The following is a 108615-nucleotide window of genomic DNA, read 5'->3' as shown; positions in this document are numbered from 1 at the left end:
ACCGTATGATCGCCGTCGCGGCCGCCGAGTAGACGGCGAGGACGTTTCGACCAATCATCTTGGCGTCGATCAGGTCAGGAAGTTCCGACCCGAAATCTCGGCGCATGACACGCGTATTGAGCCGGGTCGTGAGGATCTTGTGGATCGACTGCTGGACGTGCTGCCAGTTTGTCAGCCGATTGCCATTTCCGACGTTCACGCCGGCTGAATCGGACATCAGTCGCACTCCCACTTGGAGGCGCCAGAAATGATCGATGCGCCGCACGCCGTCGCGTCACCGTGTCGGGCGATCTCGGCGTCTTCGCATTTCCATTTCGACGAGCCGCCGACGATCGGGTTTGTTCCGTGGATTGGGCAGGCGTAGAGGTCGCCTCTGCGAGCAATCAGCGCGCCTTCACATTTCCATTTAGACGCAGCGCTGATGATCGAGCCGCCATGCGTCCCGCTGTCACCCAGCCGTGCAATGCGTGGCATCAGGCAAGGTGGCCGCTATCGGCAGTGAAGGTGGCTGTACCGGCCTTGATGGTGACGCCATCACCGGAGACCGCAAGGACGGTCTCACCGATCTTGATGTGTAGCGGCGTGTTGTCATTCTCACGCTTATTATCGTCGCTGTACGTCGAGAAATCGATCTGAGCGTCTGTCAGGTCGCCACTTTCAGAAATGATATCTACCTGCTCACCCTTGGTCAGCATGATATCTATCTTGACGCCACCGGCGCCGAGCTGACGCGTCTTAAGCCAACCCGTTAGGAACGGCCTGCCTTTCTGGTCGGAAAGCTGGGCGCGATACTTGCCGGCGTTTTCACCAGTGCCCACCTCGGCCACTGTGCCTTTGCGCTTTCGATTGCGCGCGCGTCTTTCGATCTCGGCAATCCGAAAGTAAAGGTCGGAAACCTGATCTGGCAAATTCGATGGAATCATGCCGGGCCTCCTGCGATCTGTGCTGGCTGTGCGTTCACGGCAACGATAGGCAAGCCGCTCTCGGCACCCGTCACCGGCGTGATCAGCAACGAGTCAGCCTCGCTGTGGGCGATACCGAAACGGCGCATCGCCGCTTCCCACTCCAGTGGCGTGCCAACCAGCTGCTCCTGCATAAGCGCGATGCGTCCGGATAGTCCTGGCAGCCCCGCAGCTTTTGCGAAAAACATCGCCATTGGTCCTCGAGCGCTCAGCGGCTCTCCCTTTGGGGGATCTGATACCAACTCGACCGTGACTTTGACCTGATGGGCAGCCAGACGGATGCCGTCCTTGGCGCCGCTGCTCGTGCGGGACCGCTCGATGCGCGAAATCGTTTTGATGAACTTGCGGAAGATCTCCGCCCATTCGTTCTCGGGATCTGACAAGGCGTCGCCGATCTGGCGCGCAATCAGGTCCAAGTGGAATTCAAAAGCGGCATCCGTATCTGGGACGCCAGGATAGAGCAGGCTGTCGCCCGTCTCCGTATCGGTCTCCGCATGCGCAGCTGTGACGCCGGCTTCAAAGAGAAATTCTGTTCGGCCATTGCCGACCCATGCTCGTAGCTGATTGTCATCTGCGCGAGCTTCATCTGTGTAGACCGAGATGAACGGCTTCGGTTTCGTGCTGCGAAGATTGCCATCACCGTCTAAGTCGAGCGCACCTATCTCGCTGTCGAGAACGTTGTCGCCGACTGATGTCCGGCCCTTGAGCGCCTGAACGGCTGCGATGCGAGCGGCAATACGAACTAGCGACATGCCGCCCTCCTCATTTTTGCGTAAGCGTCAGCACGATCAGATTCGAGTGCCGGGTCGTCACATCGGCGACTTCCCACCAAGGCTGACCGGCGCGCTCAGTGGCGCGAACCTTGTCTTTCTGGAAGATGTCCGGACCGGCATAGGTCGACCGGTCTATAACCAATACCCCTTGGCCCGCAGACACCATCGTGGTGAAGCCCGGTCCAAGCGACGCAGGGATAGTGCCAGCCGTATAGAGGATGCCCCGGATATCGATGTCGGGGCGGCCGGTGTCGGCCACTCCGCTATTCTTGAAGGCCAGACGCACCTCTTCGCCGAAGGTGGACGCCATCTTGCGATCCACCCCCGCCTCCAAGGCGCGCCAGTTGACCATTACGAGGCCGACAGTCGGACGATGCCGGTGGCGCTCGGGTTAGCCGCAACAGCAAGCGTCTTGCCGATAAGCGTGTTGCCCGAAGCGGTCGTGGTGACAGCCTTATTGGTGTCATCCCAGTAAGCGAGCGCACCGAACGTCCACGCCTGAGCGGACGTCTTGCCGAGCTCGTACACGCCGTTGAGTTTGATCTCGACGGTTTCTCCTGCCTTTGCCGACGTTGCGGCGACACCGAAAATAGTGCCGACAAGAACGCCGCCGCCAGACACAACGTCGTAGGGAGCGGTTACCGTGACAGTGTTGCCCGGCTGGATATAATTCTTCATCAGTTTCTCCGAGAGGATGTCGGGCGGCGCGAAGCCGCCCTTTGAAGATTAGGCGCCGGCGTTCTTGGCGAGGCCGCGGTGGTCCATGGCCTTGGCGCCAACATCGAGGCGAGCCTTGACTTCGAGACCATCGACGTCGAAGCCCTGACGGGTTTCGATATAGACGCCGCGATTGCCTTCGAGGTAAGCGAGCTCAACCGTGTCCACCTGTGCGGGCGAAGCAGCGAGATACCAGGCAGTCGTCGAACCGGCGATTGCTGTGGAAACAGCAGCGGGGTTGCTGATACCGTTGTCGAGGCGTGCCTCAGCAATGATCTGCAGCTTGCGCATCGATTCCGTGGCAACCTTGGAGGCGTCATCCGCGAAGAACGTGGACTTCAGCACCTGCTCGGCAGTCGTTTCGAGTTCGACCGGAACCACGAGGAACTGCGGACGGATGTTGAGAACCGTCTTGCCGTCGAGGCCGACCTGCTTCGCCATCTGCGCGCGACCCTTGCCCAGCGAGGCAACGCCGAAAGCGGCGGCGGTCAGCACGTTCTTGTGTGGTGCGGAGAAGAGCGTTTGGCCGTCACCCATTGTCGGGTTGCTCAGGATCTGAGCCCAGACGAGATCGCTTTCCAGCTGAGCAGCGGCGCCGCCCATCAGCTGCGGGATGCGGCTGAATGCGTTCATGTCATCGTTGATGATGACCTGACGGGTGATGGCGATCACCTTACCGAAGGTCGCAATCTTGTAGGATTCTTTGCCTTCAGCGACCGTGCCGCGCTTGAATTCGCCAGACTCGCTGACCTTGTCGAAGGCCGGGCCTTCACCAAGCTGGGCGCGGTTGATGGCCTTGAAGTCGGCGACGGTCGTCTCGCGGATCAGCGGACGGAAAGTCTGACCGGCAGCCTCATAACCAGCGCGCAGGGTCGTATTGACCACATTGCCGAGGATAATCGGGAAGTCGGACGTCGAACCGTAGCCCGAACGCTGAGCAAGAGCTGCACCAGCGATTTCATCGCGAGACATGCCGCGCGTCTTGACGCCTCGGGTTTCGAGTGACTCACGAGCCATATCCATCAGCGAGAAACCACGATATTCGCGGCCGCCGTCGCCCAGAGGCTTGGATGGGTCGGCGCGGTGTGCGAGCGCTTCGCGCATAGCAGAGGCGCGCTTCTCGTGGTGCTCTTCGCCGACGCTGGCCGGGCTGCGATTGTCGGTGGCTGGTGCTTCGCGCTTCATCATCTTTTCCAGAAGTGCAGATCGGAAATTCTCGACGCTCGAGCGCTTGTCGATATGCTCGTCGCCAAGCTCGGCCTCACCAGCTTCTTTCGCGAGCGTGCGGATTTCGGACGCTCGCTTGTGTTCGGTGTCGAGGGCCTTGCGGATGGCGGCATCGACGTCGACCGGCTGGGTCTGGTCCTGACGAGGTGCAGCGCGGGTAGCATCTTCAGCGGCATCAGCGGCTGCAATCTGCTTCCGCACTTCCGCAATCTCTGCCAGGATGCCTTCATGATCCTTTTCGATCGTGCGGGCAGCGTCGGCTGCGGTGTCGTCCTTGATTTCGGCAAGCTTGTCAGCGGCGCGCTTTTCCAGCAGGGCCAGCTTCTCACGAAGTGTCATATGGTATTCCTTAAAAAGTGGGCCGTGCTTTAAGCCACGGACTGACGGTGACGCATCGCCATGCGAATTCGGCGAGCTTCGTTTCGGCCGGTGGCCTGTTCGCCTACAAATTCGCAGGGGATGAGCTTCTGCTCGTCTTTGCGGATCTGAGAGCCGGCGTCCGCTGGAACTGGAACAGCGCTGATTTCAAGCGGCTCCCAGTCAACGACGCGCCATTCTTCGTCGGTGCCGTCGCCGTCCGTGTCGGTTTTGACGACCTTGTGGATGGCGTAGCCGACGCTGATGTTCCGGATGATGCCGTCCTTGATCTTGTCCACGATCGCCGTGTCTTCGGAAGCACGCGAAAGCTTGACGCGGGCATAGCCCTTGCCGCCTTCGATCTTGGCCGAGCCGGGAACAACGGATCCGATAACCGATCGGAGAGACCAGTCGTCGTGGGTATCAAGGAAGGGCGCGCCTGCATTCAGTCGGTCTAGCCGGATCGCCTGCGGCGTAACCTCCAGAACTTCCGAATAGTAGCGCTCCGATCGCCAAGACCACCGGCGCACAGCGGCGCCAGTCGTCCAGATGACCTCGATGGTGTTGTCCGCTTCGTCGAACGACGCAGAACGCACCTCGGCGTTCCTGCCGAACTTCGGCAGGTTCACATGTTTGTCTGTCATGAGGTGTCCTCATTGGAGGCGTCAGCCTTGTCGGCCTCTGCGTCCTGCTGTGTCTGGCCGGCCTGTGACATTCGCCGCGGGTCGGAATCAAAGATCAGCTTGTTGTCGTCCAGCAAGGCGTTCCACTCGACATAGCCAGCGATGACCTCCTCCGGCGTGAAACCAGTCTCGGCGATAGCTACCAATGGATTGAGCAGACCAGAACGAACGGCGGCAACACGTGCTGCGACATCCTTGGCTTCGTCGGCACTCGGGAAGCGTGGCGGAGACCATTCGACGGCGACCTTGCGCGTCCGGATCTTGCCAGCAAAGAATGCTGCCTCACAGAACCAGTCCCAGAGAGGCTGGCAGATCATTGGAATGATCACCTGCCATTGCAGGTCATCGATGATCTTCTTGTAGGTCTCGAGGCCGATCTTGCTCGACGAATAGTTGACCTTATCCAACCGACCGGAAAGGAAAGCGTGCGGCACATGAAAGCCAACGGCGATCGTGTGAAGCATAGAGGTCTTGTACGAGTCGTAGTTCGCTGTGTTCGCCGGCTGGGTGAACTTGATGTCCTTGCCACCACGAGCATGGTAAAGCATGCCCGGCGCGAATTTCTCAACGATCTCTCCGTCGGCGTTATAAACGCCCGGAACGTCGTCATCGCCCATCGGCAGGCCAACACCGCCCTCATCATCACCACCGGTGACAACGCCAACCATGCAGGCCTCAAGGCGCTTGCGGACCAACTCTGACTGCTCGTAGCCGGCCATGTCGTAAAGCGACGTGACGGCCGCATGCCCCCACGGAACACCCTGCGACTGCCCTGCCCGAAGCTTCTTGAAGCCGAAGACGATATCCTCGGCAGGTACCGATACCGACGACAACGAGGTCGTTGATGTCAGCGCCGAGCTGCCGGGGTGGTTAGGAAACAGCCAATAGGCCGTCGTCTTGCCGATCCCATTGTACTCGATACCGTAAGAAGCTCGCCGGCCATTGGCCAAATCGCCGTGCCTTGTAGCGTCGAGGTGATCGACTTCGAGGACCTGGAGTTGAAGCGGGACGGCCAAGCCGTCCTCGGCTAGACGCCGGCGGCGGCGAACCATGCCTGTGCCGGATTCCAGCATCTCGCGGGTAGCAAGCGAAACGATGCCATGGAAGTCGAGATGACCGTCGGCATCGCATTGCTTCATCCAGTCCGCAAAGAGCTTGTTGACCTTCTTGTCTTTCGACCGCGGCACAATACCAGCGCCGACGGCGTGGGTGACGAGGACGGCCATAGCATTGGCCGCATATGGATTGTTTCGGACGAGATCGCGCATACGGTCTCGCAGAAGCGAGCCGGCGGCGCTGATCTCAGCATCTGCGCTCGTGTTGTGCGAGCGCCAGCTATTGCGAAGGCGGTCACGGTTAGCACCGTCGTAGCCTCGCGACATGACATCGAACGCCCTACGGGCAGCGACACGACGCGCAGCCGCGCGCGGCGCCACTACCGCAATGGCGCGGTCAAGCAGATTTGCTGATCCCATGATTTCAGAATGCCGCCAGCGTGATGCGCGACTTCCGAGACTGCTGGGCCTCAAGCCACTCGAGCGTGTCCCGCAATTCCTTCATCGATGGATACTCCACCTCGCGGTGGGTGCCGCCGTCACGAAATACAACGCGGCGAGCACCCTGCGAGATAGCCTCTCTAAGGGCGGCAATCTGTGCAGAATTGTCAGCCATGATTGCCTCCTAAAGCCATGATGATGCGGCCTTCTTCGGCTTCTTTGCCGTAGGAGGTGCAGGGTTGTCGTTTGCGGGTGGTGGTGGCGGTGGATCTTCGGACTTGGCCTGAGGCACCGGCGCGGCGATGATTGCCGGCCTTTCGGGGGGCTCATCAGAGCCGCCGCATTGAACCTCCAGTTTGTACCACTGGGCATTCGACCAGCGATCCGCACCGAGCAACCAGACCATCGAGCGCGCATAGACGCGGCAGTCGAGCGCTTCGTTTCGCTCGCGGGTCTTGACCCACCTCAGTTTGCCGAAGCCTGTGATCTTGTTTTTCTCAGTGACCAACTGCTCAGCGACGAGCTGTTCGACCCATTCGCCCGTCGCGCCCTGAGGAATATGGACGTAGCCGTCTGGGAAGCAGACGCCGACGGCCAGATCCTCATCAGTGGGTTTGTCGAGCCGCAGGTAGCGGTAAAGCTCCTGCTTGAAGAACGGGCCGGAGACCATGTAGAGGGCCAGACCGCGTTTGATCTTCTTGCCACTAACCTTGACGTCCATCCATTTAGGGCCGTCGACCGGCGAAACAGCATTGAGCTTTTCGCGGTCGCCCTTGATGGCAACAACCTGGCCACGGCCCTGAAGCCGGCACCATTCGTAGACAACCGAAGTCGTCAGTCCGTCACCGGTGTCGATCGCCGCGCGCATGATTGGCAGGTGGGCACCGCCGGCATGTGGCCATGTCCGCTTGAGTGCGGTCGCCAGATCCTTCCAGACCTGATGGCCGATATCGGCGGTCACACCCTCAAAGACGAGAACATCAACGAGCCACGATTCTAAACCGCGACCCCAGCCCCAGATATGCATTTCGACACGATCGCGCTGGACGTCGATGCCGGCCGTGAGGAACACAGCACCTTTCGGTATGATACCGAGGTGATGGTGGTCACGCCGGTCATAGAGCTTGCGCCATTCCGGTGCGTCACCGGTGATCTGGAAAGGCTTGCCGAGCTGAGTGTTGAAGAACGTCTTGAGCAGTTCGCTGCTCTTGGACGCCGTAGCCTTCAGCCACTTGCGCGCGACATCGTCCAGCCCGCCCCAAGGCGAATATAGCTTTGATGCCCAGAAGCCAGCATGCCCGTCAAAGGCCGATCGCTTATTGCAGTGAGTGCAGAGCGAGTGGCCGTCGTCATCCCACTTGGATGGAGACTGCTCATCGCCGCAGCACATGAATGTTGCGGTCTGGCGCCAGACGATCGAGTTGGGCGTGCGCAGCATTCGCTGGCGTGCCGTCTCGTCCCAAGGCTCATCACATTCGACGCAATGATATCGCGCCGTGGCCGGCAGATGCTGGCCGTCGACCGACTTATCCCAGCGCACTCGCTCGAATTCCAAGACCTGCAGCGCCTCGCAGTGAGGGCAAGGCAGGAAAGGCTTCCGCTGATCGGACGCCTCATATTCGGATTCGATTTTTGAGTTGCCGGCGATGGTCGGAGAGCAAGCTCTAATGAACTTGCGATTCCAAAATGATGCAGCGCGTTCCTCAGCAAGTGAAAGCGGATCGCCTTCCTTGCCAGCGCTGGCCGGGTACTTGTCGATTTCGTCAGCGAGCACGACGCGGATCGGGCGCGAGGCCAGATCTACCGGGCTGTTGGCACCGACGATGGTCAGGTGGCCGCCGTCGAAGTCCTTGTGCAGGATCGTCGTGCCACTGTCCTTCGAGCGAGCCTCGCGGACGCGTTCCCGAATAACCGGCGTATCACGACGAAGCTTATCGAAGCGGTCCTTAGACCAGCTTTCGCCGAGCTTTGTAGTCGGCTGAATCAGAATGATCGGCGCCGGATCCTGATGGATGTAGAAGGCGGCGACGTTGTTAATGAGCTCCGTCTTCATGAGCTGCGTGCAGCACATGATGGTGACAGTGTGGATGCGAGGATCCGTGGCCGCCAGCATCGGGCCGCGCGCTACCTCGACATTCGAAGTGCGCCAGCGGCCCGGTGAGGACGAAGCCTCTGGGCTCAGAAAGCGATAGGTGTCGGCCCATTCAACGAGATTGAGCTTGGGCGGAGGCGTGAGGCCTTTAAGCCTCGATTGCCTCAGGCGCGCCTGTAGCTTCGCTCGGCCTGCCGAGATCAGCGGCTGATAGCTCATTCAGTGCCCCCGAAATCTCGTCAAAGACGCGATCACGAACGACGGACGGGTCCGGTTCGTTTGTCAGCGTCAGTGCCAGCGTTCCGGGTATTGCCAAGAGCCGCGCTCGCACGCTGCTCAACACAGTATCGACCTCGACCCCTACGGCCTCGATCTCGACAAGCTCCCCGCTCTCGACAGCAAGTTTCAATTCGGCCAGCTTGGCCTCAGCTACGATCTTGCGGCGGCGCCCCTCATCCTCGGAAACGACATCGGTGTCGTCTTCCTTGCTGGCCGCAAACTTGGATATCAGCCGGGCTTCCATCCATTCGATCACCTCGACCGTGTTGTAGGTCGATGCTCTGCCTTTGCCTGCCTTCGACAGTACCGGCATGCCTTCTCGCTCCCACGCACGAAGCGTGACCTGCGATTTGCCGATGATGTCGGAAAGTTCGGCCTGGCTGACTTCCTTACCTTTGGACATCGCCGGCAACACTTTCATGGTTGCGGCTCAACCTCCCCCTACGGGGGAGACGGGCCGACTAGACAAGTAGGAAAGCGGTTCTGGAAATTTTCGGACCTAGTTCAAGCCCGGGCCTTCCCGCCCGCATAGGCCCGGCAGAGGGTCAGAGGGACCCAATGGAGGGGGTGCCCACCGGTGGCCTCACCATGATACCACGAGCGCGATACATCTGTCAACATAAAAGTGCATGAAAACAGTATTTTGTGCGATTATTTTCATCCAATGCATTAACTGACGATCCCTTTGGTCATTGCCCTGACTTCGTGCTCGACGCGGGGTTGAAGGCGCTGCGCACCCTTCCTCCACGCCTCGGCAGCAAGGCCTTGGACCATCTCCTGCGGGACGAAGACGCCTGACTTCACTTTGCGGAAGTTGGTCTTCATGCGCTCGCGCTTGGCATTGAATGGATTGTTCTTCGAGATGTTGTACTTGTATCCATCGCCCTGACGGATGAAGACCTGCTTATTCCAATTGGGCTTGCCAACTCGCTTGGGCCACCATCCAGCCTTCATGAAGGTAGACGCGAACACACGCCTCGCATTACGAGGCGCGGCGCTGACGCCCTTCTTGGTCTCTCGTGCCTTGAAGTACTTGAGCGCGATATCGCCGCCCTGCCCGTTGACCACATACGTCAGCGTGTCTGGCTTAGCACGCTCGCCGGATATCCGATAAGCCTTCTTGCCTGTACGGTTTGGAAGACCCGTCTGGGCGGACAGCGCGCTGCCTGCTTCGTTTCGGACAATATCGCCGGTGTGGTTGATAGCGCGGGAATAAGCGCGTCGTGCGCGTCCCTGTGTGCCGAGAACGATCGTCGCTTCTTCAAGCTGGGCCATGCCACTGCCGACGACTGTCATGACGATCATTGGTTTTCTCGGTGATTGGCGCAGCGCCGCCGGAATCGAACCGACCTAGACGGTTTTGGAGACCGTTGCCTGAACCACTCGGCCAGACGCGCATGGGAGTTGGTTGCAGAGGCGGGATTTGAACCCGCGACCTTCAGGGTATGAACCTGACAAGCTACCTGGCTGCTCTACTCTGCGGAAAAAACCGAAAGCGGCCGGCTCAAGCCGAAGCGAGCCAGCCGCAGGGATCACCACACGACGGAGGAGAGGTCGACGTGGGGATTAAGGAGGCCAACCGAATGCCGCGTCCAAGCCGCAAGCATCTATCGGTGAATGGCCGTATGGGTGCATCCAGCCACTACTCGTCAGCAGCGCCCTCACGTTAATTCGTGACGTTAGGCATATGCCCGCAATGGTGACGGCATGTATCCGGCACAATCAAAGACACAGAGGACTAGGATGCTCATGGGTGCCGCCATGGTCCGCCATGCGGCTCGACATGGCAGGCTGATTTCGATGACAGCGCATGGAACTCACGGGGCCATGAGGCATTGTGATCCGTCACAAGTTCACATTCAAAAAGGACACCGAAATGAACAGCATCGTTTGGCTCGTAGGCGCCGTCGTCATCATTCTCGCCGTACTCAGCTTCTTCGGTTTCCGCTGATCGGCTAATAGTTACCCAAAGCTCAGAGGCTGCAACGAATGCAGCATGGCGATGGGTCCGTCGCATAGCGCACGGAGTGGTTTGGGGCTCGCAACTCTGTTGCGCTACCCCTTCACCTTACTCTCTCCGAGATTGCAGAAAGTCAGACGCTATGTTGAACTTTTTGCGGATCGAGCCAATTCGAGCGCCTGCTCGAAGTTATCGTTGGCTGCCACTAGAAGCCGGCGACCTGCCTCGATCGCGTACTGTCCGCTGTACCCTCGCGCCTGACCCAGCTGTTTCAGGCTTCCCGCCTTGGCGGCATCTGTCAACGTTTTGAAGTGGTGTTCGGCCATGCCGTCCTTGGCCTCAAGCCATTCGCGCCGATCTTCTCTCTGCGAAACGATGTCCTGCCACATGACCGAGCCGCCGCCGGCACATGTGGTCTTTTGCATTCCAAGAAAGCTGTCTGCTACTCGCTGAGATCCACACGGCAGACCGTCGGGGTATCGGGTGAACGTCACCTTTGCCATATCGGTGTTTGCATAGGCGGCCGCCAGTTCAGCCTTTGCCTCGTCATGGGTCAGCTTGACGCGTGGTCCCTTGTGGCGTCGCCCAGTGACGTAACGAGGCTTCTTGGTGTCGAGCATGGCAGCGAAGTAGTTGTTGCTGTCTGTGATCTCCTGCGGGTTGATTTCGCCGCCAAGCGCAGTGTCCACCTTGTCGCGACATCCCAACATCGCGCCAGTCGTCATCCTGGCTGAATATTCCTCAAGCTTGCCGTCAATCGTGAACCGGAAGGCTTTTTCTGTCTGTGTGCCATCGCTGAACTTTAGGCGGCCGATCTTGGTGATCTGCCCAGACTGGTTGCGCTCCAACTCGCCGGTGGCGACGTTCTTCATGATTTCCTGGACAGACGGCGTCACCAACCGCTTGCGATCGTGCTTGAGCTCCTCGACGTCCTCTGGATTGTTGTCATTCGCCGCGGTGGTAGTCCATGTCGTCTGGAGTGGGTCTGGTTCATGATCGGGCGCAGTAGCGAAGATGCGAAAGCCGCCAAGCTGCTCGGCAAGTGATCCATGTCGGGCCATGTGGTGTCCTCCTGTGGTGGTTAACTGTGCGCAAACGCCATCAGTTAACTTGTCGTTAAATGCCTGCGGGCATTTGTGGCTTCGTAGCCGCTATCTGTTTGGAGTTTGCCGTGCGTGTGCCTGGATCGATTGTTCTCTTCGCCGTACCGATCATCGCCATCCTGATGTTCGGAGCATCTCTCGCAATGAGCCGATTAGACGGCGTTGATCAGGTGATGACCGGCTCAATCCACCACACCCCATGACGGAACCTCTTGGATTGTGATCAGTTGTTATAGACTGACCTGTTCAGGAGGATGTTATGGTTGCTTCGTTTCTTATGAGCGGCTTTGTGGTCGTTATCCTTGCCGGCTTGGGCATCTGGTTCGCCAAAGGCTGGAACGACGACGAACATTCAATCTGCCGAGACCGTGAAGCCAAACGTGAGCAATGGCGCAACCGGCAGGCTGAGCGCGCCGAGTGGCGCGATGCATCAGGCAACAGCTAGCCAGCCTTGTACTAGCTCGACCGCCTGGCTGGCCGCATCCGCTGGTGTGGTCGCGGAGACGACGGTCACATCATGACCAAGCCGGGCCAGCGCCGCATGCCGATCCCTCTGGGCGGTAGACAGCCGGCCTTTACCAACCTTGTTCTCAATCATCCGGATCTGGCCGCCCGCTAGATAAATACGGAGGTCAGCTTCGCCTGGCGTCATGCCGGCTGCGATTGCTTCCTGCTGGGCGCGCGGACCGCGCTTGGCAGCGTTCTGGTCACCAGCCAGCAGGAACCGCTTGCCGTAGGCCGGCATGGCGCGGAAAGCTCGAACCTGAGCAGCCTGCAACTCCCATTCCTTCGGCGGCGCTGGTTTGGTTGTAATCTTGCCGGTTGCAGAGGTGCGGATGATCGTGCGAGCACCGTTGATGCGAACTGTCTGCTGTGTCGCCTTTGCCATGATGCCTCCTGTCTTGATGGAGGATTTATCCGGAGAGCGAGGCAGCCATTCAAGGCGCAGGTTGTATTTTCAAACGTGCGCCCTGCCCGCCCAGTTCTTCTAAAAATACCCTACGGGGCACCGTGCGCGCAGCACACCGCCCTGCACGGTTGCACGTGTAGGGGTATATATAAATATATACCCTACTAAACGTGCACTAACCGGGCAGCGTTGTGCAGGTGTTTCCGCCCACTCGTGCACGGATAATGCACGGTTATGAAAACGTGCTACTGGGCGGTATCAGGGGTTGTGTTGGGGGGATATGGCTGTGATTCAGCATATGGCGAGCTGGTTCGCGGGGAGCGCGAGATTCAACCCGTACCATGCCGAGATTTAACATTTTATATAGCGGCTTGAATCGGGCGTGTTAAAGAGGGCCATGAAAGAACAAAACAAGACCGCGCTCGTTCTCGACGACGAAATGCTGATCGCACTCGACGTAGAAGCTATGCTTTTAGACTTAGGTTTCGCTCGCGTCGCGGTCGTTCCGAGCGTTAGTGAGGCCTTGGATTATCTGAGTAGGGATAAGCCGGACGCTGCTGTCATTGACTTCCACGTGCGCGGCAGAAACTGTGAGCCAGTTGCGGGTGCGCTTCGAAGCTTAGGCGTACCAACTGTCATTCACTCAGGAACGAGTTTCGATCCCGACTATCATGGCACGTTCTTCGCCGACTTCCCATGGTTGGGAAAGCCGTCGTCACGCGAACATCTGGCCAGTGCGCTTGCCGCAGCAATCGATCAGTCGAAATTGACCACTGACTGAAACGGTACGGCTTCGATTATCTCGCCGTTTTCGGAGACAATTTCGAATGTCTCGTTGGCGAGAGGTTGTCCGTGCCAAAGCCCGTCGGACACCATCTCCCGAGCGGCTCGCACTGCTTCTGATCTCGCCTCCGCAGATGATTCAAAATCCGCTTCGAAGACTTCTCCCAACGATCCGTCTGAATTCCGTACCTGAAAGTGGAATTTTGTCATTTCGCACCAGTGACATTCGAGCCGTCTAACGAAATCATGTGGCAAAAGGGCCGCGACGTTTCCGCGCTTGGCCCTCGATGTCGCCTCTATCCGCTCCAGTACATCCGTGGTAGCGGACAAAAGCGACACATAAGAATCTTACTTCTTCATCTTGTCGTAATCGAACTTCGGCGCCGCGGTCAGGGCCTCCTTGTTCGTGTCAACATAGGCTTTCCAGGTGCCGTTGTCGTCAGCGATAGCCATGGACGCCGGATCGATAACGACGTAGCTGCTGCCGAGACCGAGGAAACCGCCAACGCTCGCGATCACGCCGATGACCGACTTGCCATTGCCGATCACAACGTCGGAAATTTCACCGACTTCCTCATTTTCCTTGTTGTAAATGTTCATGCCGACCAGCTTGGAGGTCACGAGATCCGTGTCCTTGATCTCAACATACTTGAGCGGCATGGTTGCTGCCTTACCCATAGTGAGGCCGGGACCAACCATAGTTGCGTCGGCACCAGATGCGGCCGGCTGCTCAGCAGCGGGGGCTGCCGGTGCAGCAGGCTGCTGCGCATAGGCAGCCGTGCCCATCATCGCTACGGTCATGGCGGCGGCAATCATGTTCTTCATGAGTATTTCCTCGTATGCATCTGTTATCACGACGTTTCGTGTCGGCCAGATAACGAGGTCGAGCGATATTGGTTCCCCACAAAATGGCAAAGAAAAATCCCGCCGAAGCGGGGTTCATCTTTACCAAGTCTGTCGGCCATACCAGTCGTCAACGTCTTTCTTGGTCCGGTCTTTTTCATAACCGTAACGCCTTTGGATCTTGCCCTCGAGCTGGTCACGCTGGCCGGCGATGACATCGAGGTCGTCGTCGAAAAGCGCCGCGTTGAGACCGAGGTAAAATGCCAGGTCATGCGTATGGAGCAGTTCTACACGCCATAAAAAAGGCCGGCACGATCGCTCGCCCGGCCTCGTATAGAAATGGTTTCGCTTCTGGCTTAGTAGCTTGCTGCGCGGTCGACGCGCCTGCCAGCACTCTGAGTAGCGTCAACGGTATTTGCAGTGTCCTGCCCCATGCCGCGAATTGTGTTGCCGCACGACGCCAAGGCTGCTGCGACGAAAGTCATCGCGAGCAAAGTGGTCAAAGTTTTCTTCATGGAAATGTCCTCTCTCCGGATGTTCACTATCACCACATAGTGCTCGTTTCCGCGACGGCCATCCCTCTAAGCCGCCCGCACAAACACTGCCGTCTCCCGCCTGATCGGGTCACGCTCCTCCTTCTCGACTAAAGCGCCTTCCTTGATGAGCGCGCGCACAAGACCGCTGACACGCTTCTTCGAGGGCTCGTCCTCCAGGTCCAACCCAAGCGAGAACGCCACGGCTACCCCTACCCAGTTCTTCGCCTTAGGCGACTTCTTGTAGTCGGCGTTGGCGACGGCCGTGACGATCGCCGCCCGCTGCTCGTCGCTGATGCCGCCAGCGACCTCTTCTGCACTGGGCCACCTCCATTCCGTCACCACCGGCGCAAAGTCCTGCGGCTTGGTCATCCCTCGCCCGTTACCCAAAGGCACGCTCGCCAGGTGCCGCCACTCGGCACGATGCGACAGCGGCGTCAGGTTGGACTTGCCATAGGTCGTGTAGAAATAGCCGAACCGCTCAGCAGAAGGCACGCCAGCCTCTGCAGCCTGCTCTTCCGACATCCGATTGAGCACGCGCACCGAGCGAGCCGCGCCGATCAGCGATACAGCGCCTCGTGCGTCTTCGACCGTAGCCTCACGGTCCGCCACCTTTCGCAGGTGATGGACGATGTCGATGCTGCAGTTCGTGTAATCGGCAATCTGCGCCCAGAGTTTAGCGACCTTGTCGATGGCGCCGTTGTCGTTTTCGTTGACGCCGTGGGTCGAGACGAACGGGTCCACGATCATGACATCGATGCCATACCGCTCAATCTGCTCAACCACCGCTTCTACGATCGGCTGCTGGATGCGAACGCCGGCCTTCTTGTCTTCGATGGCGACGACAAGCTCCTGCTCACGGCCGCTGTCGAGAAACAGATGCCCCTCAAGGTCTTCCGGCTTGAGATTGTAATGGATGCAAGCCGCCATGATGCGCCGCTCCAACTCGTCGCGCGGATCTTCGGCGTTGAATATCCACGTCCGCAGGCGCTGTGGCGGCTTAACGCCAAGCAATGCCCTGCCCGAGACCATGGCCAATGATTCTGCGATGCTGGCTGACGTCTTGCCAAGGCCGCCCGGGCTGACAGTGACCGAGACGTACTTCCGGATGAAGTGCGTGCCATAGGCAAACTCGCGCCGGGGCAGCGTGGATGGGTCGATCCACTTGAAGGCGGTGGCGACAATGCTGCCAACAGGCTGCTGAGGCTGGTTGTCGTTGCTGGCAGTTGGCACGGTGTTTTCTTGCTCAAGGGGTTTGGCTTCGGGCTCCTTGTCGGCTGCTGCTGCTGGCTCGCTCACTGCGTCCGCATCAACGGCAGCCTCCTTGGCACGCGCCTTCTCCAGCCCTCGCTGGATCATGCGGGTCATGTCGACCAGCCGAGTGTTGTCCTGCTGGGGCTCTGGAATATGACGCGGCTGCAAGATGCCCGCCTTGAGACCGTTTTCGATCGTTTTGACGCACCGTGTCCAGTCCCTCCCCCAGCCGCGAGCGACGTCCTGCAGCTGCGCCCTTGCTGACGCTTCGGACAGGACGCCCGCGCCGACGAACGTGCCAAGCGCGAAAGCGGTGTCGTTGAGCATGTTGTTACGGTTGCCCATTGGCGCGCTTGCAAGGTCAGCAAGCTCTTGGTCGACCGCCGCATCAACATAAGCGTTATTCGTTGAGGACGATGCCGAATAATGGCTGTGCGTCGGGGCGGACTTTGGCAACAGCAGATCCAGCAGCCAGCCAGGCGCGTCCGCAATCTCCCGCGTGTCTCCGACCCAGCTGTACTGCCTACCATTGGACATTGTGCTGCCAGCTGCGAGGACGTAGCCGCCCTCAGACCGGATGTCGACGCCAGCACCGAGAGCGCCGCGGTTGCGAGTGCCCGCGACGTAGTTGAAATAGATGTGCAGCCCGCCGTTGGGGCTGGTCACGCGCGCGGTGTCTGGCAGCGGGCCGTGCTCCGCTTCCATGTCGTCTAGCCAGTCGAATCCATTGGCGCCGCCTGGTTTGTTGTCGATGTCGAGAACGAAGAAACCTGTTCTCGTACCAGTCGGCAGGCCGACCGCAGCATCCGGCCAGTCTTCCCACCATCTCGCGATGTTACGCGCAAACTGCGTTGCTCCCTTGAAGCCGTTCGTCGTGAAAGGCGTTTTTTCCCCAAGCGTGATGATTTCGCCGGTGGTGCTATCGTGCGTCTCAACAGACGATGACCGGCACGGAAAAACCGGCCAGCCGAAGTCGTTGGTGTAGTGCTGCGCTAGTTCAAGCGGCTGCAGCGATGTGCTATGTTCAGGCATAACCCCTCCGGAGGTACCGGCATGCATAAGAACCGCTATGACATGCGCAAAGAGAATGATGGTTCGTGGACGGTCTTCGACATCTTCACTGGCCTACCGGCGAAGGTGAAAGGCGTTCTCCAAGACGGTCTGGACATGGAGCAGGCCGACGATCTGGTCGACCTGCTCAACTATCTGGATATCAAGCGGCGCGAAGAGACACATCGCTGACATTGTCATTCGCCGCAGCCAAGTGTTCGCAGTTGGCCGCTACCAGCGCACGCGCCACCGGCGGCGAGACCGAGTTGCCGACGCAGCTGACCTGAACCGACTTCGGGAACGCGTTGCCGTCGGCATCCTCGTCGATGCGATAGTCCGACGGGAATCCCTGCGCGTTGTAGAGCTCGCGGGGCGTCAGCATGCGCATGCCGATATCGACGATGACGAACGTGTCGGCACCGATCGACAACGTGACGAACTCGCGATCGTCCCAGAAGCCGTGCTCGCGCATGAAGTTTGCCACTTCGCGGGCGCGATCCTCCTGCTCCGCTGTGAAGGGCGGAACCTGCAGGGCGGCTTCGACGTGGCCGTGACGGTCCTTCGTGGTGATGGTCCGCGCTGGCTGGTTCTCCTCACCTCCGTCGCCGGTGCCATAGTAGGCCTGCAGGTACGGCGCCACGAGAGCCGACTTGTTGACGCCTGCCGTGATTGTCGCCGACGGCTCCTCAATGCCATGTCCAATCGAAGCGCCGAACTGACGCGAAACGAACGCCGAGACAACGCCCTGCTGGGCACCGGTGGCTGTGACGGTTGACATGGGTTCTCCGGCGTCACGGCCCGGGTTCACGCCGCCGATGCGACGGTTGTCGTTGTTGTGCTGCGCGATGAACGCCATAGATACGCAGCCGTCCGCTTTCGCTGTGATAGTCGCGGTCGGCTCGTCACAGCCGCGAGGGCGTGACTGTCCGGCCCTGCCACCGCAACCAACAAGCGTCGGGATGATGACCGCGTTCTGATCCTTCAGGCTGGCGCAGATGGTGTGGTGCGGATCCTCTACGGACCGATTGGCGCCGCCCTGCTGTGCATAGCTGAGAACGGGAGCGATGACTGCAGAGTGACCACCGCCAGCCAGAACGGTTGGATGCGGATCGTTCGCCGCGCTGTCCCGCCGGGCGCTACCCTTGAGGCTCATAAGGTTGGGCGCGATGAGCGCATGCCGGTTGGCCGTCGAGATTACACGGACAGGCTCGTCCGCAGGCGCTGCGCGATCATTGCCGCCCTTACCCTCACCATAAAAAGCCGACAGGTGTGGCGCGGTCGTGCCAGCTACGTCGTGGCGTTGCTTCCAGCCGTCGGATGCGCGTCGCTCTTCGCCAGTGTTGCAGCCGACCGACACCAAAAACGGCCGCTCCGCATCCAGCACGTACCGCTTCATCCCGCGTGCAACACGCGACATGGTGGCGTCAGCCAGCGGACGTACGGCGCGAAGACTATGGCGAGCAATCACCTGCTCCGACGTATCAAAGATCGACGGGCAAGGCAGGCTCCAGTCGATGCACTCGGCGGCCGTCCGCCATGCCAGCTTGCGGCCGGCGATGACATCTGCATCCGTTGGCTTGCCATGGGTAGGCTCCGGCCACACGATTGGCTTGCCGTCGAAGCGGACGATGACGAAGAGCCGCTTTCGGATCGTCGGCGCGCCGTAGTCGCAGGCGCGGAGCTCGCGGAACTCAATCTTTCCACCGAGTTTGCGTAGCTTCTTGCACCAGTCCTTGAACGTCTCGCCCTTGCGTGCCGGGTCAGGCATGAGGCCGCGCTCGGTCTGCATCAGTGGGCCGTAATCCTTGAACTCCTCGACGTTTTCCATGATGACGACGTCGACCTTGCCGCCGCTCTTCTGGATGCGTTCGATCCAGCCGGGAATGATCCAGCACAGGTCGCGGATATTGCGCTCCACCGGCTTGCCGCCCTTTGCCTTCGAGAAGTGCTTGCAGTCAGGCGAGAACCAAGCGAGGCCAACGTGTCTGCGGCGCAGGTAGTCGAGCGGATCCACCTTGTAGACGTTCTCCGACAGGTGGAGCGTATCGGGGTGGTTGGCAGCGTGAAGCGCCAGTGCCGCCGGATTGTGGTTCACGGCAATGTCCGGCGATCGACCGAGCGCGAGCTCGATACCGGTTGATGCTCCGCCGCCGCCGGCGAAGCTGTCGATGATGAGCGGGGGTGCGGGATCCGGCGCGAAATGTAGCGTCATGGTAGTCTCCTCTGGATGTGGTGTGTTGTGGTGCCGAGACGTTGGTGGCGTCGTCGGTTAGAATGGTGGTTGGCCGGCGCGGATAACTTCCCTCAACTTGTCAGCGCAGCCCTTCCAGATCGCGCCGCAGAAAATGAGCACCTGCTCCTCGCTCCATTCAGCAAGGTCACTGCCGAACTCATCGACCAGCGGCCCAGCGGCTTCCATGCCGCCAAGGCGTGCCTCAAGCTCGTAAGGATCGAACCTGCGAACACGCTTGATCTGTTCGAGGATAAGCACGCACTCCTGACAAAGGAATCGTGGCTCCTTCGCATCGCCGATGCCGACGCCCGTGGCAGCGCGGCCGCAGCAGTTGCAGACAGCAGGCGCGCCGCCGACCATGGTGGGATGAAAGGTCATGCTGCCGCCGCCTTCCTGATCCATGCCAGCACACGCAGCGCCGGGTAACTCTTGATGCGCCGGCCGTCTTCCTTCACCTGCAGCAGGTACCCACGTGGGAAACCCTGCGGCGGCTTGAAACCTGGCGGCGTGACGAGGTTCACGCAAGCCCTGTTCTCAGGCAGGCCAAACTCAACAGCACCCGCAAGGCTGTCTTTGCAAGCGGCCTCCATCTCGGCCGGGCTCATGCTGCCACCCCGAACAGATCACCTTCCCGATTGTCATTGGCGACGCGTATCACTGGGGCTTGCTCCGATTTGTCCGCTGCGCCGATTGCCCACGCGATACGAGATGACGCAATCGGCATGTATTCTTCCTCGCGCTCGCATCCCACGAACCGAAAACCTTCAAGGACAGCCGCTTTACCCGTCGATCCGGAGCCCATGAAAGGGTCGAGAACTACACCATTGGGCGGCGTGATGAGGCGGCAGAGCCACTGCATAAGGGTGATCGGTTTGACGGTCGGATGTGTATTTGCTCGAGGCTCCGGCTTATATTCGGCATCACGTCGGGTGATGTGTTGGCCCGAGGTGTTTGAAACCATGCCGCCTGTTTTCTTCGGCAGGTGCTCAAGGCCGGCGTCCCGATCGGCCCGACTTGCCTTTGCGCAGTAGAAGAACCGCGCGGCTGAGGTGTCGGCCTCCACGCGAGCCAACGCCTGCCGAGCGGCAGGCATATCGCCAAAGATACCTTTGCTCTTGCGGTCTTTCGACTGACCGTTCAGGTCTCCCTGCTGACCCTTCGCATCTGGGAAAGCAGAGCGTACCTCGTCGCTGCCGTCGTGCAGGATGTTTGCTGGCCATCGGCCGGCAGGATCACCGCCTCTAGTACCAGGCTTCAATGAGAAGCTAGTGCCACCCACGTCATTGTATCTGCGGTCTGCACTTGCCTCGCCTTCACGGTAGTACGACCACAACTTTCCGGCACCGGCGCTCAACGCTTCTTCCGTCGCAACGCGGCACTTATCAACATTGATCGCACCGACGCCCCACTCCTCAAGGTTTGCCGCCACGGTACCGGCCAGAGGCTTTCGCGCGAGGCAGATTGGTTCCCATGCTGGCTTGAGCGCAGTGCCCCAACCCTCCCAATCACCGGTCTGATTATGTGATTTTGGGAAACCCGATCCATAAACCCAGCCAAGCTGGTCACGTATCTCGAAGCCCGCATCTTCGATTGCTACGGCCATCCGATGATAGGTACGTGTGCCCCCAAAGGCTGCCACATGGCCGCCCGGTTTAAGAACGCGCAACACTTCCACCCAGAACTCATCGCTAAACGCGACTTCACCTGTGTCCCACTGCTTGCCCATGAACCCAGCCGCGCCGCGACCATAAACGTCCTTGGCCGGCGCCGCGCCCGGTTTTCCGAAGCGTTTCTGGATCGACACCAACGCATACGGCGGGTCTGTGACCACACTGTCGATCGAGTTGTCGCCCAAACTGCGCAAGGCGTCGCGGCAGTCGGCCTGATGCAGCACGACTCTTCCGTCGTGCATCGTCGTGCTCGTCATATTCTCTCCTCTGTGGTGAAACCAGCGCGTTGGTTGAGCGTTGGGTGGTGTCGTATTGCTGGGTCGGGAGGCCACGATGCAAAAGCCAACGAGAACCGCCGAAGAATTGCAGCGCATGATCGTCGACCGCTATGCAGCCGACTGGGATTGCCCGGAGCTAACCGTTTGTGCGCTGCGTAGCGGCGGATGGGGCATTGCGATCGGCCATCATCAGAACAGCATCTCACTACTTCGACAGGTCGAAGAGGTGGCGCGTCCGCTCAAGGACGAGTTCGACCTCGCGCCACCACCCACGCACTAACGAGCTACCTTGTCTTCGACGATCGAGAACCCCTCGATCGAGCGCACACCCTTGCGAACCTGTTCCTCGGCCAGCGAAAGCGCCATCGCCATGAACTCGCCCGGCGCGTGTTCAAACGCCCAGTCGAGCGCCTTCGTCTCGTCTGAGATGTTCACGTTCCACACAGTACGAAGGCCGGTCCCAGTGGTTGCCGCCTTGTCCGCACGCTTGGCGCCGCGCTCCATCTTTTTCGCGTCGGCCAACAGTTCTTCGGCATATTCACGGGCGCCGAGATTGCCGGACGAAGATCGTATCGCCTCTTCAGCGGCCTTTGTGGCAGCGGCCGCCTCGGCGGCCTTCGCAGCAGCCTCTGCCGCCTTGTCGTCGGCAACCCTCTTGCGCCACGGCGTGAGGAGGGATTGGCAAGCATCCTTGCCGAGCACGACCTTGCCCTTACCTGTCTTGGTGTTGCCGATCAGCGGATGGAATTTCGCCTGGATCGCCGCTACCTTTTCGTCCAGAGGCTTCTTCTCTGCAACGCGGAGAGCCTCAGCACGCGTGCCGCATTCGTGGATGCGGTCGTGCAACTCGGTAATGGCCTCCGCCATATCTTCCGATCCGATCGGCTCGCCGTCACAAAAGTTTTTCGCCTCATCGTAGAGATCGTCGAGTTCCCGCTTGAGGGCCTCGAATGGATCTTGGTTGTGGCCGGCACCAGCGATTTCAGCGGGATTGAACTCACTAATCATGCTGCCCTCGCGAACTGACCGAAATTCTCATTTGCTGCCTTGATGTAGGCGGCATGAGCTTCTGCCGGATCCTCATAGAATCCGAGATGCTTCTGTTTTCCATCGATCTGGATCGTGGCTCGCCATTTTTGACGCTGCTTGCCCCATGTGACGCCCTTGTATCCGGAGGCGCTATCACGACGAACGGACATGTTATGCGCGTTTTTAACAACGTCTGCCGCTCGCAAATTGCTTCGGCGGTTGTTGGTGCGAACCGTGTCTTTGTGGTCGATCTGCTCAGGCAGTTCTGCCATCTCGATGTTGTTCTCCATCGCAAAGATTACGCGATGAGCGAGGTAGACAACGCCACGCAAGTTGAACACGATGTAGCCGCTTTCCGCGACGCAGGTGATCTGCTTTCCACCAAAACGCCCAATCCACCGATTGCGTGTTCTTGATAAGTCGAAGTGATGTTTGGGACGATCTTCTCGCCAGTGGAGCGCGCCTGTCTCTGGATTGTATCTCAAGCATTCTTTCAGGTACTGAAGGCTATGGGCATCCTTCATCATCGTCTCCTCTTGTGGCGTGGTGTCGCGCTTGGTCGGCGCATGGTTATTGCATCATGCTTATTTTTACAAATTTGTCAACTTATTGCGCATTTCAAAGTCGATACTCGTGTTATCTGGTTTCGGTCGCGACGTAGCGAGCAATCCGTCAAATACTTGATCTAGCTACGCATCTCCTCGTGGTATAAGCATCTTCTAAACGCGGAGTGTAAAAGTGATTTTTAATAACCTTGAGATTGAGAATTGGCGGCAATACGCCTCCATCAACATTGATTTCCATCCTCGCCTCACCGTAATCGCCGGCGCAAATGGTTCGGGTAAAAGCACCATCCTGAAGACCTTGGGCATGATGTTTGGCTTCAATCAATTGCTGGTGGCGACGCCGCACATCGACGACGATGGTACCGTGCGATACGTCGCGAACGATCGCGACAAAAGGCAAGGCCAGCGCGCTATGGACGAGCAAAACCGCATTGGGATGGTGACGTTCTCAGACGGCACAAAATCAGGATTACACGCTCTGGGCACTGACTCTGGGGCATATAACTTGCATCATACTCGAGGGTCGCAAGTTCTGGACGGCCTGTACATCGCGTCTCACAGGTTTATCCCAACATACCAAGCCGTGGATGTCATAAGGAGCAATCCTATGTCTGCAGAGCAGGCGTACACGCTCTACGATGAGGAGATAAAGCACAAGATCGCGAATAGTTACACGGCCTCCTCGCCGGCCTTTCGGATGAAAGAGGCGCTGATATCAATGGCGACATTTGGGGTAGGAAACCCCAACATTCCTCGTAACGTTCAGATCGAGGCCGACTACGAAGCGTTCAAGGATGTTCTGGGCAAGCTTCTTCCTCAGAGCCTAGGTTTCAGGACACTTAGCATTAGAGTTCCTGATGTAGTCATTGTTACTGACACAGGTGACTTCCCTATAGACGGTGCATCGGGCGGACTTCACTCCATATTGGACTTGGCCTGGCAGGTTTTCTTATATTCACGGAAAAGAACGAATTTTGTTTGCTTAATCGACGAGCCAGAAAATCACCTACACCCTTCTATGCAACGCACACTTATGGGAAATCTGCTGCAAGCGTTTCCAAGTGGGCAATTCATCGTCGCCACCCACAGTCCTTTTGTCGTTTCGTCTGTTCGCGATTCGTCGATATACGCCTTGAGATATAAGAGCGCGAACAACATTTTACCCTCAGGCGGATCGGTTTATTCCGTAGCGTTGACCAAAGATTCGAAGTCTGGTTCTGCAGGCGACGTCTTGCGCGAGGTACTTGGAGTGCCGGTAACGATGCCGATCTGGGCAGAAGAGGAGCTCTATAAGGTATCAAAGGCGTTCGATATCAACAACTTGACTGAGGGCAATATTGAGCAAATGCGCTCGCAACTGACACAGCTTGGGCTGGATGATTACTTCGCAGAAACGCTCGCGAGAATGGCTGCAAACAGATGATAAAGCTCTCTAAGTTAACCGAGCCAACTGTGCTTGTAACGAATGGCGCTGCCTGGCTGGCAGATCTCCTTGCTGCAGGTAAGAACGCAAACGATGGTCTCAAGAGCAAATATCGACACGTCGACATAAAGCGCGTCCTAACCCTTGAGACAAATGGCAAGTGCGCCTATTGCGAAGCTAAACTCAAACATGTGCATCATGGTGATGTCGAGCATATCTATCCGAAGTCACTAGATCCTAAGAAGACTTTCAAATGGGACAACCTGACGCTGGCGTGCGAATTATGTAATCAAAACAAATCGAACGATGATCCTACCGCCGCCCAAATAATTGATCCCTACATCACCGACCCCGATGACCACATTGTCTTTGCTGGGCCTGTCGCGGGGCATTGCGGCTCCATTCCAGGCTTGTCCACGATCGAAATTATCGGTCTTAACAGACCGGATTTAATAGAGATGAGGACAGAGCACGCTGAAAAAATACTACTCATTTTCCAACAACTAGCCGACAAGACGATACCCATGGCTACGCGCAAAGCGATTTACCGGAATCTGAAAAAGCGTGAGCTTTCTCCCGTGGGAGCTTTTTCAGCCATGAGCACATCGATCATGCGAGGCCTGGAGCACAAGCTTGAGAAAGGGATAAAAACGAAGAGTTAGTCGCTGGTAACCTCTCAAAACGGAATCCCGTCCTCCAATTCGTCCGTCCAAGCCGGCCGATTATCGTTAGCCGGCGGCTCATCGTTGTCGTTTGCCGCTGCATAATCTCCGACGACATGCCCGACCACATCCCAGTATTTTCCGCGCGGCTGGACGGTGATCTCCACTGTTTCCTTCAGCTCGCTCTGCCTTTCTAGCCACTCCATCACTTCGCGTGGGAAAGGCCGGTTGCCACCGTGCGCCAGCCAGAAACGATCCGCCTTCGTCTTTGCAAAACCGGAATGCTGGGGGCATAGCCACTCATTGATGGCCGTCATGCCAGACATGAAGGTAACCTTCACTGACGGTGGCTTATCGCCCTTCCCTTCATGGAATCGGAACGTGCGACTGGTGACGTTGCGCGATTCCGGCTCAGCCATCGTCATGATCGGAACGTCGGCAGCTGTGCCGGCGATCTTTGGGCTATCGTCGATGTCGAACTCATAATCGCAGCATGAGCAGACCCGCGCCGATGCATGCAGCTTCTCACCGCACCCATAGTTGTCGTTCTTGTCCTGACGATCGACCGGGCAAATCTTCATCGGCGCTTCGCCATCACCGCTGCCCGGCTCCTTCGGCTGCACCATGTCCACTGGTCCGTGCTTGTCTACGAGACCGGCGAAGTCGAGCACCAAGCAGGATGGCTTCGGACCAGCGGCAATTGCAGCGCGGCGCTCGTCCGGCGTTTCCAGCGACATACCCGGCGCATAGAGCACGCGCGTCCCTCGCCCCATCATCTGCAGGTAAAGGGATGCGGACAGCGTCGGCCGCAAAGCCGCGATGAGATCGACGCCCTTGTGATTGAAGCCGGTCGTCAAAACCGAATTGTTCGTCAACGCGCGGATCCGGAAGGCCTTGAAGTCTTCGATGATGCGCCGGCGCTCTTCCTTGGGCGTGTCGCCGGTGATCATTTCGCAACTGATTCCGCGTGACCGGATCTCGTCGCGAACGTGCTCAGCATGCTCGACGCCAGAGCAGAAGCAAAGCCAGGAACGTTTGTCCGCGCCCTTCGCTACGATCTCGTCAACGGCCGCCTGCGTGACGTCCGGCTTATCCACGGCCGCCTGCATGGCCGACTGCTTATAGTCCGCGCCCAGACGGCCCACGCCCTTCATGCTCAGTTCCGTGGCGGTGTGCTTCGACGACAGCGGGGCGAGATAGCCGTCGCGTACCCCGTCGGCGATACCATAGGTGTAGACCACGCGGTCGAACATCCGGTCCTCGCCCTCATCGAGGCGACCGCTATCTAGGCGAAACGGCGTCGCGGTAAGCCCGACTATCTTGAGATCCGGATTCACCTCGCGCACGACGCGGAAGAATTGGCCGTATTGAGTGTCGCTGTTTTTCGGAATCAGATGGCACTCATCGACAAGAACGACGTCGATAGGTCGGTCATAAACCTTCTCACCATTGACGACGCGCGCGCCACAGATCAGGTCGGCCTTGTTCCAGACGGTCTGAATGCCGGCGAAGATGATCTGGCTGCGAGCATCACGGCGATTGAGGCCGGCCGAGAAGATACCTGCCGGCGCCTGATTCCAGACGCTGAGCAGTTCGAGGAAGTTCTGTTCGATCAATTCCGCTACGTGCGTCACGACCATGATGCGCATGTCCGGCCAGCCTTCGACAAGCTGGCGGATAACCGTGGCCATGACCATGGATTTGCCGGTGCCGGTCGCGAGATCGATCAACGGATTGCCCGCCTCCTCGCCCCAATAATCGAACAGTGCTGCAACAGCATCTTCCTGATAGTATCGAAGACCCATCAGGCGACACTCCGCTGCATCGCTGCGCAGAACGCCGTTCTTGCGGCCTCTTCACGCTGGCGGACGCGCTCCTTGCTCACGCCGAGCTCGTCGCCGATGACCTTGAGCTCAAAACCCATCGCGCGACGGAGAAGCAAGTCACCGTCCTTGATGGTGCCGAGAACCCGGAGCGCATCCGCAAAGTCAGCATCCGCTTCCTGCGTCGCAGCCGTCCGCATCTGGGAGATCGTGCGAGCGAATTCGTCCGGGTCGTTATCGTTGGCAGGAGTAAGTGACGTCGTCGGCGCGAACCGGCACTGGCTGCGGGCTGCCGCCCTCATGCCACTGTGGGTGTTGAGCAGCTTGTACTGCGCCCAGGTTTTGAACGTCTCCACGCGGCAGTTATCGGCGCAGCGGAGCATCCGCAGGACGGTCTCATGCAGGAGGACTTCGCCGTCCTCACGTGTGCCGGCCATATAGTTTGCCTGCTTCCGGAGCGAAGGCAGGTAGGATTCGAGCGCGGCGTCGAAGCCGGCCGGCCTTTTTGGTGTAGGGCGGTTATCGTTCGCCGGGGTCATGGTGGTCTCCTCTGTGGTGGTGTCAGGCTGCGGCGTTGGTGGCGCCGTCAGTCCAAAGATCGCCGTTGGTAAGGCGATAGGTGATGGTCTCGGCCTCTTCGTCGACGTCGATCTGCTCTCCCGGCACTAAGGCTGGAATGGTGAGGTGCGTAGGGCATCCCTCTTTTTGTTCATCGAACGAGATCGGCTTTGCCCACCGAGCGCATGACCAGTGGCCATCGCCGCCCATCTCAGGCGTCGAGTGGATACATGATCGGCAGGTCACGCGTGGCCACGCCGACTGCTTGCAGACTGGCTTGTGCTTGCAAAACAAGCATTCGAACCACTCTGGGTCTTCGCTGATGCGTGACGGCGGCTCAGGCGCGTTGATGATCCGCTCAAGGCGTGCCAGCAGCCGCATGCAAAACTCTGGATCGTAGACTAGGCGCTCGGCATAGAGCGTATCGTCATCCTTGCAGCTGACGAGATACAGGCATCGTGACAGGCCGAAAGCGTGCATACCCAGCTGACACTGGCCGTAGTGGAGCGGTTTCGCTTTCTCGCAGCCTTCCTTTACGATTAGCTTCATGCCCTTCGTGTTGCTCGACTTGAACTCCAGCAAGTGCTCGGTCTTCGGCGCTTCGACTATCCCCATGGCCTTGCCGTCGCACTTGCCACGGACATGGCTTCCAACCAGACGAATCCGATCCTGCTGGCCATAGACGTCCACGCCGATCGCTTCGAGGTCGGCCACGAGCCTGTCTTCCTCGATGTTACCAGTGGCGAAAAGGCGCAGCTGGCGGCCGTGGTGCTTTTCCAGCGGCGATGCCCAGCGAAACGCATACCAAAGCTGTCGATCGCAAGGTGCGTTTGCCTCGCCAACCGAAATGCCGAGGCTGTCCCACGAGCTCGCGGCAGCCTCATAGGCGGCGTATATGGCGCGAACTGTGCTGGATTCAGATTTGGGTAGTGGGGCCAAACGGCATCTCCTCCGTGAAAAGGCACCGCGCTGGCACCTTCGGATCCTGCCGAAATGCCAAGCACCAAGGCTGGCCATGTCGAATCACGAGTTCGTCCGGCTGAAACTGGGGCGACCAGAACATCGCTTCGGCGATCGGACATGAGCCATCGACGTGACTGCCAAACTCATCTTCCCAATCCCCAGCGCCATCGCGATTCGCGCAGTGACGACACCAGTTATTCTCGAAATTATGGCCTTCAGTTGCGTTGGCGGGCCGCCACAGCCCGCCTTCCTGCTCGATGGTTGCCATCAGACGCGCATGGGCATCAAGACGCCGTCCCAGCCATCAAGCCCACCGGTGATGATCGCAGGTGAGCCGCCGTCGGCAGCGTTGATTGTGACTGGTCCGGCGGGCAGCACATTGAACAGGTCACGAACGTACTGGCTGTTGAAGCCGATGACGAAAGGCTCGCCGCTATATTCAGCTGCTACCTCGTCCTCTGCGGCGCCTGCGTCAGAGCGTGCGGCAAGAGCGATCGAACCTGGCGCAACGCTAAGCTTTACAGCTCGGCCACGCTCGCTGCTGACAGTGACGACGCGGTCAGATGCCCGCATCATTTCATCACGATCCACCACGATGGTCTTGTCGTTGTTCTGAGGGATGACGCGGCGATAGTCGGGGAACGTGCCGTCGATCAGTTTCGAGACCATCAAGAATCCTGCCGATTCGATGCGGATCTTCGTGTCTGAGACCGATACCTTAGCCGAACCCTTCGGCAGCAAGCCGACTGTTTTTCGAGGAACAATGATCCCGGCGAAAGCGGGCAGTTCGGGGCCGCGGTTGCGCGCGAGGCGATGCCCGTCAGTTGCCACGGCTACTGAGCGCGCGCCCTCCTCACTGTGGAAGAACGCACCGTTCAGGTAATAGCGGGTCTCCTCTGTCGAGATCGCGAACGACACAGGTGCGAACAGCGCAGCGAGGTCGATCTCGAATTCGGCAGAGTACGTGCCGACCGCGAGATCCGGATAGTCCGATGCCGGCAAAGTTTCGAGCGTAAAGCGCGATCGTCCCGACTTGACGGTCAGACGACCATCCTTCAGATCGAGCGAAATGTCATCAGCGCCGGCCTTACGGACGATATCGCCGAGCAACTTGGCGCTGACCGTGACACGGCCAGGTTCGGCGATGGTAGCCTCAGCGCTGGCCGTCGCTTGGATGTCGAGATCCGTGCCGGTAAGGCGAAGGCGGTCGCCCTCGGCTTCTAGCAGGATATTGGACAAGATTGGGATGGTTGTTCTGGATTCGATGACCTTGCCAACGGCGCCAACGACGCGCGCGAGCTCGGTGCGGCTGGTTTTCAGCTGCATGGTGGTCTCCTCTGGATGTGGTGATTGCCGCACGGTGGTGAGCCGCGCGGCGGGTCATCTGTGTCGGTAGCGGGCCGTTGGTCGCGACCCGCTATTCGGTGGTTACTTGTTGCCCCAAGGACGACGGGCGGCCGGCTTGGCGTCGGCCTGCGGCGGCTGACGATTGTCGTTGGATGCGGCAGGCGCGCGACGATTGTCGTTTGCCGCGACGGGACCGGCGTCCACCTTCGGCTCCGGCAAGTTGCCTTCATCCGGATAGAAGTATTTCTTCAACTCGTTGCGCGCGGCGTACTTCGGCGAGCCGTCGGCGTTCTTTTCCTTGCTGTCCTTACCCATGCCGATACGGGCGAAGAACGAGATGAAGTGCAACTCGTCGGAATCCTCCGGCGCGTCCTGCATGCCGAGCGAGCGAAGGAGGCAGGCAAACTGACGCTGTCCGATTTCCTGCACCTGCGAATTCGGATGCTGCAGGTTGTAGTTCGAGAAAATCTTGCGGCCTTTGAGCTCCTCCGGCGCGAGGACGTCAATCGTCACGCTGAGGTTGATGCTGTGGTCGCGGGTGTTCTCGTTCTTCTCCTTGATCTCGGAGGCGCTGATTTCCAGCTGATAGTCGCCGTTTGGAAGGTTCGAGAAATCGCGCTGCTGCGTGTTCTCTTCGGTGGCTTCAACTCTTACGCCAATCTTGGCCATGCGTGGTCTCCTTGTGTGGTGTCTGGTAGGCGGTGGTTAGGCGGCGATCAGGTCACTGATCTTCGAGCGAACGGCGGCCGACTTGGTGACGTCGTCGAGAGCTGCCTTCTGTTCGTCCTGCTTCTGCTTGATGAGGGTGGCCGCTGCGTCGGCATCCTGCTGGCGCTTAGCCGAGAAGGCATCGAGGCGCGTGATCGTTTTGTTGAAGGTGTTCAGGATGCCGTCGAGCGAATCCGACTTGAAAATTGCCATCGCAATATCTCCTCTGTGTGGTTAGGCGTAGTAGCGGTATGGACCGCTGCCGTGTTGGCTGACGACGCGTTCGCGCCAGACGTTCTCAAGCCAGGCCCAACGCTTGCCGCGAGATGTGCGGACAAGTACCGGGAACCAGGCGAACCAGTTGCCACCGCTGAACATCAGGCGGCCTTCCCGAGCGGCTCAGGCATGTATTTGGCCAGCTCCTCCCAGCCCTTGCCCTTCTTGAAAGTGATGGCTGCCGGCGTGCCGTACCGCGACTTGGCGAGAAAGCCGGGACGCTCCTCGAGGTGGATCTGACGCTCGCCACTGCCTTCGGCGTGCGAGACCTTCTTGTTGAAGCCGACCTCCTTCTCTTTCAGCGTATGGCGGTAGTTGATGAAGCCGACGAACTGGGCGCATTCCTGCACGAGCGCCGAAGCGCGCTTGTGGAGTTTGATGCCGTAGCGCGAGAACGGATCGCTGGTCGGGCTGTCGAACCGCGTGATCTCAGTGTGAGCAATGAGCACGACGGCGATGCCTGCGTCTCGCAGCGCCTGCAGACCGGCGAGAAGCTCGCGCCACTCGGTGTCCGCCTCGACATAACCCTTACCGAAACCCGCATCCTCGATGCTGTTGAGGCCAAGGCGCGCGCAAGTCGCTTTCCAGACCAGGCTCTCGGCGCCATCAACGCTGTCGAGGATGAAGGTCTTTCGGTCGTGCTCCTCGGTGAGAAGCCAGCCAATGACATCGAGGATGTCTTCAAGGCTCTCAGCGGTGCCCGGCGACGGCATATCGATGTCGTCCGGCGGCTCCTCGCCCATGGTGGGGAGGTAGTACGGATCGGGAAACTCGGCCGCCAATGCGGTCTTGCCGACGCCGTGGACGCCATAGATGACGCCGATCGGAGGCTTATTGTTTCTGGTGCTGTTCAAGCTACCAAGGGAAATAGCCATGGTTTCTCCTCTGTGGTGGGAATGGTTGCGGCTGGTGGTGGCCAGCCGCAGTGGTGGTTACTTGATGCCGACGAACGGCAGAGCGGAGCCCGGTACCATCGTGGATGGCAGGTCGCCCTTCCACTTTTCGACTGCCGTCAGGTCGACAAGGCCGGGATTGTCACGGAGGGCCGCGCCGCGAGACTTGATGGCGGATGCTTCAGCTTCACCTCGGATCCGGATGGCTTCAGCCTCAGCTGATGCAGCAGCTCGAACAGCGTCGGCCTTTGCGTTGGCCTGCGTCACCGTGATTTCGCCCTGCACTTTCTCGCGCTCGGCGTTCTGGCGGAGCTTCTGCACCTCGACCTCGGCAAGCATGCGCTGCTCGATGCTGGCCTCGTAGGCATCGGAGAAATCGATGTTTTCGATCTGGACACCTTCGATGACAATCGGGCCGCCGACGGACTTGGCGATGGCGTCACGCACCATTGTGTTCAGTTTCTCGCGCTCCTGAATGGCAGACACAGCGGTGAATTGGCCAAATACTGTCTTCAGGGTTTCGAAGATGCGCGGCTGGATAAGGCGGGCAGCGATACCGTCAGCAGAGCCGTAGTTCGAGTAAACGTCCTTCACGGCGTCCGGCAGGATTCGGTAGTTCACCGACACCCGCATCTCGGCCGACTGCTGGTCACGGCTGTAGGCGCCGAGCTTGTCGAATTGGATGATCTCCGTTCGCACAGTGATCTTCTCGACACCGTCCATGATCGGCATCTTGAATCCGAGGCCAGGTGTGGCCGTTCCTACGACTGCGCCGTTGCGGGTTAGGACACCGCGTTCGCCCTCGTCGATCGTGTACCAGCTGCCGAACACAACGCTCGACGCGGCGATGAATACGAAAAAGCCAAGGATGCCTGCAAAAATGCGACCCATTATTTCTGTCTCCTCTTTGTGGTGGTGGTAGATTTCGGGGCGAAGTAGGTGGCCACGCCCAAGGCCAGGAAGAAGGCGATGACGCCTCCTCCGATGATTGCGAGTGCCGCCATTTCAGCCTCCGAAAAGCCAGATCGACAGCACGAAGATGCCGACAATCATGATGGTGGGCATCCAGCTAAACGGCGATCCCATCAGACCAGCACCGCACCGAGCAGGACGCCGATGATCAGGGCGCCGAAGACGAGGTAGTAGCCTACGAGACGCGAAGGTCGGTCAGGGATGTCGATGCCGGCCCCGAGCGGCGCGCTGATCGGCACGTAATCGAGCGGCGTGCCGGTGACGGGCGGACCGCCCCAAGGTGACTTGGTCATGCTGCCACCCGGAGATGAGCGAAAGTGCGCTCGCGCAGCGCGCGCTTGCGTTCGCCTCGCGTGGTGCCATCAGCGCGACGAGCCGGTTCCTTGGACGGGACGCGCCAGCCTTTGCCACCGGCAAGGACGGACATCAGGTGCTTGCGGCGGTCGAAGTGCGCGCGGTCGGTCGATGGCAGACCGAGCTTGGTGTCGTTGACGTATTCGCGCGCGGCGAGCTTGCTGAAAACGTTGCTCATGCGGCCACCTGCTTTTTCGGCGAGCGGTGGTAGCTGACCGGTGCGTTCGACACGAAAGTGCCGTTCACCTTCACAGCCGTCGAGCGGGCGTCGGCCTGCTGGGCAGCCGTACGGTACGGCTTGCGGTTGGTCATATCCAGCTTGCCGGTTCGGGTCAGGCTGGTCGCGTAGGGATTGGTCGTCGAGCGATGTCTGGACATAGGTCTCCTCTCGCCGTGCGGTGGTTAGCCGCACGGCCGTGCTGTGGTGATGGTGGTGGAGTGGTTAGGCGGCCGTTGCGAGCCAGTGCTCGACGGCATCCTTGGCGCCCTTGAGCGTCAGGTCGTTGGCGGCCCGCAGTTCCTTGATGGCGCCGATCTTGTTGCCATTGGCAGCCAGGCGCTGCCATTCGTGCTTGTAGACCGGCGCGGCCTGCTGGGCACTCGAGGTCAGGACGAAGACGCCGAACTCCTTGCCCTTGTAGACACCGGCAAGACGGGCCGCTTCCTTGCCAGCCTTGGCTTCGTCGGCATGGACGTGCGGGGTGGACGACGGCTTAGGCTGGCCGTTTTCGATGAGGGCGACGATGGCGGGGGTGGTGGCAGGCTTCGTTGTAACTAACCAGAATTCCTCATCCGGCAGTTTGTAGCTGACCGGCGCCATCCCATTGCCGGGATCCAGCCAAAGCCTGTCCGACGTGATTTGTGTCACGAGATATCCCTTCGGGCTGTAACTCTGCCAGTCCGTTTTATTCACGCGATCGCCGACTTCGAACTTCGGCTTCGTGATCTGAACCGTGACGGACTTGCCAATCAGACTGGCGATGCCGCCGTTGTCATTGCTGGCCGGCTCGTCGACCCATTCGGCAACGAGGTCAGCCTCATCCGAGCGGCCAGCTACTGTCGAGAAGGTGCCATCTGCGCGCCACGCCTTGCCGCAGGAGGCGACGAACGGATGCTCAACCGACCACAGCCAATCTGGTCCGTAGCCCCATTGCGCCTTCACAATCGGCCCGACCTTCCGGCCATCGCGCGTCTTGTAGAACTTGCCGGCTTCGATGGTGAGGGCGGCGGGAGCCGGATCGGCAGGTCGCAGTGTCGATTCGGGCATGAAGAAGAAGCTGCGGCCTTCCTTGTTGCTAAGGCCGATATTGCTGCCGGTGTTTTTTTCCGAAACACTGGTCACAACAAGTGCACCATTGATGATATCGCCTTCGGAACGTCGGAAATGATGGTTCCAATGCCGCTCGATATTGACGCGTGTGGTCATATTGGTGGTCACCCGATCACCGACCTTTGGCACCCACGGCTCATACTTGTCGGCGATGCCGCGCTGGCCGTTCGTGAAGAGCAGCTCTGCGCCGCAGGTCGAAATCTCGACTGCAGAAACCTGACCGACAAAACCGGCCTCATGGATCCCAGCAGCAGTGTGCAGCGAACTGCCCTTGGTTCTGCGGACGTACTGACCTTTTTCAAACTTCCCCATGTTACGCAGCTCCTTCTGTGGTGGTGTTGGCATCCAGCGCACGCGGCTTGGTGAAGTCCACGTGGATGACGTTGGTGTCGTCGTTCTCGACAGCCGGCGGCTCCTTGGGAGCGACGTGGCGCAGTGTGACGGCGAAGAATGGACGGATTTCGAGGGAGCCGGCGAGCTGTACGCTCACGATGCGACCGAAATCAGCATCACCGACGACGATACCAAAAAGGTCGGTATCAAGCTGGCATTCGACCCAGTCACCGGCGTCAAAAGTCTCGCAATCGCACTGGCTCATGCTGCCACCTGCGTCGGCGCCGGACCGTCAAGGGTCGGGATACGAACCAGAGTGACCGGCATCTTGCCGCTCAGTGTCGAGCATCCGCCGTTGTGTGCAGTCATTTTACGAACTCGGCCTGGCACGTTGTCGTTGGCAGCAACAGGCGGAGGGAATTTGTAGACATCAAGGCCGAACTCGCGGCGAAGACGCTGGTAGACGGTCATCTCGTTAAGACCGAAGGATCTGGCGATATCGACACAGCTTTCGCCTCTCAGGCGACGGTCGTGCATTTTCGCCAGCTGATCGCTGGTGATTTTTGTCATGTCTCTCCTCTTGTGATGAAGAAGCACCGAAGCTTGGTCGGCTTGCGGATACTTGAAATTTACGTTTGCACCCTATAATTATTTTACAAATTTGTCAAGGTGAACCGAATGCCTGAGAAGAAATCCCGCTTCGCGCAGATGCTTATCGATAAGCAAAGAGAGCGCAATCTGACCGACCGAGAAACGGCCGGCGAACTGGGCGAGCAGCAGCAGACTTTCAGCACGTGGAAGCGCTACAGCCTGCCTCGCCTTCCCCGCCCAAAGCTGGCTTCCTTCCTCAACATCTCCGAGGAAAAACTTGCCGAGTTCGTGGAGGAGGCACGCCATGCCGCGGTTGACGGGAAGATCGCTCCCCTCACCGCCTTTGCGAAAGCAAGCACCTACGGTCGTGTTTCCGACCGAAAGGACGGCAAGTTCAAATTTGATTCGACGCGCAAGGCGGTTCCCGATGGCCGCTACGCAGTGATCGTTGACACTAAGCTGATGGAGCCGGTCTTCAAGGTCGGCTGCAAGGTGTGGCTTGACCCTACCGTCTGGCCGAAGCCTGGCAACGACGTGATTGCTCACAGCCGTGGTGGACTGGCATGGATTGGCCGCCTCGAAGAGCTTGGCGAAACGGCGCGCCTTAGCCGCTATGCCGGCGATCCAGTCACTGTCAGCGATCTTACCGCGGTGCATGTCATCGTGCTCGCCGAGCGCGTGTGATCCGATTGTTGACAAATTTGCCAAAATATGTTCCAAGCCTTTTGTCGATGTGGTGTCGATATGGAACGACCTTGAGTAAAGCCACGCCCACGAAGCAGGTCTCCTCCTCGGTCTAGTACGAACTTCAGACGCAAGTCGCTAAGCGAGTGGTGTCGGCCTTAGGGTCGACTTGCTGTCTGTAAGCATTCTTTCTTGTCAGCGTTTCGCCCATGCAACTTCCAGAACTCATCCATCGTGCTATTCTCCTCATGGGATCTGAGGGGCATCGATGACTGACTGGCATTACAGCGACAATGGCGGGCGTTTCGGCCCGGTCTCTCGCGACGAATTAATCTCGAAATTCAAAAGCGGCGCCATCAACAGCGACACGCTGGTGTGGACCGGATCTCTCGGCAGCACCTGGCGCAGGTTCGCCGAGGTCGATGACTTGCGAGATGATGGCTCGCCACCGCCTCTGCCGATATCAGAGATCAACAGTTTCTGGATTTGGACACTCGCTACGGTACCGGCAATCGGCTGGGCGATCGAGGCGGTACTTACGCAATCATATGGCGGAGTGACAACTCCGGCTATCTTCCTCGCATACGCAGCGGCAAACGGAGTGTTGGCGGCGCTTGACGAGAAAGCCGTGCGGGCAAGTGGACGGCGCAAAGAAGCGACACCATTCTTCGGAGCTCTACTTCTCGCTCCGCTGTATATCTTCATTCGAAATCGCCGGCTCCGCATGAAGCAATACACAATGCTGGCGTGGGTGGCTTCGGTCGTTTTCTCGATATTTGCATCCGCAGGCTTCACGAGGCCATATCTGGGGCTTGCGACACCTACGTGCGACTCGTCGTTGAGTGTCGCGCAGGTCAAGGCAATCTTCCCAGACATTCCGCTGAATCTTCTGAAGGTTGGCGTCAAAGACGTCACTAACATTTCGACAGTTTCCCAATCAGGCAAGCTGACGACATGCTCAGCTTCCGTTCTAACGAATGCAAACGCCACCGTCGGCATCACCTACACGATCGAAGAGCGTGAGAGCGACTACTACTATCTGGTGAGCTTGGAGTGACGGACTGCAGGGTTGCATTGCCAAACTGGTGCCCTCAAAAAAAGGAAAAGCCCGCGTCATGCGGGCTTGCTTTTAAGGTGGCTTGGCCTGCGGGTCGGCTCTTCTCCGACCCCCCTGTTTTTCAACTATTCTTCTGCCGCTATTTTCCTGTATCAAATGAACCTCCTAAATTTGTTTGGCCGCGTCTTAGGGTCTTATCCCGCTTGGGTCGGGATGCCCGGTTGGCTTCTTCTTGGTGGCCCACGCTCCCGCGTTAAGCCACTTCTGTCAGTACCGTGGAGCTTCGCTCTTCTTCTTGTGCAGGATTGTGTGTTTTCCGCCATGTTGTTTCGTCTCCGTCAGGCCCCCGCCATCTGGTGACAGCGCAATCAATATCCAATTTGGATTTGGAGTCAATTGCTTGATTTGCTTTTTTATATCCAAAATGGTAAGACGTTGAAAAACGGAGATAAAAAAACGTGTCCCAGCTGTCTGACCTGCTCGTCGCCCGAGCTAAAGAATTAAATATTAGCCAGGTGGAGATCGCAGACAGGCTGGAAATGACTCCTCAAGCCATCTCCGAGATCTTCCGCGGAAACACATCGTCGCCGCGCAAATGGCGTGAACTGGCTGCCCTCCTAGGCATTGCTGAAGACGAGATGCGACAGCTGATGAAGGAAGCGAGTGGGGAGAGCGCTGCCGGAAAATTCTTCGCAGTGCCTAGCAGGGTTCCAACCAACGGTACGTCCACAGGCGCGGGCGCTCCTGACGCTCGAATTATGGGGCACATTCCCACGAATCGCTTGGAAATGATGCTTCCCGTATTGGGCGAGGCCGTCGGCGGAGAAGGCGGCGAGTATAGCTTCAATGGCCACGTTCTCGATTATGTCGCCTGCCCACCCTCACTGCAAAACGTGCCGAACGCCTACGCAGTCTACATTGACGGCGAGTCGATGTGGCCTCGCTACAAGGCTGGCGAAACCGTGTACGTTCATCCCACCAAGCCATCTCGTCGAGGCGACGACGTCATCGTGCAGATAAGGCCAGCCTCAGAGGATCTTCCTCCGCTCGGTTATGTGAAGGAGTTCGTGGGCTGGGCGGGTTCCGACTTGGTCCTGCGTCAATATAATCCAGAAGGCGAAATACGATTCGCTCGCGAGGACGTCGTAAGCGTCCATCCAATCGTTCTATCAGGAAAATACTAAATTGATCCAATTTGGATATTGACTCCACGTTTGGATTAAAGCATTCTCCTCTCACCGCACCACCAATGCGGTGTACACCACCAGAGGAGACGGCTCTCATGCCACTTTCAAGCAGAAGACCTTGCCTCGTCGAACTGTATGACGAGGCAGGTGACTACTACCCTTCCCGCAATGCTGCATCTTCTGCCGAGCCTATGGCCCGGCCTGACCACAGGGCTAAGCGCCATGGTCGCCCGTCCGGCAAGCGCCGTGACAAGGCCCGCGCAAACCAGCGGAACTCCGTCTGATGTGGAAGAAACTCACCGAGGCACTTCCGCCGGTTGGGCTGGTTGTCGACACGAAAATCGACGACGCAGCTGGCGCTCGCAACGAGCAGAAGCTCAAGCGCAATGGAAATTTGTGGTTCGTCCCCGACGGCTCGACGTACGTCTACTACGAGCCCACCCACTGGAGGACCGCAGCATGAAGCGCGGTCACATCCACATCACCCCAATCCAGAAAATCCAGCTTGAAACTCACCGCGACATTTCGCAAGCGATCACGTTCGCCCTCGTCGTGGTCGCTCTCGCGTTTGCGATCGGCTTCCAGCTGGCCGAATGGGACCTCGCGATGGAACTCGCGAAAATCTAACCACCACCGACCAACCACCACCAGAAGGAGACCATCATGAGACAGCATGAAGCGAAGAAGCTTGCCCAGCAGTTCCACAACGACTTCACTCCGACCACGCAGGAAGACACCCTGCAGGTCATCGCCAACCTTTCCCCTGACACCAACACGCCGGCCGTGCTTGCACAGGTCGCCAAATGGCATGAGGCGCCACGCCGTCGTGGTAGCCGCCACCGGGTGATTGCCTGCGCGCTGCGCGTTGCCAGCGGCACAGTCGCACCGCGTGCGGCAAACGACAACGGCCATCAGCAGCGCCGGCGGGCAGCCTGATGCGCGCGGATATCAAGGGGGCGGCTTCGGCCGCTCCTGCTTCAGCTGATAGTGATCTGGCTGCCGCCTCTATTTCCAAAGTCGAGGCGACAGCCCAGACGTTTGCCACCCCTATCTCGAAATTCGGGGAACATGCGTCCGACCTCCCGATTGCAAAGCCAGGAGGAGACCCGAGCTTAGCCGTTGGCAATTGCGTGGGCTTTCAAGATCGCGACGAATTTGCTGGATTGTGCCAAAAAGCTGACTGGATGACACCCGCACCCCAGACACCTATGGCCGCATCAAAGGCTGATCGCGGGGGCAGCGACCAGCCTCTAGACTCGATGAGCAGGTACGAGCCCGCTCTACAAGGCTCTCAGGGAGTTATGGTTCCACCCGAGCATCAGGTGGATGGAAGGCCAGCAATAGGGGTGCGCCGACCTTCCGAGGACGCAGATGCCAAAAGCGCTTGCGACGGCGCGTCTTTAACGGATCGCCCTTCCGATCACTACATATCAGCAGATGTTAATAAGCTCGGCAGCACTCAGAGCGGGAAATCGCTGCCGCAGGAAGCATCAATGGACAGTTATTCCTTTGGTCGCGATTTCGTTGAGCGTTCGCGCCAGAGCGAAAGCGACGTCTTTCCGCAGCAAGACCATCGGCACACCCTCGATAAGGAAGGCCAATCCGGTGGCGTTTTCGATAACGCTCCATCCGCTCGCGGTTTCCTCAACAGCGCTGTAACGCACCCAGTCGGCATTAGTAGTCATGAAGCGGCTCGAAATGGCGAATTGAAAGGAGGGCCCGCACCGGTCAGCCCAGGCGCAGGCCTTCGGCGGAACACAGTACATGGCTCACGAGAAATAGAGTCTCTCGATGTTGCTTCAATACCCGCGCCCGAAAACCATGTGGACTTGATTGGTTGCGCGGATGGCGACATTCCATGCGACCGATGCTCAGGGACCGGCAACCTGATCAAGGATTGGGACCGCTACATTTCAGCCAAAACGACGGAAGAGATCGAGGATTGCGAAAGTAACTGCCCCGATTGCAGCGGCTACGGGCGCTTCAAGGCGGGCCCATCCCCGCAAACGAGCGTCGCTCACTGCCTACTACGAGCTGAGCAGATCGGCGGGATCGAACTTGTAGCCAACGCTCAGGTGTTCGCTCGCGCATTCGGCGTGTGCAAAAAACTCCTGAGAAGGCTGACGCCTTCCAGCAGACCAGAGATTTCTGACATGCATGTGCACAGCACCTTTGTCACTTTCGGGAATAGTATTCTTGCAAAACCAGCATTCTTTCTCACTCATTCGCTCGTTGCCCATCATCTTTCCATAGCCGTAGCAAGATACCGCAATCGGCAGTCTAAGCCAGCTTCACAGAAGTTTCGAGACTGGCATTATAGCAATTCGGAAGCCCCATCCCCGCAGACGAGGGAGCTGGGGCCGTGACCGCCGCCAACGACAACTCCCCTCGCCTCGTGGGCCGCCGCGAAGCCGCTGCCTATCTGGGGATCGGCGAGTCTACGTTCTCTCTTTGGGTGGCCACCCACAAAATGCCGCCGGCTGTGCCCGGCACGCGCAAATGGGACAGAAGAGCGATCGACGCGAAGCTGGACGAGATAAGCGGCCTTGTGGCTGCGAACGACAACGTCGAAGATGAGTTCGACAAATGGGAGCGCGAACGTGACGCGAGAAAAGCTCAAGGGACTGGCGACGGTAAAAAAGCGCCTCGCAAGCGGTAAGATCATCACCTACTGCTATGCTTGGCGTGGCGGCCCACTCCTCAAGGACAAGGCTGGTCGGCCTCTGCAGCCGGGTGATCCGCTTCTCATGCGTGCTTTCGTTGAAGCGACGAAAGATCGCTTCGTGGAGCCCGGCGAAAACATGAACAAGCTGATCACCGAGTACAAGGCGTCAGCCGACTTCACCAAGACAGCGCCAAAGACGCAGAAGGAATACAATCGCTACCTGGACCAGATCCGCGACGAGTTTGGCGACATGACGTTGCCAATGCTGCAGGACAAGCGCGCTCGCGGCAAGTTCAAGGAATGGCGAGACACGATGGCCGACCGGCCACGCACCGCAGATCTGGCCTGGTCGGTGCTCGCACGCGTCCTCTCGTGCGCAAAGGACCGCGGCCGTATCACGATCAACCTCGCGGAACGCGGCGGCAGGCTATATAGCGCCGATCGGACAGAGAACATCTGGACTGACGACAGGCTTGAGGCGCTTTTTGCCATAGCGTCCGCTGAGATCAAAGCAGCGGTAGTGATGGCTCTATGGACCGGCCAGCGCAAGGGAGACCTCCTGACGGCTCCGTGGAGCGATTACGACGGCTCCTCGATTAAGGTGAAGCAAAGCAAGACTGGCGCACGTGTGAAAATACCGATCGGCGGACCGCTGAAGACGCTGCTGGATGGTATGCCTCACATCTCGCCGGTTATCCTCACCAGCATGAAACACAAGCGTCCTTGGACGAAGGACGGGTTCAACACCAGCTGGTCGAAAGCAAAAAACAAGGCTGGCTGTGCGGACCTCACATTCCACGACCTGCGAGGGACCGCGGTTACAAGGCTGGCGATTGCCGGGTGCTCGACAGCACAGATCGCGTCTATCACCGGTCACAGCCTCAAGGACGTAGAATCGATTCTCGATACTCACTACCTCGGCGGCAAGACGACGTTGGCGGAGCAAGCCATCGCTAAACTCGAATCCTTTGAAGCTGCAAAGACCCAGAAATAAAAGAAGCCCGCATCATGCGGGCTTTCTCTTGTTTTGGTTGTATCGCTAGAACGTTCGTAGAACGATTTTTGCAAACCACCATCAATTTCTGCAAACCGACCAAGGGGATGGACCCGCTAAGTGGTTGAAATTGTGGTGAGAGCGCAGGGGTTCGAACCCTGGACCTACTGATTAAAAGTCAGTTGCTCTACCGGCTGAGCTACGCTCTCCCAAGGGCGCGTCAATCCGCGCCCCGAAAGTGGGCGGAACATATGCAGGCGAACCCCGGTGGTCAACCCGGGTTTTCTGCAAAAATTTCATCTTTCCCGCACTTTAATGAACGGACTTGCCGTTTTCTTCTTCTTCGAACAGCACGGCGGCATCCGCATTGGCGGAAAGTCGCACAATTCCACCCTCAACTTCGGCCACGAGGCCCAATGAGACGAAGTGATGATGGCCTTCATGGCTGCCCTCACCGCTATCTTTCTTGGTCAGCTTGATTCGATTGCCTTCCACGCGATCGACCGTGCCCACGTGAGCACCGTCCGCGCCGATGATTTCTGCATGCTCACGAATGTCTCTGGCGTTGATCATGACGATCTCCTTTGCATTTGCGCGATGACAACGCAGCAGCCGGCGGAAGGATGCATCATGTGGCGTATCCACGTCCGATCCCGCAAAACTTACCTAGAATTCACTAGGTTTCGCCCCTGCCCCATGTCATGCAAAAGCTGAAAGTGCACGCAGCATGTCACGCGAATGGGTTCAATCGCGAGCAGAAGCCGACAGGGAGGATCGTGGTGAACATTTCCAACAAGCCGGATCCGGCCGGAAGAACCGCAGGCGCGCCAGACCTCGCCGCCATTCTCGCGCAATCCGGCAGCGGGAAAAAGCGTTCGCGCCGGCTCGTCTGGCCGCTGGCACTGGTGATTCTTCTTGGCGGCGGTTATGCTGGCTACAGCTATTATGCGGGCACTGGTCCGCGCTTTGATTACAGCACAGAAACGCTCAAAAACGGCAACCTCTCCGTGATGGTGACAGCCACCGGTTCGGTGCAGCCGACCGATCAGGTCGATGTTTCGAGCGAATTGTCGGGCACCGTGCGCAAGGTCAACGTCACCTATAACAGCGCGGTGAAAGCCGGCGACGTGCTGCTCGAACTCGACACCAACAAGCAGGAAGCCGACGTGCAGAGCGCACGCGCCCAGCTCGCCTCCGCAAAAGCCAATGTGCTGAAGGCTGATGCCGAGCTCGCGTCTGCAAAAGTATCGCTCGATCGCCTGACCGGTCTCGTTAACAACCGCATCTCCAGCCAACAGGATCTCGACGCGGCGCGTTATGCATACGAATCGGCCGAGGCCACCAGGTCGGTCAACGAAGCCACGGTGCTGTCGGCACAGGCCAATCTGCGGCTTGCCGAAATCAACCTGTCCAAGCTGAAAATCCTCTCACCGATCGACGGGACCGTGCTTACCCGCGATGTCGATCCCGGTGCCACCGTCGCCTCCTCGCTCAATGCCCCCGTCCTGTTCACCATTGCCGGCGATCTCAAGCGCATGGAGTTGCAGGTCTCGGTGGATGAGGCCGATGTCGGCCAGGTCCGCGAGGGGCTGGACGCCACGTTTTCTGTCGATGCCTATCCCAACCGAAAGTTTCCGGCACGGATCGAGGCGGTGCGTTTCGCCTCCGAAACAGTCAACAATGTCGTGACGTACAAGGCTATTCTGACCGTCGACAATGCCGATATGCTTCTGCGTCCGGGCATGACGGCGACGGCCGATATTACCGTCGAAGCGTTGCAAGACACTTTGCTCGTGCCCAATGCCGCGCTGCGTTATTCGCCGCCGATGCAGCAGGGCGCGCGTGGCGGCAATCCGCTGACGCGCCTGTTCAGCCCGCCACGCCGCCCTCGCGGCAATCCCGGGCAAGGTGGCGAGGCAGCGCAACGTGACGGTACCCGCACCGTGTGGGTTCTGCGCGACGGTGCCCCTCAGCGTGCCCGCGTGACGACCGGGGCAACCGATGGCCGATTTACCGAGGTGAAATCCGGCGAACTCAAGCAAGGCGATCTCGTCATCACCGACGCAACCGCCCGCAACGGCTGAGCCGCCATGACAGATGCCCCGCTCATAGAATTCCGAAAGGTCTCGAAATTTTACGGTCGCGGGGAAGCGACAATCCGCGCGCTCGACCATATCGACCTGTCCATCCGCACCGGTGAGTTCGTGGCCATTATGGGCCCTTCCGGTTCGGGCAAATCGACAGCGATGAACATTCTCGGCTGTCTCGATACGCCCTCAGCCGGCGACTATCTGTTTCAGGGCATTTCCACGTCCGGCTTCGGGCGCGAACAATTGACGCTGCTGCGCCGCCACATGCTCGGCTTCGTTTTCCAGGGTTTTAACCTTCTTGCCCGCACGTCTGCGGTAGAAAATGTCGAACTGCCGCTGGTCTATCGCGGCATGGATGCAAAACACCGGCGCCAGCTTGCCATGCAGGCGCTCGAACAGGTGGGCCTGAAAGGCCGCGAAGGCCACACGACGCAGGAACTGTCAGGCGGCCAGCAGCAGCGCGTGGCCATCGCTCGCGCCATAGTCACCAGCCCGGCAGTGCTGCTGGCGGATGAACCGACCGGCAATCTCGACACCCGCACCAGCGGGGAGATCATGGACCTGATCACCGGCCTCAACCGCGATCAGGGAATCACCGTCATCATGGTCACCCACGAGGAGGATATCGCCGCCTACGCCAAGCGCCTGCTGCGCTTCACTGATGGTCATCTCGTCGCCGACGAGCAACAGGCAAGCGAGGCGAACCATGTTCTTTGAAACGGCAAAGCTCGCCTGGCGTGCCATCAGCCGCAACCTCTTGCGCTCTTTCCTCACCGTACTCGGTGTCGTCATCGGCGTTGCTGCCGTCATCGCCATGGTCACGATCGGCAACGGCACCACTGCGCAGGTGAAACAGGAGCTGTCACGGCTCGGCACCAACACATTGTTCGTACGGCCGGGTCAGTGGGGACCGGGACGCGCCAGTTCGGAGGCGAAACGATTTACCGATGCCGACGTGGAGGCGATGCGTTCACAGATCAGCGGCTTGCGCGCCGTCGCCCCGGTCAATCGCGGCACAGCCACCGTGATCGCCGGCGGCCAGAACCATTCCTCCAGCGTCATCGGCACCACCAATGATTATCTGGTGGCACAGGACTGGGATATGGCGCTTGGCCGCAATTTCGAGCCGACAGAGGACCGTGGCAGCCAGGCAGCCTGCATAATCGGTGAAACACTCCGCAAGGAACTGTTCGGCGCCGCCAATCCCGTCGGTCAGACGATCCGCGTCAGCAACATCGCCTGTCCGGTGGTCGGCGTCCTCAGCGCCAAGGGCCAGTCCGGTATGGGCGACGATCAGGATGACACCGTGATCATGCCGCTGAAACTGCACCAAAGACGAATCGGCGGCACCACGACCATCAGTTCCATCACGCTGTCCGCACAGGAGGGCATATCCACCGCCAAGGTGCAGACGGATGTCCAGAACCTGCTGCGCGAACGTCGCCGCATCGCCATTGGCCGCGACGACGATTTTTCCGTCAACGACATGACCCAGATCGCCTCGGCCATGACGGGAACGACCGTGCTTCTCACCGGCCTCCTCGGCGCGGTCGCCGCCGTCAGCCTTCTGGTCGGCGGCATCGGCATCATGAACATCATGCTTGTTTCGGTGACGGAACGAACGCGGGAGATCGGCATCCGGCTGGCGATCGGCGCCGTCGAGCGGCAGGTGCTGACCCAGTTTCTGGTGGAGGCGGTAATGCTGTCCGTGTTCGGCGGTGCGACCGGCATTCTCACCGGCGTGGCGCTCGCCTACGGTGTCGTGACCTACCTCAACGTGCCCTTCGTGCCGAGCCCGACGATCATCGCGCTTGCCTTCGCATTTTCTGCCGCCATCGGCATGGTTTTCGGCTATTTTCCGGCCCGCCGTGCGGCGCAACTCAACCCCATCGAGGCGCTGCGCCACGAATAGAAAAGGGCCGCGATGGCCCTTTAAATATCTCGTGCGGATTGGAGACAGGCCTCAGACGGCAGACGCCTGGCCTTCACGGCTTTTGGCCAAGGCTGCCAGATCGGCCGGCTTCAACTCCACCGATTCGCCGCAGCCGCAGGCCGACGTCTGGTTCGGGTTGACGAATATGAAGCCCGAGCGCATCTGCGTCTGCTCGAAATCCATCTGCGTGCCGAGGAGATAAAGAACCGCAGACGGTTCGATCCAGACCTTTGCACCGCCGAATTCGACCAGATCGTCCTTGGCATTCGCCTCGGTGACGAGATCGATGGTATATTCCATCCCTGCGCAACCGCCCTTCTTGATCCCCACGCGAATGCCTTGGGCATCCGGTCCGGAATTGCCAACGATCGCGTTCACACGCGCCGCTGCGGCTTCGGTCATCGTCATCACTGCAAAGCCCATCGGCTCATTCTCCTTGCACATCCGGGTTCAAGGCCCGACGGTTATGCCGTCATATCTAATGTTTGCGCTTTTGCAAAACAAGCGGAGGTTATTCCGGATCGGTGGGTGGCCAGCGCTGCGCTCCATGTAAAATACGGAGAACCAACGGATCGCTGTCCAATATGTATACGGCGAAATACGGTGTACCAATGATCAGAAGCTCGCGGGTATTCTCCGGTTTTCCTATGCGTCCGAGATTCGGGAAATCGCGCAGGCGATCAACCCGGTCTTCAATCAGTTGTTCAATTTTTTCCGCCGCAACGTGGTTTGCAGCAGCGATAAATGTGATGATCTCGTCAAAATCTGCTTCCGCAGCAGTAGACCATCGAATGTGCCTCATCCCGCAGCTCTGGCTCGGATGATGGCAAGCCGTTGGTCGCGCCTCTTCTTATGCTCATCATCGTCAACAATGCCGACCGTGCCATCGGCAAGACCGGCCAAAGTCTTCTGAACTTCCGCACGGAACCAACGGTCATGCTCTTCTGCAGAACATTCAGTTCCGGGCGGTGCCCAAAGCATATTTTGTGTTTGGCTTTCATGCCAAACAGCCAGTGCATCGTTTATAATTTCATCGGCAGACGTATAGAGGCCGGCATCGACAGCCTCTTTCACTGCGGCCATCAAGTCTGCGGAGATATCGACTGTAACTCGCTGGCTATCGTCCATTGCAAGGCCTCCTGCCGCAATTTTAGTCGATGAGTCGACTGCTGACAATCAGCCGATCAATACCATCCGACAGCCACCTGCGCCTCTTCCGACATGCGCTCCGGTGTCCACGGCGGATCAAACGTCATTTCCACCTCGACGCCCGACACGCCTTCAACCGCGCCGACAGCATTTTCAACCCAGCCCGGCATTTCGCCGGCAACCGGGCAACCCGGTGCCGTCAGCGTCATGGCGATCTTCACCATGCGGTCGTCCTCGATATCGATCTTGTAGATCAACCCGAGCTCAAAAATGTCGGCCGGGATTTCCGGATCATAGACGGTTTTCAGTGCCGCGATGATGTCGTCGGAAAGTCGTTCCAGTTCATCCGCGGGAATGGCGGAATCGATGATGCCTTCGCGGGCATCCCACTTCGGTATATCCTGGTCCATGGCCTCAAAAATCCTCAGGCAAAGAAATTGCGCGCGTAGTCGAGCGCATCGGCGAGCGCGTCCACCTCGGCACGGGTATTGTACATGCCAAAAGATGCACGGCATGTGGAGGTTACGCCAAAGCGTTTCAACAGCGGCATAGCACAATGTGTGCCGGCCCGCACCGCAACACCACGGCGGTCGATCACCATCGAAACGTCATGGGCATGAATGCCGGCCAATTCGAACGAAAAAATGGCGCCCTTGCCCGGTGCATTGCCGATGATCTTCAACGAGTTGATTGCCTGTAGTCGCTCGGTCGCATAAGCGGTCAGATCCGCCTCGTGGCGGGAAATCGCCTCGCGGCCGATCTTCTCCATGTAATCCAGCGCGTAACCAAGTCCGATCGCCTGCACGATCGGCGGCGTGCCGGCCTCGAAACGATGAGGCGGCTCGTTATAGGTGACAAAATCCTGATCGACATCGACGATCATTTCGCCACCGCCCATGAACGGACGCATCTCCTTCAGTCGCTCGGTCTTGCCGTAAAGCACACCGATTCCCGACGGGCCGTAAAGCTTGTGACCGGTCATCACGAACCAGTCGCAATCCAGATCACGCACATCGATCGGCATATGCACGGCACTCTGCGAGCCATCCACCAGAACAGGAATGCCGCGTTCATGCGCAATCCGGCAGATTTCCTTGATCGGCACCACCGTGCCAAGCGCATTCGACATGTGCGTAATGGCGACGAGCCTGGTCTTTTCCGTCAGAGACTTTTCGAACGCCTCGATATGGAAAGCGCCTTCGTCATCGACAGGTACCCACACCAGCTTTGCACCCTGGCGTTCGCGGATGAAATGCCATGGCACGATATTGGAGTGATGCTCCATGATCGAGAGGACGATCTCGTCACCCTCGCCAATCTTCGGCATGCCGTAACCGTAAGCGACTGTGTTGATCGCCTCGGTCGAATTTTTGGTGAAAACGATCTCGTCGATCGAACCGGCATTGAGAAACTTGCGCACCTTTTCGCGCGCTGCCTCATAGGCGTCAGTGGCCGCGTTCGAGAGATAATGCAGGCCGCGATGCACGTTCGCATATTCGTTCAAATAGGAATGGGAGATCGCGTCGATCACCGATTGCGGTTTTTGCGCAGATGCGCCGTTGTCGAGATAGACGAGCGGCTTGCCGTGCACCATGGTCGACAGGATCGGGAAATCCCGCCTGATGGCGTCAACGTCGTAAGCGGCCGGGGTAATCTGATCCATCGATAAGCCTTTCTGATTTCGCTCACGGGCGAAATTCCGGCAGAATCTCTATGCTTGTCGGAGAGCGTCACCGCTATACCGGCGCCATCGCCGGGCCGAACCCGGCAAGGAGCATGACGAGGGAGAGACAGGCTCCCCCTCGCCCAAAATATCAGGCGTGCTTGACCAGCCAGGCAGAAATGATGCCTTCCAGCGCTTCCACCAGCTGCTCGTCTTCCAGTTCTTCGACGATCTCGGCGACGAAGGCATTGACCAGCATCGCACGCGCCTTGTTTTCCGGAATACCGCGCGCCATCAGGTAATAGAGATGGTTGTCGTCGATATCGGCAACGGTCGCACCATGACCGCAGACCACGTCATCGGCAAAGATTTCCAGCTCCGGCTTGGCCGAAAAGTCGGCATCGTCGGACAGAAGCAACGTGTTGCACGACATTTTCGCGTCGGTCTTCTGGGCATCGAGCGCGACCTTGATCATGCCCTGGAATACACCGCGGGCACGGTCGAACACGACGTTGCGGAAAACTTCCGTCGAGCTGGTGTTCGGCACGTTATGCGCCAGAACCAGCGTCACGTCCGTATGCGTATCGCCGCCCAGCAGGTTGACGCCGCGCAGTGTCAATTCGGCGTTCTCGCCGGCCACGTCGATGCGCAGTTCCTGGCGAACCAGCTTGCCGCCGGCATTGATGACAAACAGCTTCAGCTTGGCGTCAGCGCCCACACGGATGCGAATCTGGCCGAGATGCGTATCGTCGGCGCCCTGCTGCTGCACGATCACCCAGGTCACGTCGGCGCCGTCGCCGATCGAGATGTCGCTGACGCTTGAAACGAAGGCCGCACCGTCGCCGGTCGCCGCATGGCGCTCGATCACGGTTGCCTTGCTGTTTGCACCAAAGCTGACCGGGAAGCGCGTGTGCACCTGACCGCCGCCGTGGATCGCCTGGATTTCGAGCGGGGTTTCCAGCTCTGCATCCGCCGGCACTTCAAGCACGTAACCGTCGCGCACAAAACTGCCGTTGATGCGGCCGATGGCATCATCACCGTCGATGACGGAGAGACCCGGCGCTGCAGTGCCTTCGCGCAGCATGTCGGCAAAGGCGCCGACCACGACGCCCTCGACGGAAGCCTTGGTATCGATCTTGCCCTGCAGGACCGCCAGTACCGGCGAACCGGCTACGAAAGGCGTCTGGGCGTCGATCACGGCCGTGCTGGTTTCTGTCGGAACCGCACGCAGCAGTGTCTTCAGGTCGGTGTAATGCCATGCCTCGATACGGCGTGTCGGCAACCCGTTCGTCTTCAGGTCGTCGAGCAGGCGGTCACGCGCGCTGGCAACGGCGCCATTGCCCGGCAGATCGCCGAAGGACGCGTTATAGGCGTCGATCAGCGCGCTTTCGGCCGCGCTGAGGCGGGGTTGTGTCTGGATGTTCATGGTCTCTTGCCTCCCGCCAATCAGGCTGCTGCGCCGATGATGTCGGCATAACCGTTGGCTTCGAGTTCCAGCGCCAGTTCCTTGTCGCCAGAACGGATGATCTGGCCCTTGTAGAGAACATGGACGCTATCCGGCACGATGTAGTCGAGCAGACGCTGGTAGTGGGTGATGACGATGGTCGCGCGATCCGGCGACTTCAGCGCGTTGACGCCATCGGCAACGATCTTCAGCGCATCGATGTCGAGGCCGGAATCGGTCTCGTCGAGCACGCAAAGCTGCGGTTGCAGCAGCGCCATCTGCAGGATTTCGGCGCGCTTCTTCTCACCGCCGGAGAAGCCGACATTGAGCGGACGTTTCAGCATGTCCATGTTGATCTTCAGCTCGGCAGCGGATTCCTTGACGCGGCGGATGAATTCCGGCGTCGTCAGTTCTTCTTCGCCACGCGCCTTGCGCTGCTCGTTCATGGCCACTTTCAGGAACTGCATGGTGGCAACGCCCGGAATTTCGACCGGGTACTGGAAGGCAAGAAAGATGCCCTTGGACGCGCGTTCTGCCGGGTCAAGTTCCAGAATGCTCTCGCCGTTATAAAGGATCTCGCCCTCTGTGACTTCATAGTCAGAACGGCCCGACAGGATGTAGGACAGCGTCGACTTGCCGGAACCGTTCGGGCCCATGATGGCGGCGACTTCGCCGGCCTTCACGGTGAGGTTCAGGCCACGGATGATTTCGGTGCCGTCTTCGGCGATACGGGCGTGCAGGTTCTTGATCTCAAGCATGGTCAATCTCTTGTCTGTTTGAAGCGGGCCAAAGCCGCAATTTATTCGCTGAGTTCCAGCCGTTTTTCGATTCTATCGAGGCGAACTTTGATGGTTGCGAGTTCCCCATCGTGAAGGACCTGAGAACCGAGCAATCCAGCCATGTGCTGGCGCATCACCAGCATTTCCGCTCTCATGCCGCTCAACTCTTCCTTCATGGATGCCATGTCCGCGCGCATGACGCGGAGATGTTCCAGAATGAGGTTCTCGACCTTCTCGTTCATTACCCCACACTACCCTCAAGCGAGATGCCGATCAGTTTCTGCGCTTCCACGGCAAATTCCATCGGCAGTTCCTGAATGACTTCCCGCACGAAACCGTTGACGATCAGCGCGATCGCCTCTTCGGTCGGGATGCCGCGCTGCAGGCAATAGAACAGCTGGTCTTCCGAGATCTTCGAGGTGGTCGCCTCGTGCTCGAACTGCGCCGAAGAGTTCTTTGCCTCGATGTAGGGCACGGTATGCGCGCCACAACGATCGCCGATCAGAAGACTGTCGCACTGCGTGAAGTTGCGGGCATTGCTCGCCTTGCGGTGCGCCGAAACCTGGCCGCGATAGGTGTTTTGGGAAACGCCGGCGGCGATACCCTTGGAAACGATGCGGCTCGACGTATTCTTGCCGAGATGGATCATCTTGGTGCCGCTGTCGATCTGCTGGTGACCGTTGGAAACCGCGATCGAGTAGAACTCGCCGCGCGAATCGTCACCACGCAGGATGCAGGACGGATACTTCCAGGTGATCGCCGAACCGGTTTCCACCTGCGTCCAGGAAATCTTGGAACGGTCGCCACGGCAATCGCCACGCTTGGTGACAAAATTGTAGATGCCGCCCTTGCCGTCCTTGTCGCCCGGGAACCAGTTCTGCACGGTCGAGTATTTGATCTCGGCATCGTCCAGAGCCACCAGTTCGACGACAGCCGCATGCAGCTGGTTTTCGTCTCGCTGCGGCGCCGTGCAGCCTTCCAGATAGGAAACGTAGGCGCCTTCTTCACAGATGATCAGCGTGCGTTCGAACTGGCCGGTGTTCTTCTCGTTGATACGGAAGTAGGTCGACAGTTCCATCGGGCAGCGCACGCCCTTGGGCACGAACACGAACGAACCGTCGGTGAAGACAGCCGCATTCAGCGTCGCATAATAATTGTCGGTGGTCGGCACGACCGAGCCGAGATATTTCTTGATCAGGTCGGGATGTTCGCGGATGGCTTCCGAGATCGACATGAAGATCACGCCGGCCTTCTGAAGCTCCTTCTTGAAGGTGGTGACGACCGAAACCGAGTCGAACACCGCATCGACGGCAACCTTGGACTTCTGAACGCCGGCCAGGATTTCCTGCTCACGCAGCGGAATGCCCAGCTTTTCATAGGTGCGCAACAGTTCCGGATCGACTTCATCCAGCGAAACCGGACCCGTAACGTTCTTCGGAGCGGCGTAGTAGTAGTAATCGTTGAAGTCGATCTTCGGGTAATCGACGCGCGCCCAGCTCGGCTCTTCCATGGTCAGCCAGCGCTGATAGGCGTCGAGACGCCATTCCAGCATCCATTCCGGCTCCTGCTTCTTGGCGGAGATGAAGCGGATGATATCCTCGGACAGGCCCTTGGGCGCCTTGTCGACTTCGATGATCGTTTCGAAACCGTATTTGTACTGGTCGATATCGATCCCACGAACCTGATCGATTGTTTCCTGAACGGCAGGCATCTCATTCTCCAAATCTGGCCGGAATCAAGGGTCCGGCAGCTTGTCATCGTCTTGGCGGAATTCCGCACTCATGTAAGCGCCAAAAGGGGAATTTCCCACCTTTTGGCAAGGTCAAAATTTGCGTTTCCGCAAATCATTCTAAACTAGCTCATGCCGCCTGCCCCGAAAGGCGTCTGCGACCGGCAACCTTGGCAAAGGCAGCGATAGCGCGTTCGACATCAGCATCCGTCGTCGTCGGACCAAGCGAAATACGCAGGCCACCGAGCTTTGGATCATGCCCCATCGCCGTCAGCACATGACTTTCGCCGACCCGCCCGGACGAGCAGGCAGATCCGGCCGAAAGCGCAATGCCTTCGAGATCGAAGCCGATCTGTCCCGTCTCTGACTTCAGTTCCGGCAGCGTGAAGAAGCTGGTATTGGCGACGCGTTCCACATCTGCGCCATGAATGATGACGTCGGGCGCAGCAGCCCGCATGCCGGCTTCCAGTTTTTCACGCAAGCCGGTCATCCGGCTGCGTCGATCATCCAGTTCGACTGCGGCGGCATCTGCTGCTGCACCAAAACCAACGATGGCAAAAAAGTTTTCGGTTCCGGAACGATGCCCCTTTTCCTGGCCACCGCCACGGATCAGCGGTTTCGGCATCAGCACTTCGCCACGCGTGATCAGCGCGCCGACACCCTTCGGGCCGCCGATCTTGTGCGAGGAGATGATCAGGAAATCGGCATCCAGCGAGTTGATATCAAGCGGCAGACGCCCGGCCGCCTGCACGGCATCGACGACCATCAGGCCGCCATGCGCATGCGCAAGCTTTGCCGCATCCGCCACAGGCTGGACGATACCGGTCTCATTGTTCACCAGCATGACAGCCACCATCGGCAGACCGTTTGCGCGGTCATGGGCGGCAAGCATCGCCTCGAGCGCCGCCAGATCAACCACACCTGCGGCAGTCACCGGGATTTCATGGACATTTTCGGCGCCGAAACGACCGCCTTCGCGGATGGCCGGATGTTCGATCGCCGTAACATAAAGCGCACCGATGTTGAGCGGCGCACGCCCCATGCGAAAGTCCGGGGTCAGGACGTGGTTGGCGGCCTCGGTCGCGCCGCTGGTAAAGATCACATGCGCCGGTTCGGCACCGGCAAGCGCTGCAACAGACCGCCGCGCCTTTTCCAGCGCAGCACGCGCAGCCCGGCCTTCGCCGTGCACGGAAGACGCATTTCCGGGCAAAGACAATGCCTCAAGCATGGCCATGCGGGCCGGCTCACACAGCGGCGCGGTCGCGTTCCAGTCGAGATATGTGCGTTGAAGCGCCATGGTCGGCCATTGTCCGATGCAGTTCAGTTTCTAGATAGGCAGTGTACGGCGCATTTTCCTTGAAATTTTCGCCGGGCTTGCCGTATGAGACACCCAACCGGGGCAAACCTTGATGGATACCCCAATTTCGAATGGTTCTAAACTGTTTTTAGGAAAGCTGAGAGACTTCGTCAAGTCTAGGCTCTGCTGAAACGGTTCGAAACCTGAGACACCGACCGGAGTACCGATGCCCGAAGTCATTTTCAACGGCCCTGCAGGCCGCCTGGAAGGCCGCTACCAGCCTTCCAAGGAAAAGAGCGCACCGATCGCCATCATCCTGCACCCGCACCCGCAGTTCGGCGGCACGATGAACAACCAGATCGTCTACCAGCTCTTCTACATGTTCCAGAAGCGCGGGTTCACGACACTCCGGTTCAATTTCCGTTCGATCGGTCGTAGTCAGGGCGAATTCGACCACGGCGCCGGCGAATTGTCGGATGCTGCTTCGGCGCTCGACTGGGTGCAGAGCCTGCATCCCGATTCGAAGAGCTGTTGGGTTGCCGGTTATTCCTTCGGTGCCTGGATCGGCATGCAGCTTCTGATGCGCCGTCCGGAAATCGAAGGTTTCATGTCGATCGCGCCGCAGCCGAACACCTATGACTTCTCCTTCCTGGCACCCTGCCCGTCTTCCGGCCTGATCATCAATGGCGATTCGGACAAGGTCGCGCCTGAAAAGGACGTCAACGGCCTCGTCGAAAAGCTGAAGACCCAGAAGGGCATCCTCATCACCCACAAGGTCGTGGAAGGTGCAAACCACTTCTTCAACGGCCAGGTGGATACGTTGATGGGCGAATGCGAGGATTATCTCGACCGTCGCCTCAATGGCGAACTGGTGCCGGAACCGGCAGCAAAGCGCATCCGCTAAACGGATAGGTCACATTGACAATTAAGCGGCCGCCTTTCGGGCGGCCGTTTGCGTTTCAGGCGGCCTCAAACGCGGTCGGCAATCAAGCCGCAAGCCCAGGTGCCTGATGAACACAATCGCGGCCGCCGCGCTTGGCATCGTACAAGGCTGCATCGGCCTGACGCAGGGCAAAGTCCAGATCGCTCCTTGGCGACAAGGCGGCGACGCCAAAACTGGCCGTCACGACAAAGCCACCGGGAAGACCGGGAACCATCATCTTGCGGGCGCCAACCCTCAACGTTTCGGCCACGGCGACAGCGATTGCCGGCGATGTATCAGGCAGAAAAACTGCAAACTCCTCACCGCCGATGCGCCCGACAATAGAACCGGCCCCGGCCTGCGCCCCGATCATCGTTCCAAATGCGCGGATGACCATATCGCCGGCGTGGTGCCCATAGGTGTCGTTGATCGATTTGAAGTGATCGAGGTCGCAAAGAATGACAGCATGCTGACGTTCGCCAGCCTGTTCCATCGCTCGTTTCGTGGCCTTTTCAAAGCCCCTGCGATTGGCAAGGCCGGATAGGCTGTCGCGTTCTGCACGCCCTCTCTCGACCGCCATGATGTCGAGCGTCAGCACGGCCAGAAGCATCAGGCCGACAGATACGATCAACACCGCCGTAATGCTTTGCGACAGGACCGCATAATGGGTGGATATGTAGACGCTCGGCGTCGCTCCTGGCCCCATTATGGCTGCCAGCACCGCCTTGAGGAAGAAATGCAGACCGCTCAGCGCGAGCACGATGGCAAGCGCCCTGTCCATCGCCGTTTTGCGCTGCGACAGGACGACGTTGATGGCCGCTGAAAACGTCACCAGTGCATAAGGCCCCTGATACGCAAAACCGTAACCCCACCAGGACCGCGGAACGTCGCGGATTAGAAGATAGGCAGCCATGCCGGCAAGGAATGTCACAATGGCGACCCATATGGGAAAACGCCTGCCGTAAAGCACCGAAACGCCCCAGTGCAACAGAACCAGTCCGGCCAGCACGGTGCCGTAAACGGCAAGGGACCAAGGCCTTGGATTGTCGGCATAGGCAACAGCCAGCTCCGAGAGCATGGTGAGCGAAGCGATGAAAAGGCCGGCTGAGAACAGCAGAGCGGCAGAGCGCCAGCGGCTGTAAATGGATACGACTGAGAATACGGCGCTAAAACATAGGCCGATGATAAAATTCACCACCAGAAATATCGCGGCAGCAGACATCAGGGATCAATCGAATGGAATGGGCGGATGTAAAGCGGATCGTGGGCCGCAGATTAGGGTCCCAGTGAAAACAAAATGTTAAAGGCCATCACGTTTTCCTCGCCAACGGAAAGCATCCGCTGGGTGAACCCTACCTGATCTTAAGAACACCGCTGCGGCGCCATCTCCAGCCGCCATCAGGTTAATGCAGTCTTATTTGACCACATGCAGACCGTTGCGGCCATCGAACGGCTCAGCCGGGGCTTCTGCGGCCTGCCGCACACAATCGCGCCCGGAACGTTTCGCATCATAAAGCGCGGCATCTGCCTTGCGCATCGCCTCTTCCAGGCTCTCCTGCAAGGAAATGCCGGCCACACCAAAGCTGGCGGTGACGATAAAATCCGCAGGCATGCCGGCTATGACCATGGTTTTGACGCCGGTGCGCAAGGTTTCGGCGACAACGACCGCAACAGTCGGCGGCGTATTGGGCAGGAACACGGCGAATTCCTCACCGCCGATGCGCCCGACAATGGCACCTGCGCCGGCATGGCTTCGTAACATGCCGCCAAATGAACGGATCACCATGTCGCCACCGTGATGACCATGGGTGTCGTTGATCGATTTGAAGTGATCGAGGTCGCAGAGAATCAATGCATGGCGGCGATTGCCGTTACCCAGCATGGCCAGCCGCACGCCCTTTTCAAAGCCGCGCCGATTGGACAGTCCGGACAGGCTGTCGCGCTCGGCGTGATCACGCTCCTCTGCCATGATTTCCAGCGCCAGAACCGCGAGCAGCATCAGACCCACGGCTACGATCGCCACTGCAGTCAGGCTTTGCGAAATCACCGCATAGTTGGTCGAGACATAATCCCTGGCAGTATTGCCGGCTCCGATGGTCACGGCGAGCCAGGCTTTCACGAAAAAATGCAGACCGGTGAAGAGCAGCAGGAAGGCCAGTGCCCGATCGATTGCAAGCCGCCGGTTGGACATGAAGACGCTCGCCGATGCCGCCAGCATCACCAGCGCGTAGGGTCCCTGATAGGCAAGCCCGTGCAACAGGCTGCCGGGCGGGACGTCGATAATGACCAGATAGGCCGTCATCCCCGCCAGAAACGTGATGACCGCGACCGGTATCGGGACCGGCCTTCCATATAGGGCAGCAATCCCCATCTGCAGGAAAACCAAGCCGGCCAGAACCGTGCCGTACACGCCGATCGCCCATGGCACCGGTATGGTGCTGTAGGCGACGCCGAGTTCGCAGATGGCTGTCAGCGAGGCGACGGCAAATCCTGCGGAGAAAAACTGCGCAGCAAGGCGCGAGCGGCTATATACCGAGACGACGGCAAAAACGGCACTGAAACAAATGGCGATGAGAAAATTCACCGCCAGAAAGAACACGGCAGCAGACATAAAACGATCAATCAAAAAAGCGGCGCCCGGCAGGAGGCGTTTACGCGCATCCCAGAATTGCATGAACGTCTAAATATGAAAACGTATTATAGACGCGTCCTGCACAGAATTCCGCCGCTGACCGGTTTCTCGACACCCGTCGTGCCCGGAAACGTCAATGGCAGGCCACGCAGCGAGCGTACCGCCAGATAGGCCCAGGCCTCAGCTTCCATCGCGCCGCCGTCGAAACCCGCCGCTTCCGCTGCAACAACGTTTGCCCCCTGTACTGCCGCCAGATCGGAGAACTCCCGCATGATCACGCCATTCAGGCGCCCGCCACCGCAGACCACATAGGTTTTTGGTGGTTCCGGCAGATGGCTCGCCGATTTGAGGATGGCGGCAGCCGTGACATGCGCCAGCGTGCGTGCGCCATCGACCAGCGACGCGTCTCCCGGTTTTGGTGGCATAAAGTCACCACGGTCCAGCGAACGGCGAATATTGCCGGAAAAGAACGGGCTTTCCAGATATTGGCCTGCTAGCGCCTGCACGACCTTGCCGGACGCGGCGATGCGGCCGCCCTTGTCGTAGGCCCCGCCGCCATGCGCCTCCACCCATTGGTCGATCAGCATATTGCCGGGACCACTGTCGAAGGCGGACAGCGTGCCGTCGCGCCCGACGAATGTCAGGTTGGAAATGCCGCCGATATTCACGAACACCACCGGCGGCTCGCAAGCATCCGGCAGGTTGGCGGAAAGCGCTGCATGATAGACCGGGATCAGCGGCGCGCCCTGTCCGCCAAACACCATGTCATTTGCGCGCATGTCGAAAACCACGTCGATGCCGATCTCGTCCGCCAGCAATTGGCCATCGCCGATCTGCACCGTCAGCGCATCGTCAGGCCGATGCAGCACCGTCTGACCATGAAAACCGACAAGATCGATATCCGTCGCCTCCAAGTCGTTTCGCCCCAGAAACGATTTGACCGCCGCCGCATGGCAAAGCGTCAGCATCCGCTCGCTTACACCGAGATCTTCCGGTCTCTGCGTCCGCTCGGTGATCGCCTTCGCCACCTCCAGCGCGCGTTTCCAGCGTTCGCGCAAGGCGGGATCGTAGGGCACATAATAACTCGGCCCGCGCTCCACCCGGTTTTCGCCATCGGTGCGCAGCAGTGCCACATCGATCCCGTCCATCGACGTGCCGCTCATCAGCCCGATTGCGGTTTTCATCTCAGTCATTGATGCCATCCAGAATCACTTTTGAAGTGATTATGCGGAAAAACGATGCTAGATGCCGCCTCGCAGACAAAAAACACATCCACAGAGAAAAAAGATGTCCAGGTTCAAGTCCGATTTCCTCCGCACGCTCGACGAGCGCGGCTTCATTCACCAGATCTCCGACGAGGCGGGTCTCGACGAACTGTTCGCCAAGGAAATCGTGACGGCCTATATCGGCTTCGATCCGACGGCGCCTTCCCTTCATGCCGGCGGTCTCATCCAGATCATGATGCTGCATTGGATGCAGCAGACCGGCCATCGCCCGATCTCGCTGATGGGCGGCGGCACCGGCATGGTCGGCGATCCATCCTTCAAGGACGATGCCCGCCAGCTGATGACGGTCGACACGATCGAAAGCAACATCGCCTCCATCAAGCGCGTGTTCTCCAACTACCTCAGCTACGGCGAAGGGAAGAAGGACGCGCTGATGATCAACAACGGCGACTGGCTGCGCGAGATCAATTACCTCGAATTCCTGCGCGATGTCGGCCGTCACTTCTCGGTCAACCGCATGCTGTCCTTCGACAGCGTCAAGACGCGCCTTGATCGCGAGCAGTCGCTGTCCTTCCTTGAATTCAACTACATGATCCTGCAGGCCTACGATTTCGTCGAGCTGAACAAGCGCTACGACTGCCGCCTGCAGATGGGTGGTTCGGACCAGTGGGGCAATATCATCAACGGTATCGACCTTGGCCACCGCATGGGTACGCCGCAGCTTTACGCGCTCACCTCGCCGCTCCTGACCACCTCGTCCGGCGCCAAGATGGGCAAGTCGCTGAACGGTGCTGTCTGGCTCAATCCGGACATGCTGTCGGCCTACGATTTCTGGCAGTACTGGCGCAACACCGAGGATGCCGACGTTTCGCGCTTCCTGAAACTCTACACCACGTTGCCGATGGATGAGATCGCTCGCCTCTCGGCACTTGGCGGCTCCGAGATCAACGAGGTCAAGAAGATCCTCGCGACCGAAGTCACTGCCATGCTGCACGGCCGCGACAATGCCGAACAGGCTGCCGAAACCGCCCGCAAGACGTTCGAGGAAGGCGCGCTTGCCGACAACCTGCCGTCGATCGATGTGGCGACCGGCGAACTCGAAGCCGGCATCGGCCTGCTCGCGCTGATCGTCAAGGCCGGTCTGGCTGCCTCGAACGGCGAAGCCCGCCGTCACGTTCAGGGCGGTGCCGTGCGCATCAACGATGTGGCGATTTCGGATGAGCGCAAGGTCATCGGCACCGGCGAAGTTACCGGTGACGGCGTGATCAAGCTGTCGCTCGGCAAGAAGAAGCACATTCTCGTGCGCCCGGCCTGATATCTTTAAGCCGTCTGTTCACAGTCTAAGGGCCGCATCGCGCGGCCCTTTTTATTGCTGGGCAGGCGCCGGTCCCGGCACGATCATCTCGATGGCGCCGGCCTTCATGATATCCGATGCGAGCCTCTCGGCGAGATCCGCACTAAGATCGGACAGGAAAATGTAGCGATTGGTGATGGGGGCGGTCACCTTCGGCGAAAGAACAGCCCGGCCATTCAACTCCAGATGCACGGTGCGACCGATATTCTCCCTCGTCAGGCGTTCGAGGATCTGGCCAGCAGCAGGTGAAAAACGAACCACTACGCCATGTGAGCCGTTCTGCGAATCGCCTTTCACCTCGGCGCTGAACACTTCAAGTCTTTCCGCGTGAAGGGGCAATACGGAGGTGACGAATAGGACCGATGCAAGCAATATGGCTTTCATGTCTAACTCTTTTTCTGACGCTTACTGGAACTCGAAAATCTGCCTGAATACGCCCGGCGCGATGATCGACAGCGGGTTGACCGTCAGGTCAGGCTTGGCAAATTTACCGGTGAGCTTGAAGGTGATGCCGAGCAGGCCGCGGTCGCGGCCATTGCCGAGAATGGCACCGAACAACGGCAGTTCGCCAAACAGGCGGTTCAAGCCGTAGGCCGGCATGAACGTCCCCGTCATATCCATGTTGCCGCGCGCATCCTTGACGACGCCCTGGAAGGTCGCACCGATATTCTCGCCCCGCACCAGACCGTTATCGAGCACCATCGTGCCGTTGCGATAGGCCATCCGAGCAAAGCCGCGCTGGAATTTCGACGAACTGATATCGACATTGCCTTTGACGGCAGAGTTCAGGCTGCGTCCGCCCTCGCCCGATGGCGTACTGACCATCGATTGCAACCGCTGCTCGTTGACGACATTGAAATTGCGGACATCGACCGAACCGTTCCAGTCACTGCCGGTTTCGGTTTCGAATTGCAGGTTCAGCAGCCCGCCGCGCATGTGCGAATAAAGATCGGCAAAACGTGCCAGCGAACCGGCATCGCCGCTCGTCAGCGAGATGATGTCACGGCCGTTACCGCTGCGGGTTTCGCCAACCACCGCCTGGCCGTTATTGGTCACGCCTGACAGATCGAGCCGCTTGACGTCACCTTCGCGGATCGTCAATTGCAGCGAGGCGTTACGGATCGCCTCGTCATTGAAGCCGATCAGCCTCGACAATTTCAGCCGCACCGTTGCACCACCTTCGGACGGCTTGTCCGACTTGCCGCCATCGGTGGAATTGCGCATGCGGCTGATCACCGGCCGCAGATCGGCAGTCTCTCCGCTCACGCTGATATCGTAGACACCCTTGCTCTGTTTGAGCGATACCGCAAAATTGTCGGAGGGCGAGAGGTTCATGCTGGAAAAACTGGCCGCGGAAAGCTGACTGCCGGACAGGCTGAGATCGCCTCTGGCGCCAAAACCATCGCCATCGAGCACGAATTTTTCGATATCCGTACGGCTGTCCGTCTTGGAGACCTCGAATGTCGCCTTGGCGGCAATGCCGCTGCCCTTGGTCCAGCCCACATAGGGGATGGACAGCGCTGCCCGGCCAAGATCGAGTTTCACGCCCTGACGCTTGTCGTCGATCCGCGAAAGCTCCACCGACACGGTGCCGTCGATGATGTCCGAAAGGCCCGGTACGAGCTTTTCCCGCTGGTCGTTGCTCAACGACGCTGTGATCACCCGCTCGCGCTTGACCGGAGAGTTCTTGTCGACCGGCTCCACCAGCGAAATTTCCGCCGGAACCGCATCGATCGCGCCTTTCGCCTCCAGACGCGCCGCCTGCGGATCGATATCGAGCTTGCCATCGACACTGGTGATTTTGTGGCCTTCCATCGGCCGGGCGAGATCGACATCGGTCAATGCCACCTGCGCCTTGAAGACAGGCTTGGGCGGGCCTTGATCCGAAATCAGCCCGAATCGCGCCTGGACATCGGCCGATGCCTTGCCGGAAAAATCGTCGACGGCGAGACCGGTGCCTCTCAGCCCATTCACAGGCTTGGCGCTTGCCAGTTCCGCAATGGCGTCGGCCTTGCCGGCAACCTTTATGTCGAGGTCTGCCATCAGCGGCTTGGTATAGGTCTGCGGAATGGTGAACGTGCCGCCGTCGACATTGACCACCCGCCCGGATGCAAACGTCGCATTGGCCTTGGCGATCTTGACGGAAAGTTTTTCGCCGGTGAGGTCGAAATGTCCGCCAAGCTCCTTCAGTGGCGGAATCTCTCCGGGCAGATTCAGCCGGTTTCCGGCAATATCGAAACTGATGCGCAACTCGTCGCCGTTGAGATTGAGCGGCATGCCGGGGCCTTTCATGCGCCCGGCAGGAATGAAGACAGCAATCGAGCCGTTGGTGATATCGCCGCCAAACATGTTGGCCATCACCCAGTCGCGCGGCTTGCGCGCCATCCAGAATGGCCACAGCTGCTTGACCGCCGCCACCTTCATCTCCGGCAATTGCGCGCCAAAGCTGATTTCCGGCGACACCTGCCCATGCAGGCTCAGCTGCAGCGAGCCGGCCATCTGCCCCATCGGACTGGAAACCAGCAACTGATCGATTTCCAGCCGTCTTTCGCCGGAGAGATAACGCCCGCCGGCCTTGAGGTCGAACACAACCTTTTCCTCGCCGGAATTTTCCGACTGCGCCCGCGCGCCGCGGACCAGCAGATCGAGCCCCACGCCCGGACGTTTGTCATCGGCGTTCAGCCGGTCAAGATCGACGACCGCACCGCTGATCGGCAGCACGGTTGGCCCCAGCCGCGCTTCCGACGGCAAGATCTCGATCGACTGCTTGGCAAAATTGTAAGCGATATTGATCTCGGCGCCCGACAGCGCCTGCCCGACACCATCGAAATAGAACATGCCCGGACGGCCCAGCAGCGAGGCCTTGATGGCCTGTGTCGTCGTTTCCGTCTGGCGGCTTGCGGAAATGTCGAGATCGAGCGAACCTTCCAGTCCCTCGCGTGGACTGCCGTCCGGTGCATGCTGCAGCAGGAAGGGTGTCACTTCTACGCCGCTGACCCGCCCCTGCAGGCCGGTCGTCACATTGTTGACGGCTGTCGCCTTGATATCCAGCTGCGCTACGCGCCCGTCAAGTTCGAGCGCGCCTTCCACACGCACCAGCCCGTCCGGCGTGCGGGTCAATTGCAGTGTTTCCACCTTCAGGACAGAAATCTTGCCATCGCGCGCCGGCGGAAAACGCACCTCGAAACCTGAAATGGTCATCGAACCGGTGCCGGTGCGCTCGATCAACCCACGCGCTTCGTCCAGACGTTGAAAAACCTGTTCCAAGGCGGGCGGCAGGTCATCGACGCGGAGATTGGCGGGATCGAGCGGGTCCCCTGCCGGCAGGACGGCCGTATCGAGACTGATATTTTCCGCCTCCATGTGCCGCACCGTCAGCGTACCCGACAAAAGCGCCAGCGGATCGACCGCCATGCGCATGGCGCCGAGCCTGGTCAGGTGTTTGCCGGTCGCAACCTCGACCAGATCCACATCGCGGGCCTCCAGCGCAATACGCCATGTGTTGTCGATGCGGATGGCGGTGGAACCGACCGTCGCTTGATAACGTGGGCCGATCGCGCCGTTCAGCGCCGATTGTGCCTGCCGTTCCAGCGCGCCATCGATCGTACCCGTCTCGATCGCCGCCAGCACCAGTCCAAAAGCAACGGTAAGGAACAGCAGAAAAGACACGCAGAAACGCGTCAGCCGGCGTGCCCGGCGACGTTGTGGCGGCGGGCAATGCACGATGATCGGATCATCCACCTGGGCCGAGGGCAATTCGTGCAAGGAAACGATGTCCTTGCGGCTGAACCGCACCTTTTCTCCGCGTATCTCCGCCATAATGCTCCGGAACGAATCGAAAATGCGCCCATACCCCTGCTGGACGCAGCCGCCGCCAATATATATCGAATGCGGCAACAATCACCCCTTGGTGGGGCGAAAGAAAGGAAATTCATGTCTGAACTCGCAATTGGTCAGCCTGCACCCGCTTTTGCCCTGCCACGTGACGGCGGCGGCACCGTTTCCCTGGCAGATTTGAAGGGAAAAACCGTCGTTCTGTATTTCTATCCGAAGGACGATACGAGCGGCTGCACGCCCGAAGCCATTGATTTTACGAGCTTGGCCGCCGAATTTGAAAAAACCGGCACTGTCGTCATCGGCGTTTCGCCGGATACGGTCGCCAAGCACGAAAAGTTTATCGCAAAACATTCGCTCTCACTCATCCTCGCCGCCGATACGGACCAAGTCGCGGCGAACGCTTACGGCGCCTGGAAGGAAAAGAGCATGTATGGCCGCTCCTATATGGGCATCGAGCGCTCGACATTCCTGATCGGGGCCGACGGCATTCTCCGCCAGATCTGGCCCAAGGTGAAGGTCAAGGGTCACGCAGAGGAAGTTCTGGCAGCGGCGCGGGCGCTTTCCGCTACGTAAGGCGGATCAAGGCAGGGAGAACCTTCAATGGCGAACGGCAAGCAGACCGAAGCGGCTCCGCTCAATCCCGGCTCCCTGCGGGGCGGCGCCACCGAGGCAATTCTCTCTGCCGATCTCGATCGCAAGACGCTGTTGGCGCAGGAAACCGCCACGCGCTGGTTCGAACGCCGCCTCTCTCTGCGTTCTCCCCTCGACCCGCCTTTGCCGCTGCGGCCCGGCCGCCCTGAAAAGCCTGAACTGGTGCCGCCGCGCGCGGTCGAAAAACGTTCGCTGCACACCGTCAACGGCCGGATCGCACTCCTGCATTCCATCGCCCATATCGAACTCAATGCGGTCGATCTCGCACTCGATATCGTCGCCCGTTTTGCCAGCGAGCCGGTACCGCATTCGTTTTTCGATGGCTGGATGCAGGTGGCATTTGAGGAAGCGAAACATTTTCGCATGGTCCGCGCCCGCCTCAACGAGCTGGGAGCCGATTACGGCGACATGCCTGCCCATGACGGCCTCTGGCAGGCAGCCCACTCCACACGCAATGACCTGACGGCCCGTCTTGCAGTCGTGCCGCTCATACTGGAAGCGCGCGGCCTCGATGTGACGCCATCCTTGCAGGCCAAGATGCGCCAGACCGGCGATCACGAGACCGCCGCCGTGCTCGACGTGATCTACAACGACGAGAAAGGCCATGTGGCAATCGGCGCGAAATGGTTCCGCTTCCTGTGTGCCCGCGAGCGCAAGGACCCGGCCGCGACGTTCAAGGACCTGGTCTGCGCCAATTTTCGTGGCGCGCTGAAGCCGCCCTTTAACGACGTCGCCCGCGCCGAAGCCGGGCTGACGCCATCCTTCTACCGTTCCCTCACCTCCACAAGCCAATCCTAATAGGCAATATCGGACAGTCAGTTGGCTTCACCTACAAATAGTTCCGGGTAATTCCGCTGCGCACCCCGTAAAGCATTCATTAACCCTAACATTGTGTAATCCCGGCATGCCGAGCGACCAGCAAACGAGTCGCAATCCGGGAGACGAATCTTGGCCGACGCAGGCGAAAACAGAGTGTTTGGAAAACGTGCCACGCAGCACGTTCTTGTCCTCGCCTCCGGCGACAAGGTCCGCCACATGGTCATCCGCCCCTGGATGACCGGTCTGGTCGCAGGCACGATCGGCCTTTTCGCCCTTGGTTATCTTGGCGCCACAGCCTATCTCGTCATGCGGGACGATCTGATCGGCGCGACCATGGCCCGCCAAGCCCGCATCCAGCACGACTATGAAGACCGCATTTCCTCCCTGCGCGCCCAGCTCGATCGTGTGACCTCGCGCCAGTTACTCGACCAGCAACTGGTGGAACAGAAGGTGGAAAAACTGCTGCGCCAGCAGACGGCGCTGTTTTCGCGCAACGGCAAGCTCGGTTCGCTGCTGGAACGTGCCGAAGAGGCAGGCGTCTCCGCAGCACCGGCATCTCAGGGAAAAGAGACGGCCGCTGACGCAATCGATCGCCAGGCAGGCCTGACCACCTCCTCCATCGCGCCACCGACCTCAGCGCTTGCCTATGCCGGCAACGGCGAAAACATGGCCGACCGCGCCGACCGCATCTTTTCCAAAGTGACATTGTCGCTGAAAGGCATCGAAAGCGAGCAGTTGAAGACCATCGAAGGCCTGACGGCCGGCGCGTCGAAGACGGCAGATACGATGACGCAAATCATGCGCCGCACCGGCGTCGATGTTTCCGACAGGCGCGGCGAGGCCCAGACACTGGAGACCCCCGGCCTGCGCACCGGCGACATGAAAGGCGGCGAGGTAAAGGGCGGCATTGGCGGCCCGTTTGTCGAGCCGATGAAATTCGACCGCTTCAACGCCTCGCTTGATGAACTCGATTCGGCACTCAGCCGGCTGGAAACCGTCCGCGAGACGGCACTTGCCCTGCCCTATGGCAATCCGGCGCCCGGCCAGGGCATCACCAGCCGATTCGGCAATCGTCCCGATCCCTTCCTTGGTCGTCTGGCCTTCCACGGCGGCATTGATTTTCAGGCCGAAACCGGCTTGCCCGTCAAGGCAACAGGTGCCGGCAAGGTCATCACTGCCGGACCGGCCGCCGGTTACGGCAATCTCGTCGAAATCGACCATGGCCAGGGCATCACCACACGTTTCGGCCACCTGTCGCGCATTCTGGTCCATGAAGGCCAGACGATTGCCACCGGGCAGACCATCGGCCGCGCCGGTGCTACAGGGCGCGCCACCGGCCCGCATGTACACTACGAGGTTCGCCGCAATGGCGAGGCGGTCAATCCCATCCATTTCCTCAATGCCGGCCTGAAACTCACCACCTACATGAACTGAGCTTGAAACTGACGATTGCCAGTTATGCGGCCGTTGCGGGAAGGCTTTGCTCGCACATGTGCGTGACAAGTCACCGTTTTGTTCACTAACATCGCCGCCTTATGGTCGCATTTCTTGACTTGACGTCTTTTTGATTTTATGTGGCCCCATCGTCGGGCAGGACTAAGACCCGACTCACACGTGTTCGCACCGAACCGGAACGGGAAACAACCTCCCTTTGACGACATTTGCTGATCTTGGCCTGAGCCAGAAAGTCCTTTCCGCTGTAACCGACGCGGGCTACACCACGCCCACGCCTATCCAGGCGGGTGCCATTCCGCCGGCGCTGCAGCGTCGCGATATCCTCGGCATCGCCCAGACGGGTACCGGTAAGACGGCATCCTTCGTATTGCCGATGCTGACCCTGCTCGAAAAGGGCCGGGCACGCGCCCGCATGCCGCGCACACTGATTCTTGAGCCGACCCGCGAACTCGCGGCACAGGTCGCCGAGAATTTCGAAAAATACGGCAAGAACCACAAGCTCAACGTCGCCCTGCTGATCGGTGGCGTGTCATTCGACGAGCAGGACCGCAAGCTTGAGCGCGGCGCCGACGTGCTGATCTGCACACCCGGCCGCCTGCTCGACCATTGCGAGCGTGGTAAGCTGCTGATGACCGGCGTTGAGGTTTTCGTCATCGACGAAGCCGACCGCATGCTCGACATGGGTTTCATCCCGGATATCGAACGCATCGCCAAGATGATCCCGTTCACGCGCCAGACGCTGTTCTTCTCGGCCACCATGCCGCCGGAAATCCAGAAGCTGGCCGACCGCTTCCTGCAAAATCCGGAACGCGTCGAAGTTGCCAAGCCGTCTTCGACGACGAAGACGATCACGCAGCGCATCGTCGCATCGCACAACAAGGATTACGAGAAGCGCTCCGTACTGCGCGATCTCATCAAGGCGCAGGACGAACTGAAGAACGCCATCATCTTCTGCAACCGCAAGAAGGATGTCGCCGATCTGTTCCGTTCGCTGGAACGCCACGGTTTTTCCGTCGGCGCACTGCATGGCGACATGGACCAGCGTTCGCGCACGGCCATGCTGCAGGGCTTTAAGGATAACCAGATCACGCTGCTCGTCGCGTCCGACGTTGCTGCACGCGGCCTGGACATTCCTGACGTCAGCCACGTCTTCAATTTCGACGTGCCGATCCATGCGGAAGACTATGTCCACCGTATCGGCCGTACTGGTCGCGCCGGCCGCTCCGGCAAGGCTTTCACGCTGGTCACCAAGTCCGATTCGAAGTATCTCGATGCGATCGAGAAGCTGATCAACGAAAAGATCGAATGGCTTTCCGGCGATCTGTCGGAGCTCGGAGCCCCGATGGAGAGTTTCGAGAGCGGCGACAAGGGTCGCAGGGGCCGCGACAAGGGCCGTGGTGACAAGGATCGCGGCAGAGACCGTGGCCGCGATCGCGACAGCAGCAGCCGTCGCGGATCGTCCAGTCATTCGGATGACACCAAGCCGGTCGATACTGTCGTAGTCAGCCAGCCAAAAGAACCCGCCCCCGTCGCGGAAACCACAAGGACAGAAGTCGTGAACGCCGAGCCCAAGCAAGATACCCGCAGGCAGCAGAACGGGTCTCGCAATGCGCGCCCGTATCCGGCAAACGACGACGGTCGCGACCAGCGCCGCCAGCGCCATCACCGTGACCACGATGACGGCCCGACACCGGTCGGTTTCGGCGACGACATCCCGGCCTTCATGCTGATCGCCGGCAAGGCCTGATCCGTCTGTCATGACGGCACTCCCCGGCATCAATTTCCCCGGCGTCGGCTGCGGTCTGATCATTCAGCGCGCCGACGGCAGGGTTTTGCTTTACCGGCGCGTCAAGGCGCCGGAAGCCGGGCACTGGAATATCGTCGGCGGCAAGGTCGATCAGATGGAGCATTCCTCTGAAGCCGCCCGCCGCGAGGCCGAGGAAGAAACCGGCCTTTCCATCGGCGCCGTCGATTTTCTCTGCACACTTGAGGAAATCATCGCCGCCGATCGCCAGCACTGGATCTCGATGATCTATGTCGCCCGCGACTTTTCCGGCGAAGCCCAGCTGACCGAACCGGAAAAGCTCTCCGAAATGGGCTGGTTCGACCTGTCCGATCTGCCGCAGCCGCTTTCGGTGTTTTCGCACAAGGCATTTGCAGCCTTGGCAAACGCCAGCCCGGCATAAGATCACGGTATTATGCCGCAACCGTTGCACTGCGGGATTGATTGGCGATTGACCCTTCTTTACCCAAAAGTTAAACAGTCGCCGCAACTGGATGCCCTACAGCGCTAGCGGAGCTTGAATGCACGAGACGAGAAAGGCTGCACGGTCCTTTCGCGCGGATGGTTTAGCCATTCTGACGCGCTGGCCGGCGCTTGTCGCCTTTCTGCTGATCGCGGCCTTTTCCGGATCGGGTTTCCAGACAGCCAATTCCATGCTGCAGCAATGCCGCCAGCTGTTCGATAGCGAAGGCGGCGACAACACGTTGCAGCTCGCCAATCGCGAACAGCCGCGTGTGGCGGTGGCGACGGCTATTTCGGAAAAACATCAATCCCCGTGGCAGGGCACGGTCGACGGCATCCTTCCGTCCTCCAGCCCACTCGCCCACCCGTTTGATGCCTGGCGCGGCAAGATCGCCGCCCGCCAGCAGCAGCTTTCACAGTTTACGGTCCTCGCCCTTGCGCGCGGCCCGCCTCGCCTTTCGTGACGCCCTTATCGCTCGCGAAATGAAAACAGCGCTTCCTGACGGCACCCTTGGTGCCTTGCGCGCAACAGGACCATATCCATGAGAAATTCCCGCTGGCTGGTGGCGACCTATATCGTCATCATTTTAATCGGCACGCTGGTGGCGTTGCCCAACATTCTTTCGCCATCCATGCTGGCGCGCATGCCGTCATGGCTGCCGCATACGCAGGTTTCCCTCGGCCTCGACCTTCGCGGTGGCTCCCACCTCGTGCTGGAAGTCGATCGCGCCGACCTGATTAATGAGCGTCTGCAAAGCCTGACCCAGGATAGCCGCCGCGTTCTGCGCGACCAGCGCATCGAAACGACCACGATCCGCCGCACCGGCGACAGCATCACGGTAACGCTGCGCGATCCCGCCCAGCGTGACCAGGCTGTCACCCAGCTGCGCACGCTGTCCAACCCGGTCAGCCTCGCCACCGCCATCGGCCAGAGCGATCTCAACGTCGCCACCCCGCGCGACAACACGATCACGCTCAACTACACAGATGCCGGCATCAACCAGTACATCACCAATGCCGTCGAGCAGAGCCTGGAAATCATCCGCCAGCGTGTCGACCAGGTCGGCGTTGCCGAACCGACGATCCAGCGCGTCGGTTCTGACCGCGTTCTCGTCCAGCTTCCGGGCGAACAGGATCCGTCGCGTCTGCGCCAGTTGCTCGGCTCCACCGCCAAGATGAGCTTCCACCTTCTCGGCAACCAGGGCGAACCCGGCGTCACCATGATCCCGGACGAACAGGGCCAGCAGTACCCGGTTCTCGATCGCGTCGAACTGTCGGGTGACCATCTGACAGATGCCCGCGCCGCCTTCGAGCAGCAGAGCCAGCGTCCGATCGTTTCCTTCCGCTTCGACAGTTCGGGTGCCGCCCGCTTCGCGCAGATCACCCAGCAGAATGTCGGCAAGCCTTTTGCCATCGTCCTCGACAACAAGGTGCTGAGCGCTCCGGTCATCCAGACGCCGATCACCGGCGGCCAGGGCCAGATCTCCGGCAGCTTCTCAGTTCAGGAAGCCAACACGCTCAGCGCCCTGCTGCGCGCAGGCTCCCTGCCGGCCAAGCTGACCGTCATCGAAGAACGCACCGTCGGCGCCGACCTCGGTTCTGACGCCATCGAAATGGGTATCTTCACCGGCCTGATCGGTTTCGGTGCCGTCGTCGCCTTCATCTTCTTCCTCTACGGAAGCTGGGGCCTGCTCGCCAATTTTGCCCTGATGATCAACGTCATCCTCACCTTCGCAGGCCTGACACTAATCGGCTCCACGCTGACACTGCCCGGCATTGCCGGTATCGTGCTCGGCATCGGTCTGGCGGTTGACGCCAACGTTCTCATCAACGAGCGCATCAAGGAAGAAACCCGCAAGGGCAAGACTGTCTTTGCCGCCATCGACGCCGGTTTTGCCCGCGCCTATTCGACCATCGTCGACAGTAACGTCACGGCGCTGATCGCCACCGTTCTGCTCTTCTGGTTCGGCTCCGGCCCGGTTCGCGGGTTTGCCGTCACCATGGGCCTCGGTATCGTCATCTCGATGTTCACCGCGGTTTCCGTCGTGCGCGTTCTGATGATCGCCATCACTGCCCGCAAGAAGCTGAAGAAGATCGACATCAAGCCGCTTCTGCCGATCAACCTCGTTCCGGATGGCACCAATATCGCCTTCATGAAGGGTCGTTTTGTCGGTATCGGCCTGTCGATCATCCTGTCGATCGCCTCGGTCGTGCTGTTCTTCAAGCCTGGTCTCAACTACGGCGTCGATTTCCAGGGCGGCATCCAGATGGAAGTCGTAACCCAGAACGAAGCCGATCTCGCGGCCTTCCGCTCGGGCCTCAACGGTCTCGGATTCGGTGAAGTGGCGCTGCAGGAATTCGGCAGCAACAACCACATCCTCGTGCGCGTCGAGCGTCAGGAAGGTGGCGAACAGGCCCAGACCAATGCCGTCGAAGCCCTGAAGGCCGAAGTCGTGAAGATCGATGCCACCGCCAAGGTGGAGCGTACCGAAGTCGTTGGACCAAAAGTGTCGGGCGAGCTTGCGATTGCCGGCTTCCTGTCGCTGGCGCTCGCCGCCATCGCCATGACGATCTACATCTGGGCACGGTTCGAATGGCCGTTCGCGGTCGGCGCCATGATCACGCTGATCCTCGACGTCACCAAGACGGTCGGTTTCTTCGCGATCACCGGCCTCGACTTCAACCTGACGGCCATCGCTGCCGTGCTGACGCTGGTCGGTTATTCGGTCAACGACAAGGTCGTGGTTTATGACCGCATGCGTGAAAACATGCGCCTCTACAAGAAGATGCCGTTGCGTGACCTGATCGACCGCTCGATCAACGAAACGCTGGCACGCAGCCTCTACACCTCGGCAACGGCCTTCCTGTCGCTGCTGCCGATGGCCATCTGGGGCGGCAGCGCCGTCTCCAGCTTCGCCATCCCGATGGTGTTCGGCATTGCCGTTGCAGCCCTGTCTTCGGTCTTTATCGCCGCTCCGATCCTTCTTTTCCTTGGCGACTGGCGCAAGCGCCACGGCAAGGCGATGATCGCCGACGACGCCGAAGAAACCGAAACCGGCAAGGCCGCCATCGCTGCCAAGCCGTAAGGCCGACGAAAAGAACATTTGAACTGAAGGGTCGTCCGCAAGGGCGGCCCTTTTCTTTTGAAAGAATGCAGAGAGGGCATTTCTCAAGCGATTTCCAATAGACCTCACCATTGAGCAAAATATTCTCATTTGCCTGATTTTTTGGCTCTTTCCTCTCCTGCAAATGCCACGGCTTTCCTAGATAACACGGCATCGAACACAACCCGGCCGCCATGAACAATTCGAAGTGGGCCGGATGATGAATGAGGAAATGCAAATGAACTGGCTGAAAACCATTGCCGCTGCCGCCGTACTACAGGCTGTCGCCATCACTCCGTCGCTCGCCGGTGAAAACCTCGACCAGATCAAGGCCGCAGGCGTTATCAAGATCGGCACAGAAGGCACCTACGCGCCCTTCACCTTCCACGATTCCGCCAACAAGCTGGTCGGCTTCGATGTCGAGATCGGCGAAGCCGTCGCCAAGAAGCTTGGCGTCAAGGCCGAGTTCGTCGAAGGCAAGTGGGACGGCCTGATCGCCGGCCTCGATGCCAAGCGTTACGACACGGTCATCAATCAGGTCGGCATCACCGAAGCCCGCAAGCAGAAATACGCCTTTTCCGATCCCTATATCGCATCGAAGGCCGTGCTGATCGTTCGCGACAACAACACCGAGATCAAGACGTTCGAAGACCTGAAGGGCAAGAAGTCGGCCCAGTCGCTGACCAGCAATTTTGGCAAGCTCGCCGAAGCTGCCGGCGCAGAGCTGGTCGGCACCGATGGTTTCGACCAGTCGATCCAGCTTGTCCTGACCCGCCGCGCCGATGCCACTGTCAACGACAGCCTGTCCTTCCTCGACTTCAAGAAGAAGCAGCCTGACGCGCCGGTGAAGATCGTTGCCGAAAAGGCCGACGCCGATCATTCCGGTATCATCGTGCGCAAGGGTGACGACGATCTGGTTGCCGCCATCAACAAGGCGCTCACCGACATCAAGGCTGATGGCACCTACAAGACCATCTCCGACAAATATTTCGGCGCCGACGTTTCCAAGTAAGAACTCTGTTCTGCTGAGCGAAATTACGTCATTATCGTTTTTTAAACACGCCCGGCGATTTTCGTCGGGCGTCGTATTTTTTGAGGTTTTGCTGTGCCGCACTGGCTTCAACTGATGATGGATTCGCTGCCCACCCTGCTCTGGGCCGGCGTCAAATTCACCATCCCGCTGACACTCCTGTCCTTCACTTTTGGCCTTGCGCTCGGCCTGCTGACAGCCGTCGCCCGCCTGTTCGGGCCGATGCCGGTCGCTGCGATCGCCCGTTTCTATGTGTGGATCATCCGTGGCACGCCACTGCTGGTGCAGTTGTTCGTGATCTTCTATGGCCTGCCCAGCATCGGTATTCTTCTCGATGCCTTCCCGGCAGCCCTGATCGGCTTCACGCTCAATGTCGGCGCCTATACGTCGGAAATCATTCGCGCTGCGATCTCTTCCGTGCCCAAGGGCCAGTGGGAAGCCGCCTATTCGACCGGCATGAACTGGTCACAGGCCATGCGCCGCACCATCCTGCCGCAGGCCGGCCGTGTCTCGGTGCCGCCGCTGTCGAACACTTTTATTTCGCTGGTGAAGGACACATCACTCGCCGCTGCCATCACCGTGCCGGAACTGTTTCAGTCGGCACAGCGCATCGTCGCCACCACCTATGAGCCGCTGATCCTTTATATCGAGGCCGCCATTATCTACCTCGCCCTGAGTTCCGTCCTCTCCCACCTGCAATCGCGACTGGAAGTCCGTTTCGCCCGGTATGGCGGCATGCTGGAGGCCAACCGATGATCGAGCTTTCCCATATCGAAAAGAAGTTCGGCGACGCCGTCATCCTCAAGGATATTTCGCTGTCCTTCCCGGAAGGCAGCGTCACGGCGCTTGTCGGCCCTTCTGGCGGCGGCAAGAGCACCCTACTCCGCTGCATCAACCTTCTGGAACAGCCCACAGCCGGCACCGTGCGCATCGGCGACGACACCGCCACATTTGCGCCCGGCAAAAAGGCCGCATGGTCATCGATCCAGAAACTGCGCAGCCAGACCGGCATGGTGTTTCAAAATTTTCAGCTCTTCCCGCATCGCACGGCGATCGAGAATGTCATGGAAGGCCTGCTCGTCGTGCAGAAATGGTCGCGCGAAAAGGCCAAGGCCCGCGCCATGGAACTGCTGACCAAGGTCGGCATGGCCCACAAGGCCGATGCCTGGCCGGCCAACCTCTCCGGCGGCCAGCAGCAGCGCGTCGCGATTGCCCGAGCCCTTGCACCATCGCCAAAGGTTCTGCTCTGCGACGAACCTACGTCTGCGCTCGACCCGGAACTGTCTGCGGAAGTCGTCGACGTGCTGGGCACGCTGGCGAAGGAAGGCACGACCATGGTCATGGCAACGCATGACCTGCGGCTTGCCTCACAGGTCGCCAATCTCGTGGTGTTTCTGGAAGCTGGCCTGGTGGTCGAAACCGGCAATGCCGAACAGGTTTTTCGCGCACCCACCCATGAGCGCACGAAGCGGTTCGTTTCGTCGATCAACGCAGCACAGACACTCTGAACTGTTCGGCCCGGTTATCCGGGCCGAAACACCTTACGACGGCTCCACCTGCAGCAGCGTCTCCGACATCGTCGCCCCGAAAACACTCTCGAAAGCCTCGCGCAGACGGATATCCACGTCCGTCATCATCACCGGCAGGCCGAGATCGACGAGGCTCGTCACGCCATAACCGCTGATGCCGCAGGGCACGATCCCCTCGAAATGGGAAAGATCCGGCTCCACGTTCAGAGCCAGCCCATGGAAACTCACCCAGCGACGCAGCCGGATGCCAAAAGCGGCAATCTTGTCTTCCGCCATGCTGCCATCGAACAGAAGCGGCTTTTCAGGGCGCTTCACCCACACACCGACTCGATCCTCGCGCCGCTCTCCGCGCACATTCATCGAATCGAGCGTGCGGATGATCACCTCTTCCAGTGCCGCCACATAGGCACGCACATCCGGTCGGCGACGTTTCAGGTCTAGCATCACATAGGCAACACGCTGTCCCGGCCCATGATAGGTGTATTCACCACCGCGCCCTGTGGAAAACACCGGGAAGCGATTGGGCTCGATCAGGTCGGCCGCATTGGCGCTGGTACCGGCCGTATAAAGCGGCGGATGCTCCAGCAGCCAGACGAGTTCGTCGGCTTTTCCCTCCGCAATCGCCGCCACCTCGCGCTCCATTTCGGCTACGGCATCCTCGTAGCCGATGGGACAGTCCGAGATTCGCCAGCGGATCGGTGGAAAACCGGCCTGTGGAAACATCGAAACATCAAGATCGGTGCGCGTCGACATATTTTTTATCCATATTTTTCGAGGCCTTGGCAGCCAGAAGCCCTGCAAATGCGGGACTTTTGCCCTACCATCTCTATATAGGAATTCACAGACCGATTTTATCTTCAAAAATCTGTCACGGTCCTCTTGTGCCCGCAAAATCCTTTTGCTAAATGCTCCCTCGCCGGACAAGTTCGGCTCTACCACGATGCGGTCGTGGCGGAATTGGTAGACGCGCAGCGTTGAGGTCGCTGTGGGGCAACCCGTGGAAGTTCGAGTCTTCTCGACCGCACCAAAATTAAGAAACCCCCGCAAGCCATTTGGTTTGACGGGGTTTTTTAATGTTCTATTCTGCGTCGGGACAGGTTTCACGATATTGCCGTGATGCTGTCAGTGAATGCTGATAGCAATGTCCCAAAGCTGCAACCTTGCCGGCAGCATTTTGGAAGACGGCAGGAACGATTATCGCCCGGGAGTGTCATGCCAGCCATTTGCGCCGTGCCTGCCCAGAATGGTTTTTCAAGTGAGGCGCCCCGCGCCTACGAAGCCCATGAACTCGTTGCCCTGCCGCATTTTCGCGACGGACAACACCTGACGGCCATCGAACTGCTGGAAGCACATCGCCTGCTGCCCAAGCGTGTTCGTTATGTCGCCGATATCCAGCGTTTCATGCTCAGCCATGCCGCGATGGCGCTGCATCTCGAGCACACGCTCGATCCTTCCAAGCCGGGGGTGACGGCAACAAATCTCCTGCGTTTTTTCGAAAACACGCCGGCGGCCAGCAAGAATACCGTTCTCGCCTTCCTCGTCGAGATGCGGCACTATAATTTCGTCGAACCCGTCGATGAGGGTGATCGCCGCAGCCGCGCATTTCGTGCCACGGTCGATACAGAACAGCTGATCCGATTCTATTTCGATACGCATGCGCGTGGGCTCGACTGCATGGACGGCGGCAACAGGGCAGCCTTGCTGGCGGCCCACCCGCGCCTGCTGCACCTTGCACAGCCTCGCTTCGCCCGCCTGCTCCTGCATAACCAGAACTGGCGCAACCCGCCGGGAACCATCGCAGGCTTCACCAAGTCCGATTCCGGCAGCAGCGTCATCCACGATCTTGTCGCCCGCGTTCCCCGTGGCGAACTTGGTTCGGATCCGATCTGGATTGGCAGCATCTCTGCCACGGAAGTCGCCAAACGTTATCTCGTTTCGACGACCCATGCGGTTCGACTGTTTTCGCGTGCCAAGGCGCAGGGGCTGATCGGCTGGCAGGGCAGCACCAATCGCGGCGAATGCTGGATCTCGCCGATCCTGGTGCAGGATTATTACCACTGGCAGGCGCAGAAATTCGCAGCCGTTTCCGATGCCATACAGTTCGCCTGCGAGAAAGCGGGGATAGGCCCGACCTGATCCCGCGCGCCATGGCTTGCACGCCACCAAAACCTGTGCTCCACAGGTTTGCAAGCCATAGCGAAAGCCCTCCGATGACTGCCCTCACCGCTGAAAATCCGCTCAAGGGCATGGCCCTGATGGCAGGCTGCATGCTCGTGCTGCCGATCATGGATGCGATCGCCAAATACATGGCGACTTTCGAAACCATGTCGCCGGGCCAGGTCACCTTCTACCGCTTTTTCTTCCAGTTCGTGGCATTACTGCCCCTGCTGCTGATCGCCACCCGTGGCGTGATTGTCGCCAAACGTCCGTGGATGAACCTTTTGCGCGGCGCCATTCATGGCGCGGCCAGCCTGATGTTCTTCACGGCCGTCAAATACATGCCGCTTGCCGACGTGTTTGCCATCTATTTCGTCGAACCCTTCATGCTGACGCTGATGTCGGCGATCTTTCTCGGCGAGCGTGTCGGCTGGCGACGCTGGACCGCGATCGCAGTCGGTTTCGCCGGCGCCATGATCGTCATCCAGCCGAGCTATGCGATCTTTGGCTGGACGGCGCTTTTGCCGGTCGTCTGCGCCTTTCTCTACACGCTCTACCTCTTCATGAACCGCGCACTTGGCGATGGCGACAGCCCGCTCGTCATGCAGACCATGGCGGGGCTCGGCGGCACGCTGTTTTGCTCAGCAACGCTTGGGATTGGCAGCGGTCTCGCCATGCCGAATTTCGAGATCAGCCTGCCCGGCTCCACGCTCGGTCTTGTCCTTCTGGTGCTCCTCGGCGGCATTTCCGGCTATATTCATCTGGTCGTCGTTCAGGCATTCCGGATCGCCTCGCTTTCGCTTCTCGCGCCCTTTCAATATTTCGAGATCATCTCGGCAACCGTGCTCGGATATGCGCTTTTTGGGGATTTCCCGACTGCATCGAAATGGCTCGGCATAGCCATCATCGTTGCTTCCGGCCTGTTCATCATCTGGCGCGAACGCGTCAGAGTGGCACAGTCGGCAAATGCCTGAAACATAACGATTGTCATTCGTTAACCGCGCTCGTTGGCGAGGCCTCAACGTCTGTCGTTTAAGCTCCATTTCAGTTTCATGATGAAACGGAGACAAAGATGAGCGATGGTCGCTTTTCTTTCCCGGCATGTGTTATCGCCGGGAAGCGTCGACTCGACGTCGACGACCTTTTGATGCTGCGCAAGCACGCGTTTTCCGACGGTATCAGAACCGAGGACGACGCTTGCCTTCTTCTGGCAATCCACCGCGCCTGCGCCTCTTCCTGCCCGCAATGGGATTGTTACGTCATCGAGAACATCGCGGCCTATGCCGTCCACCATCGCCATCCGCGCGGCTGGCTGGATAAGGGCAATGCCGACTAGCTGACATCAACCCTTTCCGTCGAGGGGGTCGTCCACGCCCCGCTCGAGCTGGAGATCATTCTGCACGCGCTGGATATGGCGGCATCCGCACCGGATCGGCTCTATGCCTTTGCACTGGAGCAGATGCGCCTTGGCCTCATTCCCAACAGCCGCGCAGCCTATGCGCTGAGCCGCCCCAGCCGCAGTCCGGGCATCGATCTCGCCGACCTGCACTACCTGTGGCGTGTGCTGCGCAGCGCATGCGAAGGTGGCCGGCTAATGCTGTCAGCAATCGAACGCGACCTGCTGCAGGCGATTGATGCGATGGCCGAGCCTCGGCATCATCATTCCGGCTGGAATACGCTGATCGGTTCGCTGCAATTGCGCCCTGACGTCACGCGAGCAACCGGTCGGACAGCGTGGCTGCAAGCCTCGGATGAGGCATTTTTGGAGAAATCGCACCGGGCAGCATGACGCCACGCTTATTTTTGCATTCCATCAAATGCAATCTTTCGCTTCAACCGGAGCGGAATAACCCTGTGCCATAGTGTGCCAGACCAAAATTGAACCCGCATCGAGCGGCTGGAGTAGCCTGCCTTGACGACGACAGTCTCCATCATCCTGCTTGTATCGATCAATCTCGGTATCCTGTGGCTGATGATGGCTGCTCCGCTCGGCCAGCGTACCATTACCATGCGCCGCATATTGCCCCACGATCCCTCCAGGCTTCGCGACGCCATCAGGCCGCAAGGCAATCTCACCGACTGGAGCCCGGACATCACCGCCGTCAGATACGGCTCGTCAGCCGGCCTTGAGGGGGGCTTGGTGGAGATGAGCATGCGTTACCCGGATCGTCAGGGCCGCCCGGTTCGCCGGCTCTACGACATTATGGAAAACATCGATGATCGCGCCAGCTACACCAGCACGGCTCGCATCATTTCCGACAGCACCCTCACCAACGCCTTCTGGAGCCGGTACCGCGACGAACGTCGCTTGGAACCGACCGATGACGGCACCATCGTCACGTTCAGCCAGAGCGATCATTATCGCGGTCTCGCCTTCTATCTTTTTCGGTTTTTCGCCATGCGCCGGGAACTGGCTGCCTTGGAAGGCTGGCTCGAGACAGGACGCCGGCGTGATGGTCTCGGTTTTAGCCACCCGCTGGTGCAGATCATGCTCGCCGGCATCTCCACCCTCATGCTCTGGCCCTTCTTCGGCCTGAACCAGACAGGTCTGGCGATATCGATTCTTCTTACCCTCGTCATCATCCTGCATGAACTGGGCCATATCATCGGCTACAGGGCATTTGGACATGAGCGGGTGATGCTGATCTTCGTACCCATGCTGGGCGGCATAGCCATCGGCGGCCGGCCCTATCGCAGCCGTTTTGAAATTGCCACCTGTGCGTTGATGGGCGCCGGCATTTCGGCTTTTGTCGTGCCCATCCTGGTGCTCGTCCACAATCTGTCGGACTTTGGAAGCGGCATACTCCCTGCCAGACTGCATATGCCGTCGGCCGCATTTCTGCTGATTCTCGGAGGATTCAACCTGCTCAACCTGCTGCCGATGTCGCGCTTCGATGGCGGCCAGATCGTGCGGCAGGTTTTTCCCGGACTCGGTATGCAGGTTCTGGCCAGTTTCGGCCTGACATTGATCGTTCTGATGGTGGGTTATGAGATCGGCGTTCCGCCGGTAGCGCTCGTCGCAGGCCTCGCCATCGTCACGCTCATCAGCATGATCGGCTTTCGCACCAACGTCATGCGCGATGAACTGGACCCCATGCAACCTCCGGAACGACTAATGGCCGGCTTTGGTCTTTATGCCGCTGTCGCCATTCATTCATACGCTGTCATTACCGCCTGCCAGATTCTCTTCCATCAATGATCAGGCATTGACATACCGCAACTCTCCGCCCCCAACTGGATCACATGAAAACAGATAACCCTCTCCTTCCGCTCGGCTATTCCGATATGCCAGCCGGCACCATTGCCACTGTCGTGACTTGCCTGGAGATGCGAGAGCGTCCCCAGCTGCCACTGGTGGAGGCTGATAATGCATTGACGCTGCGGCACTGGCACCAGCCCGACCTTGGCGAATATCGCGAGCTTTTCCGCAATATCGGCGCACAATGGTTGTGGTCGGGGCGTCTGGTGATGAGCGACGAAAAGCTCTCATCCATCCTCAACGACCCGCGCGTCGCGGTTTATATCCTGAAGGATGCCGGTCGTCGCATCGGCCTGCTGGAACTTGATTTCCGCAGCGACCACGAATGCGAGCTTGCCTATTTCGGTCTGGTCGAAGATTCGGTCGGCAAGGGCGCCGGCCGCTTTCTGATGAGCCACGCCATCGAAAAGGCATGGGCGCGGCCGATCGACCGGTTCTGGGTCCATACCTGCCATCTTGATTCGCCGGCGGCTTTGCCCTTCTACAAGCGCATGGGCTTCACGCCTTACAAGATCATGGTCGAAGTTCTCGACGATCCGCGCCGCAGCGGCATCGTTCCAAGCACCGCAGCGCCACAGGTGCCGCTCATCGATCTGTGACGCAATCACCGAATTGCGACCTGTCATGCCTCTATCCGGCTTGAGCTGGAGCGCATTCCCATGCGAAAGTGCAAACAGATTCTGACAGATAGCTTAGGAGAGACAGGATGGATGTCCGCGCAGCCGTCGCCGTACAGGCAGGCAAACCGCTGGAAGTGATGACCGTGCAGCTCGAAGGCCCGAAGGCCGGCGAAGTGCTGATCGAGGTCAAGGCCACCGGCATCTGCCATACCGACGATTTCACCCTCTCGGGCGCCGATCCGGAAGGCCTTTTCCCGGCCATCCTGGGTCATGAAGGTGCCGGCATCGTCGTTGATGTCGGTCCGGGCGTCACCTCGCTGAAGAAGGGTGACCACGTCATTCCGCTCTACACGCCGGAATGCCGCGAGTGCTATTCCTGCACATCGCGCAAGACCAATCTGTGTACCTCGATCCGCTCGACTCAGGGCCAGGGCGTCATGCCCGACGGCACCTCGCGCTTCTCGATCGGCAAGGACAAGATTCACCACTATATGGGCTGCTCGACCTTCGCGAATTACACGGTTCTGCCCGAGATCGCGCTCGCCAAGATCAATCCGGACGCGCCTTTCGACAAGGTCTGCTATATAGGCTGCGGCGTGACGACCGGCATCGGCGCGGTCATCAATACGGCCAAGGTCGAGATCGGCTCGACGGCGATCGTGTTCGGCCTCGGCGGTATCGGCCTCAACGTGCTGCAGGGCCTGCGCCTTGCCGGTGCCGACATGATCATCGGCGTCGATATCAACAATGACCGCAAGGCATGGGGCGAAAAATTCGGCATGACGCATTTCGTCAATCCGAAGGAAGTCGGCGACGATATCGTGCCTTATCTCGTCAACATGACGAAACGCAACGGTGACCTGATCGGCGGCGCGGACTACACGTTCGACTGCACCGGAAATACCAAGGTCATGCGTCAGGCGTTGGAAAGCTCGCATCGCGGCTGGGGCAAGTCTGTCATCATCGGCGTTGCCGGCGCGGGTCAGGAAATCTCCACACGTCCGTTCCAGCTGGTGACGGGCCGCAACTGGATGGGCACGGCATTCGGCGGCGCGCGTGGCCGCACCGATGTGCCAAAAATCGTCGATTGGTACATGGAAGGCAAGATCCAGATCGATCCGATGATCACCCACACCATGCCGCTCGAAGACATCAACAAGGGTTTTGAGCTGATGCATTCGGGCGAAAGCATCCGCGGCGTGGTGGTCTATTGACCACCCTGCCCACCTACACGACCGACGTGCGGAGACTTGAAGAGTTCTCCGCCGTCGATCTCTACGCGATGTTGAAAATGCGCGTGGACGTTTTTGTCGTCGAGCAGGAATGCGCCTATCCCGAACTCGACGGCAATGATCCGGACTGCCTTCACCTGCGGCTGTTCGAAGGTAAAGATCTGCTGGCTTGCGCCCGTGTCTGGCGCCCGTCGCCGGATGTCCTGCCCCGCATCGGCCGCGTCGCGGTCTCGCCGAACCACCGCGGAAAACGTCTTGGCGACGCCCTGATGCGCGAGGCCATCATCGAATGTGAAAAGATCTATCCGGGCGAGGCTATCGAGATATCGGCGCAAACGCATCTGCAGAAATTCTACGGCTCGTTCGGTTTCGAGCGGACGTCGGAAGAGTATGTGGAGGACGGCATTCCGCATGTGAATATGGTGCGGCAGCCTACGCCCGCGTAACCACGCTGAAAAGATTCTCGCGACCTAGCTCAAAGGTCGCGAAAGTCACCGCGAAGCCATACGTCGCTCCAGTTCGGCAACACGCTCCTCCAGTTCCTCCAACGCTGTTTTGTTCTGCAAGCCGGATTGTATGGCATTCAAAACTTCATTGTGGTGCCGGTTACCTTCAATCCGCAATTCCTTGATGATGTTAGCGTTTTCATGACCGACGCTCTCAACTTCATCCAGGCGACGCAAAACAGCATCCAGCCGGGTCTCCAAGGCCGAAAGGCCTTGCCTCGTTTCGGCCTGAAATTTCATCACCATCTCCGTCAGCGTATTGTATTGACGGTTGATCTTGAAGAATTCAGCATCAAAACGCGCGGTCGTATCGATGCTGCGACCGACCTGCACATTCAGTGTCTTCATGCCGTCGATGATGGCCGACATGTACCCAATCAAGTGCTTCGGAAACTCGGCTTCTTCGGACATGCTTTGGCCCCGAGGTTGTTAGGTACAGTATAGGCACAGCCCTGAGAGGAAACAAAGCATGATTACACGTACATTCAACCCTGAAGATTGATAGATTTTCGACATGCCGCTAGAAAACAGCATGACCAATTCAAAGACTGAGCCCATGCCGCAAATCTACGTCGATGCCGATGCCTGCCCGGTCAAGCCGGAAATACTGAAAGTGGCCGAGCGCTACAATCTCGAAGTCACCTTCGTCGCCAATTCGGGCCTGCGCCCCTCGCGCGATCCGATGGTGAAGAACGTTATCGTCTCCGCCAGTTTTGATGCCGCCGACGACTGGATCGCCGAACATGCCGGCGTAAACGACATCGTCATCACCGCCGACGTGCCGCTTGCGGTGCGCTGCGTTGCCAATGGCTCGCTCGTCACGGGCCCCACCGGTCGCGTGTTCGACGAGGCGAATATCGGCATGGCCAGCGCCATGCGTGATCTCGGCCAGCACCTGCGTGAAACCGGCGAGAGCAAGGGTTACAACGCAGCTTTCTCGCCACGCGACCGCTCAAAATTTCTGGAAACACTGGACAGGTTCTGCCGTCGCGCCAAATCAGCGGCCTGAGACAGAACGTCGGGAGGGGCAGGATGTCGAAGGTTTTGGGCAAACCACCGTGGTGGAAATGGCGACGCCATCGCCATGGGCCTTTCTTTGCCGCCGCCATCGTCGCGACGGTCGCCCTGCCCGCGCTGATCTGGCTTGTTCCCCACCTTGCGGCAGCACTCGCGGCCATCACCTTCTTCGTCGTCTATCTGGGCCTGATGGCTTTGCGCATTCCGCATCTCGATGCCGACCGTTTCGAGGCAAGCGGCCAGAACACTGACGAACCGGCGCCGATCATTCTCGCCGTCACGCTTTCGGCGGCCGTGATCGCCCTCGTCACCCTGTTCGAGGCGCTGAACGACAAACAGCTGTCCGGTATCGCGGATGTGGCAATCGGTTTTGCCGCCGTTATTCTCGGCTGGTTTTCGATCCACACCATGTTCGCAATGCACTACGCCCATCTATACTGGCGGCCGGGCGACGTGGGTGACGACAAGCCGGTCGGCGGGCTGGATTTCCCCGGCACGGAACGCCCCTCGGCTTATGACTTTCTCTACTTTTCCTACATCATCGGCATGACCGCACAGACGTCGGATGTCGAAATCACCGCCACCGACATGCGCAAAATCAACCTGTTGCACTCGGTCTTGTCTTTCTTTTTCAACACCGTGCTGGTAGCCGCTGCAGTCAACGCCGTCGTTTCGCTGGCAAGCTGAACCAACAGACAAGGAACCCGCCGATGAAGGTCCTCTCCCAGAACACCGCCTTTGGCGGCATGCAGGGCGTCTTCGCCCATGATTCGGAAGCGCTGAAGTGCGAAATGACCTTTGCGGTCTTCGTGCCGCCACAGGCGATCAGCGAACCGCGTCCGGTTCTCTGGTATCTGTCGGGTCTCACCTGCACCCATGCCAATGTCATGGAAAAGGGTGAATACCGGCGGCTCGCAGCCGAACTCGGCCTGATCATCGTCTGCCCGGACACCAGCCCGCGCGGCAGCGATGTGGCGGACGAAGTCACCAACTGGCAGATGGGCAAGGGCGCAGGTTTCTATCTCGACGCCACCGAAAAGCCTTGGGCCGAGCACTACCAGATGTACACCTACATCACCGAGGAGCTGCCCAATTTCGCCAGCCAGCATTTTCGCATGGACATGACCCGCCAGGGCATTTTTGGCCACTCGATGGGCGGCCACGGCGCCATGACGATCGCGCTGAAGAACCCGGACCGTTTCAAGAGCTGCTCAGCCTTCGCGCCGATCGTCGAACCCTCGACGGCAGACTGGTCAGCACCTGCGCTCGAAAAATATCTTGGAGCAGATCAGGCGGCATGGCGCCAATACGACGCCTGCGCGCTGGTGAAGGATGGCGCCCGTTTCCCGGAATTCCTGATCGACCAGGGTACCGCCGACAGTTTCCTCGAAACCGGCCTGCGTCCAAAACTGTTCGAAGAGGCGATCAAGGGCACCGATATCGGCCTGACCCTGCGCATGCACGAGCGCTACGACCATTCCTACTATTTCATCTCGACCTTCATTGACGATCACCTGCGCTGGCACGCCGAACGTCTCGGCTGATCGCAGTCACACCCATCGAAATGAAACCGCCCGCGCTGGAAAACTGGCGCGGGCGTTTTAGTTCAGCGCTTGTCCACAGCCCAGGCGCCGGGGCCAGCGCAGACCAGATAAAGGAAGATGAAGCAGAACAGGATCGCCGGTTCACCACCGTTCAGCGCCGGCCAGAACCCTTTCGACGCATGCGCCATGAAGTAGGCCACCGCCATCTGGCCGGCGAGAATGAAGGCCACCGGCCGGGTGAACAGGCCGATCACCAGCAGAGCACCGCCCACCACTTCCAGAAGCGCCGCAACCAGCATCAGCGGCGGCAAGGCACCCTCGCCCATGGCGGCCGGAAAACCGAATAATTTCATCGTACCATGTTCGATGAAAAGCAGCGCCGCGATGATGCGCAGAACGGCCAAAGCCTGCGGACGGTAACGGCCCAAACTGTCGAAAAACTGCATCTGATCCCACTCCCTAAACAGAATCGCGCCTCTCAGGCGTCATGCCGAGTTGGCAAAGATCAAACTCAACCGAAACTGTCAGGAAATCAATCGCCCTGGCGACACCGTCGCGCGTTCGTGAAATCAGCGCCCGGCCAGAGCCGATGCGATCGTTGTCGGCCGGCCACCGTCGAGCTTGAACTCGGCGGCAACCCGATCGGCGATCTTCGCCGCCAGTGCCTCTTCGCCGCTATTGTCCTTGCCGAAAACCGTCGTCGCTACCGTGAACGTGGCGCTGGCGATGCGCTCACCCGTCGTCACCGAAGTCGCATCCACCGTCACCTTCGCTTCATGGCGACGGCCGAACAGGATTGGAAGACCGCCGGCGCGGGTAATGCGTACGGTCAGAATGGCGCGCGGCAAGGACATGCGGCGCACGGTGGCGCGAATAGCGGCATCGACGCGACGATCCGTGCCGGCAATCAGGGCTGCGGAAATCTCGGGTCTGGCGGCAACGAATGCGCCCCGCACATCGTAGAGCGGACCATTGCCATGCGCATTCTCCGCCGTCTTCATGCTGAAAGACATCAGCGGAAGTGCAGCGCAGGCGATGACAAAAAGGCGGCAGGCGGAGCGGAACATGGATACAGAGCCCGGATGACGACGTGTCCGGAATGATCCGCTATCAGGGTTAGAATTCGGTTAAATACGGAGCGCCGGATTTAGAGCGGTTCATTGTTAAATGGAAGCGGTTCTGCCGGAGCAGGTTTTCGTCGGGGCAGTGGCGATTGGCGAAGTGCATACCCTAAGGTACGTGCGAGCCGATCGCCGCTGATCCCGGCGGAAAGATGCCCGGCCCTTCGGGTTGGCTGAAACGGGCCGTCTGATCGCATGGCCGGCTTGGCCGTATGCTGTGGCTACGACGCGCGCCAGCCATGCGACCATCCGACTCCGTTTGAGCCAACAGAACCGATTCCATTTAGCAATGAACCGCTCTAAGACTTCAGCGCTTCAAAACTCTGCGCCGCAGCCTTCATCTCCTCGTAGCGCTTGGCACGGCGCACTTCCGCTTCCTCGTCCGTGCCCCAATGCTCGATCGTCCAGTCCTCGTCGAGATGGGCAAGCGCCCAGGTCTCGTCCACGGAGAGGCGCCCTTCGGCAAAGGCCAGCGCCAGAATGGCCGAACCGGTCAGCGACGTGATCGTGTGCAGCGCCGCCAGCGCCACCGGGCTCTGGTGATTGCGAAGCCGTGCGCCAAAAGCCGAAATCGCGTCGCGCGGCTGCTCCTGCGGCATGATGCCTTCGATCAGGATGAAACGGGCGCCAAGATCATCGGCTGCCCAGTCCAGAACCGGATCCCACTGCGCCCGCTGGCGCTCGACCAGACCTTCCGGCTGATCAGCGCGGTAGCACAATGCGTCGCTTGCCGAAAAGCGCAGCATGTCCTCGACCACCGCCTGCGGGTCGGTGGCAATGCCGTCGATCGCGGTGTTGACCAGACGGGTGATCGGCATCGTCGCCGGGTTGACCACGTCTGTTTGCGCATCCCATTCGTCACGCAACAGCGCGGCCAGCGCCTCTGTCGGCGCCATGAGCTGGTTCTTGGCCGGCGTTTTCACCGCCTTGCCGTCCAGATGCACCGCATGCCCGTCGTCCGAGGCAACAACCGTCACCTCCTTGTAAAAACGTTTTGGCAGCGGCTTGTGCATCTGGATCTGCGCCCGACGCGTCGGATCCTCGTGGCTGAGGTCGATATGGGTCTCGGAAAGAATGTCGCGCATAAAATAACCTCAGCCGATCAGCGGCAGCAATTCGCGTGGATGGTGGACGATATGGTCTGCGCCGGCGGCAATCAGCTCGGGCACGACGCAATACCCCCAGTCGACGCCGATCGCGGTGGCGCCGGCAGCTTTTGCCATCTGCATATCGTAAATGGCATCGCCGATCACCAGCGTATCGGCAGGGGCCACGCCCATCACGTCACAGCATTCGGTCACCATGGCCGGATGCGGCTTCGACGGGCAATCGTCGGCGGTGCGGCCAACGACGAAATATTTGTCGAACCCGTGGGTCGACATCACGAGATCCAGCCCGCGACGGGATTTGCCGGTCACAGCACCGATCAGCAGGTCGTCACGCGGGCCGATCGTGTCGATCAGTTCGCGAATGCCGTCAAACAACGGCTCCTTGAAGTCGAGATCGGCGCGCACGACGGAAAACAGCGATTTGTAATGCGCCATCATCGCCACGGCTTCATCGTCGGCATGCGGCTTGCCCTGCATGCGGGCAATGGCGATGTCGAGCGTCAGGCCGATGATCGCCTTGGTCTCTTCAAAAGCGGGCTCCGGCTTGCCGAACGCCACAAATGTGCGGCGCATGGTTTCGTGGATCAGGCCGGCGCTATCGACCAGCGTGCCGTCGCAATCGAAAAGAACCAGTTTCATTCGTCGTCTTCCCGCGCACCGTTTTCCATGTCGAAGCCGAGCAGGTTCCAGCTCTGCACCATATGAGGCGGCAGAGGCGCGGTTATCCGCAGGCGGCCACCATTGGGGTGCGGAATGTCGATATGGCGCGCATGCAAGTGCAGCTTCTTTTGGATGCCGCCCGGGAATGGCCAGTTGATATCGTCATCCTGGTATTTTGGGTCACCGATGATCGGGTGGCCGATATGTAGCGCATGTACGCGCAGCTGGTGGGTACGGCCGGTATAAGGCTCCATCTCCAGCCATGACATCGCCTGCGCCGCCGTTTCCAGCACACGGTAGTAGGAAATGGCGTGATCGGCGTCCTCCTCGCCATGCTTGGCGATACGCATGCGATCGCCATCCGGCGTCTGTTCCTTGACCAGCCATGTGGAAAGCTTGTCGGAGCGCTTGCGCGGCACCCCCTTCACCAGCGCCCAATAGGTCTTCTTTGTGTCGCGTTCGCGAAAAGCGGCCGTCAGCTTCTGCGCGGCGCCACGGGTGCGGGCAATCACCAGAACACCGGAGGTGTCGCGGTCGAGACGGTGCACCAGACGCGGCTTTTCGCCCCGGTTATTGGTCCAGGCGTCCAGCATCTGGTCGATATGACGCGTCACGCCCGAACCGCCCTGCACGGCAAGACCGGCCGGCTTGTTCAGCACGATCACCTTGTCGTCCTCATGCAGCACCATGCGCTGCAACAACTCGTAGTCGCTGCTGTGTTTCAGATCCTTGCCGGCGATCGGGCCCTTCTTGGCATCCGTATCCATCGGCGGAACGCGCACCACCTGCCCCGGCTGTACACGCGTATCGGTCTTCACGCGGCCGCCATCGACGCGCACCTGGCCGGAGCGCAGCAGCTTTTGCAGCGGCCCGAAGCCGAGGCCCGGATAACGTGTCTTGAACCAGCGGTCGAGGCGCATGCCCGCTTCGTCCGCCTCGACGGAGATATGCTCGATGCCTGCCATCGGAACTCTTTCTTGTAATTTTTTGCAGCCGAACGCGGCCTTTGAGCCAGCCTTTAGAGCATCAGGCGCCCCTAACGGAAGTGCAAATCGACTTCAGGCCCGTTCAAAACGCCATGCGGCCGATGAACAGACCCAGAAATGTCGCACCAATCGACAGGATCACACTCGCCGCCACATATACCAATGCCATCGGCATGGCGCCGCGTTCCACCAGTCCGACGAAATCCAGCGAGAAGGAGGAGAAGGTGGTAAAACCACCGCAGAGCCCGGTCATCAGCAGAAGCCGCATTTCCGCCGAGCCGCCGAAACGGCGCAGGATCATTTCCAGAAAAAGACCGATGGCAAACGATCCGGCAACATTGATCGCCAGCGTGCCCCACGGAAAGGCCGGACCGAACAGACGTACGGCCCATAATCCGACAAGGTATCGGAACACCGAACCGACGGCACCACCAACGGCCACGAGAAGCATGGAATTCACGTCAAAATCCTGATAAAACACTAGAAAAGCGGGGATTCGCTAAAATGCGATATCACCGCTTAATGGGGAACCAAGAGGTCGAGCATACGTTTTCACCCACAGGGAGTTCAAGCGTCATGTCCACCGTCGTGCCAGTCAATGCCAATTTTGCCGCTTATGCGCTGGAAAATGTGCGCGTGATCCATCACGTCGGCTCCAAGGAACAGGTCAGGCGCACTCAGAAGGATGCCGACCGTAACCTGCGCCGCGCCCAGAATGTGGGTGAAATCGAGGAACCGGGCCTGATCCCTGCCGCCAATATTTCCGTGGACGTGATGATCTCGGATCGCCCGCCGCAGCAACAGCAAACAACCTACGAACATGTCGCTGCCGCCTACCGCGAACTGGACGAGTAGAACGTTTTTTGCCTACCTTTCATCCCCGCCACACGGGCGAGGATGAAGAAAGAGACGAAACTCGGCCCGCCTCAAAACACCGGCCGGTGACAATTGCGCACGATCTCGCGCCGCCCTTCCCTGTAGTCGATGCGCAGATACTCGCACTCATAGCCGTAAGCCTCGCGATAGCTCGTGCGCACCACATGTCGCTGCTTGTGCGGGCGAACGGTTTTCGTGCGCGGCGGCTCCTGCCAGCGCATCATATCGGCGGCCTGCGCTTTTACCGGCAACAAGGCCGGCAAGACGATGGCGGCAGTCAGGATGGCCGGAACGGTCAGGAAACGTGGCATGGAATTCCCCTTCTGAAATCAGTTGAGCAGCAATTTGGCCTCAATGCCTGCGACCGCCGAAATGTTCCACTCCGTGGAAATGTTATCGCACCGCGACAAATAATTCGCTCGTTGCGACCTTTGCCACTTGCCAAGCCTATGGCTTCATCGATAATGCCGATCGACCCGTAGGGAGAAACCGCTTCAGTGCGGAGCCGAAGGAGCAACCGCCCCGGAAACTCTCAGGCAAAAGGACCACGGGAAGACTGCAGGAACTCTGGAGAGAAGCAACCGTTTAACCGGGGGCTCGCCGAAGGGATAACAATCTCAGGCGAAAAGGACAGAGGGGGCTCGAAACCGGCGCGGAACCGCGCCCTGATCTGAGCCGGCGTGCGACCTGTTTTCAGGCGCACCCAAAAACCTGGAGGCGTCTTTTTTGGACGATCAAGCAGTTCTGAACATCACCCCGCTGCATGCATTGCATGTCTCGCTCGGCGCAAAAATGGTGCCGTTTGCCGGTTACGACATGCCCGTCCAGTATCCGCTGGGCGTCATGAAGGAACACCTTCACACCCGCGCTGCCGCCGGCCTGTTCGACGTCTCCCACATGGGCCAGGTCATCGTGAAGGCCAAGTCCGGCGTTTACACCGATGCAGCACTTGCGCTCGAAAAGCTGGTTCCGGTCGATATTCTCGGTTTAAAGGAAGGTCGCCAGCGTTACGGCTTCTTCACCGATGAAAACGGCGGCATTCTCGATGACCTGATGATCACCAATCGCGGCGATCATCTGCTGGTCGTCGTCAACGCCGCCTGCAAGGATCAGGACGTCGCCCATATGAAGGCGAACCTGACCAGTTGCGACGTGACGCTCCTCGATGACCGTGCTTTGATCGCCCTGCAGGGCCCGCGGGCCGAAGCGGTTCTGGCCGAACTCTGGGCCGGCGTGTCGGCCATGAAGTTCATGGATGTGGTGGAAGTGCCGCTGCACGACGTGCCCTGCATCATCTCCCGCTCCGGTTATTCCGGTGAGGACGGTTTTGAGATTTCCGTGCCGGAAGCGCATGCCGTCGAGGTGGCCAACGCCCTGCTCGAACACCCGGATTGCGAAGCCATCGGCCTCGGCGCGCGTGACAGTCTTCGCCTCGAAGCCGGCTTGTGTCTCTACGGAAACGACATCGACACCACCACCTCGCCGATCGAAGCCTCGCTCGAATGGGCGTTGCAAAAGGCCCGCAAGGCCGGCGGCGACCGTGAAGGCGGCTTTCCGGGCGCAGAGCGCATCTTGTGCGAACTGGCCAACGGCGCCAGCCGCCGCCGCGTCGGCCTGAAGCCGGAAGGCAAGGCTCCGGTGCGTTCGCATGCCAAGCTTTATGCGGATGCCGAAGGCCAGACCGAACTCGGCGAAGTCACCTCGGGCACCTTTGGCCCGACCGTCGAAGGCCCGGTCGCCATGGGCTACCTTCCGGTGTCGCATATCGCTGCCGGCACCACGGTTTATGCCGAGGTTCGCGGCAAATATCTGGCGATGACAGTGGCCACGCTGCCGTTCATCACGCCGACATACAAGCGGTAACATGACGGTCGTGCCTGACCATACCCCCTCTGGCCTGCCGGCCATCTCCCCCACGAGGGGGGAGAGAACCAGCGGCCAGCGGCGAGCACGACAATTCACCTCGCAATTCCCGCGACGCCTTGATTGGGCGCAGAGGGGCGCCACGATTTTTCTCCCCCCTTGTGGGGGAGATGGCCGGCAGGCCAGAGGGGGACTTTCCCCCCACTCCAATACAACAACAATCACCCATTCCCTTCCAGAGAGGTCCTCCCAATGCTGAAATTTACCGCCGAACACGAATGGCTGAAACTCGAAGGCGATGTCGCCACCGTCGGCATCACCCAGCACGCCGCCGACCAGCTCGGCGATCTCGTATTCGTTGAACTGCCGGAAGTGGGCGCCGAACTCACCAAGGACGGCAATGCCGCCACCGTCGAAAGCGTCAAGGCCGCCTCCGACGTGTATTCGCCGCTCGATGGCGAAGTCGTCGAAGTCAACCAGGCGATCGTCGATGATCCGTCGCTGGTCAATTCCGAGCCTGAAGGCTCCGCATGGTTCTTCAAGCTCAAGCTCAAGAACGTCTCCGATATCGACAGCCTGATGGACGAAGCCGCCTACAAGGACCTCATCGGATGAACGACAGCACCGATTTCCACTTCACGGATTACGATCCGTACGATTTTGCAAACCGTCGCCATATCGGCCCCTCGCCGTCCGAAATGGCAGCGATGCTGAAAGTCATCGGCTACAAGTCGCTCGACGGGCTGATCGAAGCAACGGTTCCGGCCTCCATCCGCCAGCAGACCCCGCTCGCCTGGGGTGCCGCCCTTACTGAGCGTGAAGCACTCGACAAGCTGCGCGAGACCGCCAACAAGAACCAGGTCCTCACCTCGCTGATCGGGCAGGGTTATTACGGCACCGTCACCCCGCCGGTCATCCAGCGCAACATTCTGGAAAACCCGGCATGGTACACGGCCTATACGCCGTACCAGCCGGAAATTTCTCAAGGCCGCCTCGAAGCCCTTTTGAACTTCCAGACGATGATCTGCGACCTGACCGGTCTCGACGTCGCCAATGCCTCGCTGCTCGATGAAGCGACCGCAGCCGCCGAAGCCATGGCGCTCTGCCAGCGTCAGGCAAAATCCAAGGCGACCGCCTTCTTCGTCGATGCCGCCTGCCATCCGCAGACGATTGCCCTTATCGAAACCCGCGCAAAGCCGCTCGGCTGGTCGGTTGTGATCGGCGATCCGATGACCGATCTCGACCCGGTCGACGTTTTTGGCGCGATCTTCCAGTATCCGGGCACGCAGGGCCATGTCCGTGATTTCTCCGGCCTGATCGCCCGCCTTCACCAGACCGGTGCGGTCGCCGCCGTCGCCGCCGACCTTCTGGCGCTGACGCTGCTGAAATCGCCCGGCGAAATGGGCGCCGATATCGCCATCGGCACTACCCAGCGCTTTGGCGTTCCGGTCGGTTACGGCGGCCCGCACGCCGCCTATATGTCGGTCAAGGATGCCCACAAGCGCGCCATGCCCGGCCGCCTGGTCGGCGTCTCGGTCGATGCCCGTGGCAACCGCGCCTATCGCCTGTCTCTTCAGACCCGCGAACAGCATATCCGCCGCGAAAAGGCGACGTCGAACATCTGCACGGCGCAGGTCCTGCTCGCCGTCATGGCCTCGATGTACGGCGTCTTCCACGGTCCGCAGGGCCTGAAGGCGATTGCGCAGGCTGTCCACAAGAAGGCCGTGCTGATGGCCAAGGGCCTGGAAAAGCTCGGCTACCGAATAGAACCTGAAAACTTCTTCGACACGATCACGGTCGAAGTCGGCCACATGCAGGGCCTGATCCTGCGTGCCGCCGTCGCGGAAGGCGTCAACCTGCGCAAGATCGGCGAGACCAAGGTCGGCATGTCGCTCGACGAGCGCACCCGTCCGGTCACGCTCGAAGCCGTCTGGCGCGCATTCGGCGGTGACTTCAAGGTGTCCGATTTCGAGGTCGACTACCGCCTGCCGAAGGATCTCTTGAGAAAATCGGATTACATGACCCATCCGATTTTCCACATGAACCGCGCCGAAAGCGAGATGACCCGCTACATCCGCCGCCTGTCGGACCGCGACCTCGCGCTCGACCGGTCGATGATCCCGCTTGGTTCCTGCACGATGAAGCTGAACGCCACCGCGGAGATGCTGCCGATCACCTGGCCGGAATTTTCGGATATCCATCCGTTCGTTCCGCAGGATCAGGCCTTGGGCTACAAGGAAATGATCGACGATCTGTCGGCAAAACTGTGCCAGATCACCGGTTACGACGCCTTCTCCATGCAGCCGAATTCCGGCGCGCAGGGCGAGTATGCGGGCCTGCTCACCATCCGCAACTACCACATCGCCAATGGTGATGCGCATCGCGACGTCTGCCTCATCCCCACCTCCGCGCACGGCACCAACCCGGCCTCGGCGCAGATGGTCGGCATGAAGGTCGTGGTCGTGAAGGTGCGTGAAAACGGCGATATCGACCTCGAAGATTTCCGCGCCAAGGCTGAACAGCACGCGGCAAACCTGTCGTGCTGCATGATCACCTACCCGTCCACGCACGGCGTGTTCGAGGAAACGGTCAAGGAAATCTGCGAGATCACCCACACCCACGGCGGTCAGGTCTATCTCGACGGCGCCAACATGAACGCCATGGTCGGCCTTGCCCGCCCCGGCGACATCGGCTCCGACGTGTCGCACCTCAACCTGCACAAGACCTTCTGCATCCCGCATGGCGGCGGCGGTCCCGGCATGGGCCCGATCGGCGTCAAGGCGCACCTGGCGGCACATCTTCCGGGTCACCTGCAGTGGGATGGCCGTGAAGGTGCTGTCTCGGCTGCCCCGTTCGGCTCGCCGTCGATCCTGCCGATCTCCTGGTCCTACACCCTGATGATGGGCGGCGAAGGTTTGACGCAGGCAACCAAGGTGGCGATCCTCAACGCCAACTATATCGCGGCCCGTCTCAAGGGTGCCTACGACGTGCTCTACAAGTCGGAAGCCGGCCGCGTGGCGCATGAATGCATCCTCGACACCCGCCCGCTCAACGTCTCGGCCGGCGTTTCGGTGGACGATATCGCCAAGCGCCTGATCGACTGCGGTTTCCATGCGCCGACCATGAGCTTCCCGGTTGCCGGCACGCTGATGGTCGAGCCGACCGAATCGGAAACCAAGGCCGAACTCGACCGTTTCTGCGATGCGATGCTGGCGATCCGCGAGGAGGCCCGCGCCATCGAGGAAGGCCGGATGGACAAGGTGAACAACCCGCTGAAGAACGCTCCGCATACGGTGGAAGACCTCGTCGGCGAATGGGATCGTCCTTACTCCCGCGAACAGGCCTGCTACCCGCCGGGCGCGTTCCGGGTGGACAAGTACTGGTCCCCGGTCAACCGCGTCGACAACGTTTATGGCGACCGCAACCTGATCTGCTCCTGCCCGCCGCTGGAAGATTACGCGGAAGCCGCGGAATAACCGCGATAGCGTCAACACCAACGAAAGGCCCGCCCCGCGCGGGCCTTTTTTCATTTTTTACATTCGAACAAGCCTCAAAACGGGAAAACCTGCCCGGAAAAAGCCGTCATCACCCTGAATTGTAACAGACTCAACTTCTCGTATAATTATTTCCTTACTGCCCTTGTCTCCTTTCTGGAAACCTCTATTTTGGGTTTCAATCGTACTCTGCTAGCGACTCGTCCGAAGCCTACCGGCTCTTTCCGATCTCCTCTCATAGTCGATGCGCCGCCGGTCTTGATATTAGGGCCGGCAATCTACAGCGATTGAAAGGAAATCGTTATGAACACCGGTACCGTAAAGTGGTTCAACAGCACCAAGGGCTTTGGCTTCATTCAGCCTGACAACGGCGGCCAGGACGTATTCGTACACATCTCTGCCGTTGAGCGCGCTGGTCTGCGCACCCTCAACGATGGTCAGAAGATCTCTTACGAAATCGTTCAGGACAAGCGTTCGGGCAAGAGCTCGGCCGACAACCTGCAGGCTGCCTGAGTTTTGTCATCAAACCGCGTGACACGGCTCGACCGGCACGCACGCGGTAATGTTGATTATGAGAGGTCGGGGTCATTCCCGGCCTTTTGTTTTTCGCTTGCATGGGGTATCGACTGATCCCAGTCGTACGTGATTGCCGAATTGACGGCACCGAAACCAGGCACAGGCGGCAAAGCCGCTGCATAAAGGAGAATTTGTTGCAAGTACTCGTCAGGGACAACAACGTCGAACAGGCACTGCGCGTGCTCAAGAAGAAGCTGCAGCGCGAAGGCGTATTCCGCGAAATGAAGGCTCGCCAGGCTTTTGAGAAGCCTTCGGAAAAGCGCGCTCGCGAAAAGGCTGAGGCTATTCGTCGTTCCCGCAAGCTGGCCCGCAAGCAGGCCCAGCGCGAAGGTCTTCTGCCGGCCCCGAAGAAGAAAGTTATCGCGCGCGCTCCTGCTCGCGGATAAAGTCGATTGTGCGCCGCGCGGCTTTCCGCCGCGCGCCCACATCCATCGTACCGGCGGATCATCGCTTCAGGCACGAAACCGGGAGAACGGCATGACTGAGACAAAAGACCAGATCCTCAAGCCGGCAAAACTCTCCGCCCAGCAGAAAGCAGCGCAGACCAATTCCGTGGTGCGCGACATTCTCGATGCCGAAGTGACTGCACGCGAGAAGAAAACCGAAAAATTGCGCGCCATGCGCCTCGCGCAGACCGAGGAAGAAGCCGCTGCCAAACACGCAGCCGCACCCAAGGCGAAAAAGCGTACCGCATCCAAATAAGGCCTCGCCGCACGGTTATTACCTTGCTGCGCCTGAGTACAGTCAATTGACACCAAACATCGCGACGCGCTCAAACGCCAGTCGATGAGCAATTGAATATTTCAAAAAACGCGCGAGATGCTGTTCACGCGGCAAGTCGATCTGGCTGTCTGTAACGCACTTCAGACAATGCGCGCACCTCAGGGGAAATTTCCCCTATTTCGCAAAAATCCCAATCTTTTCATTGCCCGCTCTGCATCGTGACCTATGTCGCGCCTGCGGTCGTCCACGTGTCCCGTTCTTCGCATCGCGTGAGCGTGGTCGGCTTTCGATAATCAAAAGCATGCAAGAGGAAATACCCCAGTGAGCACCAGCCTGTTCAAGAACCCGCGCGCCCTTCTCGGCGGCGCGGCCGTCGCCGTTGTCGTGTTTTTCGCAAGCGCCCTGTTGATCGGTGGCGGCAGCGCCCCGGCCGCCCCGCAGCCGGGTTCGGTACAGGTTCGCGCCATCACCAAGGATAATGGCGTCAAGAACGTCACCATGTCCGTGGTGCTGGCGCTGGTTGGCGGCTTTTTCGCCGCCCGCGCCATCCATCGCCGCGGCAGCGCCAAAGCCTGATCTCTCTTCCGAGACACACTGACCATGAGGCCCGCTTCCGGCGGGCCTTTTCATATCCGCTGATCCCGAAACGGTACATCTGGGCATGCCATCAAGGCCTGCCTTAACCCTGCCCCTTCATCCTTCCTTGAGATGCCCCGCAGCATAAAGGTTTCGTCCATCAGGCTGGGAATTTGACAATGACGATCACGGCGGCGCTGAACACTTCGCTTTACGGTATGCAGACCCAGACGGAGCGGCTTTCCACCGCTGCCCACGGCATCGCCAACGCCTCCACGCCCGGCCATGACAGCGATCTCACCGGCGACATGCTCGACGTGCTGCAGGCCGAAACGCAATTTGCCGCCAATGCCTCCGTTTTCGAAACCGGCGCCGACATGTGGGACATGCTGATGACGGTGGCGAAGGATTGAGCGCGCGCCGAGACACAGCAAAGTCGGCCGTCGCGGCCTGACACAGCTTTCACCGACGAACCACAGTCGTTGGCTAAAACCGCTGAATTTGACAAGCAAGGATCGCCGAGAGACGAGCCTGTCCTCTCAACGGAGACCATCCAACCCCGTTGACAGCGGCGCCAAGCCAAGCGACACAAAACCATGTCGATCATCACCTCCCGTACGGCTATCGCTCTCGCTTCCTTTTTGGCGCTGCCCGCGCTTTCACACGCCCAAAGCACTCGAAGCTGGAAACCGGCCGAACAGGTCAGGACCTATGCCGTCACCGGCAAGACCGGCATCGAGCTCTACCAGTCGATCGGCGAACGTGGCCCGGCCGCCGGTGTCGGACAGGCGATCGCCCACACAACCTTCAAGCTGCTCTGGACTCGCGATTATCGCCCGCAGCCGAATGGTGCCTGCACGCTCGCCGTGGCGCGCCCTAGCCTCACCATAACCTATACCCTCCCCAAAGGTCCGTCCTCGCTGCCGGCAGACACCAAAACCCGCTGGACGGATTTCATCGAAGGCGTGGAAAAACACGAACGCGTCCACGGCCAGCATATTCTCGAGATGGTCGAAAAGATCGAAACCTTCAGCATCGGCCTGACGGCGGAAAACGATCCGAAATGCACCAGGGTGCGCGAGGTGCTGCAGGCGAAACTCAAGGAATTTTCAGACGAGCAGCGTCAGCGCGGCCGTGATTTCGACGCGGTGGAACTGTCGCCGGGTGGCGCGGTGCACCAGCTCATTCTCGCGCTGGTCAACCCACCCGGCGCACCGCCGATCGAGATGAAGGCGAAGCCGACACCGCTGCCCGGCATCAAAACCATGCCATGAGGTTCTATTCGGCAGCGACGGCCTGCCGTTTCGGCCCGGCCTCCAGATCGACAGCGGCAAAGGCAGCCTCGATCACCGCCGTCGTGGCTCCCGGCTTCGTTGCATCCGACGACAGGATCTGACGGAAGCGTCGCGCACCCGCAAAGCCCTGAAAGAGGCCGACCATATGCCGCGTGACATGGTTCAGGCGTCCGCCCGACGCCATCACATCATCGGCATAGGCCATCATCGTGTCACGCAGCGCCAACCAGTCGACATCTGTGGTGTTAGTCCCTCCGGGACTCGAACCCCCAATCATCGCATCCACACCGGCCAGCAGACCGGTGTTGTGATAGGCGGCACGCCCCAGCATCACGCCATCCATCACCGCCAGATGATCTGCCGCCTGCTCCAGATCGATGATGCCGCCATTGATGCCGAGAAACACATCCGGGTTTTCGCGCTTCATGCGGTGCACGAGATCGTAATCGAGCGGCGGAATATCGCGGTTTTCTTTCGGCGAAAGCCCCTGCAGCCACGCCTTGCGGGCATGGATCCAGATGGCATCCGCACCTGCCCCGATCATGCGCGCCAGAAAGTCGGGCAGCACGGTTTCCGGCTCCTGATCATCAATGCCGATCCGGCATTTCACCGTTACCGGCACGGTCGCCACAGCCTTCATCGCCTCGATCAAAGAGGCCACATGGCCGGCATCGCGCATCAGGCACGCGCCAAAAGTACCCGACTGGACGCGGTCGGACGGACAGCCGACATTGAGATTGATCTCGTCATAACCGTAATCGGCGGCGATGCGCACGGCTTCGACGAGCTTTGCCGGATCGGATCCACCAAGCTGCAGCGCCACCGGATGCTCTTCTGCCGAATAGCCCAGCAGCCGGTCACGATTGCCGTGAATGATCGCATCCGCCACCACCATTTCGGTGTAAAGCAGAGCACGCTTCGACATCTGCCGGTGAAGGTACCGGCACCTCGAATCGGTCCAGTCGATCATGGGCGCAACGGCGAAAATCTTTTCGCCACGCTTCAGCGCGTCAGCATACATGGCAAGTCCTTTGAGATATGCGGCCGCTCATACAGCAAACGAAAAACTTTGGCCAGTTCAGTCCACCTGTCGCGAAAAAAGGCTATGATTGCGTGGAAATTTGCGGAACAAAGGCTTGGCCTTTCCAGAAGGCGATTTGTTTTTACAGGAGGACTTTTTCATGACCGCAACCGTCATCCCCATGCCCGCCCCCGTCCTCCTCGAAGTCGAAGGCACGTCTGACAAATTCCCCGTTCGCCGCGTCTATTGCGTCGGTCGCAACTATGCCGACCACGCCATCGAAATGGGCCACGACCCATCGCGCGAAGCCCCGTTCTTTTTCCAGAAGAATGCTGACAACGTCTATAACGGCGAAACTTTTCCTTACCCGCCGCTGTCATCCAACGTCCACTTCGAGGTCGAACTCGTCATGGCCCTGAAAGCCGGCGGCAGTGATATCGATGCGCAGGACGCGCTTGATTGCGTCTATGGTTACGGTGTCGGCATCGATTTCACCCGCCGCGACCTGCAGGACCAGATGAAGAAGGCCGGCCGTTCCTGGGAAGTCGCCAAGGCATTTGAAAAGTCCGCTCCCGTTTCGGCGCTGCTGCCGGTGGCAAAGGTCGGTCATCCGCAGGAAGGCGCCATCTGGCTGGAGGTCAACGGCGACCGCAAGCAGAACGGCGACATGAACCAGATGATCTGGAAGCTGCCGGAAATCATCGCCGAACTGTCGAAACAGTTCGAACTGGCCGCCGGCGATATCATCATGACCGGCACCCCGGCCGGCGTCGGTGCCGTCGTCAAGGGCGACAAGGTGGTCTGCGAAGCGGCCGGTGTCGGTCGTCTGGAACTGACCGTCGTTTAAAGCCCCCTTTGTGGAGAACCAGCATGCCGCTTTACGCCCTGGGAGATTTTCAACCGAAGACACCCGACGATGACCGTTACTGGTTGGCACCGGACGCACATGTCATCGGCAAGGTTTCACTGGGCGAAGATGTCGGCATCTGGTTCGGCGCGGTGCTGCGCGGCGATAACGAACTGATTTCGGTCGGCGCGCGCACAAACATTCAGGAAGGCGCCATGCTCCATACCGACATGGGCTATCCCGCAACGATCGGCACCGGCTGCACGATCGGCCACCATGCCATCATTCACGGCTGCACGATCGGCGACAATTCCCTGATCGGCATGGGCGCCACCATTCTCAACGGCGCAAGGATCGGCAACAACTGCCTCGTCGGCGCCAATGCACTGGTGACGGAAGGCAAGGAGTTTCCCGACGGCTCCCTGATCGTCGGTTCGCCCGCCCGCGCCATCCGCACGCTCGACGCGGACGCCATCGCCAGGCTGACGGTTTCCGCCGACAACTACGTGAAAAACTGGCATCGTTTTGCCGCAGACCTGCGTCCGCTTTGAGAACAGTTTAACCACTCGTTCACGCTGACATGAAGCCTTTGCTTCACACATATCGTATATTACCATCGACGCATGTAGTGACGCCCGCCGTGCCTTCGCGCGACCGCCATGGACACCGATGAACGATACACCTGAACAGCCACAGCAGAACACGACCGCCCTTCTGGATCGCGTCGGTCGACATCTTGCCCGCAAGAACCGGCCGCTCAGCTTCGATCCGGTGGTGGAAGCCGTGTTCCAGACGGACACCGCCGCCGACCGCAATCGTCAGACTATCGTCGCCGGTCTGTTCGCTCTGGTGTTCTTCAACGGTTTTATCGTTATCGACGCTATTACCAGACCGGAAATTCTCGGCATGTCCGCGCTGATCAGGCTCTGCTTCGTCACGCCAATCTGCCTTGCGGCGCTGTTCTGGCTGCGCCGCAGCCCGCCGCAATGGATCCGCGATTCGGTTCTCACCTGCTGCGCCATCCTGATTGCCCTCGGCTCGAATTATCTTCTCTACATCGCCACATCGGATGAGGCGCATTACAGCGCCTTCAGTTTCGGCCTGATCGTTATCGGCGCCAATATCGTCCTGCACATTGGCTTCAATGCAGCGCTGGCCACCACGGTCGGCTGTTGCGTCGTTACTGCGTTTTTCCTGCATGCCACACCCGATCTCAATTGGAGCGAACGCAACCTGCCGGTTTATTACATGGCAGCGATGGGCGTCATCACGCTGGTGGCCAACTACCGGCTGGAAGGCAATCTGCGCCACGCCTATCTGCTGATGCTGCGCGAACGCCTCAACGCACAGGAAGTCCGCCGTATCAACGAACAGCTCAACGCCTATTCATACACCGATGCGCTGACCGGCATCGCCAACCGTCGTCGCTTTGAACAATTCCTGCAGTCGGCATGGACGGAAGCCCTTGTCTCCGGCGAGACCATGTCGCTTCTCGTCATCGATGTGGATTTCTTCAAGCGCTACAACGACTCATTTGGTCATCCTGCCGGCGACGCCTGTCTTCAGCAGGTGGCGCGCGCCATTGAGGGCCAGACGCGCGGCGACAATGACTTGCCGGCGCGTCTCGGTGGCGAGGAATTTGCCGTCCTGCTGCGCCACACGGAGACGATACAGGCGGAAACCGCCGCCAGCCGCATTCACCGCGCCATGAGCCAGCTTGGTCTCTCGCACGGCCGGCCGGATGGCAATGGCTACGTCACGGTCAGCATAGGCCTTGCCTCGGCCACACCACGCCACGATGGCAGTGCCGCCGGTGAACTTGTGGAAGCGGCCGACAAGGCGCTCTATCAGGCCAAGCGTCACGGCCGTAACCGCACCATCCTGGCAGATCGCGCCGCCTGACGATCAGTGCATGCAGGCTTCGCAAAGCCCGCGGATCTCGATCGTCGTTTTGGAGGGCTTGAACTTGCGGTCCTTTGCCCAGCCGTTGAGGCGGTCGTCGATGGCGTGATCGTGAAACTCGTTCACCTGCCCGCAGCTCTCGCAGATCGCAAAGGCCACGGTGCCGTGGTGACCATGGCCGTGGCCATGCCCGCAGCAGCTCTCATTGGCATGCGCGCAGGCGACAAATGAGTTGAGGCTTTCTAGCCGATGGGCAATGCCCATTTCGATCAGCTTGTCGAGCGCCCGGTAGACTTGCAAAGGTGCGCGAAAACCCTGGTCGCGCAGCTTGTCCAAAATGGTATAGGCGCTGACCGGCGCCTCGGAACGCGTCAGCACGTCCAGTACCAGAGTCTGGTTTTTGGTCAGTGTCGGCGTATTCATGAGCGACCTCCGGATGTCGTGCCGCCATCGGCGAGGTTTTTAGCCCTGCCCGGCAAAAGGCTGAGGATGAAGAGGATGAGCGCCGCGACCACGATCGATGGTCCGGACGGTGTGTCATAGGTCAGCGACCCGAACAAGCCGCCCACCACGGCGATGACGCCGATCAGCGACGACAGCACTGCCATGCCTTCCGGCGCGGAGGAAAAGCGCCGTGCCGTCGCGGCCGGGATGATCAGCAGTGCGGTGATCAGCATGATGCCGACGATCTTCATGGCAATGGCGATGACGAGTGCCATCAACAGCATGAACAGCAGTCGCGCCCGTTCGGGCTTCAGGCCTTCGGCTTCGGCAATATCGGCGCTCACCGTCGAGGCGATCAGCGGACGCCACAGGACCACGAGGGCCGCGAGTACGAACAGGCCGCCGCCCCAGATCAGTGCGATATCGGCCGGCGTCACCGCCAGAATGTCACCAAACAGGAAAGCGATCAGATCGATGCGCACCCAGCTCATGAAGGCAACCATGACAAGGCCAATCGCCAGCGTCGAATGCGAAAGAATGCCGAGAAGCGCGTCGGCGGACAGCGCCTGGCGTTTCTGCAGAACCAGCAGCAGCAGCGAGACTACGACAGCGACGCCAAACACGCTGACCAGAAGGTTGATGTCCAGCAGCAGCGACAGCGCCACGCCGAGCAATGCCGAATGCGCGATCGTATCGCCAAAATAGGCCATGCGGCGCCAAACGACAAAACAACCGAGAGGCCCCGTCGTCAGTGCCAATCCGATGCCGGCGAGCAAAGCGCGGAAAAAGAAATCGTCAAGCATGATGATGCCCCTTGCCGCCGGCATGCGTGTGATCGCCATGCTGATGTTCATGGCTGTGATCATCGTCGTGATGTTCATGACCATGACCGGCGTGCTCATGATGATGACCATCATCGGGATGGCAGTGATCGGTCACCGATCCATCCTTGTGCTGCACACGGCCATCCGGCAGATGCGTGTGGTCATGACGGTGACTGTAGACGGCAAGTCCGGCGCCGACATTGCCGAACAGCCGACGATAATCGTCGCTGCGGCTCACGGCCTCAGGCGTGCCGCGGCAGCAGACATGGCCGTTGAGGCAGATCACCGTATCGGTATCGGCCATCACCATATGCAGGTCGTGGGAAATCAGCAGAATGCCACAGCCTGTCTTGTTGCGGATGGTGCGGATCAGTTCGTAAAGCGCGCTTTCCCCGGCAAAATCGACGCCCTGCACCGGCTCGTCGAGAACCAGCAGGTCGGGATTACGGGCGATCGCCCGCGCCAGCAGCGCCCGCTGGAATTCGCCGCCGGAGAGGTGGCGCACTTCGGCATCAACCAGATGCGGGATACCGACATCGGTCAGCGCCGCCATCAGGCTCGCATCGTCCAGCTTGGCTGTCAGCCGCATCAATCGCCGAACGGAAAGCGGCATGGTCCAGTCGATCGCCAGCTTCTGCGGCACATAACCGATGGTGAGCGAAGCCTTGCGGTCGACCTTTCCCTCATCGGCGCGCAGCACGCCGATCGCCATCTTCGCAGTCGTCGATTTGCCGGCACCGTTGGGACCGATCAGGGTGACGATCTCGCCGCGATGAATGGAAAGATCGACACCACGCACCAGCCAGCGGCCGTTGCGGCGTATTCCGGCCCCTGCCAGCGTGACCAGTTCGTCACCTTTCTGGCGATCCTGAGCCGCGGTCTGCATCAGCATAAATTTCTTCCTGTCCTGTGTTGCCACCAGCTATGCCACACGTTATAGAATAACACAACGAACGTAATAACATTACATCGTTATGCCAGGCGCCTTACGCAAGGCCCGGCAACACCGAACACAGACCAATCTGTCCCTGAGGGGCAAGGAGAACCGCATGAAAGCAGTCGCCACTCCCATCGTCGCCACCTTTGCAGCCTCCATGGCGCTGCTGATGGCCGGGACTGCCTCCGCAACCCCGAATGTCGTCGTGTCGATCAAGCCGATCCATTCGCTGGTTGCCTCCATCATAAAAGGCGTCGCCGAACCGAAGCTGATCGTCGAAGGCGCCGCCTCGCCGCACACCTATTCGATGAAGCCATCGAACGCCCGTGCCATCCAGAATGCCGATCTGATCTTCTGGATGGGACCGAACCTCGAAGCCTTCCTCGACAAGCCCTTGGACGCGCTTGCCGGGTCCAAGACCGTTGTCGCTCTGTCGGATTCCCCAGACCTGCAGAAACTGCCGTTCCGTGAAGGTGGCCCGTTCGAGGCGCATGACCACGGCCATGAGGGCCACGAGCACGAAGGCGAACATGCCGAAGGTCACGACCACGCGCATGAAGGCGAGCACGCCAACGCCGATCATGCCAAGGGCGAAGCCCATGCCGAACATGATCACGACCATGAACATGGTGGTTTCGACGCGCATGTCTGGCTCGATCCGCTCAATGCAAAGGTGATCGGTCGTGAGATCGCAAAACGCCTTGCCGAAGCCGATCCGGAACATGCCAAGCAATATGAAGACAACGCTGCCGGCCTGATGCGCCAGCTGGACGAACTGGATGCCGAGATCAAGGCCACGGTCGCACCGGTCAAGGACAAGCCGTTCATCGTTTTCCACGACGCCTACCAATATTTCGAAAAGCGGTACGAGGTGAAGGTGGCCGGCTCGATCACGGTAAGCCCGGAGACGCTGCCGGGCGCCGAGCGCATCGGCGAGATCCACAAGAAGGTGACCGAACTCGGCGCGACCTGCGTCTTTGCCGAGCCGCAGTTCACGCCAAAACTGGTCAATGTCGTTCTGGAAGGAACACCGGCAAAGGCCGGCACGCTCGATCCGGAAGCAGCGACGCTGAAGGAAGGTCCGGACCTTTATTTCCAGCTGATGCGCGGCATCGCGGAATCGATGAAGACCTGCCTGTCCGGCAAGGCCTGATAGTGCATAACAATACCGCCTCCTCGCGCATGGTGGAGACGGTTAGACCGGCAGGGAAAGAAGGCACTCCCTGCCGGTCGTCTTATATCAACGGCCGGCGATGATCGACGAGATCAGGCCCGACGTGATGCCAATCAGCAGGAATTCGTTATTGTCGGCACGAACCCAGCGATAACCACGCGGCGGTGCATTCAGGCGGTAGCGGCGATAATCGCGAACCTCGGCCATGTGGCGACGCTCGGCAGGGCTGAGGCGATGACCGCGGCTCCAGCGCTTCTTGACGACAGTGCGCTCCCTGACAACCTTTTTGGTCACGACACGGCGATCGTCGCGGTGATCCCAGCGGTCGTTATGGCTTGGCGGGGCAGCATTGGCGACCGAAGAAAAGGCGACCGGGCTGAAAATGAAGGTGGCGGAAAGCAGAACGGCTGCAAGCTTTTTCATGATGGTATCCTCTGTTGTCTATGAGGAGACCCTAGGCGCCAGGTGATGAACCGAAAATGAACTGAATATTACATTTTCGTAAGTATTCAGAATGGCTTGCTGCGCGAAGTTGATGCGAAACATGCAAAAACCGCCGGCACCACAAAGGCACCGGCGGCTTGATGATCAGGCTTTCAGTTCAGCCGACTTTGCCCAGAGATTGATATCGGCTTCGCGAGCATAGCTGTCGATTTCCGCCAGTTCCTCCGCGCTGAAATCCGGGTTGTCGAGCGCCTTCACGCAATCGACGACCTGCTCCGGCCGGCTGGCACCGATCAGCGCCGTCGTCACGCGACCGCCGCGCAGCACCCAGGCAATCGCCATCTGCGCCAGCGTCTGGCCACGGCGTTCCGCGATGGCATTGAGCGCCTGCAGGTTGGCGACATTCTTCTCGTTGAGGAAGGCCGGGCGCAGCGACTTGCCCTGCGCGGCGCGGCTGTCTTCCGGAATGCCGCCGAGATATTTAGACGTCAGCATGCCCTGCGCCAATGGCGAGAACACGATGGAGCCGGCGCCGACATCATCCAGCGTATCGAGCAGATTGTCTTCCTCGACCCAGCGATTGATCATCGAATAGCTCGGCTGATGAATGAGCAGCGGCGTGCCGAGTTGCTTGAGGATGGCTGCCGCCTCGCGGGTTCGCTTGGAATTGTAGGACGAGATGCCGACGTAAAGCGCCCTGCCCGAGCGGACGATATGGTCAAGCGCTCCGCAGGTTTCTTCCAACGGCGTATCCGGATCGAAGCGGTGCGAATAGAAGATATCGACGTAATCCAGCCCCATGCGCTTCAGGCTCTGGTCACAGGACGAGATCAGATATTTGCGGCTGCCCCACTCGCCATACGGTCCCGGCCACATGTTGTAACCAGCCTTGGAGGAGATGATCAGCTCATCGCGATACCCATGAAAGTCCTCGCGCAAAATCTGGCCGAACGCGGTCTCGGCGCTGCCCGGCAGCGGACCATAGTTGTTGGCGAGATCGAAATGGGTGATGCCGAGATCAAATGCCTGACGGCAGATCGCCACCTTGCGCTCACGCGGCGTGTCATCGCCGAAATTGTGCCAGAGACCGAGCGAGATCGCCGGCAGCTTCAGGCCGGATTGTCCGCAGCGGTTATATTTCATGGTATCGTAGCGATTGTCAGCCGGTTTCCAGGCCATATCGAAATCCTCCTGTTGTAACTATCGCAGTACCGAAATCAGTACCCGCCGCTTGCGTCCTTGTCCCCGCGACCGGCAGACGCAGAAAGGCCCGCCTAAAGACGGGCCTTTCGTTATGTCAGATTGATCAGGCGAAATCTGCCAGACCGCTGCCCCAAGGGCCATGGTGCTTGTCCAGGCCATCGACGCGGTCAAAGCCATGCGCGCCGAAAAAGTCGCGCTGCGCCTGGATGAGGTTGGCGGTGCCACGACCACGACGATAGGCGTCGAAGTAGGACAGAGCCGACGACAGAGCCGGAACCGACAGACCGGACATGATGGCCGTCGAGACGACACGACGCAGCGATGCGTCGGTTTCTTCGACCAGTTGCGCGAAGGCAGGCGTCACGATGAGGTTTGCGACATCCGGGTCCTTGGTGAAGGCCGAGGTGATCTCGTCGAGGAACTGCGAGCGGATGATGCAGCCGGCGCGCCAGATCTTGGCGATCGTCGGCATCGGCAGGCTCCAGTCATATTCCTTGGACGCGGCAGCCATGACGGCAAAGCCCTGCGCATAAGCCGCGATCTTGGCCGCCAGAAGCGCGTTTTCGAGATCGTCAAGGAAGCTGATGCCATCCGTGGACGGCATCGCCGTCGTGTTCGGCAGGCCAAGGATCTTTTCGGCGGCTTCACGTTCCGCCTTCTGCGACGACAGGATGCGACCGGCAACGGCTGCTTCGATCGCGGTTGCGGCGACGCCCATGTTCTGGGCCTCGATCACCGACCATTTGCCGGTACCCTTCTGGCCAGCCTGGTCGACGATGACGTCCACCATCGGCTTGCCGGAAATCGGGTCATTGGCCATCAGCACCTTTTCGGAGATTTCGATCAGGTAGGAATTCAGACGACCGGTATTCCACTTGCCAAACACCTGGCCGATCTCGGGCGCCGAAAGCTTCAGGCCGTCGCGCAGGATGCCGTAGATTTCGGCGATCATCTGCATGTCGGCATATTCGATGCCATTGTGGATGGTCTTGACGAAGTGACCGGCGCCATTTTCACCGAGCCAGGCAACGCAGGGCTCATCGTTGAACTTGGCCGAGATCGACGTCAGCACCTTTTCGACGCGCTTCCAGCTCTCTTCGGTACCGCCGACCATGATCGACGGCCCGTGGCGAGCACCTTCTTCGCCGCCCGAAACGCCCATGCCGATAAAGGTCAGGCCGCTGTCCTTGAGATTGTCGAAACGACGCATCGTGTCGCGGAAATTGGCATTGCCGGCATCGATCATGATGTCGTTATCGGCCAGATACGGCTTCAGCAGTTCCATCTGCTGATCGACCGGGTCACCGGCCTTGATCATGATGATGATCGGGCGTGGCGGACGGATAGCGGCGACGAATTCCTCAAGCGTTTCGCAAGGAATGATATTCTTCTGCAGATCGCCGGCTTCGGCGAAAAATTTTCGGGTTGCTTCCGGTGATCGGTTGAAGACCGCGATGCGGTTGCCTTTTTCAGCAATGTTGAGGGCGAGGTTGGAGCCCATGACTCCAAGACCGATAAGACCGATTTCTGCCTGTTCCAAGACGAAGCCTCCATTTACAAATCGCAAGGTGTTTTGGCACTCAAACGTTCCCGCGGCAAGGTCGGTGGCACCTGAAACGATTAAATTTCGATGACAGCCAATGTCGCGTGCGAGACATCCGCGCAAACATTGCCTCCTTGATCTGCGACGCTATCTTTT

128 protein-coding genes, 4 tRNA genes, 1 pseudogene and 2 riboswitches (1 of these 135 cut by a window edge) are annotated in these 108615 nt (G+C 59.5%); of the genes and pseudogenes, 58 read left to right on the top strand and 75 right to left on the bottom strand.

Features of this window, described 5'->3' with window-relative positions:
* The 16 genes from EDF70_RS06110 to EDF70_RS06035 form a co-directional block, all read right to left on the bottom strand.
* Positions 1-217, bottom strand: the 5' portion of a protein-coding gene (locus tag EDF70_RS06110; protein ID WP_132272398.1) for a GPW/gp25 family protein. 158 nt of this gene lie to the left of the window's left edge; only the first 217 of its 375 coding nucleotides appear in the window; the start codon lies at positions 215-217; its stop codon lies beyond the left edge, outside the window.
* Positions 217-474, bottom strand: coding sequence for a PAAR domain-containing protein (locus EDF70_RS06105; protein WP_132272397.1), 258 nt, complete (start codon positions 472-474; stop codon positions 217-219). Before EDF70_RS06105 ends, EDF70_RS06110 begins: the two co-directional genes overlap by 1 nt.
* Entirely contained in the window at positions 474-923 is a 450-nt protein-coding gene (locus EDF70_RS06100; RefSeq protein ID WP_132272396.1) for a phage baseplate assembly protein V, read from the bottom strand. The genes EDF70_RS06105 and EDF70_RS06100 overlap by 1 nt, the downstream gene beginning before the upstream one ends.
* Positions 920-1714 carry a hypothetical protein gene (locus EDF70_RS06095; protein ID WP_207908222.1) on the bottom strand — a complete coding sequence of 265 codons (795 nt, stop codon included), beginning with the start codon at positions 1712-1714 and terminating at the stop codon, positions 920-922. The genes EDF70_RS06100 and EDF70_RS06095 overlap by 4 nt, the downstream gene beginning before the upstream one ends.
* A 10-nt stretch (positions 1715-1724) precedes the next feature.
* Entirely contained in the window at positions 1725-2057 is a 333-nt protein-coding gene (locus EDF70_RS06090) for a hypothetical protein (RefSeq protein ID WP_245519051.1), read from the bottom strand.
* A 29-nt stretch (positions 2058-2086) separates the two neighbouring features.
* A complete protein-coding gene (locus EDF70_RS06085; protein WP_132272394.1) occupies positions 2087-2413 on the bottom strand; it encodes a DUF2190 family protein in 327 nt (108 codons plus the stop codon).
* 48 nt (positions 2414-2461) lie between these two features.
* Positions 2462-4018, bottom strand: coding sequence for a prohead protease/major capsid protein fusion protein (locus EDF70_RS06080; protein WP_132272393.1), 1557 nt, complete (start codon positions 4016-4018; stop codon positions 2462-2464).
* Positions 4019-4047: 29 nt separating this feature from the next.
* A complete protein-coding gene (locus EDF70_RS06075) occupies positions 4048-4665 on the bottom strand; it encodes an HK97 family phage prohead protease (RefSeq protein WP_245519050.1) in 618 nt (205 codons plus the stop codon).
* 11 nt (positions 4666-4676) lie between these two features.
* A complete protein-coding gene (locus EDF70_RS06070) occupies positions 4677-6194 on the bottom strand; it encodes a phage portal protein (protein WP_132272391.1) in 1518 nt (505 codons plus the stop codon).
* A 4-nt stretch (positions 6195-6198) separates the two neighbouring features.
* On the bottom strand, positions 6199-6390 hold the full coding sequence (locus EDF70_RS06065; RefSeq protein WP_132272390.1) for a hypothetical protein: 192 nt from the start codon (positions 6388-6390) through the stop codon (positions 6199-6201).
* Positions 6391-6399: 9 nt separating this feature from the next.
* Positions 6400-8526 (bottom strand): terminase gpA endonuclease subunit, encoded by a 2127-nt coding sequence (locus tag EDF70_RS06060; RefSeq protein ID WP_132272389.1) that lies wholly within the window; start codon positions 8524-8526, stop codon positions 6400-6402.
* The gene (locus EDF70_RS06055; RefSeq protein WP_132272388.1) at positions 8456-9007 is read right to left on the bottom strand and encodes a terminase small subunit; all 552 of its coding nucleotides are present in this window, start codon (positions 9005-9007) and stop codon (positions 8456-8458) included. The genes EDF70_RS06060 and EDF70_RS06055 overlap by 71 nt, the downstream gene beginning before the upstream one ends.
* 248 nt (positions 9008-9255) lie before the next feature.
* Positions 9256-9891, bottom strand: a complete 636-nt coding sequence (locus EDF70_RS06050) for a hypothetical protein (RefSeq protein WP_132272387.1) — start codon at positions 9889-9891, stop codon at positions 9256-9258.
* Between the two features lie 16 nt (positions 9892-9907).
* A tRNA-Trp gene (locus EDF70_RS06045) sits at positions 9908-9983 on the bottom strand.
* An 8-nt stretch (positions 9984-9991) separates the two neighbouring features.
* Positions 9992-10068: transfer RNA gene (locus EDF70_RS06040), tRNA-Met, on the bottom strand.
* 618 nt (positions 10069-10686) lie between these two features.
* Positions 10687-11607, bottom strand: coding sequence for a hypothetical protein (locus EDF70_RS06035; protein ID WP_132272386.1), 921 nt, complete (start codon positions 11605-11607; stop codon positions 10687-10689).
* A 301-nt stretch (positions 11608-11908) separates the two neighbouring features.
* Here EDF70_RS06035 and EDF70_RS06030 point away from each other — a divergent pair, with 301 nt between their 5' ends.
* Positions 11909-12094, top strand: coding sequence for a hypothetical protein (locus tag EDF70_RS06030; RefSeq protein WP_132272385.1), 186 nt, complete (start codon positions 11909-11911; stop codon positions 12092-12094).
* Here EDF70_RS06030 and EDF70_RS06025 read toward each other — a convergent pair.
* A complete protein-coding gene (locus tag EDF70_RS06025) occupies positions 12080-12538 on the bottom strand; it encodes a VRR-NUC domain-containing protein (protein ID WP_132272384.1) in 459 nt (152 codons plus the stop codon). The genes EDF70_RS06030 and EDF70_RS06025 overlap by 15 nt on opposite strands.
* 418 nt (positions 12539-12956) lie before the next feature.
* Between EDF70_RS06025 and EDF70_RS06020 the strand changes: the two genes are divergently transcribed.
* A complete protein-coding gene (locus tag EDF70_RS06020) occupies positions 12957-13340 on the top strand; it encodes a response regulator (RefSeq protein WP_132272383.1) in 384 nt (127 codons plus the stop codon).
* Between the two features lie 350 nt (positions 13341-13690).
* Here the strand turns inward: EDF70_RS06020 and EDF70_RS06015 are convergent, their stop codons facing one another.
* Together EDF70_RS06015 and EDF70_RS06010 are read right to left on the bottom strand one after the other, a co-directional pair.
* A complete protein-coding gene (locus tag EDF70_RS06015; RefSeq protein WP_132272382.1) occupies positions 13691-14167 on the bottom strand; it encodes a PRC-barrel domain-containing protein in 477 nt (158 codons plus the stop codon).
* A 120-nt stretch (positions 14168-14287) separates the two neighbouring features.
* Positions 14288-14422: pseudogene (locus EDF70_RS06010) on the bottom strand (CsbD family protein); the annotation flags it as partial.
* Between EDF70_RS06010 and EDF70_RS30620 the strand changes: the two are divergent.
* Complete coding sequence (locus tag EDF70_RS30620) at positions 14360-14485, top strand: hypothetical protein (RefSeq protein ID WP_281033534.1); 126 nt, start codon at positions 14360-14362, stop codon at positions 14483-14485. The pseudogene EDF70_RS06010 and the gene EDF70_RS30620 sit on opposite strands and share 63 nt — an antisense overlap.
* Positions 14486-14541: 56 nt before the next feature.
* Here EDF70_RS30620 and EDF70_RS06005 read toward each other — a convergent pair whose 3' ends face one another.
* Both EDF70_RS06005 and EDF70_RS06000 read right to left on the bottom strand, forming a co-directional pair.
* The gene (locus EDF70_RS06005) at positions 14542-14670 is read right to left on the bottom strand and encodes an entericidin (RefSeq protein WP_235937895.1); all 129 of its coding nucleotides are present in this window, start codon (positions 14668-14670) and stop codon (positions 14542-14544) included.
* A 96-nt stretch (positions 14671-14766) separates the two neighbouring features.
* Positions 14767-17004 carry a bifunctional DNA primase/polymerase gene (locus EDF70_RS06000; protein ID WP_132272380.1) on the bottom strand — a complete coding sequence of 746 codons (2238 nt, stop codon included), beginning with the start codon at positions 17002-17004 and terminating at the stop codon, positions 14767-14769.
* 21 nt (positions 17005-17025) lie between these two features.
* On the opposite strand from EDF70_RS06000, the gene EDF70_RS05995 reads away from it, so the two are divergent.
* Positions 17026-17214, top strand: coding sequence for a hypothetical protein (locus EDF70_RS05995; protein WP_132272379.1), 189 nt, complete (start codon positions 17026-17028; stop codon positions 17212-17214).
* Here EDF70_RS05995 and EDF70_RS05990 read toward each other — a convergent pair.
* The 4 genes from EDF70_RS05990 to EDF70_RS05975 are packed head-to-tail and all read right to left on the bottom strand — an operon-like array spanning position 17186 to position 21182.
* Complete coding sequence (locus EDF70_RS05990; RefSeq protein ID WP_132272378.1) at positions 17186-19234, bottom strand: DNA cytosine methyltransferase; 2049 nt, start codon at positions 19232-19234, stop codon at positions 17186-17188. The two genes, EDF70_RS05995 and EDF70_RS05990, sit on opposite strands and share 29 nt — an antisense overlap.
* Positions 19235-19291: 57 nt before the next feature.
* Positions 19292-19657 carry a DUF6511 domain-containing protein gene (locus EDF70_RS05985; RefSeq protein ID WP_132272377.1) on the bottom strand — a complete coding sequence of 122 codons (366 nt, stop codon included), beginning with the start codon at positions 19655-19657 and terminating at the stop codon, positions 19292-19294.
* On the bottom strand, positions 19630-19860 hold the full coding sequence (locus EDF70_RS05980) for a hypothetical protein (RefSeq protein WP_132272376.1): 231 nt from the start codon (positions 19858-19860) through the stop codon (positions 19630-19632). Before EDF70_RS05980 ends, EDF70_RS05985 begins: the two co-directional genes overlap by 28 nt.
* A complete protein-coding gene (locus EDF70_RS05975; protein WP_245519049.1) occupies positions 19857-21182 on the bottom strand; it encodes a DNA methyltransferase in 1326 nt (441 codons plus the stop codon). The genes EDF70_RS05980 and EDF70_RS05975 overlap by 4 nt, the downstream gene beginning before the upstream one ends.
* Before the next feature lie 76 nt (positions 21183-21258).
* On the opposite strand from EDF70_RS05975, the gene EDF70_RS05970 reads away from it, so the two are divergent.
* Complete coding sequence (locus EDF70_RS05970) at positions 21259-21483, top strand: hypothetical protein (protein WP_132272375.1); 225 nt, start codon at positions 21259-21261, stop codon at positions 21481-21483.
* On the opposite strand, the gene EDF70_RS05965 is transcribed toward EDF70_RS05970, so the two are convergent.
* Positions 21480-22211, bottom strand: coding sequence for a hypothetical protein (locus tag EDF70_RS05965; protein ID WP_132272374.1), 732 nt, complete (start codon positions 22209-22211; stop codon positions 21480-21482). The genes EDF70_RS05970 and EDF70_RS05965 overlap by 4 nt on opposite strands.
* Entirely contained in the window at positions 22208-22756 is a 549-nt protein-coding gene (locus EDF70_RS05960; RefSeq protein ID WP_165931940.1) for an HNH endonuclease, read from the bottom strand. Before EDF70_RS05960 ends, EDF70_RS05965 begins: the two co-directional genes overlap by 4 nt.
* A gap of 214 nt (positions 22757-22970) precedes the next feature.
* On the opposite strand from EDF70_RS05960, the gene EDF70_RS05955 reads away from it, so the two are divergent.
* Together EDF70_RS05955 and EDF70_RS05950 are read left to right on the top strand one after the other, a co-directional pair.
* On the top strand, positions 22971-24221 hold the full coding sequence (locus tag EDF70_RS05955) for an AAA family ATPase (protein ID WP_132272372.1): 1251 nt from the start codon (positions 22971-22973) through the stop codon (positions 24219-24221).
* Positions 24218-24883: an HNH endonuclease gene (locus tag EDF70_RS05950; RefSeq protein ID WP_132272371.1), complete on the top strand. Its 666-nt coding sequence runs from the start codon at positions 24218-24220 to the stop codon at positions 24881-24883. Before EDF70_RS05955 ends, EDF70_RS05950 begins: the two co-directional genes overlap by 4 nt.
* A gap of 14 nt (positions 24884-24897) precedes the next feature.
* Here EDF70_RS05950 and EDF70_RS05945 read toward each other — a convergent pair whose 3' ends face one another.
* The 15 genes from EDF70_RS05945 to EDF70_RS05875 form a co-directional block, all read right to left on the bottom strand.
* A complete protein-coding gene (locus tag EDF70_RS05945) occupies positions 24898-26688 on the bottom strand; it encodes a DEAD/DEAH box helicase (protein ID WP_245519048.1) in 1791 nt (596 codons plus the stop codon).
* Positions 26688-27245 carry a sigma-70 family RNA polymerase sigma factor gene (locus EDF70_RS05940; RefSeq protein WP_132272369.1) on the bottom strand — a complete coding sequence of 186 codons (558 nt, stop codon included), beginning with the start codon at positions 27243-27245 and terminating at the stop codon, positions 26688-26690. The genes EDF70_RS05945 and EDF70_RS05940 overlap by 1 nt, the downstream gene beginning before the upstream one ends.
* 22 nt (positions 27246-27267) lie before the next feature.
* Positions 27268-28203: an oxidoreductase gene (locus EDF70_RS05935; protein ID WP_132272368.1), complete on the bottom strand. Its 936-nt coding sequence runs from the start codon at positions 28201-28203 to the stop codon at positions 27268-27270.
* Positions 28181-28495, bottom strand: coding sequence for a hypothetical protein (locus tag EDF70_RS05930; protein WP_132272367.1), 315 nt, complete (start codon positions 28493-28495; stop codon positions 28181-28183). The genes EDF70_RS05935 and EDF70_RS05930 overlap by 23 nt, the downstream gene beginning before the upstream one ends.
* Positions 28495-29553 carry a DNA polymerase III subunit beta gene (gene dnaN / locus EDF70_RS05925; RefSeq protein ID WP_132272366.1) on the bottom strand — a complete coding sequence of 353 codons (1059 nt, stop codon included), beginning with the start codon at positions 29551-29553 and terminating at the stop codon, positions 28495-28497. Before dnaN ends, EDF70_RS05930 begins: the two co-directional genes overlap by 1 nt.
* Before the next feature lie 102 nt (positions 29554-29655).
* On the bottom strand, positions 29656-30243 hold the full coding sequence (locus tag EDF70_RS05920; RefSeq protein WP_132272365.1) for a DUF669 domain-containing protein: 588 nt from the start codon (positions 30241-30243) through the stop codon (positions 29656-29658).
* Positions 30244-30279: 36 nt separating this feature from the next.
* A complete protein-coding gene (locus tag EDF70_RS05915) occupies positions 30280-30495 on the bottom strand; it encodes a hypothetical protein (protein WP_132272364.1) in 216 nt (71 codons plus the stop codon).
* A 164-nt stretch (positions 30496-30659) separates the two neighbouring features.
* Positions 30660-31433 (bottom strand): ATP-binding protein, encoded by a 774-nt coding sequence (locus EDF70_RS05910; protein ID WP_132272363.1) that lies wholly within the window; start codon positions 31431-31433, stop codon positions 30660-30662.
* A gap of 57 nt (positions 31434-31490) precedes the next feature.
* Complete coding sequence (locus EDF70_RS05905) at positions 31491-32342, bottom strand: prohibitin family protein (protein WP_132272362.1); 852 nt, start codon at positions 32340-32342, stop codon at positions 31491-31493.
* A 194-nt stretch (positions 32343-32536) separates the two neighbouring features.
* On the bottom strand, positions 32537-32716 hold the full coding sequence (locus tag EDF70_RS05900) for a hypothetical protein (RefSeq protein WP_132272361.1): 180 nt from the start codon (positions 32714-32716) through the stop codon (positions 32537-32539).
* On the bottom strand, positions 32713-32955 hold the full coding sequence (locus tag EDF70_RS05895) for a hypothetical protein (protein ID WP_132272360.1): 243 nt from the start codon (positions 32953-32955) through the stop codon (positions 32713-32715). The genes EDF70_RS05900 and EDF70_RS05895 overlap by 4 nt, the downstream gene beginning before the upstream one ends.
* Positions 32952-33155: a hypothetical protein gene (locus EDF70_RS05890; protein ID WP_132272359.1), complete on the bottom strand. Its 204-nt coding sequence runs from the start codon at positions 33153-33155 to the stop codon at positions 32952-32954. Before EDF70_RS05890 ends, EDF70_RS05895 begins: the two co-directional genes overlap by 4 nt.
* Before the next feature lie 64 nt (positions 33156-33219).
* Positions 33220-34419, bottom strand: coding sequence for a hypothetical protein (locus tag EDF70_RS05885; RefSeq protein ID WP_132272358.1), 1200 nt, complete (start codon positions 34417-34419; stop codon positions 33220-33222).
* A 1-nt stretch (position 34420) separates the two neighbouring features.
* Positions 34421-34705 (bottom strand): hypothetical protein, encoded by a 285-nt coding sequence (locus EDF70_RS05880; protein ID WP_132272357.1) that lies wholly within the window; start codon positions 34703-34705, stop codon positions 34421-34423.
* Positions 34702-35010, bottom strand: a complete 309-nt coding sequence (locus EDF70_RS05875; protein WP_132272356.1) for a hypothetical protein — start codon at positions 35008-35010, stop codon at positions 34702-34704. The genes EDF70_RS05880 and EDF70_RS05875 overlap by 4 nt, the downstream gene beginning before the upstream one ends.
* A gap of 108 nt (positions 35011-35118) precedes the next feature.
* Between EDF70_RS05875 and EDF70_RS05870 the strand changes: the two genes are divergently transcribed.
* From EDF70_RS05870 to EDF70_RS05830, 10 genes are all read left to right on the top strand, one after another.
* A complete protein-coding gene (locus EDF70_RS05870; RefSeq protein ID WP_132272355.1) occupies positions 35119-35715 on the top strand; it encodes a S24 family peptidase in 597 nt (198 codons plus the stop codon).
* Positions 35716-35983: 268 nt separating this feature from the next.
* Positions 35984-36772, top strand: a complete 789-nt coding sequence (locus tag EDF70_RS05865) for a DUF4339 domain-containing protein (protein ID WP_132272354.1) — start codon at positions 35984-35986, stop codon at positions 36770-36772.
* 458 nt (positions 36773-37230) lie between these two features.
* A complete protein-coding gene (locus EDF70_RS05860) occupies positions 37231-37956 on the top strand; it encodes a helix-turn-helix domain-containing protein (protein WP_207908221.1) in 726 nt (241 codons plus the stop codon).
* A gap of 98 nt (positions 37957-38054) precedes the next feature.
* Complete coding sequence (locus EDF70_RS05855; protein WP_132272353.1) at positions 38055-38243, top strand: hypothetical protein; 189 nt, start codon at positions 38055-38057, stop codon at positions 38241-38243.
* Positions 38243-38422: a hypothetical protein gene (locus EDF70_RS05850; protein ID WP_132272352.1), complete on the top strand. Its 180-nt coding sequence runs from the start codon at positions 38243-38245 to the stop codon at positions 38420-38422. The genes EDF70_RS05855 and EDF70_RS05850 overlap by 1 nt, the downstream gene beginning before the upstream one ends.
* Positions 38419-38586 (top strand): hypothetical protein, encoded by a 168-nt coding sequence (locus tag EDF70_RS29910; RefSeq protein ID WP_165931939.1) that lies wholly within the window; start codon positions 38419-38421, stop codon positions 38584-38586. Before EDF70_RS05850 ends, EDF70_RS29910 begins: the two co-directional genes overlap by 4 nt.
* A 36-nt stretch (positions 38587-38622) precedes the next feature.
* Complete coding sequence (locus EDF70_RS05845) at positions 38623-38895, top strand: hypothetical protein (protein WP_132272351.1); 273 nt, start codon at positions 38623-38625, stop codon at positions 38893-38895.
* Positions 38895-40325, top strand: coding sequence for a hypothetical protein (locus EDF70_RS05840; protein ID WP_132272350.1), 1431 nt, complete (start codon positions 38895-38897; stop codon positions 40323-40325). Before EDF70_RS05845 ends, EDF70_RS05840 begins: the two co-directional genes overlap by 1 nt.
* Positions 40322-40618 carry a hypothetical protein gene (locus EDF70_RS05835; protein ID WP_132272349.1) on the top strand — a complete coding sequence of 99 codons (297 nt, stop codon included), beginning with the start codon at positions 40322-40324 and terminating at the stop codon, positions 40616-40618. Before EDF70_RS05840 ends, EDF70_RS05835 begins: the two co-directional genes overlap by 4 nt.
* The gene (locus EDF70_RS05830; RefSeq protein WP_245519047.1) at positions 40560-41618 is read left to right on the top strand and encodes a tyrosine-type recombinase/integrase; all 1059 of its coding nucleotides are present in this window, start codon (positions 40560-40562) and stop codon (positions 41616-41618) included. Before EDF70_RS05835 ends, EDF70_RS05830 begins: the two co-directional genes overlap by 59 nt.
* A 133-nt stretch (positions 41619-41751) precedes the next feature.
* On the opposite strand, the gene EDF70_RS05825 is transcribed toward EDF70_RS05830, so the two are convergent.
* Positions 41752-41827, bottom strand: a tRNA-Lys gene (locus tag EDF70_RS05825).
* Positions 41828-41930: 103 nt separating this feature from the next.
* A complete protein-coding gene (locus tag EDF70_RS05820) occupies positions 41931-42191 on the bottom strand; it encodes a DUF2171 domain-containing protein (RefSeq protein ID WP_132272347.1) in 261 nt (86 codons plus the stop codon).
* 212 nt (positions 42192-42403) lie between these two features.
* Here EDF70_RS05820 and EDF70_RS05815 point away from each other — a divergent pair, with 212 nt between their 5' ends.
* Genes EDF70_RS05815 through EDF70_RS05805 form a run of 3 tightly spaced genes read left to right on the top strand, consistent with a single transcriptional unit; the run spans position 42404 to position 45620 of the window.
* Entirely contained in the window at positions 42404-43702 is a 1299-nt protein-coding gene (locus EDF70_RS05815) for an efflux RND transporter periplasmic adaptor subunit (protein WP_245519078.1), read from the top strand.
* A 6-nt stretch (positions 43703-43708) separates the two neighbouring features.
* Positions 43709-44425 (top strand): ABC transporter ATP-binding protein, encoded by a 717-nt coding sequence (locus tag EDF70_RS05810; RefSeq protein ID WP_132272345.1) that lies wholly within the window; start codon positions 43709-43711, stop codon positions 44423-44425.
* Positions 44415-45620 carry an ABC transporter permease gene (locus EDF70_RS05805; RefSeq protein ID WP_132272344.1) on the top strand — a complete coding sequence of 402 codons (1206 nt, stop codon included), beginning with the start codon at positions 44415-44417 and terminating at the stop codon, positions 45618-45620. Before EDF70_RS05810 ends, EDF70_RS05805 begins: the two co-directional genes overlap by 11 nt.
* A 51-nt stretch (positions 45621-45671) precedes the next feature.
* Here EDF70_RS05805 and sufA read toward each other — a convergent pair whose 3' ends face one another.
* From sufA to EDF70_RS05755, 10 genes are all read right to left on the bottom strand, one after another.
* Entirely contained in the window at positions 45672-46064 is a 393-nt protein-coding gene (gene sufA / locus EDF70_RS05800; protein WP_132272343.1) for a Fe-S cluster assembly scaffold SufA, read from the bottom strand.
* Positions 46065-46152: 88 nt separating this feature from the next.
* The gene (locus EDF70_RS05795; RefSeq protein WP_132272342.1) at positions 46153-46443 is read right to left on the bottom strand and encodes a type II toxin-antitoxin system RelE/ParE family toxin; all 291 of its coding nucleotides are present in this window, start codon (positions 46441-46443) and stop codon (positions 46153-46155) included.
* Positions 46440-46769 (bottom strand): hypothetical protein, encoded by a 330-nt coding sequence (locus EDF70_RS05790; RefSeq protein ID WP_132272341.1) that lies wholly within the window; start codon positions 46767-46769, stop codon positions 46440-46442. Before EDF70_RS05790 ends, EDF70_RS05795 begins: the two co-directional genes overlap by 4 nt.
* A gap of 56 nt (positions 46770-46825) precedes the next feature.
* Entirely contained in the window at positions 46826-47200 is a 375-nt protein-coding gene (locus EDF70_RS05785) for an SUF system Fe-S cluster assembly protein (RefSeq protein WP_112729364.1), read from the bottom strand.
* 14 nt (positions 47201-47214) lie between these two features.
* Positions 47215-48453 carry a cysteine desulfurase gene (locus EDF70_RS05780; protein ID WP_132272340.1) on the bottom strand — a complete coding sequence of 413 codons (1239 nt, stop codon included), beginning with the start codon at positions 48451-48453 and terminating at the stop codon, positions 47215-47217.
* A gap of 151 nt (positions 48454-48604) precedes the next feature.
* Complete coding sequence (sufD, locus tag EDF70_RS05775) at positions 48605-49879, bottom strand: Fe-S cluster assembly protein SufD (RefSeq protein ID WP_132272339.1); 1275 nt, start codon at positions 49877-49879, stop codon at positions 48605-48607.
* 20 nt (positions 49880-49899) lie between these two features.
* Positions 49900-50655: a Fe-S cluster assembly ATPase SufC gene (sufC, locus tag EDF70_RS05770; RefSeq protein WP_132272338.1), complete on the bottom strand. Its 756-nt coding sequence runs from the start codon at positions 50653-50655 to the stop codon at positions 49900-49902.
* Between the two features lie 41 nt (positions 50656-50696).
* Positions 50697-50918, bottom strand: coding sequence for a hypothetical protein (locus EDF70_RS05765; protein ID WP_132272337.1), 222 nt, complete (start codon positions 50916-50918; stop codon positions 50697-50699).
* Positions 50918-52387 carry a Fe-S cluster assembly protein SufB gene (sufB, locus tag EDF70_RS05760; RefSeq protein ID WP_132272336.1) on the bottom strand — a complete coding sequence of 490 codons (1470 nt, stop codon included), beginning with the start codon at positions 52385-52387 and terminating at the stop codon, positions 50918-50920. Before sufB ends, EDF70_RS05765 begins: the two co-directional genes overlap by 1 nt.
* A gap of 148 nt (positions 52388-52535) precedes the next feature.
* Positions 52536-53702 (bottom strand): cysteine desulfurase family protein, encoded by a 1167-nt coding sequence (locus EDF70_RS05755; RefSeq protein ID WP_132272335.1) that lies wholly within the window; start codon positions 53700-53702, stop codon positions 52536-52538.
* A 226-nt stretch (positions 53703-53928) separates the two neighbouring features.
* Between EDF70_RS05755 and EDF70_RS05750 the strand changes: the two genes are divergently transcribed.
* Complete coding sequence (locus tag EDF70_RS05750) at positions 53929-54606, top strand: alpha/beta hydrolase (RefSeq protein ID WP_132272334.1); 678 nt, start codon at positions 53929-53931, stop codon at positions 54604-54606.
* A gap of 82 nt (positions 54607-54688) precedes the next feature.
* Here the strand turns inward: EDF70_RS05750 and EDF70_RS05745 are convergent, their stop codons facing one another.
* The 3 genes from EDF70_RS05745 to EDF70_RS05735 all read right to left on the bottom strand — a co-directional run bounded on the left by EDF70_RS05745 (position 54689) and on the right by EDF70_RS05735 (position 58449).
* Positions 54689-55846 (bottom strand): GGDEF domain-containing protein, encoded by a 1158-nt coding sequence (locus tag EDF70_RS05745; RefSeq protein ID WP_132272333.1) that lies wholly within the window; start codon positions 55844-55846, stop codon positions 54689-54691.
* A gap of 192 nt (positions 55847-56038) precedes the next feature.
* Entirely contained in the window at positions 56039-57235 is a 1197-nt protein-coding gene (locus EDF70_RS05740; protein ID WP_132272332.1) for a GGDEF domain-containing protein, read from the bottom strand.
* 86 nt (positions 57236-57321) lie between these two features.
* Positions 57322-58449: an anhydro-N-acetylmuramic acid kinase gene (locus EDF70_RS05735; protein ID WP_132272331.1), complete on the bottom strand. Its 1128-nt coding sequence runs from the start codon at positions 58447-58449 to the stop codon at positions 57322-57324.
* Between the two features lie 94 nt (positions 58450-58543).
* On the opposite strand from EDF70_RS05735, the gene tyrS reads away from it, so the two are divergent.
* Complete coding sequence (tyrS, locus tag EDF70_RS05730) at positions 58544-59797, top strand: tyrosine--tRNA ligase (RefSeq protein WP_132272330.1); 1254 nt, start codon at positions 58544-58546, stop codon at positions 59795-59797.
* 51 nt (positions 59798-59848) lie between these two features.
* Here tyrS and EDF70_RS05725 read toward each other — a convergent pair whose 3' ends face one another.
* On the bottom strand, positions 59849-60220 hold the full coding sequence (locus tag EDF70_RS05725; protein WP_132272329.1) for a hypothetical protein: 372 nt from the start codon (positions 60218-60220) through the stop codon (positions 59849-59851).
* A gap of 21 nt (positions 60221-60241) precedes the next feature.
* A complete protein-coding gene (locus tag EDF70_RS05720) occupies positions 60242-63601 on the bottom strand; it encodes a DUF3971 domain-containing protein (RefSeq protein ID WP_348639709.1) in 3360 nt (1119 codons plus the stop codon).
* 168 nt (positions 63602-63769) lie between these two features.
* On the opposite strand from EDF70_RS05720, the gene EDF70_RS05715 reads away from it, so the two are divergent.
* The 10 genes from EDF70_RS05715 (at position 63770) to EDF70_RS05670 (ending at position 74485) form a co-directional block, all read left to right on the top strand.
* Complete coding sequence (locus EDF70_RS05715) at positions 63770-64246, top strand: peroxiredoxin (RefSeq protein ID WP_132272327.1); 477 nt, start codon at positions 63770-63772, stop codon at positions 64244-64246.
* 27 nt (positions 64247-64273) lie between these two features.
* Complete coding sequence (locus EDF70_RS05710; RefSeq protein WP_132272326.1) at positions 64274-65122, top strand: ferritin-like domain-containing protein; 849 nt, start codon at positions 64274-64276, stop codon at positions 65120-65122.
* A gap of 150 nt (positions 65123-65272) precedes the next feature.
* Positions 65273-66577: a M23 family metallopeptidase gene (locus tag EDF70_RS05705; protein ID WP_132272325.1), complete on the top strand. Its 1305-nt coding sequence runs from the start codon at positions 65273-65275 to the stop codon at positions 66575-66577.
* Between the two features lie 217 nt (positions 66578-66794).
* Positions 66795-68345 (top strand): DEAD/DEAH box helicase, encoded by a 1551-nt coding sequence (locus tag EDF70_RS05700; protein WP_132272324.1) that lies wholly within the window; start codon positions 66795-66797, stop codon positions 68343-68345.
* A gap of 10 nt (positions 68346-68355) precedes the next feature.
* Positions 68356-68784, top strand: coding sequence for an NUDIX domain-containing protein (locus EDF70_RS05695; RefSeq protein ID WP_132272323.1), 429 nt, complete (start codon positions 68356-68358; stop codon positions 68782-68784).
* A 118-nt stretch (positions 68785-68902) separates the two neighbouring features.
* Entirely contained in the window at positions 68903-69307 is a 405-nt protein-coding gene (locus tag EDF70_RS05690) for a hypothetical protein (RefSeq protein WP_132272322.1), read from the top strand.
* Between the two features lie 78 nt (positions 69308-69385).
* Positions 69386-71929 carry a protein translocase subunit SecD gene (gene secD / locus EDF70_RS05685; protein ID WP_132272321.1) on the top strand — a complete coding sequence of 848 codons (2544 nt, stop codon included), beginning with the start codon at positions 69386-69388 and terminating at the stop codon, positions 71927-71929.
* Between the two features lie 256 nt (positions 71930-72185).
* Positions 72186-72959 (top strand): amino acid ABC transporter substrate-binding protein, encoded by a 774-nt coding sequence (locus EDF70_RS05680; protein WP_132272320.1) that lies wholly within the window; start codon positions 72186-72188, stop codon positions 72957-72959.
* 93 nt (positions 72960-73052) lie between these two features.
* Entirely contained in the window at positions 73053-73733 is a 681-nt protein-coding gene (locus EDF70_RS05675; RefSeq protein WP_132272319.1) for an amino acid ABC transporter permease, read from the top strand.
* Positions 73730-74485 (top strand): amino acid ABC transporter ATP-binding protein, encoded by a 756-nt coding sequence (locus tag EDF70_RS05670; RefSeq protein WP_132272318.1) that lies wholly within the window; start codon positions 73730-73732, stop codon positions 74483-74485. The genes EDF70_RS05675 and EDF70_RS05670 overlap by 4 nt, the downstream gene beginning before the upstream one ends.
* A gap of 33 nt (positions 74486-74518) precedes the next feature.
* Here the strand turns inward: EDF70_RS05670 and lipB are convergent, their stop codons facing one another.
* Entirely contained in the window at positions 74519-75259 is a 741-nt protein-coding gene (lipB, locus tag EDF70_RS05665; RefSeq protein WP_132272317.1) for a lipoyl(octanoyl) transferase LipB, read from the bottom strand.
* 189 nt (positions 75260-75448) lie between these two features.
* Here lipB and EDF70_RS05660 point away from each other — a divergent pair.
* The 9 genes from EDF70_RS05660 to EDF70_RS05620 all read left to right on the top strand — a co-directional run bounded on the left by EDF70_RS05660 (position 75449) and on the right by EDF70_RS05620 (position 82220).
* Positions 75449-75533 (top strand) — tRNA-Leu (locus EDF70_RS05660).
* Between the two features lie 185 nt (positions 75534-75718).
* Positions 75719-76642 carry a hypothetical protein gene (locus EDF70_RS05655; protein ID WP_132272316.1) on the top strand — a complete coding sequence of 308 codons (924 nt, stop codon included), beginning with the start codon at positions 75719-75721 and terminating at the stop codon, positions 76640-76642.
* Positions 76643-76716: 74 nt separating this feature from the next.
* On the top strand, positions 76717-77637 hold the full coding sequence (locus tag EDF70_RS05650) for a DMT family transporter (RefSeq protein WP_245519046.1): 921 nt from the start codon (positions 76717-76719) through the stop codon (positions 77635-77637).
* Between the two features lie 98 nt (positions 77638-77735).
* Positions 77736-77999 (top strand): hypothetical protein, encoded by a 264-nt coding sequence (locus EDF70_RS05645; RefSeq protein ID WP_132272315.1) that lies wholly within the window; start codon positions 77736-77738, stop codon positions 77997-77999.
* Between the two features lie 75 nt (positions 78000-78074).
* The gene (locus EDF70_RS05640; RefSeq protein WP_132272314.1) at positions 78075-78452 is read left to right on the top strand and encodes a hypothetical protein; all 378 of its coding nucleotides are present in this window, start codon (positions 78075-78077) and stop codon (positions 78450-78452) included.
* Between the two features lie 123 nt (positions 78453-78575).
* A complete protein-coding gene (locus EDF70_RS05635) occupies positions 78576-79862 on the top strand; it encodes a hypothetical protein (protein WP_132272313.1) in 1287 nt (428 codons plus the stop codon).
* A 44-nt stretch (positions 79863-79906) separates the two neighbouring features.
* A complete protein-coding gene (locus tag EDF70_RS05630; RefSeq protein ID WP_132272312.1) occupies positions 79907-80521 on the top strand; it encodes a GNAT family N-acetyltransferase in 615 nt (204 codons plus the stop codon).
* 107 nt (positions 80522-80628) lie between these two features.
* A complete protein-coding gene (locus tag EDF70_RS05625) occupies positions 80629-81756 on the top strand; it encodes an S-(hydroxymethyl)glutathione dehydrogenase/class III alcohol dehydrogenase (protein ID WP_132272311.1) in 1128 nt (375 codons plus the stop codon).
* Positions 81753-82220 (top strand): GNAT family N-acetyltransferase, encoded by a 468-nt coding sequence (locus tag EDF70_RS05620; RefSeq protein ID WP_245519045.1) that lies wholly within the window; start codon positions 81753-81755, stop codon positions 82218-82220. The genes EDF70_RS05625 and EDF70_RS05620 overlap by 4 nt, the downstream gene beginning before the upstream one ends.
* 45 nt (positions 82221-82265) lie before the next feature.
* On the opposite strand, the gene EDF70_RS05615 is transcribed toward EDF70_RS05620, so the two are convergent.
* Positions 82266-82691, bottom strand: coding sequence for a hypothetical protein (locus tag EDF70_RS05615; protein ID WP_132272310.1), 426 nt, complete (start codon positions 82689-82691; stop codon positions 82266-82268).
* Between the two features lie 121 nt (positions 82692-82812).
* Between EDF70_RS05615 and EDF70_RS05610 the strand changes: the two genes are divergently transcribed.
* Genes EDF70_RS05610 through fghA form a run of 3 tightly spaced genes read left to right on the top strand, consistent with a single transcriptional unit; the run spans position 82813 to position 84841 of the window.
* Complete coding sequence (locus tag EDF70_RS05610) at positions 82813-83289, top strand: YaiI/YqxD family protein (protein ID WP_245519044.1); 477 nt, start codon at positions 82813-82815, stop codon at positions 83287-83289.
* A gap of 23 nt (positions 83290-83312) precedes the next feature.
* On the top strand, positions 83313-83984 hold the full coding sequence (locus tag EDF70_RS05605) for a DUF1345 domain-containing protein (RefSeq protein ID WP_132272309.1): 672 nt from the start codon (positions 83313-83315) through the stop codon (positions 83982-83984).
* A 23-nt stretch (positions 83985-84007) separates the two neighbouring features.
* On the top strand, positions 84008-84841 hold the full coding sequence (gene fghA, locus EDF70_RS05600; protein ID WP_132272308.1) for an S-formylglutathione hydrolase: 834 nt from the start codon (positions 84008-84010) through the stop codon (positions 84839-84841).
* Positions 84842-84903: 62 nt separating this feature from the next.
* On the opposite strand, the gene EDF70_RS05595 is transcribed toward fghA, so the two are convergent.
* From EDF70_RS05595 to crcB, 6 genes are all read right to left on the bottom strand, one after another.
* Positions 84904-85287 carry a DoxX family protein gene (locus EDF70_RS05595; RefSeq protein ID WP_132272307.1) on the bottom strand — a complete coding sequence of 128 codons (384 nt, stop codon included), beginning with the start codon at positions 85285-85287 and terminating at the stop codon, positions 84904-84906.
* A 123-nt stretch (positions 85288-85410) separates the two neighbouring features.
* Entirely contained in the window at positions 85411-85908 is a 498-nt protein-coding gene (locus tag EDF70_RS05590; RefSeq protein WP_132272306.1) for a hypothetical protein, read from the bottom strand.
* Between the two features lie 353 nt (positions 85909-86261).
* Positions 86262-87047, bottom strand: coding sequence for an ATP12 family chaperone protein (locus tag EDF70_RS05585; RefSeq protein WP_132272305.1), 786 nt, complete (start codon positions 87045-87047; stop codon positions 86262-86264).
* A 9-nt stretch (positions 87048-87056) separates the two neighbouring features.
* Positions 87057-87710, bottom strand: a complete 654-nt coding sequence (locus tag EDF70_RS05580) for an HAD-IA family hydrolase (protein WP_132272304.1) — start codon at positions 87708-87710, stop codon at positions 87057-87059.
* Positions 87707-88696: an RluA family pseudouridine synthase gene (locus EDF70_RS05575; protein WP_132272303.1), complete on the bottom strand. Its 990-nt coding sequence runs from the start codon at positions 88694-88696 to the stop codon at positions 87707-87709. The genes EDF70_RS05580 and EDF70_RS05575 overlap by 4 nt, the downstream gene beginning before the upstream one ends.
* Before the next feature lie 103 nt (positions 88697-88799).
* Entirely contained in the window at positions 88800-89177 is a 378-nt protein-coding gene (crcB, locus tag EDF70_RS05570; protein WP_132272302.1) for a fluoride efflux transporter CrcB, read from the bottom strand.
* 116 nt (positions 89178-89293) lie between these two features.
* Here crcB and EDF70_RS05565 point away from each other — a divergent pair, with 116 nt between their 5' ends.
* Entirely contained in the window at positions 89294-89572 is a 279-nt protein-coding gene (locus EDF70_RS05565) for a hypothetical protein (protein ID WP_132272301.1), read from the top strand.
* A gap of 71 nt (positions 89573-89643) precedes the next feature.
* Here the strand turns inward: EDF70_RS05565 and EDF70_RS05560 are convergent, their stop codons facing one another.
* A complete protein-coding gene (locus EDF70_RS05560; protein ID WP_132272300.1) occupies positions 89644-89904 on the bottom strand; it encodes a hypothetical protein in 261 nt (86 codons plus the stop codon).
* 159 nt (positions 89905-90063) lie between these two features.
* Positions 90064-90150, top strand: a riboswitch (glycine riboswitch).
* A riboswitch (glycine riboswitch) is annotated at positions 90151-90237 on the top strand.
* An 82-nt stretch (positions 90238-90319) separates the two neighbouring features.
* Between EDF70_RS05560 and gcvT the strand changes: the two genes are divergently transcribed.
* The 9 genes from gcvT to EDF70_RS05510 all read left to right on the top strand — a co-directional run bounded on the left by gcvT (position 90320) and on the right by EDF70_RS05510 (position 98099).
* Complete coding sequence (gcvT, locus tag EDF70_RS05555; protein ID WP_132272299.1) at positions 90320-91456, top strand: glycine cleavage system aminomethyltransferase GcvT; 1137 nt, start codon at positions 90320-90322, stop codon at positions 91454-91456.
* Between the two features lie 252 nt (positions 91457-91708).
* Entirely contained in the window at positions 91709-92071 is a 363-nt protein-coding gene (gene gcvH, locus EDF70_RS05545; protein WP_132272298.1) for a glycine cleavage system protein GcvH, read from the top strand.
* Positions 92068-94932: an aminomethyl-transferring glycine dehydrogenase gene (gcvP, locus tag EDF70_RS05540; protein WP_132272297.1), complete on the top strand. Its 2865-nt coding sequence runs from the start codon at positions 92068-92070 to the stop codon at positions 94930-94932. Before gcvH ends, gcvP begins: the two co-directional genes overlap by 4 nt.
* A 321-nt stretch (positions 94933-95253) precedes the next feature.
* Positions 95254-95463, top strand: a complete 210-nt coding sequence (locus EDF70_RS05535) for a cold-shock protein (RefSeq protein WP_132272296.1) — start codon at positions 95254-95256, stop codon at positions 95461-95463.
* A gap of 197 nt (positions 95464-95660) precedes the next feature.
* On the top strand, positions 95661-95912 hold the full coding sequence (rpsU, locus tag EDF70_RS05530; protein ID WP_132272295.1) for a 30S ribosomal protein S21: 252 nt from the start codon (positions 95661-95663) through the stop codon (positions 95910-95912).
* Between the two features lie 91 nt (positions 95913-96003).
* On the top strand, positions 96004-96228 hold the full coding sequence (locus tag EDF70_RS05525) for a hypothetical protein (protein WP_132272294.1): 225 nt from the start codon (positions 96004-96006) through the stop codon (positions 96226-96228).
* 342 nt (positions 96229-96570) lie between these two features.
* Complete coding sequence (locus EDF70_RS05520) at positions 96571-96825, top strand: hypothetical protein (protein WP_132272293.1); 255 nt, start codon at positions 96571-96573, stop codon at positions 96823-96825.
* Positions 96826-97004: 179 nt separating this feature from the next.
* On the top strand, positions 97005-97238 hold the full coding sequence (locus EDF70_RS05515) for a hypothetical protein (protein ID WP_132272292.1): 234 nt from the start codon (positions 97005-97007) through the stop codon (positions 97236-97238).
* A gap of 183 nt (positions 97239-97421) precedes the next feature.
* Positions 97422-98099: a DUF922 domain-containing protein gene (locus EDF70_RS05510; protein ID WP_132272291.1), complete on the top strand. Its 678-nt coding sequence runs from the start codon at positions 97422-97424 to the stop codon at positions 98097-98099.
* Between the two features lie 4 nt (positions 98100-98103).
* Here the strand turns inward: EDF70_RS05510 and dusA are convergent, their stop codons facing one another.
* The gene (gene dusA, locus EDF70_RS05505) at positions 98104-99141 is read right to left on the bottom strand and encodes a tRNA dihydrouridine(20/20a) synthase DusA (RefSeq protein ID WP_132272290.1); all 1038 of its coding nucleotides are present in this window, start codon (positions 99139-99141) and stop codon (positions 98104-98106) included.
* A gap of 160 nt (positions 99142-99301) precedes the next feature.
* On the opposite strand from dusA, the gene EDF70_RS05500 reads away from it, so the two are divergent.
* The 3 genes from EDF70_RS05500 to EDF70_RS05490 all read left to right on the top strand — a co-directional run bounded on the left by EDF70_RS05500 (position 99302) and on the right by EDF70_RS05490 (position 101890).
* On the top strand, positions 99302-99988 hold the full coding sequence (locus EDF70_RS05500; protein ID WP_132272289.1) for a fumarylacetoacetate hydrolase family protein: 687 nt from the start codon (positions 99302-99304) through the stop codon (positions 99986-99988).
* A 23-nt stretch (positions 99989-100011) separates the two neighbouring features.
* Positions 100012-100539, top strand: coding sequence for a gamma carbonic anhydrase family protein (locus EDF70_RS05495; protein ID WP_132272288.1), 528 nt, complete (start codon positions 100012-100014; stop codon positions 100537-100539).
* A 118-nt stretch (positions 100540-100657) separates the two neighbouring features.
* The gene (locus EDF70_RS05490) at positions 100658-101890 is read left to right on the top strand and encodes a GGDEF domain-containing protein (protein WP_132272287.1); all 1233 of its coding nucleotides are present in this window, start codon (positions 100658-100660) and stop codon (positions 101888-101890) included.
* Positions 101891-101893: 3 nt separating this feature from the next.
* On the opposite strand, the gene EDF70_RS05485 is transcribed toward EDF70_RS05490, so the two are convergent.
* The 3 genes from EDF70_RS05485 to EDF70_RS05475 are packed head-to-tail and all read right to left on the bottom strand — an operon-like array spanning position 101894 to position 104044.
* On the bottom strand, positions 101894-102313 hold the full coding sequence (locus tag EDF70_RS05485) for a Fur family transcriptional regulator (protein WP_132272286.1): 420 nt from the start codon (positions 102311-102313) through the stop codon (positions 101894-101896).
* Complete coding sequence (gene znuB, locus EDF70_RS05480) at positions 102310-103137, bottom strand: zinc ABC transporter permease subunit ZnuB (protein ID WP_132272579.1); 828 nt, start codon at positions 103135-103137, stop codon at positions 102310-102312. The genes EDF70_RS05485 and znuB overlap by 4 nt, the downstream gene beginning before the upstream one ends.
* Positions 103130-104044 (bottom strand): metal ABC transporter ATP-binding protein, encoded by a 915-nt coding sequence (locus tag EDF70_RS05475; RefSeq protein ID WP_132272580.1) that lies wholly within the window; start codon positions 104042-104044, stop codon positions 103130-103132. Before EDF70_RS05475 ends, znuB begins: the two co-directional genes overlap by 8 nt.
* A gap of 163 nt (positions 104045-104207) precedes the next feature.
* Here EDF70_RS05475 and znuA point away from each other — a divergent pair, with 163 nt between their 5' ends.
* Positions 104208-105248 carry a zinc ABC transporter substrate-binding protein ZnuA gene (gene znuA, locus EDF70_RS05470; RefSeq protein WP_132272285.1) on the top strand — a complete coding sequence of 347 codons (1041 nt, stop codon included), beginning with the start codon at positions 104208-104210 and terminating at the stop codon, positions 105246-105248.
* Between the two features lie 87 nt (positions 105249-105335).
* On the opposite strand, the gene EDF70_RS05465 is transcribed toward znuA, so the two are convergent.
* The 3 genes from EDF70_RS05465 to gndA all read right to left on the bottom strand — a co-directional run bounded on the left by EDF70_RS05465 (position 105336) and on the right by gndA (position 108456).
* Positions 105336-105692, bottom strand: a complete 357-nt coding sequence (locus tag EDF70_RS05465; RefSeq protein WP_132272284.1) for an RcnB family protein — start codon at positions 105690-105692, stop codon at positions 105336-105338.
* A 165-nt stretch (positions 105693-105857) separates the two neighbouring features.
* A complete protein-coding gene (gene mgrA / locus EDF70_RS05460) occupies positions 105858-106892 on the bottom strand; it encodes an L-glyceraldehyde 3-phosphate reductase (RefSeq protein ID WP_132272283.1) in 1035 nt (344 codons plus the stop codon).
* 127 nt (positions 106893-107019) lie between these two features.
* Positions 107020-108456, bottom strand: a complete 1437-nt coding sequence (gene gndA, locus EDF70_RS05455) for an NADP-dependent phosphogluconate dehydrogenase (RefSeq protein WP_132272282.1) — start codon at positions 108454-108456, stop codon at positions 107020-107022.
* Between the last annotated feature and the right edge of the window lie 159 nt (positions 108457-108615).

Source organism: Neorhizobium sp. JUb45 (genome assembly GCF_004343585.1).
In the GTDB taxonomy this organism is placed as follows: domain Bacteria; phylum Pseudomonadota; class Alphaproteobacteria; order Rhizobiales; family Rhizobiaceae; genus Neorhizobium.
The sequence above is the reverse complement of the archived record's forward strand: the minus strand, read 5'-3'. Positions and strand labels throughout refer to the sequence as shown.

What these genes read in the sequence shown, in the direction of transcription:
- EDF70_RS06105 (WP_132272397.1), bottom strand. Translation starts at nt 474, where the DNA reads ATGCCACGCATTGCACGGCTGGGTGACAGCGGGACGCATGGCGGCTCG.
- EDF70_RS06100 (WP_132272396.1), bottom strand. Translation starts at nt 923, where the DNA reads ATGATTCCATCGAATTTGCCAGATCAGGTTTCCGACCTTTACTTTCGG.
- EDF70_RS06095 (WP_207908222.1), bottom strand. Translation starts at nt 1,714, where the DNA reads ATGTCGCTAGTTCGTATTGCCGCTCGCATCGCAGCCGTTCAGGCGCTC.
- EDF70_RS06085 (WP_132272394.1), bottom strand. Translation starts at nt 2,413, where the DNA reads ATGAAGAATTATATCCAGCCGGGCAACACTGTCACGGTAACCGCTCCC.
- EDF70_RS06080 (WP_132272393.1), bottom strand. Translation starts at nt 4,018, where the DNA reads ATGACACTTCGTGAGAAGCTGGCCCTGCTGGAAAAGCGCGCCGCTGAC.
- EDF70_RS06070 (WP_132272391.1), bottom strand. Translation starts at nt 6,194, where the DNA reads ATGGGATCAGCAAATCTGCTTGACCGCGCCATTGCGGTAGTGGCGCCG.
- EDF70_RS06065 (WP_132272390.1), bottom strand. Translation starts at nt 6,390, where the DNA reads ATGGCTGACAATTCTGCACAGATTGCCGCCCTTAGAGAGGCTATCTCG.
- EDF70_RS06060 (WP_132272389.1), bottom strand. Translation starts at nt 8,526, where the DNA reads ATGAGCTATCAGCCGCTGATCTCGGCAGGCCGAGCGAAGCTACAGGCG.
- EDF70_RS06055 (WP_132272388.1), bottom strand. Translation starts at nt 9,007, where the DNA reads ATGAAAGTGTTGCCGGCGATGTCCAAAGGTAAGGAAGTCAGCCAGGCC.
- EDF70_RS06050 (WP_132272387.1), bottom strand. Translation starts at nt 9,891, where the DNA reads ATGATCGTCATGACAGTCGTCGGCAGTGGCATGGCCCAGCTTGAAGAA.
- EDF70_RS06035 (WP_132272386.1), bottom strand. Translation starts at nt 11,607, where the DNA reads ATGGCCCGACATGGATCACTTGCCGAGCAGCTTGGCGGCTTTCGCATC.
- EDF70_RS06030 (WP_132272385.1), top strand. Translation starts at nt 11,909, where the DNA reads ATGGTTGCTTCGTTTCTTATGAGCGGCTTTGTGGTCGTTATCCTTGCC.
- EDF70_RS06025 (WP_132272384.1), bottom strand. Translation starts at nt 12,538, where the DNA reads ATGGCAAAGGCGACACAGCAGACAGTTCGCATCAACGGTGCTCGCACG.
- EDF70_RS06020 (WP_132272383.1), top strand. Translation starts at nt 12,957, where the DNA reads ATGAAAGAACAAAACAAGACCGCGCTCGTTCTCGACGACGAAATGCTG.
- EDF70_RS06015 (WP_132272382.1), bottom strand. Translation starts at nt 14,167, where the DNA reads ATGAAGAACATGATTGCCGCCGCCATGACCGTAGCGATGATGGGCACG.
- EDF70_RS06005 (WP_235937895.1), bottom strand. Translation starts at nt 14,670, where the DNA reads ATGACTTTCGTCGCAGCAGCCTTGGCGTCGTGCGGCAACACAATTCGC.
- EDF70_RS06000 (WP_132272380.1), bottom strand. Translation starts at nt 17,004, where the DNA reads ATGCCTGAACATAGCACATCGCTGCAGCCGCTTGAACTAGCGCAGCAC.
- EDF70_RS05995 (WP_132272379.1), top strand. Translation starts at nt 17,026, where the DNA reads ATGCATAAGAACCGCTATGACATGCGCAAAGAGAATGATGGTTCGTGG.
- EDF70_RS05990 (WP_132272378.1), bottom strand. Translation starts at nt 19,234, where the DNA reads ATGACGCTACATTTCGCGCCGGATCCCGCACCCCCGCTCATCATCGAC.
- EDF70_RS05985 (WP_132272377.1), bottom strand. Translation starts at nt 19,657, where the DNA reads ATGGATCAGGAAGGCGGCGGCAGCATGACCTTTCATCCCACCATGGTC.
- EDF70_RS05980 (WP_132272376.1), bottom strand. Translation starts at nt 19,860, where the DNA reads ATGAGCCCGGCCGAGATGGAGGCCGCTTGCAAAGACAGCCTTGCGGGT.
- EDF70_RS05975 (WP_245519049.1), bottom strand. Translation starts at nt 21,182, where the DNA reads ATGACGAGCACGACGATGCACGACGGAAGAGTCGTGCTGCATCAGGCC.
- EDF70_RS05970 (WP_132272375.1), top strand. Translation starts at nt 21,259, where the DNA reads ATGCAAAAGCCAACGAGAACCGCCGAAGAATTGCAGCGCATGATCGTC.
- EDF70_RS05965 (WP_132272374.1), bottom strand. Translation starts at nt 22,211, where the DNA reads ATGATTAGTGAGTTCAATCCCGCTGAAATCGCTGGTGCCGGCCACAAC.
- EDF70_RS05960 (WP_165931940.1), bottom strand. Translation starts at nt 22,756, where the DNA reads ATGAAGGATGCCCATAGCCTTCAGTACCTGAAAGAATGCTTGAGATAC.
- EDF70_RS05950 (WP_132272371.1), top strand. Translation starts at nt 24,218, where the DNA reads ATGATAAAGCTCTCTAAGTTAACCGAGCCAACTGTGCTTGTAACGAAT.
- EDF70_RS05945 (WP_245519048.1), bottom strand. Translation starts at nt 26,688, where the DNA reads ATGGGTCTTCGATACTATCAGGAAGATGCTGTTGCAGCACTGTTCGAT.
- EDF70_RS05940 (WP_132272369.1), bottom strand. Translation starts at nt 27,245, where the DNA reads ATGACCCCGGCGAACGATAACCGCCCTACACCAAAAAGGCCGGCCGGC.
- EDF70_RS05930 (WP_132272367.1), bottom strand. Translation starts at nt 28,495, where the DNA reads ATGGCAACCATCGAGCAGGAAGGCGGGCTGTGGCGGCCCGCCAACGCA.
- dnaN (WP_132272366.1), bottom strand. Translation starts at nt 29,553, where the DNA reads ATGCAGCTGAAAACCAGCCGCACCGAGCTCGCGCGCGTCGTTGGCGCC.
- EDF70_RS05920 (WP_132272365.1), bottom strand. Translation starts at nt 30,243, where the DNA reads ATGGCCAAGATTGGCGTAAGAGTTGAAGCCACCGAAGAGAACACGCAG.
- EDF70_RS05915 (WP_132272364.1), bottom strand. Translation starts at nt 30,495, where the DNA reads ATGGCAATTTTCAAGTCGGATTCGCTCGACGGCATCCTGAACACCTTC.
- EDF70_RS05910 (WP_132272363.1), bottom strand. Translation starts at nt 31,433, where the DNA reads ATGGCTATTTCCCTTGGTAGCTTGAACAGCACCAGAAACAATAAGCCT.
- EDF70_RS05905 (WP_132272362.1), bottom strand. Translation starts at nt 32,342, where the DNA reads ATGGGTCGCATTTTTGCAGGCATCCTTGGCTTTTTCGTATTCATCGCC.
- EDF70_RS05900 (WP_132272361.1), bottom strand. Translation starts at nt 32,716, where the DNA reads ATGACCAAGTCACCTTGGGGCGGTCCGCCCGTCACCGGCACGCCGCTC.
- EDF70_RS05895 (WP_132272360.1), bottom strand. Translation starts at nt 32,955, where the DNA reads ATGAGCAACGTTTTCAGCAAGCTCGCCGCGCGCGAATACGTCAACGAC.
- EDF70_RS05890 (WP_132272359.1), bottom strand. Translation starts at nt 33,155, where the DNA reads ATGTCCAGACATCGCTCGACGACCAATCCCTACGCGACCAGCCTGACC.
- EDF70_RS05885 (WP_132272358.1), bottom strand. Translation starts at nt 34,419, where the DNA reads ATGGGGAAGTTTGAAAAAGGTCAGTACGTCCGCAGAACCAAGGGCAGT.
- EDF70_RS05880 (WP_132272357.1), bottom strand. Translation starts at nt 34,705, where the DNA reads ATGAGCCAGTGCGATTGCGAGACTTTTGACGCCGGTGACTGGGTCGAA.
- EDF70_RS05875 (WP_132272356.1), bottom strand. Translation starts at nt 35,010, where the DNA reads ATGACAAAAATCACCAGCGATCAGCTGGCGAAAATGCACGACCGTCGC.
- EDF70_RS05870 (WP_132272355.1), top strand. Translation starts at nt 35,119, where the DNA reads ATGCCTGAGAAGAAATCCCGCTTCGCGCAGATGCTTATCGATAAGCAA.
- EDF70_RS05865 (WP_132272354.1), top strand. Translation starts at nt 35,984, where the DNA reads ATGACTGACTGGCATTACAGCGACAATGGCGGGCGTTTCGGCCCGGTC.
- EDF70_RS05855 (WP_132272353.1), top strand. Translation starts at nt 38,055, where the DNA reads ATGCCACTTTCAAGCAGAAGACCTTGCCTCGTCGAACTGTATGACGAG.
- EDF70_RS05850 (WP_132272352.1), top strand. Translation starts at nt 38,243, where the DNA reads ATGTGGAAGAAACTCACCGAGGCACTTCCGCCGGTTGGGCTGGTTGTC.
- EDF70_RS29910 (WP_165931939.1), top strand. Translation starts at nt 38,419, where the DNA reads ATGAAGCGCGGTCACATCCACATCACCCCAATCCAGAAAATCCAGCTT.
- EDF70_RS05845 (WP_132272351.1), top strand. Translation starts at nt 38,623, where the DNA reads ATGAGACAGCATGAAGCGAAGAAGCTTGCCCAGCAGTTCCACAACGAC.
- EDF70_RS05840 (WP_132272350.1), top strand. Translation starts at nt 38,895, where the DNA reads ATGCGCGCGGATATCAAGGGGGCGGCTTCGGCCGCTCCTGCTTCAGCT.
- EDF70_RS05820 (WP_132272347.1), bottom strand. Translation starts at nt 42,191, where the DNA reads ATGATCAACGCCAGAGACATTCGTGAGCATGCAGAAATCATCGGCGCG.
- EDF70_RS05810 (WP_132272345.1), top strand. Translation starts at nt 43,709, where the DNA reads ATGACAGATGCCCCGCTCATAGAATTCCGAAAGGTCTCGAAATTTTAC.
- EDF70_RS05805 (WP_132272344.1), top strand. Translation starts at nt 44,415, where the DNA reads ATGTTCTTTGAAACGGCAAAGCTCGCCTGGCGTGCCATCAGCCGCAAC.
- sufA (WP_132272343.1), bottom strand. Translation starts at nt 46,064, where the DNA reads ATGGGCTTTGCAGTGATGACGATGACCGAAGCCGCAGCGGCGCGTGTG.
- EDF70_RS05795 (WP_132272342.1), bottom strand. Translation starts at nt 46,443, where the DNA reads ATGAGGCACATTCGATGGTCTACTGCTGCGGAAGCAGATTTTGACGAG.
- EDF70_RS05790 (WP_132272341.1), bottom strand. Translation starts at nt 46,769, where the DNA reads ATGGACGATAGCCAGCGAGTTACAGTCGATATCTCCGCAGACTTGATG.
- EDF70_RS05785 (WP_112729364.1), bottom strand. Translation starts at nt 47,200, where the DNA reads ATGGACCAGGATATACCGAAGTGGGATGCCCGCGAAGGCATCATCGAT.
- EDF70_RS05780 (WP_132272340.1), bottom strand. Translation starts at nt 48,453, where the DNA reads ATGGATCAGATTACCCCGGCCGCTTACGACGTTGACGCCATCAGGCGG.
- sufD (WP_132272339.1), bottom strand. Translation starts at nt 49,879, where the DNA reads ATGAACATCCAGACACAACCCCGCCTCAGCGCGGCCGAAAGCGCGCTG.
- sufC (WP_132272338.1), bottom strand. Translation starts at nt 50,655, where the DNA reads ATGCTTGAGATCAAGAACCTGCACGCCCGTATCGCCGAAGACGGCACC.
- EDF70_RS05765 (WP_132272337.1), bottom strand. Translation starts at nt 50,918, where the DNA reads ATGAACGAGAAGGTCGAGAACCTCATTCTGGAACATCTCCGCGTCATG.
- sufB (WP_132272336.1), bottom strand. Translation starts at nt 52,387, where the DNA reads ATGCCTGCCGTTCAGGAAACAATCGATCAGGTTCGTGGGATCGATATC.
- EDF70_RS05755 (WP_132272335.1), bottom strand. Translation starts at nt 53,702, where the DNA reads ATGGCGCTTCAACGCACATATCTCGACTGGAACGCGACCGCGCCGCTG.
- EDF70_RS05750 (WP_132272334.1), top strand. Translation starts at nt 53,929, where the DNA reads ATGCCCGAAGTCATTTTCAACGGCCCTGCAGGCCGCCTGGAAGGCCGC.
- EDF70_RS05745 (WP_132272333.1), bottom strand. Translation starts at nt 55,846, where the DNA reads ATGTCTGCTGCCGCGATATTTCTGGTGGTGAATTTTATCATCGGCCTA.
- EDF70_RS05740 (WP_132272332.1), bottom strand. Translation starts at nt 57,235, where the DNA reads ATGTCTGCTGCCGTGTTCTTTCTGGCGGTGAATTTTCTCATCGCCATT.
- EDF70_RS05735 (WP_132272331.1), bottom strand. Translation starts at nt 58,449, where the DNA reads ATGACTGAGATGAAAACCGCAATCGGGCTGATGAGCGGCACGTCGATG.
- tyrS (WP_132272330.1), top strand. Translation starts at nt 58,544, where the DNA reads ATGTCCAGGTTCAAGTCCGATTTCCTCCGCACGCTCGACGAGCGCGGC.
- EDF70_RS05725 (WP_132272329.1), bottom strand. Translation starts at nt 60,220, where the DNA reads ATGAAAGCCATATTGCTTGCATCGGTCCTATTCGTCACCTCCGTATTG.
- EDF70_RS05715 (WP_132272327.1), top strand. Translation starts at nt 63,770, where the DNA reads ATGTCTGAACTCGCAATTGGTCAGCCTGCACCCGCTTTTGCCCTGCCA.
- EDF70_RS05710 (WP_132272326.1), top strand. Translation starts at nt 64,274, where the DNA reads ATGGCGAACGGCAAGCAGACCGAAGCGGCTCCGCTCAATCCCGGCTCC.
- EDF70_RS05695 (WP_132272323.1), top strand. Translation starts at nt 68,356, where the DNA reads ATGACGGCACTCCCCGGCATCAATTTCCCCGGCGTCGGCTGCGGTCTG.
- EDF70_RS05690 (WP_132272322.1), top strand. Translation starts at nt 68,903, where the DNA reads ATGCACGAGACGAGAAAGGCTGCACGGTCCTTTCGCGCGGATGGTTTA.
- secD (WP_132272321.1), top strand. Translation starts at nt 69,386, where the DNA reads ATGAGAAATTCCCGCTGGCTGGTGGCGACCTATATCGTCATCATTTTA.
- EDF70_RS05680 (WP_132272320.1), top strand. Translation starts at nt 72,186, where the DNA reads ATGAACTGGCTGAAAACCATTGCCGCTGCCGCCGTACTACAGGCTGTC.
- EDF70_RS05670 (WP_132272318.1), top strand. Translation starts at nt 73,730, where the DNA reads ATGATCGAGCTTTCCCATATCGAAAAGAAGTTCGGCGACGCCGTCATC.
- lipB (WP_132272317.1), bottom strand. Translation starts at nt 75,259, where the DNA reads ATGTCGACGCGCACCGATCTTGATGTTTCGATGTTTCCACAGGCCGGT.
- EDF70_RS05655 (WP_132272316.1), top strand. Translation starts at nt 75,719, where the DNA reads ATGCCAGCCATTTGCGCCGTGCCTGCCCAGAATGGTTTTTCAAGTGAG.
- EDF70_RS05650 (WP_245519046.1), top strand. Translation starts at nt 76,717, where the DNA reads ATGACTGCCCTCACCGCTGAAAATCCGCTCAAGGGCATGGCCCTGATG.
- EDF70_RS05645 (WP_132272315.1), top strand. Translation starts at nt 77,736, where the DNA reads ATGAGCGATGGTCGCTTTTCTTTCCCGGCATGTGTTATCGCCGGGAAG.
- EDF70_RS05640 (WP_132272314.1), top strand. Translation starts at nt 78,075, where the DNA reads ATGGCGGCATCCGCACCGGATCGGCTCTATGCCTTTGCACTGGAGCAG.
- EDF70_RS05630 (WP_132272312.1), top strand. Translation starts at nt 79,907, where the DNA reads ATGAAAACAGATAACCCTCTCCTTCCGCTCGGCTATTCCGATATGCCA.
- EDF70_RS05625 (WP_132272311.1), top strand. Translation starts at nt 80,629, where the DNA reads ATGGATGTCCGCGCAGCCGTCGCCGTACAGGCAGGCAAACCGCTGGAA.
- EDF70_RS05615 (WP_132272310.1), bottom strand. Translation starts at nt 82,691, where the DNA reads ATGTCCGAAGAAGCCGAGTTTCCGAAGCACTTGATTGGGTACATGTCG.
- EDF70_RS05610 (WP_245519044.1), top strand. Translation starts at nt 82,813, where the DNA reads ATGACCAATTCAAAGACTGAGCCCATGCCGCAAATCTACGTCGATGCC.
- EDF70_RS05605 (WP_132272309.1), top strand. Translation starts at nt 83,313, where the DNA reads ATGTCGAAGGTTTTGGGCAAACCACCGTGGTGGAAATGGCGACGCCAT.
- fghA (WP_132272308.1), top strand. Translation starts at nt 84,008, where the DNA reads ATGAAGGTCCTCTCCCAGAACACCGCCTTTGGCGGCATGCAGGGCGTC.
- EDF70_RS05595 (WP_132272307.1), bottom strand. Translation starts at nt 85,287, where the DNA reads ATGCAGTTTTTCGACAGTTTGGGCCGTTACCGTCCGCAGGCTTTGGCC.
- EDF70_RS05590 (WP_132272306.1), bottom strand. Translation starts at nt 85,908, where the DNA reads ATGTTCCGCTCCGCCTGCCGCCTTTTTGTCATCGCCTGCGCTGCACTT.
- EDF70_RS05585 (WP_132272305.1), bottom strand. Translation starts at nt 87,047, where the DNA reads ATGCGCGACATTCTTTCCGAGACCCATATCGACCTCAGCCACGAGGAT.
- EDF70_RS05580 (WP_132272304.1), bottom strand. Translation starts at nt 87,710, where the DNA reads ATGAAACTGGTTCTTTTCGATTGCGACGGCACGCTGGTCGATAGCGCC.
- EDF70_RS05575 (WP_132272303.1), bottom strand. Translation starts at nt 88,696, where the DNA reads ATGGCAGGCATCGAGCATATCTCCGTCGAGGCGGACGAAGCGGGCATG.
- EDF70_RS05565 (WP_132272301.1), top strand. Translation starts at nt 89,294, where the DNA reads ATGTCCACCGTCGTGCCAGTCAATGCCAATTTTGCCGCTTATGCGCTG.
- EDF70_RS05560 (WP_132272300.1), bottom strand. Translation starts at nt 89,904, where the DNA reads ATGCCACGTTTCCTGACCGTTCCGGCCATCCTGACTGCCGCCATCGTC.
- gcvH (WP_132272298.1), top strand. Translation starts at nt 91,709, where the DNA reads ATGCTGAAATTTACCGCCGAACACGAATGGCTGAAACTCGAAGGCGAT.
- gcvP (WP_132272297.1), top strand. Translation starts at nt 92,068, where the DNA reads ATGAACGACAGCACCGATTTCCACTTCACGGATTACGATCCGTACGAT.
- EDF70_RS05535 (WP_132272296.1), top strand. Translation starts at nt 95,254, where the DNA reads ATGAACACCGGTACCGTAAAGTGGTTCAACAGCACCAAGGGCTTTGGC.
- EDF70_RS05525 (WP_132272294.1), top strand. Translation starts at nt 96,004, where the DNA reads ATGACTGAGACAAAAGACCAGATCCTCAAGCCGGCAAAACTCTCCGCC.
- EDF70_RS05515 (WP_132272292.1), top strand. Translation starts at nt 97,005, where the DNA reads ATGACGATCACGGCGGCGCTGAACACTTCGCTTTACGGTATGCAGACC.
- EDF70_RS05510 (WP_132272291.1), top strand. Translation starts at nt 97,422, where the DNA reads ATGTCGATCATCACCTCCCGTACGGCTATCGCTCTCGCTTCCTTTTTG.
- dusA (WP_132272290.1), bottom strand. Translation starts at nt 99,141, where the DNA reads ATGTATGCTGACGCGCTGAAGCGTGGCGAAAAGATTTTCGCCGTTGCG.
- EDF70_RS05500 (WP_132272289.1), top strand. Translation starts at nt 99,302, where the DNA reads ATGACCGCAACCGTCATCCCCATGCCCGCCCCCGTCCTCCTCGAAGTC.
- EDF70_RS05495 (WP_132272288.1), top strand. Translation starts at nt 100,012, where the DNA reads ATGCCGCTTTACGCCCTGGGAGATTTTCAACCGAAGACACCCGACGAT.
- EDF70_RS05490 (WP_132272287.1), top strand. Translation starts at nt 100,658, where the DNA reads ATGAACGATACACCTGAACAGCCACAGCAGAACACGACCGCCCTTCTG.
- EDF70_RS05485 (WP_132272286.1), bottom strand. Translation starts at nt 102,313, where the DNA reads ATGAATACGCCGACACTGACCAAAAACCAGACTCTGGTACTGGACGTG.
- znuB (WP_132272579.1), bottom strand. Translation starts at nt 103,137, where the DNA reads ATGCTTGACGATTTCTTTTTCCGCGCTTTGCTCGCCGGCATCGGATTG.
- EDF70_RS05475 (WP_132272580.1), bottom strand. Translation starts at nt 104,044, where the DNA reads ATGCAGACCGCGGCTCAGGATCGCCAGAAAGGTGACGAACTGGTCACG.
- znuA (WP_132272285.1), top strand. Translation starts at nt 104,208, where the DNA reads ATGAAAGCAGTCGCCACTCCCATCGTCGCCACCTTTGCAGCCTCCATG.
- EDF70_RS05465 (WP_132272284.1), bottom strand. Translation starts at nt 105,692, where the DNA reads ATGAAAAAGCTTGCAGCCGTTCTGCTTTCCGCCACCTTCATTTTCAGC.
- mgrA (WP_132272283.1), bottom strand. Translation starts at nt 106,892, where the DNA reads ATGGCCTGGAAACCGGCTGACAATCGCTACGATACCATGAAATATAAC.